Origin of the sequence: Paenibacillus taichungensis (assembly GCF_013359905.1) — a bacterium.
GTDB classification, from domain to species: Bacteria; Bacillota; Bacilli; order Paenibacillales; family Paenibacillaceae; genus Paenibacillus; species Paenibacillus taichungensis.
Map to the genome: position 1 here is coordinate 1 of NZ_JABMCC010000107.1, position 115,343 is coordinate 115,343.

Here is a 115,343-nt window from a genome sequence, read left to right on the forward strand (position 1 = left end):
CCAGCAACTTTTTTTTCACGATTTACACCCTCCGACTGGTACTATTTTCCTAAGTATCATATCATACAATATCTGATAAATAAATATATGGTTACCATTTTCGAGAATTAAATTATCTTTAGAATTCAATAAAAGAAGACTTATCAACGCTATACTGTTAGGAGCTCAAATAACCTTTAGATTTCTGGTATCGATATAACAATAACCTTATCTTTCAAAGGTTTAGACACTTTATTAATTCTGAGATAATCTTGCAATGCCCGCCTAAGATTGGATAGAATTGATCCTCCTTTCAAGAATCGACTGGCTTTTGCCTAATTACTAAGATGGAAATACCTTGGACGGATGCCAAGTTTGTCAACTGCGCAAATCGGCAATATCTTCGCCGTTAAATTCAGAACGATTACGTTCCCATCTACTCTTACACGCTCAACAATAATGCCACTTTAAGATTGAAATCCCTCTCAGTACGCTCTACCGTTAGTATAACCTGCCAGTTAGTTTAATGAATTGAAGGGCAAGATGACGATTAGATACACGCCTAATCGGCAACAGGAACATGTTCTTGTCCAATACGGTAATCGGACTATGTTCTTGTCCATTCCGGCAATCGGTACAAGTTCTTGTCCTTGGCTCGGGACAAGAACTTGTACCGATAAAATAAAAAGCCGCTAAAATAGCGACTTCATTGGGAATATGTTCTTGTCCCTCGACATGTGTTTTGGTGTCAGTAGCGTCACTACCCATCAGCCCCTTTTTGCGGGCTCTTCTACACTTGTTCTTGTCCTCTAACAATAAAGCTAAGGAGCGCCTGTTAGGAAATGATCCTTAGCTTTATTTTCATCAGAGTAATCTGCATCTAGTGATGCACTTTACACTATCTATTCGGATCTCGGTGCCACTTATCATCTCCCATTATTCTATCAACAATATGATGAGCTTCCCAGACAGCAGCAATCTCTAATCCTTTGTATTCTTTGCTATTAGAAGGTCTCATCTCTCCCTTATGATAAATCAGATATTCTCCTGATATTTTATCAATGACACTTGCAGGTGGAGGCCATGCTTCTTCTTCGTCCGCAAATTGTCGATATTCAACGACTGGCAACACGAGTCATAATTCTTGGAGTGATGGAAATGGAAACGTCCCCATTCGATAAAGCAACAGTGTCATTTCATATTTAAATATTTAAAGCTTTTTGATAGCGTGGAGCCCCTCGATACTTAAATTCGTACACCACTACTTCTGGCCACATATTTTCATTAATGCTCCGTCCAAGTTCAATGGCCAACCCGGCCGGTCCACTATACAATAAATGAATTAATTTATACTTTTTTTGACGGTGGAAGGCTTCAACATTATCCTTAAAAAGCTTTTGAATTTGCTGTACTTGCTCAAAATAAAGTAATCGTTTTACATGAGGATTCTCAATCAAAATGTCATATCGATCCTGGTTTTCTCCCAAAATTGCATGAACATCCTCGTCTGTAATCGTATCACTAACCGAAATTGTTACAACCAACTCATTAGAATCCTTATCTGTGAATGACGTAGTAGGCTTCAAATCTTCTAACAAAGCTTTATCCGGTGCTTTGTTAACCCAGAAGCCTCCTTCTCTATCATATTGGTATACTGTTAAAGGAACAGTGTCTGAAATTAGTTTCCCTAAATGAATTAAAAGGGGGATTGGAGAAATAGCATAAACTTCAGCTACATCGTACTTTCCTTTATTGATTCGAGTAACAAACTTTGCGTAGAGTTTCTCGTTATCAGCTTTTCCTTGCTCCCAACCATCAGGAGAGAAATTAGTGAATTCAACTTGACTTTCAATAGCTTCAAGCATGATATTAGGAGAGTGTTCGGTTAACGGTAATGTCGTAAGTGGTGGGCCGAGCCTCTTATGAACAATAGCAAGACTCTTCTTCTTCTCATCAGTCCAACTTCTTACCCATTCTTCATGTTTGCTCTTCATATCAAACAATAAAGTTGGTGGAAATGAGTCTCTTGTGTGAGGATCATCAATTAGCTTAGAATGTGTATAACACATTAGCATTAAATTAGAGATATCTTCCAAGTTGCCATCAGAGTACTCAAATTCTTCTGCATACTCGTGCCGAGCTGCCCCCTTTTTATGACCAATGATATGTGCTTTAATACCTGAATTTGTCAGTTTCCCTTTCGTATTAACAACTAATCTTTCATTACATCCTTCGAATGTACAAATCCCCCCGCTCACCATCCATAAATGGTAATTTTCCGCAGATGAAAGATTTCTTCTAGTCATTACAACACCTCCATTGATATTAGTATTGAATTTCGTTCCGTTTATATGACCCAATTTTAAGGAAAGTATCTTTGTTCGCTTGTCTTTGTCCATACCATACAACTAGCTCTGTAGTACCAACAATGATAAAGAACAATTGATTTTGATCCTGTATAGATTTTTCTAATAATTTTCTCCATTCACGCTTGTCGATAGCAGAAGGAGTTGGATGTGTTTCAGGATGTGTGTGCCATTCGCCAAAATAGAAACATCTGCCTTCACTACTTTCCCAGATCTGATTAAAAAACTCCTGGTGCTCAGCAGCCTTTCTAACAAAACGGTGTCTCGTTTGAATATCGCTCTCCATAGGTCGTGATGCATGGTCTACTACTATATGAGCATTACAATCAAGTACTCTTCCAATTAAAATACCCCCGGATTCCGGGGAATTCTTATGATCTTGAGTAAAGGAAAACAGCATTTGTAGTACGTCATCACTTATCTTAATTTTACGATTATCAGGTAAGGGTAAAGGAAATATAGCCTTTGACATCTTAATGTGACTCCTTTTTAGAACAGACAGGACAGTTAGGATCATGATAAAGTAATTTATTTTTCGTCAATGTTTCCTCAGACATTTCATATCTACTACTTACCCGAAAGCCACGTTCTACAAAGGAGGCTGAATCCCCTTTCCAAGATAATATTGGGTTTCCTTGTATCTGCCCCCGAGAAACTTGGTAAATAGTACGTAGCACTTTATTTGCTGTCTCTTCACTATCAAGAAAGCTATATGGAGTAAAGTAGGTACCACATCCACCAAGCGATTTAGTAAATGACTGGCCGGGTTTTGCAAAAGAGGATAGATTTCTTATTGGTTCTTCATTACTAAGAGGTCGGAATAGGCACTGATAGCAGCCATGTTTCTCTTTATTTAGAGTGACAAGGACATGCCCTCCTATCCCAAAGGGCTCAACCCAAGAATAAATAACGGGAGGGGAGTTATCTAGTTTGTGCATATACCTATTAATAGACATTTCTACGTTTGGCGCACCGATACAGACAATAACATAGTTAACCGTACTCCAATCAATTAGGTTTTCAGTGAGTACTGTATTTATTCTTTTTGGGATAGTAACTATTTCCGTGAAAGGATATTTACGTTCGAATTCCCTTTTTAAGGCTTCAACTTTAAATTGATTGATGAGTTTTTTAGATTCATTCTTATCAAACACCTGGTCAAACCCAAGTTCATGGCGATATATGTTTTCTACATCAAGAAAGTCATGGTCGATAAGAGTTATCTTTTGAAAACCGGCTTTTGCTAATCCCGTTGCAACTAAACTCCCAATAGCGCCTACGCCAACAACGACAGCGTTGTTGTTAGTGAAACCCGTATCTCCCCCAGTTCTTTGGAGTAAGAATTCTTTTTGGTGTCTACAAATATTAAATGGTTGCACTTCTATTTTCACTGGACATTGAACAAAAGGATGTACTGTTTTTTTTCCTTTACGAACCATACCTTCTGGATAATTTAATGTCATGCCGAACATTGCCTTTTTCTCGGTATCGATAGGTAACCCTAGGCAGAAATAGTCATAATTACTGTTACTTTTTGGGGTATTACCTAGCAGCTTCAATAAAATATTTTTGTTTTTTGAATCAAGATTATTCATTATAAAATTCTTTGAATCCTTAAAGCTCCAAAATCGGCCCCGGCTTGGTGGTAAGGTGAATGTTCCATTTTTAAGAGGGATATAAATGCATCTTCTCTTGATTAATTCCTCTTTGGATAAATGAAATGTTGTTTGCATATAGGGTTCTGCTTTATAATTTTTCTCGCAAATATAGTAGGTGATACCGTCTTTGGGCATCATATATATGTCCAACTCGCGTACTGTCCCATTATTTTCGTTAACAATTGTGTGTGCTTCTCGGATACAGTTTCTTGCCCAGTATACCTCAAATTCCTCAAGAAAATCATGATTTTCAGACGTCGTTTCCCCGGTTTCAAGGACGGAGATTACTTTTTCTAAACAATCTAAGACGACTTTACCAGGATACCTTTCATCTATGACTAAATTTTCGTTCTGTGTAAAACAGATAAACCTATCATTTTCAAGATGGGGGATAAAACCAAATTGCTGTTGAGAATCGTAGAAGTGAGGCAGCGAGGAAGGGAAATCAAAAGGTAAACCGACTACAAGAGTAGCCGGTCCTTCTAATATTTCAATTTGAATTCGAAATGCATATTTTATGTTACGTTGGTACTGTTTAAGGGAAGATTCGGGAATCAATGTTATCTCTTCTACAATAGTTTGGCCATATCTCTTGATATAATCTATAGTCTCATCAAGTATGTTCACAACAAATCCCTCTTCTCTTACGCTGACTCTGTTGATGGAATGATAGCTGGAATTGCAGCTCTTTGCCCAGGATCTTTGGAAGGCACAGGGAAGTCGTTACCAAATTGTTTTTTTAGCATAGTTGCCCCATCTGCACTGTCGACTTCATCTCTTGCCTCAATAAGGCAAGCAAGAAGTTTCTCTAACTTCTCTTTGAATGCTTTAATTTGTTTTAGGGTCATTTTTTCCAGCAAATTAGGGTAAGGAGCAACTGGTAACTTTACTTCAACATATGGATATTGAACAATCTCCCCGTCTTCAATCTCCCATTTAGTGGTGAAAGTTGAAAGAAACGTAGAGATAAGGTGGATAAGAGCTTCACTGTCACGATATTTTTTTTCTCCAGAAAAAAAGTCTACAATCTCTGTTTTAACTTGCATATTATGATACACAATGGAGGTTAGAGCAATACCAGTAGGCTTACCATAGGTAGTTCCTTTGAATTGAACATCTTTCCAACGTTTAAGATAACGAACAATCCTACGGAATTGTTTTCTGTCTTCTTGGTCCGAATATCTTTCTCTAATCTCTTCAATTAAATCTTTAGGGTTTGATTCATCCCAACTTTGATTTTCTAGAGTACTTCCTAACTTGCTTTTTGCTAAATACACCTTTCCATCATTATTCTCTGATGCATATGTTGTTACATCAACATGATACCCAGCAGCATATGTAACAGTTACACAGGGGGTTTTCATTACGACGTTATTTGTGTGACCCACAAGTGCATCATAGACCCAAGTTTTTGCCTCAAGAGGATTCGCATCTTCCTTTGACATTTTAAAATAAAGTCCTAGGTCAATGTCGTAACTTTCTCCGTCTAAAGGTTTAATACCAGTTTTCATCGCATAGCTACCTTGATTAAATGTTGTATAGGAATTAGCAGCTGTTGGCATTTTTTCCGATAGACGTTCGATAATGATATCTCTTTTTTCCTTTAAGATGGTAGACTCTTCGCTTAGTTTAATTGCATCATGAAAACCCTCAAATTGGCTCTGATTATGCGGCATAAAACTTCATCCTCTCACGCTGTCATATATATTCATTATTTGAGCAAATTATAAAAAGTAGACAAATCTCTAATTACCGATCTGTCCTTGCTGTGAAGAGTAATAGGAATTGACTAATCATTACCATGGATCAATTTGCTATACAATCGTAATCCTGAATTTGGAAAAAGTCAATAGTTTTTTTGAGAACACTTGATCTTATTTTAGCTTATGTAGTATTTATCGTAATTATATAATACTATATGTTGATATTTTCCTTGTTGTAATTTCCAATCAAATTCAAATGAAAAGGTGCCTTTTCATTTGAATTATTTACTCTCTTCAATCTCTTCAGACAATACATTTTTTCTTCCCTAGATATTTCAAAGCGTTAGTCAAAACTATTGTATCGTCGCCTAGTGTCCTTAGCTTAGGACAAGAACTTGGTCCCTTAAAACAAAAAAAGCCGCTATAATAGCGACTTTGAATGGAACAATGTTCTTGTTCCGCGACAATTGGATGTTTTCAAAAGCTTTTTTACGATCATTAGAAAGAAGTTATTCCCCACTTGGGAACAATTCATCAATCCTTCTGGCAGTTAAATGATGTTCAATCAATGAGTGGATTTCCTTTGGTGTTAATTGCTTACCATGAATGCTAAACACAAAAGAATCATCGGTTAACTCAATTATACTTTTCAATACAGCCTCAGAATCAGGTTTCTCATCTTCGTTAAATTCGTTTAATCTCTCAAGTAGCAATGCTCGGTAATTCTTAGCATAATTTCGAGACAATGAATAAAACATCCGTGTGGCCTCACATCGTGAAACATACTCGTAAGTGTCTTCTTTGAGAGCATGACCATTTGTGAGGTCTATACTGAATTGATTTCTAGACTTTTCAAATCGGCTATTCGTCGCACTTCGTACCCCATAACCCGCTTCGCCAAAAATCGTAATGAGAAATTTTGCTTGTAACTCATTTGAGTCACTTTTCAAAATCTTATAAATAATAGATTTTGTTATTTCAAACAACTTTTTATCAACTACCTCTTGTTGAAGAATTTCCGACTTATATTCATCAGTAAACCGCTGCGCTTGGGTAAAGACTTCTTCATAGCTTAAATCAAGTGCAATAGCATAAATCATTAACGTTTCATCATTAGGAAAGGTATCTGAAGACTCTACCCGACTTATATATCCCTGTGCTAGATATGTTGAGTGTGAAAGAGCTTCTTGGGTTCTATAGCCTGCTAAAATCCGTTTCTGTCTGAGATAAGGACCAATAACCATTAAATAACATCCTTTCAAATACGATTATATTTTATGAATATTCTAAATATACATGTATATTTAGAATATTGTCAAATCAAAAATTCATAACATTATTATCTTTTTCATAGAACAATAAAAGCCATCTGGCGATAGGTTAAGAAGAAAATATACAAAAATGAGATATCATACATCCCTCTCTATCTTAATTTTCTTACCAATCATACTGATGGACGTGACAATCCCGAATACATACCAGTTTCCTGTCTCGTTAAAGATTTGAAAACTTGCTGGTGAAGTATATTTGAGCGACATCTCTATTATTTGAGCAATGAGATCAATATAAAAACACCTAAGGGAGTATTCTCCTTGGTGTCCGCATCTGCACGTGTGATTTTGAAACGTTCCTCCAAGGTGATGAGTGAGATAAAGATCAACAGACAGATTTAAACAAAAGCAGCCGATTACTTTGATCAGCTGCTTTCTTTGTATTATCGAGACCAAATATAATTTTTAAAAACACGTTTTGAACCAATAGTTTCAACCAAAATCTCTTAATTAGAATAAGTATAAATATAAAATAATAACCGTTAAAATATAAATGTTCTTAAAATAGTGAACAATAGGACTTGTACCCATAACATAAAAAAGTCGCTTAATTAACGACTCCTTCGACATTAATCCAACCACGATATCGTCATGGGTCATAATGTTCAGCCACGTAGACGTTACGGACCAAACACGTTGACACACCTATAATATCACCAAAGCCTCAATCAATTGCTTATCTTTTGTGCTTCCTCCAATCTGCCCCGAGCATAACATTTGGATCGAGCTTAGAACGCCGCTCTAATGGATACCTGTGACCGAAAGAGCGGATTGGAGAATCTTTGTATCTCCTTTCCGAATGCTTCTCGCATTTCGTACCCGTGTTTGGCGGTTCATTGCAATAAATGCAAAGTCCCTTCTCTAATTGGACTTGTTTTTTTGTCTTTGAAAAGCTTTGTGTGCTGCGCACATCGTTTTAGTATCGAGTGGTTCATCGCAAAAGGAGTATACACACTTACCTTCCTCCTTTCTTCTCCTCCGCAATTCACGCATTGCTTTCACAGCATCATATTTTTGACTCATCACTAACTCCTCCTCTTTTATAACACGCTAAGGTCTTATTCACTGTTTCCGATAAAATAAAAAAGCCGCATTATAGCGACTTCAATGGTACCGTGTTCTTGTCATTTGACAATTCGAAAGACTTCCCGCTGTAGAACGCACATACTCCATATAAAATATTCTTCTTCATTTCGTAAGCGTTGTACTCTCCTGTTCAAGTAGCTTTTCTATATCATCTTTCTTGGCCATTTCTTCCTAAAGTCGGTCCACTTCACTTTGCAATTTTTCAATTAGTTTACTTTCGGAAATATTTGTAGCATGAACTTGATGTGTTGCCGGAAAAAAGGTTGAACAAATACAGATTACTAAGATGTAAATATTTAATCGTTTACGCATGATTCCTGCCCCTTCTCTCTAATTTAGTAGAATTCATAAATGAATTAAAACAATCAACCTAAAATATTGGTTTAACGAACAGCATGCATTTTCTCCTATTAACAACTCATTAAGTGCAATTACTAACACTTCTTTATCGGCAAAGGGCCCTTTTTTTAAACATTTGAAAATGAATTTTTGTTCTTCTGCTCACCTATAAAAAGAAGTCGCTGTAATGCGACTTCAATGAGAGTATATATTTGCTTCCTCCGCGAGTATCGTGTTTGAACGATGAAATGGCTACAGCTCACGGCGTTGAATAGCTCTCAAGGGTTTCGGGTATGTACTGGAGATCCCTCATTCTATAGATAAACAAAATGGACGCAATTGCCGTCCTGCCTGATAGCTACTGGTGAACGCTCTTGACCTGAGTGGATCGAGTGGATCGTTCAATACGAAACGTAGATCATCGTACATCACGGAAAGTGCTTTATTAAAGTGCCTCAATTTTTTTTAAAATATCGTTGTAAGGCAGCTCATGATTCTGTAGATCTCTGTATAAATTGAATGCTTTATCGAACTGGGCATCTGTAACGCCGTTATCAATCATTACTTGATCCGTTTCATTCGGATCGCTTACCATCCTATATTCTATAATGTTTATCTTCAAAAAATTTCTTACCATGATTGGCCTCCTATTCTTTCCAATATCTATCTACTATCTATGAATTATACCCCTGATAAGCTAGACTGTTCCAGATAAGATTAAGAGAGCATTTCCCGTATTGAATTACAGGAAATGCTCATAACTTTACTTTTTTTCTGTTTTTTCTCATAGGGAAGCTTAAATATCCAGATCTACGTAGATTGCTGCGTGGTCAGATGCAGCCTGCGCAGGGTTAGTGATCTCCTGAAGGTGTGGAAATAGGGTTCCGTTCTTACCACCCCAAACGCCTGCACGGTAAATGCCCCCGCCCCGTGCGATTTGGAACAGTGCAGGTGACATCAATATATAGTCAATTTTATCTTTGGCTTCACCGTTACCCCAAGTACCTGGCCGGCCTGCAAAATCGAAGCCCTCGATCTCACTCGCGTCTTTAAGATCTGAACCCTCCGCTAGGAGCGGGGATAATGGATCTCGATCGGGACTATCGTTGAGGTCTCCCATCACCGCAATTAAATCCACATTAGAGGCACGGAGGCCATCGTAGATTTCGCGAACGCGCTTTGCTTGCTTCTTTCGTAGTGCGTCGTTCTCAGTTGGCTTGCCATGTCCCTTACTCTTGAAGTGATTAGCCAATAAGACTAATTTTCGTCCATTCGGTAATGTAAAATGAAACTCGGCACAATCACGACTAAAAACTTGCACCCCAGCCACCGTCTCATCAACGTGGGTACGCATGAAATCAATTATATAAGGTGATCGAGTAAAAAGCCCGACATCAATACCACGCTGATCATTACCATCCATTATGCGTACGTGATCGAAACACCAATTAGCAATGGGATAAAGCACTTGTTTATTGAACCTAACAAGTGATGGCCTGTTCTCAGCCTCCACCACCACCATGATTTGAGCATCAATGTTTCGGATGACTCTAGCGGTGTTCTGCGTAGCATGTTCGTTAACTGCTTCAGTCGTCAACTCAATCCAGCCGATCCAATCTTCTCGACCGTTCGCAACAACTTTTAGTTCACCGTTCCTTCTGGTGACAAGTGTTCCATGATTACGCCGCAGCACGACAAACGTGGACTCATCTGATTCTTTAAGCCCCAGTGTTTCCAACAAGCGCACAATTTCAATCTTATCAGATGGGCTGTAAGTCGGCTGGGCTAAAAGCGAGTTAAGTTGAGCAAATTCTTCCAAAACTTCCCGTCCAGATAAGTTCCTGTTTTCAATCCATTGATCAGCGTTTAATATCTTCGCGCGCTCAAAGAGATTTTCTACATTGTATGAAGCAAGTCTTAGCATCATTTCCTCCTTTGACTAACAAGAGTCTCAACCCTTTCGGCCATGAGCTCTGAATTGATATTACTGATGCCGAACCTTCTAAGTTTATGCACGACTTCGCTTGCGGAAGGAGCATTTTTAATGATGATGTTTACAACTTCATCGGCATCATCGACGAGTCTGATATAGCGTTTGAATTCCTCCTCTGTCATATTCCCACTAACTACGAAGAGTTGATGAAGCAATTCCAACACTGGCATGTGCACCTTACCATCTGGGACTTCCGGAACTGTCCAGAACTTGCTATCAAGAAACAACATTGAAGTAATAGGAGCTTTATTTTCTGTGTCGCGGTAATATACTTGGCCCGCGTCTTGGAACACTTCTTGGATAGTGCCTCCCCGCCCTTCAGAAAAAACGATGCCGCATGAAGCAAGCGTCAGGAGAACATCTTCTCGTATGCTGTTTAGGAAGTATTTCGCCACATGGGTTGCAAAAGGCGTAAATGGTTCGTGACCATAATGCCATGTCGGCAATGCCAAACTACGATTGAGAGGCGTGAGTTGGTCCTTAAGTTCATTAGCAATTTTCCAAGCTGGAAGCATCCATGCGTGGAGATCACCTAACAAATCTTCATTGATTGTCCTTCCATCTTTACCGATGAGGTGATGCATGTTTTTTGGGAATTCATCATATGGTTTTTCCGCTAACCTATTGATTGCGGATGTAAGTGATTCTTCTGAACGTCCCGCGAAAAGTGCACCAAGATGGGTAGCTTCCATGCAGCCTGGTCCGCCACCACTAACAACGATGAAACCAGATTCAGAAAGCTTCTGAGCAATTCGTGCAACCTCGCAATATGCATTGCTGCCGCGTCGCTCTCGATGCCCGCCCATGATTGCGACTGGACGGCGTCCTGCCTGCATCTCTGTTGTCAGAAATGCATTCATTTCCCGCACAACTGAGGTGTCATGCAAGGCTTCCATCATCGCAGCGTAGGGGTCCGAGATGGTTGTACCCCCTTGTTGATGAAAGTATAAGAAGCACTGGAAGTCGGGCGTAGCAGGTAAACTCAGTACATTATCCGGATTAAAATGCTCAAGTAACTCAAACGGATTATAGAGCTTGTTGTGGATTGGGTTGAACGGGGGATGAGTGATCGGTTCAATTGGCTTTATCATTGCTCTCTCCTATTTCTCGGTATTTAAGATTCTCATGCTCTGTTCAATTCGTTCAAAGTGAGATGGGCGAAACATCTTAATATCTTCCATTGAATTGAACTCGGGAAATTCGACCATATCGGAATTTATTATAACCAGCAGCATATTAAGTTATTCTTTTCTGAAGAATACGAAGAAATCCGATAGATGTATCCTCAATTTATTTTCCGAATAAAAAAAGCCGCTTGATAGGCGGCTTTCATACGCGGAACTATGCTTATGTGTTTAGTTGGTTGTAATTAGTCATTTAATAATAGTTTTATTGGACATTTCGCCCCTTTTCAAACTTCATAGGATACTTATAACAGGCAAATGCCATTGGGTTATATTATGTGTAAGGACGATAGCATTACATTTAGATAATAACCTGACATGTGCGATTGTAATTACGGTCACAATTTATTGAACTATTCAGCTCTAAAGGTATCATGGCTTACCTTTAGATGCTTTGGAGTAATTCATTAATAGATCCTGGGTTTCTTTAACCATAATCTCCCCTTTTCTTGGAAAAATTATATCTGAAGGTTATAACTTTAAGAAATACCGTACCGCCAATTACAAGGGGAGATCTTGAAGCCAAGATTTTATCCATCCTTCACTGTACTCAACTATCATATTTTAAGTGAATTAAAACTAGAAGAAAGTACAGCGACTATTGTGTTTGGCGAGATATCTATGCCAGACCACTAGTCGCTGTATTCAAAACATTTTGAGTTAATATGTAGCATATTCTTGCTAGTCGCTGACCGACATACTCCATGTCTCACAGTTGCCACAAACGAAAAGATCAATGCCGCTATTGCCAGTTACCTCATGTTCTGAGGATCATATTGGTACGCAACCAAATCCGTTAGTTATCAATTAGAATTATTCTGTTTCAAGTCTTCTTGAGAGTCTTGATTGTGAGCAATCTTCATAACCTTATCAATTATTTCATCAGCTTTCTCTACGGTATCTATTTTTTCCTGAAGAACATCATGCCACAGAACAAACCCACCTTTTAAATTCTTTGATTCTACTATAGCGAGTCCAGGAATAATCCACACTTGAACAAATAACCCAGTATCAATAAAAGCAATATCGTGGCAGAAACCGCGTTGCCCTTCTTCTAATTTAACTTTAAACCTTTCAGGAAGACACCTATGTGCGTCTGTCTCATAGAATGTGTACTTTGTGAAAAAGTTGTCTACTTCTTCGTTAAATATAGTCACTTTTCATCCTCCATATCGAGAAATCTGAATTTACTGGTTAAAATGGTATATATCAGAGCGATAACTTTTTAATCCAAATCATCTAATACATGGTATATATATTTTTCTACAAATTGTGGCATAAATCCTTTAAGTGACGATTCTCTTTCGCTTTCATTATTAGGATCTTAAAAAATAGATAATGTTAGAGAACTTAAGAATAAGATATCTACACATATGGATTTATATTACCTAATATTTTATTATACCCGGTATTTTTTGCAATTTATATAAACTTATATGATATTTTATTGAAAACGACTCTTAATCCTCTCGAAAATGAACCATTTGGATAGAAATATATACAAATTGGTCAAAGATCTTAAGAACTGGTTGTAAAATAAATGAGTATTTTGCCTTTCTAAGTGATTTCCACCCCCCCAATAGTCCTCATGATTCTACGTAACGAATCTAATGTTTATGTTATGGTGTGGATATCAAAAGCAATTCCAATTTCATTATTAGGGCCATGCACTTCTAAACATTCAGTAAAGCTTGAAGTAGATTCGACATATTTCCAATTGGTTCCCTTACAGATTGTAAATAGTATCTCTTTAGCAGTTTCTTTAGTGATACCTTCATTTAAACCGGTGCTAAAAAGAGATCGAGATTTCTGGATTTTTGCTTGCACTCCAATTCGTGGGTCAACACCATAAAGGGAACGGACAATTTTACGGATTTCTAAGAGTGCATTTGCGATTGAGCTATATTTTTTTGTTGATCGTGGGAGAGGTTCCTAATCGATGTTTAGTTTGATGTTCTGATTTGTAAATAATGATCTCTGAATAGTGGTATTTATTAGAACCCTTTTTAGCGCTAGTGTATATCATACTTCCTAAAGCATCCTTGTCGTCAATAATTTCATTTTTTGTGGTCCAGTTGTTGGTTCCTTCAACCATATCTGAAATGACTAATTGAGCTAGACGGTTTGTAGAAGGCCATGAGTGTATTCGTAAACTAATTTCTGCATCTAATCCAAGCTCATTTTTGATAAGCTCTTTTAGATATTCAAGATACCTTGCAACGCTTACAGTAGGAGGAAAAGAATCTAAAGTCATACGTTATCTCCCCTAATTCTTTTAATGATAATGTAGATTTATTTCAACTTATTTAATTGGTCTCTAGGTACATATGTGTCAACAAGCTCATCGTAGCCCTCTGGAGGCGGGAATTCTCTATTAACATACTTCTTGTTTGTCATGAATAAACCTTTACCAAAGTGAGTGTCAATGATTCCTGCAGAGTAATCAACAAAGACTCGTTCACCGCAATATTTACATTTTGAGAATGTAGTAGTTTTTCTATAAGGTGCACAATATGTAGCAGAACATTTGCAAGTAATTTTAAATGTAACCCTAGGTATTGGTAATGAATTATCTGGTTCAAGTAGGTTACGTGTTGCATTATCTAATTCTGCTTCTGTAGAATCCTCTTCAGTTTGAGAACTGTTAACGGTATCAAGTTCAATTTGCTGTTCGTTTTGTTCAAGTTTAAAATCAGCTACCAAAGACGCATTTAAGCCGAAAATATCTTTCCCAACGGAAGTTATAAATCTTGTCTTGTTGTTATAACATTTAATCCACTCTTCAGACTGCTCTTTAGAAAGCTCAACCTTACCCTTAACACCACTATTTAGTGTGTAAACCATTATATTAAGGCCATTATCTTTTTTCATCCAAATAACTCCCCTCCCCTTTTATTCTTATTTGTTTATTATTGCTCTAGTGTTCCTCTTTCATATCCTCCATATGCCTACTGTAGTAATTAACTTCACTATGTAGATATCAGTATAGCATGAATTTTAATCGTTTAATTATCGACTATCCCCCCTTCCTTACGAAGTGTAGGGCCCGATTCTTTGTATGCTAAATTATCCTTTTGAAGAATTACTCAGTTACCTATCCCTCCCCCTTCCCCTGCTACATCCTAGCAAGCAAGGAATATGTATTACAGATTGAGTACTTTATAGTGACCTGGTTGTACCCTCTGATAGTCTTCATAGTAAGATTTGTGATGATGTGTTGCGTTAGAGCAACACCTAGAAGTAATGTGTGTTCGCCCTCTTCATATAATCTTATTACTTCCTTTGATGTGAACAGGTTTTCACCTTTAGTTGAAACAATTGCTCTAGTAGCTCTTAAAATCTCTTCCCTACAATTCAATTCTTCCATAGTATTACCTCCATCAGCATTATTGATATTCTTTATCTTTTTCTTAGCATGACTTATCTTTCAGAAGAGAATAAGTTGTGCATCATACGAGCTCTTATTTCCCCATTCAAATCCTTTGTTTTTATAACTTAGACAGACTATGATGAAAAAAACGAGGTGAGATAATTGTTGAAAGAGGAATTAAAAGCCCAAGCTAAATCACGTGGCATTGAGCTTACTTATAAAAAGATTGAACGCTACGTTGGATATGGACTACTTACGGGTAGAAAAACAAGCCAAGGAAATGCAAGCCGTACCGGTGTAGTGAAGCTATTTGATGATCGATCCGTAGATGCTATTTGTTTGATAAACGAACTCAATTTAAACAAGAATATTAGACGTCAACAGGATTACATCTATGTATTGTTCTGGCGGGGGTACCCGGTTGATCTGGAGAAGCTACGAATCAGATTAATGGAGTATCAGACAAAGATGATAAAGTGGATCGAGGATAGATCAGAGTATACTGACGATCAGAGCGAATGTATGGATATGATTCGTTCGGAGAATGCAGTTAAGCTGCCTAGAAACGTTGGAAGACCGTCTAAACAGTTCTTAGCTAGGGAAAACATAGAATTTCAAAAAACTGCACATACAATGTTTAAAACAGGGAAATTACTTAAGGAGTTTCTGAATGGAAGGATTACTACAGGAGTATTTCGTGAATTCATTCAAAGTAAGGATACACTATCAGATGAACCCCATGAAGAATCACTACTTCAACATGTGAACGATTGGATTAAAAAGAATGCTTGGGTGAACGCTATTATGACATCGAATGTTCAGGACTACAAGGATTGCTATGAACTAATTGCTTTATTAAAGGAATATTGGTTGGTAATAGAACAACAGTATGGAGACATTTATAGCATTCCAGGGGTTGGGGATACCCTAAATATACTTGAAGTACATCATCATATATCGAAGTTAGCTGATCAGCCTTTCATTTATAGATTTTTAATTCTAATTCTCATTAATGGCGGATTTAGTTGCCGACTAATAGAGTTTTTGAACCGACCTTCAGTTTATCAAGGGTGGAAGTCGATAGTATCTGATTTAAGTCCCGCTTCTGGAGAGGAGGTGAGATTCAATGGATAACATCGGAATAGCTCTGGGTGGAGGTAAAGCCTTCTCAATCCCAACTATGTTTGTACTGTTCATCATTGCAATTGCAATATTTGGTATGTGCAAAATTGTTCATCAATTTAGAGAAGAATTGGTTTAAAACAAACAAAAAAAGCACTAATCCTACGCAGATTATGTGCTCTTTTTGTTTGATTTTGATAAGTTAAAAGTTTAACAACATGTCACAGTTTTGACATTACCTTTTTGTTACATTATATGGTATATTATGTGTGTTCACTAGTTTACATTTAAAAGGTGAATAGTAAATAGAAAGGATAATACTATTATTTTACATATTTTATCTTGTCAAAAAAGGAGACTTTAACATGTTTAAAAAGATGATAGCTGTTACTTTAGTTGCTGCAATATCGCTTCCAGTAACAGGGGCATTCGCTTCGGAATATATGAATAATAGCGTAACACCTGATACCCAGAACTTTAACGAGTCACGTGCCACAGTAACAAAATATTGGACAGTTAACACAAACGCTAATATGAGAGCTACCCCATCACGAACTGGTGCACATGTACTCTCGTTATACCCGGGAGATAAATTACAGGGTGGTTCTTACACTGTTGTTGTGAACGGAGAAACATGGGGATTTTTCCTGAATCCAAATGGTATTGAGGCGGGCTATGTTTTACTCTCTTCTCTGACAGCGGACAATTAAAAACCATTGAAGAGATTCATTCAAGATCTTCAAAGGGCTGCTTTGACTTCACGAAATTTGATGTTTTTCAATGCCTATAACTTGAAAACTCCTCTTAAGCAAGGCGAATTGTTAAAATTGGCCATTTAAGAGAACGGAGTAACATAGGTTCGTGTTGAGACTTTAGATGAAAAATATTCGGGATTTATACTTCTCTCAGCTCTAACTGAAATTGGCTAATAATTAAATGATTTGTCTTTTCAGATATGAAGATGAATCTATAAAAACAAAAAGATCCATTCGCTATAAATTCGCGAGTGGATCTTTTTCTTAGTCAGAGTACCTTCACACTTCTATTGATTTTGATTTTACTTCTTTCAGTAACTGACTTACCCTACCCTGTGATAGATCTAGCAGTCTAGATAGCTCCTTCTGAGAAGCTTTGGGATTCTCTTTAAGTAAAATTAGTAAACGTTCCATAGAGTTAGCTTTTCTTCTTACTTGTTTAACTTCTGTTTGAGTATCCTGATTTAGTATGTAGGCATGAGTACTCGTTTGCTTTGATCCTTCATTTGAGAATAATACCGAACAAGATAGGCAAATCAACCTATCTCTATATAGAAAGAGATTGTCCGGCGAACCACAAAAAATGCATAAGCGGTCTTGATACTTTCTTAACACAATCGTTCCTCTAGTGTTGTCTATAAAAAACTCAATAGGATCTTTCTCTTCTATTTCCATTGTGTCTCTCAATTCTTTCGGAAGGACGATTCGTCCCAAATTGTCCAATTTTCTGACGATCCCTGTGCTTTTCATCAACTTCCCCCCCTTCTCCATTGTAACACAATATACCATTAAATTCCTTAGATATATATATTTGTATCATATATAGTGAATGATAATTGTAAGAATACATATAGAATATTGAGGGGGAGCGATCCGGGTACAACCGGTAATCCAAAAACTAATGATAATGTCTTAATATAACTTTGGCTCTTAATGTTAGGACTCTTTTACTTAAAGAACCAAATTGAAATTGTTATGATACACGAAACAGATGTTTAATCCACTCGAACAGAGTCTGCACATTTGGGCAGTATTGTTTTCATACCGAGGGTAATAGCTCTCCCTTCTTCATCTTAAGTTTGGGCTACTGAAAGTTATTTTTCAACGCGGCTTTGGAGCTTTAAAGAAACGATGTTCCAGAGTGAATAAGATAACGTTATTCGACTTGCTTTTAGATGGCGTTACTGAAGAAAGCTTTACGGGGCATTTCGAATTAAACATCCTACCATTCTGACAAAGATTAAGCCTTTTTTAACTCCTAAGCATCAATCTTCGTATTAGATGAAGAATATAAGAAAGTATAAATAAAAATACTTGCTACCTAAAAAGTCAGCAAGTATTATATATTGAAAATATCATGTGGAATGGAATTAGAAGAGACCCTGGCTCATGATACTTAATTATCATTAACATCGACTATTACCGACGATCGTAGTTTACTGTAAAGAGAACACGGCTAAAATCTTACGTTAGAATGATTGGGTTCGTGAGATCTAAGATGTCCAAAAACACATCATGCGCGCCGGGTTAAGACATACGAGGTATTTTGACACAAGTCTCAGTAATAGTGTTTAGCCTTTGAATAGCATCGTCTCAGGATGACGATCCAGTAAATAAGTGAAACCAGATAAACTCTCCTGCTACTCACCTCTTGGTAACAAACGATGGAGTCACTTCCCTCTCTCGTGTACGGATGATTCGCAACAAAGGTTTAAACTTGTATGGTCCCTCCTCAATTTTACCTTACCACTGCTCAATATTATTTACATATGTTATTTCTAATGATTTATACCACAGTTTTGAACGGTTACTATGTAAAAATGTTAAAAGCTATACACCAAAGATGTACAGCTTAGCGACGGTAATTCTATCCTCCTCTCCCCTGCCTTATCTTAATTTATGCTGGTGTTGATTGACGATTAATTCTAGGAGTCCAAGTTTAAGTGATTGCATGACATCCTCTTTTGGCATTTTAATGTACTTAGCAAGCTGCTCCATCTCATCTTCAAAAATATCAACGATTTTCATGAAAGCATCTTGATCTCCCGACCTAGCGAGTTCAACCAATCCTATGAACTCAGTTTCATTGACAACATTTTTAACGTCTTCTTTTTCCATTTGTTCACCGCCTGTTGTGAGATTTGCAGCTCAAGAGCAACTTCCTTTTCAGATTTCCCATCAAGGTATATGGCATGGATTATCTTCTTTCCTACTTCGTTATTGATAAGGTTAAATATGTCTTGAACAAAAAACTTAGAAACAGAAGAACTTTCAAATGATTCAATGGAGTTGATATCAAATACCATACCAAACTCCTTGTTAGCAGAGACTTTGCAACGATATTGCAATCGCCATGCTATTTTCTTTAGCTCAGAGCTATACATATCTTTTGTCATTTCCATTTAGATCACCCCTCTATATATAAGGTAAAAAACGGAAGTATTTAACAACCAACAAGAACAAATGTTCTTATTTTATTTTACTTTATAATGTATAATTCATCCAGTTAAAAGTTGTAAAATGACTCTCATAATTACCTTTATTTATAAGAAGGAGGGGAGGGAATGGACATTGAAACTTTAATCCAGTTGGTACCAAATTTCGGGTTTCCTATTGTAATTACGTTTATGCTGCTGAAATATTTGATGGATAACATCAAAGAAAAATTTGATACTTTAGACAAGACTCTTAAAGAATTGATGACTCTAATTAAAGATCAAAAAAATCAGCAATGATTTTCTACATGTGTAAGTTAGTTACCGATTGGTGTTTGGACATCAATCGGTTCTTTTTGGTCCTTGTCTCAGACATGAACTAATTATCTTAGAATAGCCTGTGGTAATTACAAGTTTACTCACCACCTTTCATACTCTTAACATACGAAGTGCTTTTAGGACTTAACAGCGAATATACTTAAATTAATTTAATATGGAATATTTGGAAGCGTTGTAATATAAGCGTTTACGATGAATATGTGTCACTAGTTTCATTACAAAATTGTTAGAAATGGAATTTGTATCAAACTTCACTTGATTAGGCGGGCTTATAAAGAATGCTTACAAGAATCGAAAATACCGTTGATCGTAGATCGTAGACTAATTACAGTCTTAGCTTAACTTCGATATGATTATTGAATTTAAGGAATACTCTCTGAAGATTTTCATAGAATAGACTGTAGAACCTTGAAATAATGCTGAAATCAAAGGATTTTCCATAATAGACGAACACTTGTACGTTTTTAATTGTGTCACACAAATGTGTCACTTGAATGTGATGCATAACATGGGTTTGAAAAAGCCTGAATTAACAATGTTTTTGATATACTTTATATATCAATCTGTTAATGTCGCTAAATATAGTCACACAATTGTGTGACTATATTTTTCTTTACTTAATGGCGCGATGTACTCTATAATTAACAATATAATCCTCTAAATTGGAATGATAAGTGGGGGTGATTGAGAGTTGGAATATAGAGGTGTATCACCTGGGGAAAAGGAAGATAATTACGACGACGTTCTTTATAGTGAACGTACTCTATCCTTCTTAAGAAGCAAATTAGATGATTTCGCTATTGCAATCTTTTTGAAGATTGTAAAAGAGAATAAAGATCATCGAGGATTTGTGAAGACAAGATTAGAAGACTACCGCAGCAAAAGGTTCTATATAGACCATGCGATCTTGATCTTAGATGCTCAGGGGTTCATAGCAAGCAATAAGGATGGCACTATGAATCCTTACTTTCTAACGGATAGAGGTAGGCAACTCTTAAACCTCGTCATCAATGAAAGAAATGAACAGAAGAAACAAGCTCTTAAAAGGAGTGACCAATAAACGATGGAAATTAATGAGAAGCTCATTAATATTGGCTCTCCTAAACAGTTCGTTATCGGTCTAGGTGTTGGTGGCTGTAGGCTTGCTGCTGATTTTAGAGGACAACCTACTCATTTCCTCAGCACTTCTAAATCTGAATTACTCGAACATGTTGTATCAGTTCCTAGTGAAACAGAAATTGCAGCTGTGATAAAGCATTTTGTCAGCAGAAATGCAACCGTATAGAACTGAAATTTGTCTTAAATAAAAATTGAAGTAAGGAAGGGTTGAACTCGATATGAGCAAAATGGATTTAAATAATCTTGGATTTATGAGAAAAATGCTTTCTCCATTTGTATTTAGCGAGAGCATACAGGCTGAAATGGAAAGGCTCCCGAATCAAGTTATAATTGGATTAGGTCAGGGTGGCGGTAGAATGGCTGCTGAGTTATCTAGGTTCGGGCACCCTACATATTTATTCAACTCTTCCAAATCAGATTTAAATGAACATAAAAATTTGATTCCGGACGAAAGAAGAATTGAAACAAAATCTAAGCGACTTGTCGGCTTAGAGGGAACAGATAAAAATGCACGTCTCGGATTTGAGATTGCGAAGGAAAATATTGATTTATACAAAAAAGTTGCTGTTGAAGAGGCAGTTCAATTAGCAGATTTCGTATGGGTTACAGTGTCATTGGGTGGTGGTAGTGGTAACGGAGCTTTGAAAGTTATCATGGAGATTCTTTCAATGGTCCGTCAGAGAAAGAAATTACCGGGCGATAAGATACCACTTGGTGTTATATGCTCTCTCCCTTCATCAGACGAACGTGGTGTTGCCTTTAGAGACAATGCTTTAGCTGGAATCAATGTAATCCAGGATCTGATGTCTAAGGGGAAAATGGGCTCAGCCTTGGTGATTGATAATGAGAAACTGAAGGATTATTACGAAAATGAAGATCGTATGGCGGGTGTCGATGCACGTTCATATACTAACTTAGTAGTGGCATCCACGCTGTTTGACACATCTGCTCTTCCATTGCTTGAGGGTCGCTCAGTGTATGATAAAACTGAGTTGCTATCTACTTGGTCTACTCCAGGTTGGCTATCGATCTCGAAACGCTCAATCCCCCTCTCTGATGATGTGATTTATAAGGCCGAGATTGAGAATCTCTACAAGCGAAACGAAGTGCTGGCTAATTATAAACTTGAAAATGTTTTGACCGGCGCTATTGCCGTCATTCATCCAAGTAACCGTAAAATTTCTCCTCAGATTGCAGATGATATTTATAAAGACACGTCAGAGATTCTTGATACACGAGTCAATCACGCGATTGCGCGTAACGAGAGATTGCAAAATGAAATTCTCTTATATGGCCTTGCTGTGGTGGCGAATCCTCCTTTACGGATCGAAGAATTAAAGGAAGAACGGGATCATTGGATGAAGATTGAAGAAGAACAAAGATTATCAAGAGAACAATCTGCAGCATCATTAAGTGATTACAATGACTTCTTCTCCATCGATTCGAACAATAATACTGAAACTAACTCGGGACTCATGACTTTTGAAGATCTAAATGAGAACAATGATGAAAGCAAGACTGCAAAACTTTTTGATATTTCTGATCTAAAGGACTTGGATTTTTAATTTTTAGACTAAAAAAAGCGACTCATCAATGGATGAGTCGCTTTTTATTGTTGCTAATCAATTATCTCCCTAGATGTTGCACTTTCTTGATTCGTGTATGCGAATTCTTTCATGCCCTCTTCAATGTATTTTTGTATATATGCTTCTTTATCCGACTGGGATGAAAGAAGATTCTTAAAGACTCCCCTACTGTTCCATGATTCTGTTGCTTCTAAACGTAGAATTCTTTTCACTTGCTGCTCTTTTAACTTCAGATCCATTTCAAGGGTTCGTGCTAAAATTTCATTTGTTTTTTTAGCGCTCTCATCCAATTGTTCTTGTCTTTCCTTTAACTCATTGTGTTCTTCTGAAAGGTTTCTGAATTCGGTTCCTATGAATTCGACGCTTTCTGTTATTTCGGTCTCGAATCTTTTCTCATTATATTCAACATACGCTATTATAGTATTCTTAAGTGCATCAAAGCTTTCAATATTGTGGATCTCGCCAGATTTAACCATTGAAACAATGGTTTCTGGGGCCATACGAGCTGATGACTTTATGGATAGACCAGTTGCCATCACTTTAATGTCCTTTTGAGAGTACTTATGACAATATCTTAAAATACTAACGATTTTAGCTCTAACAATTGCGTATACATCCCAGGTCCATGAATTACCTGTTTTCTGTATGTTCAAATAGTCAATTAAGTTGTCTTCCCTTTTTGCATTTAGCCACCAACGTAATCTTGCATCATCTATCTGGTTTTCTCCAGTAGTTGTTTTCAAGTAATCGTAGGATTGCAATATTTCTGCTACATCCGCTGTGGCATATCTTGATGACTGATCCAATTTAAGTATATCAGCAGTTACTATTGGGTATGAATCATGATTAACATATTTATATAAGATGTCGGACTCTTCTAGATATGTTTTAAGTTCTGCCTCAAGAGTGTTTGGTTTTAAAGCATCATCCATGTTGTTGGAGTCGCTAGTTTCGTGCTCTGAGTTAGTTACGCTTCTTCCTGGTAATTCTTTCAAGTGAAACCCCTCCTACCCTATCAAGCTGGCTTAATAGCGCATGCAGACCGCATATGTAAGCTGTTGTTTACAATTTTATATCAAAGACTACGTCCACGTCCAGTTTATTGCTGTGATTCTACGAAAGATAATACTCTACGATAAATTTCAATCGCGAGTCACTCGTAGACTATGTAAAAACGCATGTAGATGGAAATCTACGCTGGGTTCACACTGGAATAAGGCATAAAATTGACTGTAAAGCATGATGGATTGGTTCGTGTTTCATCGTAGGAAAAGTCTACGGATGAATTATATTATATAAATTAAATGTAGACTACGATCTTTTCTATAACGGGTTGGGGACTATGGCGCTATCCGTTCAAGAGTAAAATGTATGTAGGCAATGTAGTTTTGTAGATTTTAATCCGATACTAAGCTCAGTTTGATTCTACAACTACGAATGAATGTTTAATTTCTATCTACGGTTTATGCATACATGATTATTTATTCAATAAAAATCTCTACGACCATTTATGTAGTGATCTTACGTAGATGACTAACTACGGTTCGGATGTTGGCTCTGGAGAATGGATATCAATCGAAGATTGAATTCTGTGGATATTTTATACGGAATAGATGTGGTTTTGATGATGAAATCAGTCGAAGAATAAAAATTTATATGTATTGTAGATATATATCTACGTCTACAATTATTTTATTAAATCTAATACAACGATGTCTACGAATGAAAAAGTGTGAAGGCTGTGTAGACGAAAAAGAGAATCACACACCTTCACACCATTTCAATATTACTTCTTAGTTTTAACAAATTCTATTTGTAATCTACCGTTTTCGGAACCTTCGAGAAGCAATTTAGCTTTATAATTTCCTTTGCCCTTTGAACTTTTGAAGGTTATAGCTGCCGTTTTTCCAACACTGAGTAGATCGAGAAGGTTTTTTGAAGTTAATTCTTTACCCAGTTGTATTTTGTTGATTCTAATCTGACACGAATTCCTGCATTTATAATAAGACTTGTCAGCGACGATGCTTTCTTCTTTACATTCTGGACATTTTCCGAGAGTGTTTATGAACTCGTCTTTAGGCGTGTCCAGTGCTGAATCTTCTTTCACCTTTTGAACAATCTTTTGAGTGAATTTGACGACTAGTTCAGAGAATGCGTTGCTAGAAGCTTGGCCTTTTGCTATAAGTCCTAGTCTTTGCTCCCAGAGAGCGGTCATTTCGGGACTGGCTAATACATGCAGATCCATCTTTCTAACAGCTTCAATTAAACTGCTGCCTTTAGCGGTTGGTTTTAATTTCTTCGCATCTACGACGATATATTCTTTTGATTTTAGGTTCTCTATAATGTCAGTTCTAGTTGCTGGCGTACCTAATTGAATATCACTCATTTCGTCTTTTAAATTTTCATCTAGAATAGATCTTCCTGCCCGTTTCATCCCATCGATCAGTGTACCTTCGGTATAGTGGGAAGGGGGAGTAGTTAGATTCTTTTTCACCTCAGAATCCATACAAAATGCTAATTCTTTCGGATTAAATGCAAAATTGGTCCGTAGATCTGTTTCTTCGACTGAGTTATCCTTCTCTTGATGTTCTTTTTCATCTTTGTAAAGAGTCTTCCATCCAGGTGAGATGTTCTCTCTAATGTTAGTTTGAAAAATATGTGAGTCTACAGTCGTAAAGATCTTATGTGTTTTATATTTTGCTGGTGGATGAAAATGAGCTAAGAATCTTTTTACTATTAATAAATAGATCTTTTCTTGATCTACAGTTAAGTCATTTGGGATTTTATCTGTTGGGAAAATAGCATGGTGATCTTCAATCTTTTCCGGACGACATATATTCTTGTTCGTTGGATTTACATATGCTTTATCGCCTGTAGCGTATATAGCGTACTTAGTATTTTTTAATTGATCGAATATGTGATGCATGATGGGCAAATTATCTTCGGCTACATAATTGGAGTTTGTCCGCGGGTAGCTGATCGCTTCAATTTGTTCATAAAGTTGCTGTGCAATTTCCAATGTTTTCTTTGCAGGGAAGTTTAGCTTCTTATTCGCATCTGATTGAAGCAAACCTAAATCATAGAGTAGAGGAGGTTTGTCCTCATTATTTTTAGCATCATATTGCGTAATACGCCCAACCTTTCCTTTGATTGTTTCCGAGATTTTTTGTGCTACATTCATGTCGATCATACGTTCATTTGTTTGTAGTGTGCCGGTATATGAAATAGATTCTTGTTGAAGTGTGGCTTTAACGGTGAAGTATGTTTCGCTTCTAAAATTAACGATTTGCTGGTGTCTGTCGTAGATCATTGCTAGAACAGGAGTCTGTACACGACCAATGCTAATGACATTGTTATGTCCACCAAATTTTGTTGAAAATGCCCTGGTACCATTCATACCAATTAACCAATCGGCTTCTCCTCTGCATCGAGCAGCCTTGTAGAGGTCATCATAATCTTTTCCGTCTTTTAATTTACTAAATCCTTCTCTGATTGCTTCCTTAGTAAGAGATGATATCCAGAGACGTTTGAAAGGTTGTCTTAAATTTAGGTACTCATATATATACCGGAATATAGCTTCGCCTTCTCGCGCTGCATCTGTACAATTCACAATTGATGTACACTCTTTAGCAAGTTCTTTGATTAGTCCAAGTTGTTTCTTTGATGATGCACTCGCTATCAGTTTAAAAGAGTGCGGTACAATTGGGAGATCCGTTAGATTCCAAGTTTTGTATCGTGGATCGTAAGTTTCGGGATTTGCCAGGCCAACCAAGTGCCCGAATGCCCATGTGATAATGTATTTATCACTTCTTAGATAGCCATTATCTTTGCTAAATCCTCCAAGTGCTTCTCCAATTTTACGACCCATGTCTGGTTTCTCTGCAATGATAAGTATTATTATATTCAGCTCCAATCTTAGTAATAAGTTCTTATATCTGTATTCGATGAGAAACGTTTTTGTAAATCAAAGTTTACATCTTTAATAAATGTAGTATCATTAAGTGAATATTTCAAGTGATTAGAAGTTAATTTACTTATGAGGAGATTGGGTTAAATGGATTTACTAAAAACGGAGCTTGTAGAATACGCAATTGATAAGAGAATGCATAAATTACAGAAGATTCAGTCAGTGATGTTATCTTTCTGCTATCGGAATATACAAGAGCCGACTGAGTGCAATGACATAGAGCGCAGAAAGGCTCAGAGAAAGATTTGGACACAAGCAATAATAATCATAAAAATGTACAGTCTTACCCTAGAAGAACTGATTGATGATATGGTGTTAACTATTAATTGGATCAATCGTCAACAACTAAGCTTGGAGGATACAGAATATTTATCTAAAGAACAAGAATGGTTACATAACAAGCTAAATCAATATTATGAAGATAGAACTCACGCAGGGGAAGCTCTCTTGAAAGTTGCATATTTGTTAAGAACATTAAAAATTAAACTAACTCGGCTAGAAATTATTAATACCCTATCTCTTAGTAAGATGGATTGGGACAAACATGTTCTAATTTGTAAAGATAAGAAAGAAAATGAACGGGATATCTTTAACGTTTTAATTTTGTCATCGGTGGGTCCGAAACAGATGACTTATCAAATCATGGATGCTGCCATCCAGGGAGTGTTAGACAATAAACAAACGCGATCTAAAGTTTTATGGACTGCTAACACAATTTTCAAAGGCTTAATTTAATTAGTTATTATTGATGTGAAGACACCGGATTCCCCAATGATGGGAACCTGGTGTCTTTTTTATTTCTGAGTGAATATTGTTTTATATCGATAATAGGTTACTCGATTAAATGAAGAGAATGTATTAAAATTAACATGTCAACAAAAAAACGGAGAGGAGAGGAGGACATGAATTTTTACGCGCAGGACGAGTATAGTGCTTACCTAGTAGAGGTAAGGAAACGAAGAGAAGCAACAATTAAATCATATGTACTTGAAATCAGTTATTTTATGTCGTGGTTTAACTCAAACTATCCAAACACTGATTACATACAAATAAGTCGTGTAATACTTTTGGAATACATAGCTTCGGAAAAACTAAATGGTAAAGAGATTGGGACAATAGATAAGAAGATATCAATACTAAAATCTTACTTTGATTTTCTTTGGCAGAATAATCTTCTTGCTGGATCAGATCCTGCTAGTAAAATTAAGCGTTCCAAGAGAGAAGACAGAGGTAATGATTCTGATGTGTTAAATGACGTTGATCAAAGAATACTAAATGATTGGTTATTAACAAAACCTATTACTAAAGTGCAGAAAGCAGCTAGAGACCGTGCATTAACGGCCATGTGTTTGTACGGCGGCTTGACAGCCCGTGAATTCCAAAATTTAAGATTATCGAATATAGAAATCCTATCTGATCGGATGGTTGTTACCGTAAATGGGATGGATAGAAAAAGAGAGGTAATCATTCACTTTGGAGACGCCAAACCAATACTTGAGTACATAGCATCTATGCACCAAGAAGCGGAACCTAATTTTTATTTATTCCCTACAAGCAAAGGATCAGCATTATCTCAACGAGTGATCCAATTTATTTTTCAGAAGATAAGCAAAGATATTGGAGTACATGTATATCCCAGAATACTAAGAAATACGTATGCAAATAATAAGTTTGAAGAAGGCTTCACACGCGAAGATGTTGCTGCCTTATTAGGTATTGATCAATGGAAGCCTCCTGAACGGTTATAGATAAGAACTACGTTTGTTCTAACGACTTAATTATTTGCTCCATAACCTTTTTGCTATTTCCTTTCTCAACTTCGTGAACAAAATCTATAACCAGGATACTTATTAATTCTTCAAGAGTCATATCAAATTTGGGAGAGATCTTGATAAGGTCATACAGAAATATTTCACCACGTTCTATATACTTCCTGTGAAATTCGACTGTGATTTGTTTGGATTTCATTTTTATTGGTATCTTCTTTTCAACAAGTGCCCAGTGATTAGGATTCACCTCTTCGAAAGAAGTAACTATCCTATGTTCTTTCTCAGCTAGTTCTATTTTTTTATTCAGTATTTTTTGGCCAAGTGTAGAGAACTTAGCTGTGCTTCTTACTTGGATTAAAAATTGTTGATAGAGTAGAGCTATGAGATCTTCAATAGTTAAATGAATCGTATGATCTGTTAATTCCATTACATCATCAAGAAAAGAGTTTGCGCGTAATACCTCATAGCGTGGTAACTGGATGTGTAACTCATTACGTGCGTATTTTTCGAATTTTGCTAACAAGTATGAATGTAGACCCTTTTTGTTCTCAGCTAGATCATGTAACCCTTTAGACAATAAATCAATTTTGCTTAGTGGCCTCATACTAAAGTTCGACCTCCCCAAACATCGTATACTTTGATATCTATTATTTTTTTTCGAAGATTATGTATAGTTTCGATGTTCTTGGGAAGAATGTTGATACAGTTTACTAAAAGGAGATCTCTTATGAAGAAAGATGAAACGTTGGAAAGCACTGCTTTGAAATTTGCGTTGTTGGCAAAAAAATCTTCAAAACAACTAGGATTGCGTAAACCACTTAAGCCTATTAAATAAAGTGCTGAACATATAGATGGAATGTACAGTTGGGGGATATAGTACGTTTGACTAAGGAGACTGCGTCTTGAAAAAGACATAGTCTTTTTTTGATGAATTCAAATTGTTTTGAAGGGTGGTTGTTATTTGATGTTTCAAATTGCCTTATAAGTGAGAGAGAGATGATACATACACAGTACGAATGTGGAGCCATTCAAGTGTCTGTAAACTCCATCATATCCGCTCAATTATACTAATGGAGGCGTTTAACAATGGGTTATCACATTATTGCAAATTTTCCAGCCAATCGCGACAACAAAGGTACTTTGAAAGTGTATTCTGATAGTGGTACTTTGGTTTTCGGTCCCAAAGATGCCCTAGGCCGTGGTTCAGATGATCCGAAGAACGGGAATGATCACACCAACTGGCGGCTTCAAAATGCTAACATTCCAACAGGTGTGGCTAAGACAGTCGTTTACGACAAGGGTAGTCCGGAGTCATCCTATGGCCCTCATAAGCGGGTTTGGTTGAATCAAGCTGTTAGTGGTAATTTCCTAACTGCCGAAAAGAACGGTCGCAGTGAGATTATGATACATGGTGGAGCTCCAGCAACAAATACATCCCTGCCATGGTATCCGCTTCGTCCAACATTCGGCTGCATTAGACTTTCGAATGATGATCAAAAAGCACTGATTGATGTCCTAGTGAAGCACGGAAGTTCCGGTAAAATTACAGTAAACGAAATTTAAACTAAGTAATAGTGATTGATTAATGGAATCATCTTCATCAAAATTAGTAAAAACTAAACAACACCCATCATCTAGAAAACTAGAATGGGTGTTGTTGTTGTAAATTAGGATATTTTTCTCTCTTGTCATAGCAGAGTATTATTCAGATAAAAAAATATAGATTGACCAAAAAAGCAAATGTGTTAATATTGTTTATAGGAAAAATATTCTATTTAAAGGCATCAAAAGTTATTAATTGATATTTAAAGTATATTTTAATGGAAGAACCCATATTTGTATGGTTAGTACTATAGGCTTGAATTGGTAGTTTTAATTCGAATGAGAGTTTAGGTACCTTCATAATGGGATTAATGAAAATTTACATACAATCCAATATTACTCAAACTTAAGAGGAGGAATACAAGTGAAAAAATTAATGAAATCGAAATCAGTTGGACTTTTAATGGGGTGCGCATTATCATTATTTTTGGTAACGAACTCCGCTTCGGCATCAGTTTCTTCAGATCCGTATAATGCCGGCAAGGTTGGAACCGTTACATATAAGTTTACATCAGAGATTTGGGATCGTGGGTTTACAACAGGTACTACTGTTGAGGCAGTCTCTTTTGTAAAGGCAGACTATAATGTTACCTCAGGTTATATGGGCGCGAATGCACGATTGTATGTCGGCTCTACTATGAAGGCAAGCAGCGGTATGACGTATAATGATTCTTCAGTATCTGGGTTTTATGTGTACTCAGATAGACTTAAAGCAGAAGCAACATATTGGTCTCAAACTGCTGCAGAATTTTACCATGGGAATGGTTACACCAAATTTGTAGGTTACAAGTCACCAAATTTTATACTTAAGCAAAAGAATTTGGTGAGTACGTTGCGTTCTGAAGAGTTGGTGGATACCGAGACACCGGTGTATATACAAGAAGTTCAAAATCGAACAGAGTATAATGTAAATGCGAATGGAGAGACGTTTGGATCTGGTTTATCGGCAGAAACCATTGGAGTTGACCCGGATTTAATTGAGGCATACGGTACGAATGGATTAAAGGGATTTGTAAAATCTAGTGATCTGGAACCGACTATTTCTACTCCAGAAGAAGCGTTAGCAATAAATCCAGAAAATGGTGCGGTTAAATCTATACCACTGTATGAAGTAGATGGTGTTACTATCATTGGTCAATTTGACTTAGTAACTCGTTACGAAGCGGTTCAGTGAAACTTTCCCCCTAGATAGCACCAAAAAAACTATCCCAGAAGTGAATAACTTTTGGGATAGTCTTTTTTAGCTTCTTACTTTTAATAATTGAGAATTAATTTGTTCGCTTTTCTAATTTATTAAGAATGTGAACCCCCAACTTTAAATTCACCAATAATTGTTTTACCGTCTGATTTGTATAATGGGATGTATCTAAACTCCGATGAATCCTTGGATTTTTGATAATCCAAAGCTTCTTCTGGAGAAGTGGCTCCTGATTCTAAATCAGAGGTTTTAATGTATCCTTGTACGCCATTCTCATTCTCGGCCTTTATTAGATCGGGTTCTTGCGTTTTGCCTGGCATTAACGGCCCCTCACCCAATGTCTGGCCTTGTTCATTAATCGGATAGATAACCTCATTACTTGCTGTCTTAGTTGATGATGTTTCATTTAAGGATTTCCCTGCTGTTTTTTCTTTCGATGCAGTAATATGTGTGTTATTTAATACAGACTCAGCATTCAATACATGGTTTGTAGCAAAAACAGCGGATGCACTTAATATTATTCCAGCTGATAAGATAACACCAAAACGATATTTATTTTGCATATTAACCACGATCCTTTCTTTTGGTAATTTCGGTATATTTTATGACACTTTTGAAATTGATTTGCAAAAATGTTTGAAACAAAGTGGAATACTTATCACAATGGTACCATGAATGTAATCTTTTGGAAAGTGACTACGAATGATAATTCGAATGACAGTTTTGTTAGTTTCCTATCCCTCCGCATTTTGTGTTTAGTATTGTATGTATGTAAAAACATAGCTTAAGAAATTTAAGAAGCGGGCGGGAAATCTAAATATCCCGCCCTTTTTTGAATTACACTTCTGGGTATTTGTCTAATTTCAACAATTGCTGAAATTCTTTCTGAGTGATTTTTTTGACCGGCTTAACCTTTTTATTTGTAGTATTGTATCTGAAAAGAATCTTTTGGTTTGAAGGGTACTCACTAATGTAATCGAGTGTTTTACCATTTTTGTGCCAAAGAACAAGTCCTGTACTTATATAATTCGTTGCGCGTGGTAAATATTCAAAAGTATCTTTCTTCGGATCGTATATTGCTAGTGAACTCTTTTCTGTGTCACCGTAGGAAATTGCAATTTTATCTTCTTTAGGAGACCAATTGAACGAAGCGATGGTTTCTATGCCTTTCTTACCTTCCTTAACAAGACGATCATTTACATTCTTTGATTTACCCGTTTTAAGGTTCACAAGAATGAGAGTGCTTCCAGCACTTTTTGCTGCTTGAATGGCTACCCAATCCCCAGAGGATGAGTCAACAACACTCGTCACATCCAACAATTTTTCCTCGAATCCCTCAGTATTTATAGTTTGGTTGACCTTAGCTTTTGAGATTACAATTGATTTAATTACTTTTGATTCAAACGTAGCAGCATTATCTTGTTCTACGGTGTTTGCAGTCACCTTGATGGTTTTTCCAGTCCAGATAATTTTATTGGTGCTCAGTGTTTTTTTAAATTTTGGAATGCTTTGATAAAGCGAAGAGCCTACAGATGTAGAATTTATATAGATTTTTGAGACAGGTGAACTGTTGTTATAAGCAGATGCTTGAATCGATGACAAAGTGGCCATGCTTCCTATCACTAACACGCTCGATAAAAGAATTTTGGTAACCTTCATTATTTATCTCTCCTTCAATGGGGGGAGGCTGTAACCCGATGTATTTCCTCCGTAATCGCTGCATGTATAATATAAACGAAAATAACTGTAAAATGTTTCTTTTTTTATTTCTTTTTTAGAAATACCCTCGATAAAGTTGGCTTAAACAATTTATCAGAATGGATACGATGAGGTTTCAATCACCAATTTTATAGTCTCATGATCAGACAAAACACATTTCATAATTGTTTAAGTTGGTGCTTTAAGTTTTGTGGAACACCAGGTAAAGGGACGTTTGGATATGTAAGAGGGAGTGAATTCTGTAAAAATTACAATGAAAGTGCAATTGCGTTGTTGACCAATGGTTGAATCCTGTTATTATCTATATTAGGGATATAATTCTATTTTATGGATTCTCTTGTGCGGAGGTGTTTGAGTTGGATTCAAAAAATTCGATCAGAACAAAATTGAGCAATTATATGTCTAGTAACAATGTTATACTATCTCATTTTGCTGATAAGGCTGGTATTAACTCCGGAACGTTAAGCCGGATTATCCAAGGTAATAAGACAATATCTATGAATCAACTAATTGCTATTACATTGGGGATGGGGCTGCCTGAGGATTACTTCTTTGAAGACTACATAGATGAATGTTTTTCCTTAATTATATCGATAAGAAGAATACGGCCATTTATAGTTCGTTGCGTTGAATTAAATCGATTAGACTGTGTCGAACAAGTCGTTTCCAGGCTGTTGGATGATCTTTCATATGTTCCGGTACTGTTTGAATTAGCTGAAGAGTTATTTCACAATAATTATCATACCGCTGCAGGTATTCTTTACAAGAGTGTTCGTGAAACGGAGAAATATCAACATTCCGAACGACTGGCATTATGTCACTACCGGTTGTTTGTGATCGATTTGGGTGAAGATTTAGAAGAGAATGTTCGCGCAGCAGCTCAATTTGAACTATATGTCTATCGTCTGGATGAGGCTGATCAACTAGAGGCCTTAAAACAGTTGATGCATGTTTATCGGATGGTTCATAAATGGGCGAAAGTCGATGCAGTGGCAAAGGAATTACATCGTATTGCAACGATTCAGTACAATTTACAGCAAAAGTCCGAACGAAAAGATTCTGAAGTAAAGCGGACAGAGCGCCCTATATACTATTATATTTTATATGCCTACCTAGCTAGATCTACAGCTTGTGAAGAATGTGGAGACTACAAGAGAGCATTAGAGTTCGTAACGCTATATGGTAGCGGGCATAATTGGATTGAGGAGAACGATGAGGAAGCTAAACAAATTATCGAACAATTTTCAGAGTGGGCAGTTGCAAATACGTATCTTTACCGTTTAATGTCCGGGGACGTGGGAGTGCTTAATGAATACGCTGATTATGTGTCTTACCGTGAAGAAGAGATTTTTGTAGCTGTAAGACATATTGTTCAAGCCGCAAATTTTTACAGACTAAATGTAGATAACATTTTGGATCGTTTTGCGCCATACATACCATATCAATCAGACAAGAAAGATTTTGGCGAATACAAACCTGCTATTATGAAAGAAAGCTACGCCCAGTTCTTAGGTGAACTTGCGGTATATCGTTTTAATGAGGGTAAAGATGATATCTCTGCAATAAAAATTCTTTTAGAAGGTTTGGATATTTCGATTAAAATTAATAGTAGTAAGAACATCATTACATGTATGTCTCTTTTTGAACAACATCGAGATTGTGCGAACCTCGAACAAAGAGAGAAATTTAAAAAACTATCAAGCGAGGTGTATCAACTCAATGCGAAGAAAAACAATATATTACTTGATGCTTTGTAGTTTTGCTATTGTCGTATCCGCGCCCGTAGCGTTATCTACAATGGGACATGGATGGGGTACATAGTCTAAAGTTATCTAACGGGGGATCAACTCCGCTGTCCTTCTCCGTATGATTAGGTAAAGTCTTTAGGTTGTTACTTTTTGTCTGTTAAACTCTCCCGCCTTGGTCGTGGAGGGTTTTTTTTTGTTCTATCTTTTGGTATCCATTTTTTGTCTTTAAATAACATTTTAATTTTCTGTCAGTGAACCCTAATCTATTACAAAGGAGGATTAGGATGATGACGAAAAAAAGAGTTCATATTCAAAGACGAATTGATCGTGCCAGAAAGCATCTTCATCTCTTGGTAGAGAAGCATGGTGGGATTCAGCACCCAGCAGTAATTAAACAATCGATGGTACTAGATGATTTAATAAATTTATATAATCGAGATATAGCACAAGAGAAGAAGCAAGTTGAATAAACGAGAGAGGGATTATCAAATTCGGGCTAGGGTCAATGACATTACCCTCTACCAAGAATTGTGTTTCATCTAATTAACGATCTCGTGTCTGAGGTACTCAGTTGAATTTCAAAGGACATAAGGTAGGAATAGGAAAGTACAAACTTTTGGATCTTGTACCCAGGCTACGGGGCCTTCGGAGGAGGTTCTAAATACTATTCACCTGCTGTATGATAACATGGCCAGGAAGATTTGGCGGGACCATGAATTAACTCATCCAACTAGGAGTATATGTTGGGTAAAAACTTAAGGGCAAGCCTGGTGCGAGGGGGCTTAAATAATAAAATTGAATATATCTGATGATAGCACGTTCCTTTCTCAGTTGGATTCACGCTAGGTTTCTGATCGAAGTCAGTCGCTTAAGTTAGTGGGGTAGCAAGGGAGCGTTTGCACTAATATATAAAATAACGGCGATCCAGAGTTGGACAGCCGTGTAAGAGTTTTAATTAGGAATCAGTTCTAGTGTCTACGCTATTTTGTTGTTCCGGTATTTTTTCTTTAGGTGTGATCTCCTGAAGAAGCTTAGAAACATTATTGGTATTCTGTGTATTTAACTCATTAATCACTTGATTCATTTTTTCTTGCCACGATAATTTCTCCTCTAAAAGATACTCTTTAGCTTCAGCTTCAACTTCTTTCCTTAGTAATTCCATGTCTCTTTTATGTTCCGCTTCTTTTCTAGCAACATTCTCTTTTGTATGCAATTCAAGGTTTTCATATTTTCTGTTTGTCTGCTCTAACTCACTACTCACAGAGTTTAACAAAAGTATCTTATTATTCATTTCTTCTTCATGGCGAGAGTTCATTTCATTGATTTCGAGTTTCAATCCTTCTGCAACTTTTACGGCATTTTCTTGTTTCTCAATCGTCCTCTTTAAATTCTGGTTTTCTACGGTAGTAAAGTTATTCAATTCTTCCAACATTCGCAATGATCTAGTGACCTGTTCCAAATTAGTGCTTAACAGATCATTACTTTCCTGGACTAGAGCTAACTCTTCCTCTTTTTCATGAAGCTTCTTCTGAGTTAAAGAAAGTTGCTTCGTTAATTCCTCAAGCTTTCCTTCCATAAGAAATTTTTCCTTCTCCGTCTGTTCCTTAAGGTCATCTACAGTGTCGGCACCACGTTGATACATCCGAATTAAGATATGGTATATCACATTCATATGTTTATGAAAATCTTTTAGATCATGCTCAGCTGCAGGGTCTTTTTCTAGCATGTTATGAACGTCTTCTCGTATCATTAAAGATTCTAACCATTCATATGCGTCCAAGCCAGACGCTGCGATCCTCTCATTAACAGTTTTAAGGGCATCCTCTGTCATCTTGATCCCTTTTGTTTTTTCTGAGGCCATATTATTTTCCTCCAATCGGTTAACCTTTAAAACCTTATAAATAAGGTGTGTTAACTGGTTAACCAATAATATTTAGTTAACTTTATCATTAATTCGTGCTAAATACCATGGGGAATGAACAAAAATTCCTAGCTTCCGATAAGGGATCGTTATCGGAAGCTAGGAATTGCCGCAATATACATATTGGATAAACGAAAAAGAGGGAGGAGATGTAATGTATTTTTGCAAGAGTTAGTATTTTGAGTGCTTACAGGAATCTTTTACAATCATATTTTGATGATACAATGGAGTAATAAAGTAGAAGAGAAAGGGGATAGACGGGAATGAGTGAGAATCAATATTTGGAATATGAGCTATTAGCAAAGGAAATCTACGATACCCTTCATAAAGCAGAAGGGGTCGGTACAATTGATATTATGCACAATGTTAAACTTACTGGAAATTCGGGTTGTAATCATCAGATCGATGTTTATTGGGAATTTGAAATGGTTGGGGAAGTACATAGAGTCGCTGTGGAATGTAAAAATTATAATACTGAAGTCTCTGTCGGGAGAATAAGAGATTTTTTTGGAGTTCTTCATGATCTAGGTAACAATACCAAAGGAATATTTGTGACTAAGGTTGGTTATCAAAGTGGTGCTAAGAAATTCGGTGAATATTATGGGATCTCATTGAAAGAAATGAGATTTCCAAATCAAGATGACTGGGAAGGCAGATTTAAGACCATTACAGGTGAATTTATTATGTTAGTTCCGGACAATATTAGATGCACTGTTGATTATGATCAGAGATGGGTTTTGGAGAACTGCAAACAGGAGGATTTCAGTCCATCACAAAAAATAAAAATAGATCTCTATAAACTTCTTGTTGAAGATTCAGGCGGAAATATAATTAAATCGTACTCAGATATGTATAGAGAGGTACCCGTAATTAATCAGGAGGAAAGCATCAACCTGACACATACCTTTGAATTTGAAAATGGTTACATAGTGCCTGATGGTATAAGGCTTAAAATCTTGAAGATTCATTTTACTTATGATGTAATCGCCCTTGCTAGTGAAACGGTTGTTATTGAAGGAGATGAAATTGCAAAAGCGATTCTGAAAGATGTAACATCAGGAGATGTGAGATTCTTTGATAAATTAGGTAATGTGCGTAAAAGAGAATAGATGTTCCAGATCTATTCTCTGATATCATTAATCTATGTATTATTTGATTTTGTTTGAGAGAGTATATAACAACTTTTACATTTGTGTTTTAAAAATACTTTCTTTCTACATCTTTTCATGTGGCAAACACTATAATCGTATTTTCGTAGATCATCCAATGTTTTGTAGGGCATTGCCTTGTAAGGGACATGAAATAATGGTAATAGGTTCAACAAGTAATTTCTACATTTAAAACAATACTGTGCCTCTCTGTTCAATGAATGAAATTCTACTCTGCAATCTTCATTACAACAAATGCGAGTGTTTTTAATTTTCAATAATCAACCTTCTTTACTTTAGTTGAAATATATTAATATCTTAACTTTGCTGCTATTTGGAGTCTAGGTAATCAGAGGGAATATTTCAAATTTCCAGCTGTTCATGATTGTGATTTATTAATCATCAGTTAAGCTTACATTAGTAATAAGATTTCAGGGGAGGGGTGGGATATTTGTTGTCACAAGAATATCTGAAAAAATTAATTGTTAAAGAATTAGATGAAAGAGATCGACACAACAAGCATGAGAATCTTAATCAGATGTATCGTTTCTCCAGGATCTTCTTTCCGATCATCTTAGTTATTGGATCTCTTCTATTTGTTTTGGTATACAGCGGGGTCTCATTGAGTGCTTCCCAAATTAAAGATATTTTGTTAACTAGGATTACCTACATCCTATCAATTATGTTTTTCATTTTTAGTTTCCTCGGAATATTGTTAACATTGTGGCTTCGTACTCAGTTAAAAGTGCTTAAGGGGAAATCGTTATGAAAAGAGTGCGTGCTGAACTTCAAGAGGATAAGCCGAATGATGCTCTTGAAGCCAGGAAGGAAATACTTATTAAAAATGGAAAAAGGCTTATTGGACTTTCTCATTCAAGTAACACGAACAGTGCTTACAGAAGTGACTGGGCTCAATTTGAGAAATGGTGTGCTCAGCATCACTATACAAGTCTGCCAGCAAGTGAAGAATGTATAGGAAGTTATATATCTGATTTAGTATTACAGGATTATAAAGCAAATACGATCAAGCGTAAGATTAATGCTCTTCAATTTGCGCACCAGGTTGCCGAGAAAGTGTTACCTATTACACATTCCATTCAATTGATGTTAGCTGGCACCCGTAAAGAATTAGGAACTAAACAACAAGGAAAAGCCCCTCTCACAATCAAGATGTTAAAGCAAATGGTAGAAGCTACAAACACAATTGATAACAGGCTTAAAAGTTGCAGGGATAAAGCTTTGTTACTCATTGGTTTCTTGGGGGCATTCAGAAGAAGTGAGATTGTTAGTATTGATGTTGAGGATATAAAGATTGAGCCTGAAGGGTTAGTTGTTAACCTGAGAAGATCTAAGACAGACCAAGAGGGGGAGTCTGCGCTGATTGGACTACCAAAAAGTCGAGACGAGCGTACTTGTCCTATCATAGCGTTCAAAAATTGGATAGAACTTTCTCAAATAAAGAGTGGTCCTGTATTTCAAAGTGTAAATCGTCACGGAAACTTAACTGGAAAGCGTCTCTCTGATCGCGCAATTGCAAATGTAGTCAAAGAATATGTTGAATTATGTGGTTATGATTCGGTAAACTTTTCTGGCCATAGCTTAAGAGCGGGTTTTGTTACTGAAGCAGCAAGAGCGGGCGCGAATGAAAGATCTATTGCCAATCAGAGTCGTCATAAATCAATGAAAACACTAAGACGATATATCCGGATGGGGAATGTGTTTACTGAGAATGCCGCCAATGATCTTGGACTTTAAACAGTATAGAATCACAAAAAAAGCGAGTTCCAATTGGAACTCGCTTTCTTGTTATTTTTCTTCCATTTGTCTTTGAGAAGCATCTGAAAAAATAACTTTTACGGCTGCTATTATTTTACCTTTGTCCTCTTTAGAAAGAGGCTTTCCGTATAGTTGTACACCAGCTCCATTGATGAAGGAGAGTAATTCGTTGAGTTCCGGAGTATCTGGGTGGAAACCTTTTTTGTCTGCCGCGTAACCAGCAAGATAATCTGGCGTAACCTTCAGTGCTGCTGCAAGGCTATAAATTTCTTCAATAGTTGCTCTTACCGTTCCTTCAAGTATTTCAGTAATCTGCTCCATTGAAATCTCTGTTTTCTTAGCCAACTTCAGAATACTAACTGAATTTTCTTTAATCAGTTGCTCTAGTCGGTTTACAAAAATAACATTTCGTTCATCGTCTGAGATCTCAGGTTGAGCTTTTTTAACAATGCCTGCCTTTTCAAGCAGAGTTTCATACGGTATTTCATAACCCCTAGCAAATTTTTGAAGTTTATCTGTTTGAATGATGATTTCTTTTTGTGAGCGGGGGTCAATACCGTTTTCAACATTTTTGATATAAGAATGACTAATACCTGTTACGTCTGAAGCCTGTCGGTAAGAGTAACCTTTGTCTTCTCTTATTTGTCGCAGGTACTGTCCTAATACAATCGGTGCTGAAAGGAGTGCAGGGTGATTCGGATCTATAGTTGTTGTTGAGTTCTTATCGTTAGTCATTTTTATTTCCACCTTTCTTATTCTCAATCAAAGGTTCAAACATTATATACACATCTAAGGAAGTTCAATAAAGAGGTCCAATTGAACAAAATTTGATGATCGCCATTGTTATAATAATATTCCCTAACTGCTTTTGTGTAAACGAGTGTAAAACTTAATATACATTTATTAAAATAAGTGTAATTCATGATTGACACTCTTAGTGTATATTCTGTAATATAAGCATTGAAAGTTGTTTTGAAATTCTCCCGTCTACCAAACGGGTTTTTGTTTCTTACATAAATTTAATTAGTTTTGGTTCTGAAAGGAGATTGTAACGATTGACAGTTTTAAATAGAGCCTTGCCTGAAGTTAATCCGTCAATTCAAGTTATTGTTAAAAGTAATCTTCGTTCTTTTCGAAAAAAGAACGGTGAAACGCAAGATGAATTAGCAAGAGCTATAGGAGTTACTCGTCAAACAATCCTCAAAATTGAGAAGAATGGACAAGTTCCTGTTTTTATCTTGGCTGCATTACTGGCGAATCACTACAATGCAACAATTGAAGAGATCTTTGAATGTTCATTCAATTGATTTTTGTATTTCTTGGAATACGAAAATGTATACCGTCGATTACATTTTAGCATAAAAGTAATTTTTAGAATAGCATTATCGAAAAAAAATCAGTCTCTAAGCTTAAGTATTTTTTAGTTTTCACTAAGTGAGATGGTAAAGGGTGAGTGCGTTGAAAACATCTATTGAGCTATTGGCAAGTTATCAGGGTAATCGAAGTCAGGTTCTAAAAGATAAACGGATTCAACAGGAAATAAGTCTCGCTGATTATTTAAGTGATGAAGAAAGAGAAGATCTTTTGCACACTCGTAACATGAGCAGGATCGTTTCTCATTGTAATTTTGCAATCCAAACGATTGGTTACCCGATCGGGGAAAAGGTTGATGATAAGCACCTTTCAATTTTAAGTGAGATTGAAGTCGCAATCATTAAACAGAGGTTAGAAGAAGGATCGGGCTTTGATGAGATTGGTAAGGTGTATGGATACTTTCCAGCTGTAACGAAAGATATTTTCAGTAAAGCACTTCGTAAGCTCACAAAGCATATTCGTGATAACACTGTCGGAAATGAGAAGGAATAAATTTATTTAAATCATTTTTATCGGGAGGAATAACCATGTGGTATGCATTACAAGTGAGAAACGGATTTGAATTAGAAATAGCGGATCGATTAAATCAGTACGCTGCTGTAAAAAATCTTCATTCATTGATCAAAGGGATCTTCGCGGGGGTAAAGAAAGTCGTTAAAATGACTCCAAAGGGCAGAAAACTAAATATAGACTCGGTTCTTACAGGTTATATTTTTGTGAAACTCGATGAACTCACAGCCGAACTCTGGCACTTCTTCAAAGGACTGCCTGGAGTTTATAAGGTGCTTGATTCGTCTCCTATATCTTCAGAAGAAATTGAAAAATTACATAGTCAGTGCAAAGGTGAAGTTGAAGTTAAAATGGATGAAAACAGCGAGATTAATAAAGCTGCCGAAGAAGTTTGTGAGGGAACACCTTCTAATGAAGAAAAACCCAAAGTGACTGAACTGGTAAGTACTGAATCCCAAACTGAAGTTAAACAAACTTCTTGTAACAAAGATAATACAAACGTTCTTACTCATTGCTATGAGGTCATTCGTAAAGGGGCAAATAGCATGCTTCGTGTGCCAATTGATATCTATCGTCGGGCTATGGAGTATGATGATAGGCTTAAGGACAGCAGAAACGAAAGAGATCTAAAATTCATTCTACAAGCATTAAAAACTTATGCCACTGATGTTCTGCTTGTTAAGAAGAGGTATGACAAGAAGAGTATTAAACAACAGAATTTCTACTCATCCTGAAAATTATAGACATAAGGTTACTTAATAATGTATGAGAAGCGTCATAGGTTGTTCAAATTCATTCTTTAGTAATTTCTATACTACTGTTATGGATTCGCAATTATTTAGGTGTATAGATGTTGGAAAGCTATTCTTCGAAGATTAGATTGTGTATCAATGATTGATCGGCATAATGACTAAAAGTCAAAAGAAATGGAGTGGAGTAATTGAAAACGAGTAGAATTTGGAAGGTTTATTTACCGTTGATTTTTTTAGGGGCGCTAATTGTAATCATTGTAGGCATTGTGGCTAAACCGGGTGGCTCTATTATGGAGAATATAGCGCCTGATGTGAATAATAATTTAGCCAAGAATGTAATTAATATCGTTGATGCAAGTGCATACGATAAGCAGAAGGATAAAGAGTACTTAGTATATTTTTATTCTGATGATTGCCACGTTTGTAATTCTTACAAGCCTTTGTTAGATAAATATGTTACTAAAGGATCTGCTCTTACGGTGTATGCAGTAGACGTACTTGATCCGGACGCCAAAAGTGTATTAAAGGATCTACATGTGAATGAAACTCCAACTTTAATAAGAATTACTAAGGGAATTGAATCATGGAGAGCACTTGGCGACCTACCTATAGAGTTATTACCTCACAAATCAAGCTCAAGCCATGAAAAGCTTTAAGTTCTCTTATTAAGAGAAATGTTCAACCTTATTTTATTAATCAATTGAAGGGGGCACTGTAGTGTACGCTAAAACTCACATGATTGCTGGAGGGATTGTAGGCTATTTAATATCTCCTACATGGGTAGGCGTCCTGGGAGGAGCCGTTTCTTCGTTGCTCTCTGATATAGATGAACCTAAAAGTTTTATCGGTAGAAAGACACTGCTACTATCAGTCCCTCTGAATTGGTCTATTGAACACCGTACAGTAACACATTCTTTATTGTTTGCGTTTGTTTCAGCTTTCATTTTTTTTGCAGTAACTGTTCTGACACCGCTATACATGCTGGGATACGTTATCCTCGGTGGAATTATCTCACACATAGTAGGTGACATGTTAACAGGCAGGGTGATGCTTTTTTGGCCTATGAAAAAGAAGATCGGAATTAAAATGCCCTTTTGGATATATCGTATAGTCGATATGTTAATTCGACTTGGTTTAATCTACTTAGTCATCCATCAATTGGTTTTCGGTAATGTTTTTAAAAACTTACTATCTAATAGTATTTTGTAATATATAAATTATTATCCGGAAGGAGATTCTGTATGGGATTACAGCGTATTACTACGCTCTTTATGAGGGGGGAATCCTATTGGGTTGAGCTTCCGGACGGAGAGGGAAGCGAACAGGAGGGTGAAAGGCCTGTTTTAATTGTATCTAATGACTATGGGAATACATTTTCACCAGTTGTTAATGTGGTTCCGATGACGTTAGAAGCGAAAAAACCAATTCCAACACATGCTTTGATTGAAAGTTCTCTAGGTCTTCAGACAGTTCTTTGTGAGCAAGTAATGACCGTAGACAAATCTAGATTGCTTTCGAAGCATTTAATATTTTCCCCAGAAGACATGTTCAAAGTAGATAAGGCACTTTTTAATGTTTTTTTCTATCAAGGATCATGAAATTATTACATAACTGAACAGATTATTTCTAAACCCTCTTCCATGCTGAAGGGGGTTTTTTTTATAGGTTCGAGGGGGTGACAACATTTAAGCATCAATTGTTATATGAGGTTAGATTGGGTCTAGGAAAAACAAATGGAGGAATGAAAATGAGCATTATTAAGTCAAAAAAATTCTGGTTGCAATTGGTTATAGTGGCAGTGTTTTGCCTGGCTTTTGCAACTGTAACATCAGCGGCAAAGCTGAATCCACAGGACGCCACAGCGTTCCAAACTTGGACAAAAGATTCTGCTGACCGTGGAGCAACAGCAGTAAGAGAAGTTTTTGGCTGGATTGCTGCTATCTTCTTGATTATTGGTGCATTCCAGTTTCTGACCGCTGCAGGAGATTCTTCTAAAATTCAAGCTGCAAAAGATAAATTTAAGTACACATTGGGAGCACTAGCCCTAGTCATTATGGCAGATAAAATTGTCGGATTGTTCTATGGTATCTTCGGAGGCAACCCTACCTAATTAGGAGGTATTTTTGATGTATGGAGAACAGCACTTATTAACCTTCAAAAGTCAGGAGAAAACAAAAGTAATCTACAATCTATCTTTTGCTCAAGTAGGTTGGTGGATTGCCGGAGGCTACTTATCGTTACAAGCAATCCAATATCTGCCTAAGATACCTGGTATCGGGACTGTAGGGTACTTACCACACATGATCCCGTTTGTAATTTTCTTGGCTTTTGCACATGTAACACACCCGTCAACGGGTCAACAACTACACCATTATCTATTGGGTTATCTCCTCTGCCGGAGACGTAAGAGGAGTTTCTTGTAGACAAAACAAAGGGGCGGCCCTATTATATGGGCCGCATCCCTGCTTGATATTAATAAAGAGGAAATGGGGGGAATATCGTGGATATTATTTTGGGATTACTCTTGATTGCCATTGCGCTTGTAATGCATTTCAAAGGTAGAGAAACGAAAAAAAAATTACAGGCTTCTAAACCAGCTAATAAGAAAAAATAGTAATTGAAATACGAATAAAGATGCCTTGTATTCAAGGCATCTTTATTTGTATTTTATGAAGCTAATTAAAGAGGTGAAAGTAATGGATATTATATTGGTTGTCGCCATTGTTGGCGCGCTGCTATTTCTCCAATTCGGGGGGAAATCAAAGAAAAAAATAAAGAAGGAAGAAGCGAGTGATTGGTTTCAGGTAAAGGATCTGAGCGAGGATGGATTGATAACAACTGAAGATGAGCGATATATGTTTATGCTAGAGGTCCAGCCTATATCATTTGCATTGAAATCTCCCAGTGAACAAAAAACAATATGGATTTCTTTCCGAGAGGCCATTAATGCGATACCGCATCCCTTGCGTTTTAAATCCGAAAGTCATCCTTATGATCTAGATGGGTATTTTCAGGATCTCAAATCGCAAGCTTACGAAACGAATGATCCCTTAGACGTGCAGTATGTGAACGAATTAGAAGAGACTTTTCTAGGGATGATTGAAGCAAATAAGATTCAGGATCGGAAGTATTATGTTTTTTTGGAGACAGATGCGAGGTATTTGCTTGATTTAACAACAGAAACCTCTAATCCAATCATAAACGATCTATTAAGGAAAAATGCTGCTCGAAAGAATATGGATCAAGATATAGATGCCGTAAGACAAGAGCTAACCAATAGCATGCGGATTATACAATCAAAGTTTCACGCGGTAGGGATCATGACTACTGAAATGAATGAACGACACGTAAAACAATACTTATACCGGACACAAAATAGAGAGATTGCAGGTTTGGTCACATTAGACGAAATGATTGAAATGATTGCTGATGATGACCAAATACCACAATCGTTTGGGAAATCTGCATATACTGACGAGGTGGCTTAATGCTTAAAATACCATTTTTCAATAAGAAAAAAAGGGAACAAAGCGAACTAGAGGATGAGACAGAACAGAACTTTACTCTAGAGAAGGGGATATCAAAAAAAGAAGCTGCCCTGATTGCTCCACCATCTATCATTGAAAGAGTCCCTGGAGAGAATAATGCTACGGACTATTGGGTGGAATTTGGAGACAACACTGGCGGGGCACAGTATTTACGCTCATGGTTCTTGAAGTTCACAGGTCGAACTACTTTTGTAGGAATGTTTGATCCAATTATGCTCTCAGAAGGGGAAGGAGCAGTAGATATTACTGTTACCACGGAACCTGCTGAGATAAGCAACGAGATCAACGTCATCGCAAACCGAATCGCTGTACTTCAAGCTGAACTAACTACTGAACATAACCCAGCAAAGGTCGGCTCTATGATGCAGGAGCTTAGTGACCTAGAAGGCCAGATGGGACGTTTACGTGTAAATGCAGAAAAATTGTTTAACACTTCTGTTTGTTTGAATGTGGCAGCGAACGAACCTGAAAAGTTAAGAAGATTGAGTCGAACCATTATCAAAAGACTGACTGGTATGGGTATTCGTTTCAATGCAGCTGACACACGGCAATTAGAGACGTGGCGACACTCGGTGGGGATAGGTAACAAGGTAATTGCTAAACCTCACATTAAAGAGATGGAAAGTAGTAATGTGGCAGACTTCTTCTTGTTTGGATATGGGGGATTATCACATCGCAAAGGGGTTCTACTCGGATTTGACCATTATCGTCGACCGGTTTTTTATGATGGATGGGATCGTAGACTTGCGAATCAGCACATGGTCGTTTTTGGGCGAGCCGGTTCAGGTAAGTCTTTTGCAATTAAAGTTCTAACTCGTAGATCAGCAGCTTTAGGTATAAAAACGGGAATCATCGATCCGGAGAGGGAGTACAAAAATCTTGTACTTGCGATGAACGGGCCTTATGCTGAGTTGTCTCCTAAACATGCTGATTTTCAACAACTTAATATTTATGATGTTCGCGAAGAAGAAGATGAGAATGGGCGGGTATTTGTAGACATCGAGGAAGCTTCGAAAGGGGTTCAAGCAGTAATCTTCAAAATGATTAGAACTGTTGATCCCGAACTTCTCAATGGTACAGTGAAAGTTGCAATTCATGATACTATTATTCAACTTTACAAGAATTTTAAGATCAATAGTAACCCTGAAAGTCTGTATGAATTAGTGGGTAATGAGTATGTAATTAAAACCATGCCAGTTCTTTATGATCACTATAAACTGATGCAAGAGAATGAAAAATTAGAGCATATTCATCCGATTATCAAATTGTTCACTAGAGATAGTGGGGATGAAACAAAATCTATTTTTGATGGTGAATCTACATTCTCCATTGATGATGCCAGGGTGTTTGGTATTTCCACGGCAGACCTCGATGAGGAATGGATGAAGCCAATTGGGACATTTGTAGCTAATAAGTGGGTATGGGAACGATTTGGTAAAAAGAATCGACATCAGCGAAAGCGAATAGTTGGTGATGAGGCCCAACTCATGATGGAGAATCCTGAAGAAGCCAAGTGGCTTGAGAATGCATACCGGCGTGGTCGAAAATTGAATGTTTCTATGTGTGCAGTTACACAAGGTTTTGAAGTATTCCTACGGGTTCCTGAAGGTATGGGTATTCTTAAAAACGCTCCTACAAAACTATTATTGAGGCAAGAGAGTATTGATATTGATGCTGTGCAAGGCAAATTCAAACTTGCGGAGGGAGAGGCTAGGTTCTTACTTACGGCGCCTGCCGGTGTTGGGATATTGAAAGTGGATGAAGAGTCCACGATCGTCAGTATACAACCTACACCAGATGAGTACTGGCTCTATACTACCAATCCGAATGATTTTGTTGAACACAGTATTGGAGCGTGATGGAATTGCATAGGAAAGGTACCAGCCTCTCAGTGAGGCTTATTTTGGCGTTATTAATTTTAAGCATCGGGATCTTGCTACCATCAATATCCGGATTTGCTCATGCGGAAACATCAACTCCTGAACAAGTTGCGGATGGTCCTACGGATCAAATTAGAGATGGGGTATTTGGTGAGCGCTTGGATGATGCAGAAGATCCAGGCTATCTTGAAAGACAGCTGGCCGGGTTGATCATAAATTTCGCGGAATTTATACGAAAAGTACTGGGGCTTAAAGATCTAAATGAACTTATCTTTCTTAAAGGATCAGAAAACCTAGTCTTTAATACTTTTGATTCGTCCATATTCAGTATTATTGTGGATTTCTTCAATTCCTTTTTGACGGTCAGTGCCTGGTTGGCTGTGCTTTCTATTCTTGCATGGGCTTTTATGATTATGTTTAAGGGTGGTACACAGCAAGGGCAATTAAGTATAAATAGTATGTCTGAGGGGTTTGTAATCTACTTCGTTGGTTTAAACCTAGGCGGCTATATGTATAAGCTTATTTTCTCGGCAAACTATGTGGTTGTATTGTGGGCTATTGATGGTTTGAAGATGGCAACCGGATGGGATGTAACTCAGGTTAATATATTAGACATAATGACATCAGAAACCAAAAGTTTGGGTCAAGCTGCTTTGATTATTCTCATTGTATTTTGTGTGGGTATGTTGAATTATCAGTACGCGCTTCGTCTAGCAACTTTAATTTTTTTGATGGTTATTTTCCCTTGGGTTCTATATCGTTGTACGACCCCAGGCTCACAGAAAGTGCTGGACGAATGGTTTCGTGAATTCGCAGCTCAAGTGTTTACGCAAGCTGGTCACGCCATCGGATATGCTATCTTTATAGCGATTCTAGCCAAGCAACCTAGCTTTTGGATACTTCTCGTCTTTTTAGTAGGGATGCCTACCATCACGAGTTTGGTACGTATACCTATTGGAGCAAAAGGTGGAGGAACCGTTGGTGGCGGATTCGGTATGGGAACAGCTATGGCGGTCCAAGGGATAGTCAAAGGTCTCCGAGGTAAGGGCAGTGGGGGGAAAAATGCACCTCCCTCAAATAACAACGGAATTATGCCTTCTGATTCAGTTGGAGCTACTCCAGCAACAGCAGATGCGATGAGCCCTGTCAGTAGCCCAAGTTTTAATACTATGGCAGGTGGAGCAAGCAACTTGGCACCAACCGCACCTGGAAAGGGAACCGGTGCTAAGTTTGGTGCGGGAAGCCGGATAGGTTCAAACATGAACAGTAGTAGAGGGGCGGGTAGCAGTTCACAACCAGCTTCACCTCTCCGGAGTTTTGTAGAGTCACGTGGAGGAGTTGTAGGGTTAGCTAAAACCGGAGGAGCTATGGCGGGTAAAGCAGCAGGAGCTGTAGCAAGAAAAACCGCTATAGCAGCAGGAGCAGGGGCAGGCTTTATTGCAGGGAGCGCACTTTCAGGCAGTATGTCAGGAGGGTTTGTTGGTGCGGCATTAGGTTCTCAAGGTGTAGCTAAACTAGAACAGGGTGCTGGTACTGTTGCAAAAGGAATAAAGGGATTGAGCCAAGCTTATCAATCTTATAGAGCAGAAAACCCTATTCAGGAAACGCAGATGGCTCAGGCACCACTGGCTCTTCCTATGGGAAGTAGTCCTCCTTTGGCCCTTCCTGCGGGCCCAGGTGTTCAACCTGGAGGGACTAATAGACCTCTCGAATTAGCAGGACCGGTCCATACTCCGCTCCAAGATCAGGGAGGAGTCATGGTGACATCTAAAGGTGGTGCAGGAAGTCCAGTACAAGGTAGCCCGACCTTCCCAGGGAGACCAAATATGAATGGACAAAGTTCTGGCACTCCAAGTATTCCGGGTGGAGGCGGTAAGCGGAATCCTGGAAGTATTCCAAATAATCCGAATCCAATGAACTCAACCATGATTCCACCAGTTCCAAGAAGTCCGATGGTAAATCAGAGAAACAGGAGTAATATGAACCATCTTCAACGAGTCTTTGATGAAGGAGTAAGATCTGGACCAAATCAATCCCTTTCTAACAGAGGTGGAGATCCTGGACCACAACCACCTCCTGTAGTTTCATCTTCACCTATGGATTCTTATGGAGATCCGGGTCCTCCACCACCATTGTCTGAAAATGAAACCCGAGGTTTTTCTCAATATGATGGAAATAGTAGGCCTCGGCCGATTGATATCCAACCCATAAAACGTAATGACTAAATCGAAAAAATGTCTTCTCTATCTATTAGAGAAGACATTTTTTCTTAGTTTGAGGTGATCTCTTGAGTTTAGAAAGACTCTTTCAAGCAGGTAAGAATGCCGGGAAGAATTATTTGAAGAAAAAGCTCGCCAAATTAGGAAAAGCAATTGCAAAAAAATTGATCATCAAATTAATGCCTTATATTATCGTAATTGCTTTAATACTAATTGCTTTTTTAAGTATTTATTCACTGTTTTTTGGCGCTCCGGATGACTTTAAACAAGAAAAAGGCCAAATGGCCATTTTTACAACGGATGAACACGACACTGAATGGAATTTGGAGAAGGATAAGGAACTGCAAGAGAAATATATTCAACTATCGGAGAATGGACTTGGTTCGAGTGGAGAATACAGCTTCGGGTCTAAACAAGGCGTGCCCTATCAAGAGAGTCCCTTTGATCAGGCGACTTTATACCAAATTTCTTGGGCTCTTATTGCTGCTGCAGACCGAGTAATTGGAGATCCGGTTGTAGGTGACGGAAGGACACGTAAACCAGATCCTGAGCGAACATACAAAGCTATCGGGCCACGGTTTACCTGGAAGGACACTGTAGTGACTGTTGAAACGAAGACTACGACTTACAAAACGGTCATTGCAGAAGATAAAACTGAGCGTGAGGAAAAACAGGTCTCTTTTGACACACAAACTTATAAGACAAAGCTTATTACTAATGTGGATCAATATGATCAAACCGTTAACATTGACTACCGTACGGAAACGGTTCAGACCGGAGATAGTGATAATTACACCAAAGTCACAGCTGAAGTACTTAGTACCGTGGTGTCTACGCCTCGTACGCCAGATCGACTAGTCACTTTTTTAGTTGATCATGGGCTCATCGAAGAAGACGCTGAGTTTGTAATTGAGCTAGCGAAGGTATACGACCCTCTGTATGTAGGATTTCCGGGTAGTGGTGACGGAAATGGTGAAGGGGGAAGTTATGTCAGTGGACAGATACCTCCTGAATTTGTGCCTATCTATAAAGCGGCTGCGGCCAAATACAAGATACCTTGGTATGCACTAGCTGCAATTCACAACGTCGAAACCACGTTTTCGACGGACCCCACGATGGTTTCGAGTGTCGGAGCAATTGGACACATGCAGTTTATGCCTGCAACGTGGGTAGGGTGGAAGTATAACATTGGTGGTGGACTTGTATCAGACTCTTTGGACATTACTAATTTAGGGACCATTAAAATTGGTGGGGGCTATGGAGTTGATGCGAACGGAGACGGTAAAGCCGATCCTTGGGACATCGAGGATGCAATTTATTCTGCTGCTAATTATTTATCAAAGAATGGCTATAACAAGAATCCACGTGCTGCGGTGAAGATGTATAATCACGCGGATTGGTATGTAGATAAAGTAATGGCACTCATTGATTTGTATAAAAAGCCAGCTCCTCTTTGGGAATCAGCTATATATCCTGTAGATCAAGGTCTGTATCGCGTTTCAAGCGTTTTTGGATACAGAATACATCCTAAGACTGGTGTGAAAAAAATGCACTCAGGGATTGATTTAGCAGCCCCAGCCGGTACACCGGTTAAAGCACCTATGGACGGTATAGTCACCTTTGTTGGTACGAAGAGTGGGTATGGAAATACGATCATCATAGACCATGGTGGAGGTTACCAAACACTGTATGGTCACTTACTGGATAGTAGTACCCTCGTTAAAAATAACCAACAAGTTAAAGCCGGTGAGCAAATTGCAGGTGTGGGTTCAACGGGTGTTTCAACAGGAAATCACTTACATTTTGAGATTATCACGAATGGTATGAAAGTTGACCCTGCTAAATACATGACATTCTAACTGATTACGTTGAAAGGGGGGGGGCCGGTTAACTTTGAATTTATTTGAATTTATTTGAATTTAGAGAAGGGATGAGTAATTCGTATGTACAAAAAGGGAATTATTTTAACACTAGTCATGATTTTAATGATTGTTTTTGCGGTACCTTCTTTTGCGGCACCCGCGTTTGCAGAATCGGGTTTAAGCATACCTTCAACCAATTCCCATAAAGAATTAGATGTATCAGCAGTAGACGGTGGACGATTCTCTAAGGCGATGGATTCTCTTACGGGTGATACTCAAATAGTTGGAGGCAAGTTGGCTTACCCTCTTTTTTTCTTTTGTTTAATTTTCGGCATAATACTATGTGTTCTCGGAATATTTTCGAAGAAACTTCTAGCTTTAGGGGGACTTTCCATAGTATTAGGATTTATAATTCTTCTCGTTCTTGGGGATCTCGGAAAAGCAGTGGATTATATGGAGTACGTAGCTGTAACCATAAGAAATTATTTCTGAATATTAGTACGAAGAGTGACGGTATCCCGTCACTCTTTTTTTGTATTAAGGCATAAGAGCATTTAGAAGAAGAGGGAGGGTAACTTATGCATATAGCTGTCATTTGTAAGCAAGCAAATTACGATAGAATCTCTGCAGCATTGATCGAACTTAACTCTCATCTACAAATATCACAACCATTGACTAGTTGGAATACAGCTCTGGAATATATCCATGGTGCCAAAATTGATGGGGTTGTGATTGAAGAAAGTATCTCCTTTTTTAGCCAGGTTAGCTCCTTACCACTACCTAGCTTAGTGTACTCCGGTCATCATCGTGATTTTAGAGATGCCGCAAAAAAATGGATTACATCGCTAGGATTAGCGATAACTTCAATCAGCGAAGAGAAGCATCCAGAAGATAGTAAACAAGAAACGGAAGTCATCATTACATCTCCGGAAAATAATCAATCGAAGAAACTCAAAACAGGAACCAGAGTAGCGATTGTAGCCAAGGATTCTAATTTGGTGGAACTGATCACTTCATTTGGGGGAATACAAATTGTTGCAAGTACAAGCTCTTTTCAAGATGTGATGTCTCTGGAGACGCTAAATCAGCCAGAAGTAATCTTTATCGAAGAAGGGGTCATGCCAAAAGAGGAGCCCACTCTACGTGAACTGAAAATCAATCAAATTGTTACGGAGTACAAGGATGTAGAAGGCGTAAGGCTAGTGATGATGCTCTTCGAGCGTAAGAATACTCGAGTGTATAAGAAAATGATTGAAAAAGGTTTTTACAACTTTCTGGCTAAGAATAATGTAACTTCAGCAGACATTGAACGGTTAATAAAGGTTCCGCGAACACATCAAGATACCATTGAATACCAAGATGAAGAACTGGTTGTTCCGGTTCATGTAGAGAATGAAGTTCAGCAATTAGACCCATCAGAGAATAACAACCAACCTGATGAAAACAGTAAACCGCAAGCGGATATCTCCATGGAGGAGTCGATTGCAAAAAAGAGTTTTCTTATGTCTAGATCGTCTGAACCGACTACTACAATCGATGAGAAGAAAGTGGTAAAAGATGTTAGAGTTGAAACAACTGCAGAGGGGTTCTCAAACCATTCAGAGGTGAGTGCTAAAGAGAGTGAGGAAGCTTCACAAATTCCTGCTGTTCTGGAGACTCCTGAACCTGAGGTTCCAAAACCAACGAAGAGAAAGCCATTTTTTCAGAATATTTTTCGCAAAGTTATCCTGCCTGATGCTATTTCACAAACTTCTTCTCCTAAACTGATAGAGAAAAAGATGGATGATCAGATAGGGAGAGTATCTAATCAAACTGTTTTTGCTTACCCAATGCCTCATAGGGTACTTTTTTATTCACCAAAAGGTGGAGCTGGTTCTACATCCATCGTGGTAGATCTTGCAGAAGGAGCTGCTGATAATGCACTTGGTGTCGCGGAAATAGCTTATAGCTATGGTCAAATTGCAGGCAGACTTGGATTGCATCCTTCTTATACCATTAGTGACAGTCCAGATGGCATGGAAGAATTGGCGGTATGTAAAGAGAAGTATCTTTGCTCACCGTGGATTTATTCAGTCAAAAAGCCGTTTAATGATACGTTGGTTAAGGAATGGTTGGTCCGGGCGGAACGAGCATTTGGAGGAAAGACCATATTGGCAGATTTACAGAGTCAAAGTTCACCACTGATATTAATGGCATCCCATGAGTGGTGTACGAAGTCGATATGGGTAGTACAAAACACATCCTCCCACCTAGGTATGGCAGAATTGCAAATGTCCCATTTGAAGAAAATGGGGAATGATTGGCGTAAAATAGGAATTCTTATTCAAGGCGGTACGAAAGAGCGGTTACCTTGGGAAGAAGAATTGGGTATACCTGTGATTGGTACACTGCCATCAGATATGTTAAGTAAGGATTGGAGATTGAATCTACAAGATATTATGGCCGAATATTTACGCATGCCGGTCATCGTTTGAAGCAAACAAAATCGAGGAGGCATCACAAAATGAATTATAAAAAAAAGTTTATTAATGCAGGCTTACTAACAGCAATGGTATCACTACTTATCGCAGGATCGGCCTTTGCAAAAACAACCACTTCTATTCAAGCGACTATTGAGAGCCATATTAAAGTAATAAAAGATGGCCAAGAACTAACGCTACGAAATGAACAAGGGAAGAAAGTGGAACCTGTAATGATAGAGGGTAGTGTTTATGTACCACTTAGAGCAATTAGTGAGACGGTGGGATGGGAAGTGGATTGGGATAATAGCGTTAAATCCATAACTTTAACTGAACCGGACAGTGGTATTGATCCCAATCAGCCATTGAATCCAGTTGAACCTCCAGTAAGACCGATTTCACTAGTCGATTTTCCGGGAACAATCGATAGCAAGCTCCTTTTGTCCACGGTACAATCCGATCTTCAAATAGGTACAGTTTCTTTTGCCCAAGGTGGGATATTAAAAGGAAAGTCAGCACGTACAACTATTGATTTTGGTGGAGAGAGTTTTGACACACTAAACTTGTTTATGGGTGTGAAGAAAACTGCTCCAACATCGGTAAAAAATAGTCCTACAAATGTGAATGAACCGGTAGAGGTTCGCTTCTTAGAAATTGATGGGAAGAAAGAAATCTCATTCTTCACAACGAACATTCGACCAACAGACGGCGTTAAGAAATTCACTGTAGATCTTAAAGGGAAGAAGAAAATTAGAATCGCGATTACGAGTGATTTAACGGACACTCAATTAATTTTAGGTGATCCAATGTTCGATTAAAGTAATATTATTTTTCCGTGAGCTTTTCAAATCCTAAATCAGTGATATCATTCTACTTGTCCTCAAACATTAGATTAAAAGCACATTAATTAACAGTTATATGAAGTTTATTGTTTGTGTCACTTCATTGTGTGACACAAACAATCTAGTGTTACATAAGGAAGATCGTGGGGACATGAAAAAGAAGGAGCAATGATTGATGGCTTTTCGTTTTGAATGGAATAGACATGAATATAAGGGGGTGAAGTAAATATCTCAGACCATAACGGTTAAAATAAAGCTGCTACCGTCTAAAGAGCAGATCCTACTATTGAAACAAAGTAGTAACGAATATATCCGAGTTGTTAATGCACTCGTGGCCGAGATGGTAGAAGAAAAGAAAAGTGTTAAGAAGACAACAAAAGACGTTTTTGCTAATCTACCAAGTGCAGTAAAAAATCAAGCGATTAAAGATGCGAGAAGTGTATTCATTACCAAAGTTAAGAAAAGTAAATACACAATCATACCGACTCTGAAGAGACCGATTTGCGTATGGAATAACCAAAACTATTCTTTTGACTTCACGCACATTTCAATTCCATTCATGGTAGAGGGTAAATCTAATCGTGTAAAAATTCGTGCTTTATTTATCGACAAAGACAATCGAAACGTTAACCTTTTGAAGCACAAACTGGGTACGCTCCGTGTCACGAAATGTTCAGGAAAGTGGGTAGCCCAAATTGCTGTCACCATTCCAACAGTTGAAAAGAAGGGGATTCGGATTTTGGGCGTTGATTTGGGGCTGAAAGTTCCTGCCGTAGCCATCACAGATGATGATCAAGCTCGCTTCTTTGGGAATGGGCGAGAAAACAAATACAAGAAAAGGAAGTTTCGTAGTGTTCGTAAAAAGCTAGGAAAACAAATGAAAGTGAACGTTATTCGCAAGTTACAAGATAAAGAACAACGCTGGATGAAAGACAAAGACCACAAAGTTAGTCGTGAAATTGTTAATTTCGCAGTCGAGAATAAGGTATCTGTCATTCGTTTAGAGCAACTAACGAATATTAGACAGACGACAAGAACAAGTCGTAAAAACAAAAAGAATCTACACACATGGTCATTCTACCGTTTGGCACATTTCATTGAATACAAAGCAAATATGACGGGAATCAAAGTGGAATATGTGAATCCTGTAAATACAAGTAAAACATGCCCAGAATGTTCAAAAAAGAACAAGGCACAAGATAGAAGATATACGTGCCCATGTGGATTCAAGAAACATCGTGATATCGTTGGGGCGATGAATATTCGCTACGCAACTGTGATTGGCGGTAACAGTCGATCAGCCTAAGATGCTATATGCACTGTCTTAGGAGGGGCAATGGCATTCCCCAATCTTAGCACCTGTCTAAAGCAGAAATGAAATGAGGAGGTTAAGGTAGCTAAGAATCCCAGTCACTTTAGTGACCTTGCCCCTTTAGGGTGGGAGTGTCAAGTAAGTCATGTAAACAAAACTTTGCATTGATTTTTCATTTGATCGACATTTATAAAGAAGAACACATCTTATAAAAATAGTGAGTAGATGAAAAGTTGAGAAAGATAAAGCTGAATTGACGGAGAGATATTTATCTTGGTCCAATCGTCTTGAGGCGTTCGACGCTTTTATTTAGTAAATTAGCCAATAACTAAATATACTTAACATTGAGCCTTTAGGCAGATTAGATAGGTTAATCTGTCGGGCACTAATAAGCAACCCCATGTGCAATTTTGAACTGACATGGGGTTGCTTACTTCAATAAAGGTAAATTGGCATAAGAATATACAACCACTTTTAAATATTTTTTTAAAATACATGAGAAGATTAAAATAATAAGAGAAAATGTATTTCGAGATTTACATTTTTATCATATTATGAATACGGTATTATTTATAAAATCACCATAAATGTTAAGGGTTCTCATGATACATAGTACTTGTTCTTGAAATAGTTTTCGCATTTGTAACACCTCATTCCAAGAGCTACGAAAACTAGGGGATATTTGTGGATCTGTTACACAGAGCTGCACAACTACATTAGACATATTATAAGGCGGGATACAATGGATCATTCGGTGTTTGAATCTTTAAGGCAAGCTGGCGAGGGCAGAAGCAATTTGAGGGTTGCACCGGATCAACATCCAGTGATGGAAAAATGGATTAATACTAATCCCAGGTACCATGATCTTATTGAATTAGATAGCACAGTACATATCTAGATACTTAGAATGCGATGTGTATAAAGATTTACTCCGACTTATGACGATAAAAAGTATTAGTGGGGATATATTCGAAATTAGTATTTATACAGAAGGAGTGAGGTAATGAGTGTTTTTAATCGTGTTCTTAAGAACTATGAAGCAAACAAAAGAAAGAAGAGAATTCGGCTTTATGTGAATCAAATCTTGAATGAATTCTCTTTAGTTGGTGCTGTAAAAGTAGAGTTTAACGCCGACATGACTATTCGAAATGGGAGGTATGATCGTTTCAAGAGTTTAGTGATAGTTGGAATTCAGGAAACCCTGGACACGAGTGAACCAATAACAGATCAAGATTGGCTAGCCTTTAAAAATACATTCCATCATGAACTGACTCATGCGAAGAATTATATAGCTTTAGATGATGCTACTAAGGAAAAAATCAACAACGAATTATTTACCCTTAAGCATTTTGCTTTTAAGTTAATTGATGAATATAGTGCATATTCATCTGCCGACGGAAAATACAGACAAACCGGGATAGGTAGTTCAGAAGAGATAATCCAAAGAGCGTTAAAGCCGCTGTGGTCTAATGATTATTTTGTGGAACAGACTACCTCACAAAACGGTTACAATGATGTAAAGAGATATGAGCATTTCGTTGATCTGTGTACTGCAGTTCTTGTTCACAGTATTCGTAACGATAAGTTTCCCTCAATTAAAGAGACATACGCCGGTTACAATGAGATGTGTAAATCCCTTGTAAGCATTTTGGAAGAATATAGTGCTCAACTTCCGCTTAACCACGAGGAATATGAGGAGGCAAGTTTGAGAATATGGGAAGCTTTGCTTATAATGGTTCCGAAAAATAGGGTTACTCTATTCAAGAGAAATGTAGGAATAATTTTCTGACTGCTGAAGTTCTAACACTTACTAAACTGAAATGAAATGTATAATTTTTATAATTTTGTGGTTGAAAAAAAATAAGTAACATCAACACATAGGATACTCTCCCAGTACTAACCAAACTGTAATTGAATACCCCCAAAAGTTCATGGAAAGATTATAGGTCATAAAACCATGAAGGGAGCAATACAGTTGATCAAGAAAATTTATGTTTTAATTTTAATGATGGTACTTTTAATTACGGGGTGTAACTCAAATACTAATCAGCACAATGCCACCGAACCTAAAATGAAGACTGTTCCAGAACAATCTAATGTAAGGAATTTAGACCAGAGCAGAGGTAATATTAGGGTGTTAAACACGGAGGTAGACAATTATTATAAAGAAGCGGTAGGAAAGACCGGTGCGGAGTTGAAGCAAATTCTACACGAGATAATCAGCAAACAAGATGTGATCGATTATCGAGGCCAGCAAATGTGGGATGCATTAGGCGATACCGATCAGGACCCAAATGACCCAAGTAAAGTCATGCTTTTATATGCTGGCCGTTCTGTATCGAAATCAAACCATGGAAGCCAATGGAACAAAGAACATGTTTGGGCTCAGTACCATGGTGAATTCGGCCGTACGAGAGGTATTGGATCTGATTTGCATAATCTTAAGCCTGAAGATCCTGACGTGAATAGAGATAGAGGACATAGGAACTTTGATGAATCGGCTGACGACTATAATGGGAATCGCGCACCTGACACTAAATGGGATGCAGATTCTTGGGAACCGAGAGATGAAGTTAAAGGCGATATTGCCCGGATAATCTTATACATGGATACCAGGTATGAAGATACCGATAGAATGGATTTGAAAGTGGTTGACTCAAGCCCGATGGATAATAGTGAACCTCAGCATGGTAAACTTTCAACATTATTAAAATGGCATGAGGAAGACCCAGTGGATGATTTCGAAAGAAGAAGGAATAATGTGATTTTCGAAAAATATCAACACAACCGGAATCCTTTTATTGACCACCCTGAATGGGTAGCTGAAGTATATAATAAGTAATAAGCATAGTTTAATCTTAAGAGATGTGTATCGACAGGGTATGAATAGCTCACTCCATTTATCTTACGTGGTCCACGCAATACGTAAAGAAGACTGTTTGTTAGCAGCTCTTCTTTACGTTTTTTTGGTCATGTCGTAATACTTTCGCCCTTTCGATAAACCAACAATAGTGTCAAACTAAAAATAGCGAAAAAATATTAATTATCATACATAATTTAGAGATCCACGCACACAAGTTCATTACTATGAGAAACGAGGGACGTTACATTATGAAAGATAAGAAAAGAAAGATGTTCAACGAAGGGCAACTAGAATCATTATGTAAAATTATTGCCGATACTAGTACTGGATCGACCGGCTCACAGATTGAGAGTGTTTAAGAGATTCAAAAATAAAAGATGTTGACCCAAATAATACAAAGTGGAGACGTCTGTATAATGCTCTAATTACCGAGCAAAACGAGAGTGGAATGGGTAACTGTGTCCTAACATTTATATCAAAAGCTTTAAATCCTGCACGATTTGTAGGTGAATTGAAGTTTTATCGAGGTATAATCGAAAAGATTAATACGGTTCTTTTGTTCCAAGGACTTGAATTTAAAGAAGATGGATGTTTTCATACGGTAAAAGCTGCCAAGACTCTCTCTGAAGCTGAATCGCGCGCGTCAAATTTAAAAGAGACAATTGCTAGTAGGAATCTCCATAGCCATCTTTTGAAATTTTGCAAAGCAGAGCTGCTTGAGGACAATTATTTTCATGCCGTCCTAGAGGCAACAAAGAGCATTGCATCTATGATTAGAGCAAAAACTGGTTTGACTAGTGATGGAGCAACGCTGGTGGAGGCAGCTTTTTCAGGAAGTTCTCCTATGTTGAAAATTAATCCTTTTGAAACGGAATCTGAAAAAAGCGAGCAAAAGGGATTTGTGAATCTAACCAAGGGGTTGTTTGGTACATTCAGGAATACAACTGCTCATGCTGCACGATATGAATGGAACTTGCCTGAAGAAGATGCTGTCGACCTTTTTACATTAGCCTCTTATGTACTTAGACGTATTGAGAAGAGTAGCTAAGAAACATATTTCGATACTCAACGATGTGCTTGCTTCCCATACTTGTGCCGGTGACCTTAATGTCATTAAACATTCTACTGCATCACTGAGCCAAAATGAGAATAGAAACCTTCCATTTAACATTGTAGTAGAACGTATCCAAAGAAAAGTTTATAGAAATATACTTGAATAATGCCGAGCAGTCATTAATTACAACAAAAATAAGCTGAAGAGCGAAGAGACGGCGATTGATTCCTACATGCGTAGAGAAACAATCGCCGTTTATTTATGCAGTACTATATTATTTAAGTTTCTAAGTTACTTCGAACGTAATTTTAAACCACTTTTTTTCAGCGTTCACGTCCCAGGGCTGTGTGTAGACCAAAGCAATTCTACCCGAACCGTGGCCTGTGGCTGAAAACAGCCAGGAGCGAGTATTTGAACTGCCAATTAGTTTGGAGTTGCCACCCAGGGATCTAGAGTTGTCCAGAGATAAAGTTTCTATGTCCGGCAGTTCTTCTTCTAGCCATTTGTAACCGGTTGAGATGTTGGAGCGTAAGTCAATACGCATTTGTTCTCCTGTTTTTAAACTAATGTGGGCACCGGTGTTTTCATCGGTAAGAATGATCATAGTGTCTCCTGACTAATGGTACGTAATTCCTAATTTATCTGTACGGGGGACGACATAATCTTCATCAAAACGATCAAGAATATTTTCTTTAGCTTTAATAATCGCTTCCGGATTATCAATCAGATCGGTAGAACTCCAAGCCTCAGTACAATATCTTTTCATGTACTCATAAGGCAAGTATCCGTATCCACGTTCTCCCCATCCATCTCCCCATGAATTCTTGAACTTGAAACGTTTGGTGGTATTGTCATATCCAACGATACAGATAGCATGACCACCATTTGAAATTAAGTCTTCCGGTGGCATACCGATAACTCCAGTACGATCAGTTTGCTCGTTAAACCAAGACTCTTCAAAAACAACCACACCTGCAATAAACGGGCCGTTAATGACAAGACTGCGCTTCATTGAGGAGATGGAATTTAGGCTAGCGAACGCTTTTATTCGATACTTAGCGGCATTCTCATCCGCTCCTATTTGCGGAGTACCTAGTTCACAAGCGATGTAAGGCCAATAGGACTCTTCGCAGCATCCTTGATCATATAATACTTTCACTGCAACGCGGGGGTAAGTTCCTTCTTCATCTGGAATTCCATCAAGCTCTTTACACTTTTGATATAGATAACGGGGGGAGAGCTCAATTGTGTGTTCATGCTCTTTCTTCTCTTGGTACTCTTTGACTCCGACCACCGCCGCAAATGCAACACAGGTACCTTCATTACCTTGAGGGCGTATTGGTGACATATCATTGGTATAGTCTACTTGTTCAGGAATATTAAAAGTGGGTAGAAATGCTTCCATAGAAATGTCTCTCTTATCGAGTGGACTTGGGATATAACCAGTAAAATATGGTTTCATAATTATGTTAGCTCCTTTTTTAGCAATTCTTTAACCGGAGGTTAGTCTGCACAAAATAATTTTTTATATGTAAGGGTTCAATGGTGTTAAATACATAAGATTGGAGTCCTTCTGGTATTATAAATATTTACCTCTTGCATAAAGAACGTGTGTTCGTTATATAATAAGAGCAAACAAGTGTTCTTATTTTTTTGTGCGGGAGTGAAAAATGATGGCTAAGCAAAGAACAATCATGTTAATTGATATGCAGAGCTTTTATGCATCCGTTGAGAAGGCAAAGATGCCTGAATATCGGGATAAGCCTCTAGCAGTAGCGGGAGATCCTGCAAGACGATCTGGTATCATATTGGCAGCTTGTCCTTTGGCAAAAGCTAAGGGTGTGTCGACTGCTGAACCACTTTGGCAATCCCTTCAGAAGTGTCCCGAGTTAATTATTGTTAGACCACATATGCAGGAATACATTGAAGTTTCGACTCAAATTATGAGTATTATGGAGGAGTTTTCAGACCAAGTAGAGCCATATAGTATTGACGAGATGTTTATTGACGTGACAGGCTCACTTCATCTGTTTGCGAATGATCCAGTGGACTTGGCAAAACAGATTCAAGACAAAATCTTTAATGCTACCGGCGTCTATGCCAGGGCTGGCATTGGGGAGAACAAAATAATCAGTAAGCTTTGCTGTGATATGATCGCAAAAAAGGTGGAAGGAGGCGTATTCCATTTAAAAAAAGATGAGCTGCATAAACATATTGGCCAAAAACCTATCCGAGATATGTGGGGGATCGGTTCAAGGATGGAAAAGCATCTGTGGAAGATGGGTATCCGAACCATTAAAGACTTGGCGAATACGCCTCTTTCCAAATTAAGAAGCAAATGGGGTGTTAATGGAGAAGTCATCTGGAGAGTTGCCAATGGACTCGACAATTCGCCGGTAACCGTCAACACACACAGTACACAAAAGGATATTGGAAACGGAATGACCCTGCCCAGAGATTTTACAGAAGCATGGGAGATTGAAGTGGTTATTCTCGATATCTGTACAGAAGTGTGCAGAAGAGCCCGTAAAAAGGGGCTGATGGGTAGTGTCATTTCTGTAAGTGTATCGGGAGCAGATTTTGATCACCCCACTGGTTTTCACAGGCAGGTTAAACTGTCTGATCCTACAAACATAACCGTTGATGTGTGCAAGTTTTCCAAACGCATATTCCATCAACATTGGGATGGGCAACCTGTGCGCCGTGTAGGCGTATCCCTGTCTCAATTATCCAACGCGGATACATATCAACTCTCTTTCTTTGATGATCAAGAGCAGAAACGAGCCATTGATCAGGTGATGGACGACATTAAGGATCGATTTGGCGACATCTCCATTCTGCGAGCGAGCTCCATTACGGCTGCGGGTCAAGCGATCGATAGAGCATCTAAAATTGGGGGGCATTACAAATGAGCAAAAAACTGGAGGCCAATGGATTATGGGAATCGAGCCGCATGATGCTTCCACAACATAAAGAACGAATTATACAGCATCGTACTCAAATTCATGTTCAAGCGAAACCACTGATTCATGAAGATGAGTGGGAAATCATTGCTCAGAATCTACGGATGTCGTTGAATTACACTTTAGTAGCAAGCATAGAACTATTCCATGAGAGGGGTAACAAATACGTTAAGGGAATTGTTACTTCCGTAAAGGATTTTGGAAAGAAGTTCAAAGTGGAGACGGATACTGGGTTTGAAACTTTAGACTATGACCAAATGGTTTCGGTGAAACTTGAAGAAGGTGATATGGATTATGAGGGAGACTGCTGAAGAACTTGCTCTGGTAAAAAAACATACTATATATCCTTTCTTGATGAGCACCGTAGAAAATGACAAGAAAAAGATAGCAGGCTCTAACGTTAAAATGAAGTCTGTATATCTTCAATACTTAGATAACCTGCAGGCTAAGATCTCATTAGATATGTACCAATGTAAGAAGAACTTAAAGGACAACAAGATAATAATCATCGAACAAACTAAATCAGATCTTGGATTAATTGTGAAGTACTCGAATAAGGAGTACAAACACAAGATGGACCTGCACTGGAGTAAAGTTAAAGTTGATGTCACACTGCTCCTCACTGATTATATGAAGGTAGATATCACAGAACTAATATAAAACGGTGTGGGATTTATCAATGCTTCGCGAGTAGGTGTTTATTTATAATCTAAGCTCCAAGAATTACCGCCTCAAACCTTTATGCCAAAGGGCTATAATGGGGATGAGGTGTTTTTATGTTTATTAGCCCTATGTTATTAGAGACAGCACCCGAGCCATTCAGCCACTCGGATTATATTTTTGAACCTAAGGTTGATGGACATCGGTTGTTATATTCGCAACAATCCGGATCAGTCCGGTTATATACAAGACACCACAACGATTGCACCAGTCAGTATCCTGAGTTGATATTGCCCTTTGAATCTGACATCATCCTGGACGGCGAGGTCGCTTGCACAGATCCAGCAACAGGTCTGAACGACTTTGAGGGTGTAATGAGTCGATTCAGCACCAAACAGACTAGCAAGATACAACTTCTCACCAAAACTTTGCCTGCAACTTTCGCCATATTTGATATTCTTCAGTACAAAGGTCGGGACCTTCGCAAGCTGACCCTTATGGATCGTAAAGCGATTCTACACAGCCTTAAATTACCCTCAAGTAGTTTTGGACTGGTACCGTATATAGAAAGCTCAGGAGAGGCACTTTACAACCAGATTGAGGTAATGGGAATGGAGGGGACGGTAGGAAAGTTGAAGGACAGCCAGGTATGTCAGCAGACGGTCCAAAGCTTGGTTGAAGATCATAAACTGGTCCTTCGCTGATGTGTATATTATTGGATACAAAAAATCTGAGTTTGGGTGGCTTGCTGCTGCACCAGATCCAACTGGCAGAATGCGTCCGGTAGGGATTATTGAGCACGGACCCAGTACAAAACATAAGCAAGCATTCCGAGGAGTTTGTTCACAGCTTATCAGAGGTGAAGATAAGAATAACGTTTACCTGGAGCCCCGAATACGAGCTAGGGTTAGAATGCGCAATTGGACCAAATCCGGATTACTACGTATACCGGTGTTTGAGCAATTTATTGTGTGATTATATATTGTAAGGACAATACAGGAGGTGCTTTGTATGTGTGGTAGATTTACGATCACTGACCCCTTAGATGCAATCATGGATAGGTATCATGCTTCTATAGTTGATGGATTTGAATACCGCCCCAACTATAACGCAGCACCGATGCAGTACATCCCGACAATTATCGGCAGCAAAGATGGTAATCGATTGGGTTCGCTACGATGGGGACTGGTTCCCGTTTGGGCCAAGGATGACAAGATCGGTAACAAGATGATCAATGCTCGTGCAGAGACGTTAACCGAAAAGACTTCCTTCAAGCGCCTAATCAGTTCTAAGCGCTGTATCATCCCCACGAACGGATTTTATGAGTGGCGCAAAGAAGGATCGGCAAAGCTACCAATGCGCATTCTGATGAAGGACAATAGCATCTTTTCTTTGGCTGGGCTGTACGATACCTGGACAGATCCAGACGGCAACAAACTGAGTACGTGCACCATCATTACAACCGAACCAAATAGCCTTATGGAAGACATTCATAATCGAATGCCTGTTATTCTGCGCCCCGAGGATGAGGAGGAATGGCTAGGAAGAGATAATGACGATGTTCAGTCTTTACTTGGCCTTTTGAAGCCATATCAAGCTTCTGAGATGCGAGCATATGAGGTTCCTAAAGAAGTGGGTAATGTGCGGAACAATAATGAAGGCTTGATTAAGAATCTAAATTAGTATTTGGAGAGCGATACCTTAAAGGTATCGCTCTTTTCAGTTACTAAGCTTTTAGAAACATATGGAAGATTGTTTTTTCATCTGATAGACTCAATTGAGTCTATAGATTTTATATAATACATACAGAGTTTAGGGGGAGAAGATGGACAATTTAAGTGATGTGTTTATGTCCGGAGTAGCTATAATAATGCTTCTGGTAATGTTTTGTTTTGCATTTATGTGCTTTTATATGATGATAGTGAATATTATTGATAAATTTAAGCCAGCTAGTAAATTAATGAGTTGTGAATCATGCGAGAGAACAATATCAACAAATGCTTATGTATGCCCGCACTGCGGTCAACATTATGGTAATTCTAGTGCTTTTAGTTCTATTACTGTTTGCTTTTTTTGTGGATGTGTATTTTTATTTATTGGATTAGCAGGGGTAAGCTTAATTCTTGAAGAGTATGGTTATGATTTGTTAAATCTAATAAAAAAACTATTTAATTGAATTAATAGGAGCCAGGTAATCGGCTCCTATTTTTGTGCTCTAAATTCAAATGTATCACGAAAGTATCTTTTGCCCGCGACTTTAATAGAAACCCCACTAAATGCCTCCACCGTACCGCCATAATCAATGATGTGTTCCCGATCATCCTGGACATGCCAAACCGCTACCTGATCCTGCCTAATTGCAGCTACAAAAAAGTCTATATCTCCCTTCAGCACTCTATATGTATGGTTCATGTTATTCACCTCACAATTAATTTCTGTGAGAGTGAAATAAATTCCTTCTTTGTCTGTCTTGAAAGAGTAATTAGTATGTTATATAGATCTAACATGAAAAACAGAGTCTGTGGCTCTCCAAACCTAACTTTTTTGAATTGGAACATGTGTTCTATAATTGGTAGTCTAAAGAGATTTAAATGTAACTTTATGGATTTATTTGCGTCTATTGTAATGAAGGTGAATTTAGATAGGGGGATTTTGGGATGAATTTAAAAAAAGCATTATTGGCTAGCAGCCTTGTGTTGAGTGTACTCTTAATGGCTGGTTGTGGATCTGACGAGGCGCAGGCACCCGATCCTGTTCAATCAACTGAGCAAGTGCCCGCTCAAACAGAAGAAAAGGATCAAGTCAAAGAGGAACAAAGTATATACATTGATGAAGCTGGTTATGAGGGTGACGAGCTGGAGATGATTAAAGTAGTAAATCTATCAACAAAGTATAGAAATGAAGGGAACGAAGAGGAATTCCTGAAGCTCTTTAATCCGAACCATATGAAGACCTTAACGCCTATGAAAGTCGAAAGTATTCAACTTGAATCAATTAACTTCATGTCTGAAAATATTGGAAGTGTGGAAACCACAATAAAATACGATACAAAACAAGAGCCTGGAATAGCTCTATTTGTATTCGAGAAGAAGGATGGAAAATGGATTATCTCTGGAACAGACTAGGAACAGCGTAAAGAAGAAGCAGTCCCTCATAGGGGGACTGCTTCTTTGTGTCGTCGAACCTTAAACCCAATCAGTTGCTTCTACGGCGACCATAGTGTAAACGGGGCGTTGTTCATTACCCGGATCGTAAGACACTGGTGAAGGGTTGCCATTACGGACAACGGCATATTTCATTTGGGAAGAACTTCCACCGTCCAGCATAATAGCCAAGTTACAACCACGGTTAATCATGAACTGACGTACTTCATATGCATTCTCTGATTGGAACACAGCTAACCAGATTTTTGATCCATCCCAACCAATTGCAGTACGTGGACGGTTGATGCTAGGGCTGAAGCGATAAGCATTTTGAGTATTGGCTTTAGCGTCAGTACATGCATTCGCGTCGCCTGTACCATTAATCGCAGTATAGAATGCAGCAGAGTTAGCATATGAAACATTCGGGAATAGACTGTAGCCACCAATGGCCCATTTGATGTTGCTCAAGCTCGTTTCAGTGTATGCTCCGACAACACCTGTACTGATGGCATTCCCGCCATTGTAACAATACATGGTACCTCGTTTAGTCGCAGTACCACATGGTCCTTGATTAAGATGTCCATTCGTGTGTACTCTTGCACCATTTTGCATAGCAATACCAGTCAATTGACCGTTTGTGAGGTTGAAGAATGTTCCGTTGACTCCGAATTTCGGTTGGTTAACAACAGCTGTTGCGCCGATATTGCGAAGTACAATGGCCCCCAGATCTGCTTTAATGGCGTGTACTACTTTGTTGTTGTGTGAATATTGAATATGTTGAGCGACTGTCATAATTAAAACCTCCATAATAGTTAATAGTGTTGTACGAAGCTAGTGGCCACTATTTTCGTCTCTCATATATGAAGGTAATTAATGCAGTAATTTAACAACCACTTTTGAAAAATAAATAATTTGAATTTAACTAAACGCATGAATATCTATTTCACCAGATAACTAGAGTTATGTGAAAAAGATTAGACATAGTAATTCCGTACAAATGCAATAAATTTACATATCCCTTTGGAACTTATGGTATTATCAGACTAGTTTGTTCTATGTATGCTGTAAGAAATCTCGAATTCATTTTACCTGATCGGTATTGGGGACCAGATACATATTCACATAATGAAGATAAGTTAGTTCTTCCTGAGGTACTTATAGATATTAAAAACTTGGATGATTCTGTTACATTGCCAGTATCACTAGCAAGGATGCTTAAACCTATGCTAGATGCATTGTGGAATGCATTTGGGTTGCCAGAAGCAATCCTTGAAATTGACCGTGGTCAACAACATTAGAATTATAAAGATATATGGCATACCAAAGAATGTCTTTACGGAGAAGGTCAACCGGTACAATGAGATTGGCCTAATTTGTTGGGCAAGCATAAGGAGAATTGGGATTGAACAAAACTAAAGATTATAATCCATATGTAGTGATAGACCGGAATTTCGCTTTTGGTGGGAACGGAAACTTGTACTTAGTTAAAGATGAGAATGAAATAAAGTATGTTTTGAAAATTTTAAAAATACATTCAGCTAAAGATGTTAAAAAAGTGAAACGTTTTTTAAATGAAATCAAATTTGTTGAGGAATATCAGGACGAAATACAAGGAATAATCCCTATACGATTCACTTATATTCCAGAAGAATTAAAAAGTGAGTTTGAATTCACAGCAGACCTAAAGGGGACTGAGTTATGGTATGTTATGGATCTTGCTGAGCCTATCGCTGAAAAATTAGGTGAAACTAGAGATCTAGAAATGATTATTGAGAGTTTGATTTCTTTGTCCCAAACTTTAGCTGAATTGCATAGCCATATAATTGTTCATAGAGATATTAAGCCAAGTAATCTTTATTACTATAAAGACACGTGGGCTTTTGGTGACTTTGGTTTAGTAGCGTACCCTGAAATTGATGATAAAAATTTAACAGGAAAAGATGAGAGAATTGGAAACTACGCAACTATCGCACCGGAAATGAGACGTGGCGGGCTAGTGGAAGATGCAAGACCAGCTGATGTATGGTCTTTGGCAAAAACATTGTGGATGCTAATTACTTATAATGACAGTAGTTGTTTTGAAGGTTCTTATAGTCGAAATGTTGAAGAAATTTCTGTCTCCAGATATTTGAAGGGAGTACCTACAGATCTTTTACATAATATTCTTGAGTGCGCTTCTCGTTATGAACCAAAAAACAGGGTTGATATCAAAGAGTTTTTAAGAATGTTAGAAGGGTATAGGGATCTATTATCTGATAAAAAACGTATCTTCAGCTACAAAGAGTTACAAGTTTTATCGCATCAATCTGAAGAGGGAAGGTTTTTTCATAACTCTGCGGATCGTACTGTTGCAACGGACCAATTAATTAAGAATTTTAATCTTATTTTGGAGAACCAAGAATACTATTTCCGAACACAGCAACTAGATGATGAAGTGGATATTCTAAAATATATAAAGTATAAATTAGAATTCTTCAGCTTAAATAGTTATTTAATATCCCCAATAATTGGACACCATAGAAATACAAGTTTGCCTGCAATAAGAATTTTTGTAAGGTACACAGATACAGAAGCAAAATTTGTTTCAGATGTAGTATGTTTAGATAAAAAGGTACATCTCTATCAACATCGCATTCCTTCCATGGAAAATTACTATGACGAGGATGAGCGAGTTGATTATACAGTTGTGAATGACTTTGTTAAGATCATAGATTCAATATCAATGAAATCTAACGAGTCGCTACGATAAGAGGTATTGATCAGAAGTTACATGTGACAAGGGGAACTTTTGCACTTACAATTGATCCCTTTTTTTCATGTTATCATTATTTTTTTGATAAATAGTTTTTCAGAATCTCATATAGTTTCTTTATAGAATCATCACCCAAACTCACATACTCATCATGTCCTTCTATCAAGGTAAGGCGAGAGTACGCCCACTTCTTCAAGTGGGTGGTGAATCGCTTTTCTTTTTGTCTTTCCTGTATATCATAGTAGTGTACATATAACAAAGGTGTTCTTCGTGAATTGCTTAAAAGGAGGTGAAATGAAAATTGAAACAAGAGGAACAGTATCAAACTCATCAAGTTTGGATCAAACCAGGGCATAGGCTATTCTTATATTTTCAAGTGTTGTGTGGACAAGCCAAAAACTTGTACAACACGACGAATTTTTTTATTCGTCAAACGTATACAGCCCTAAAACAAGAGAGTGATCTACAGCCGCTCCAACAAGAAGTTTTGGATATGCTTCGTACACATATCAACACAATGAATGAGGTTCAGCTTCTTAGTTATCAAAAAAGAGAAGCAAAAGAATTGCTAAAATCAGAAGATCAACGAAAGATAGTCAAACCAAACTTCTTTTCTTTACCAACAAGGGAAGAACCGATGCTGAACTACAACTTCTTGGATGCTTTGTTTAAGGCGATGAAACAAGAAAATTATCGTTCTTTACCGACACAAAGTAGCCAAAATGTCATGAAAATCGTTTTTCAAAACTGGAAAAGTTACTTTGAATCGTTAAAGGTATTTCGAAAGAATCCTTCTGCTTTCAAGGCGAAACCACGTATCCCATCGTATTGTCGGAATCATCAAAGAGAGCTCATTCTGACCAATCAAGATTGCGTTATTAAAGAAGGGAAATTCCTTAAACTTCCCTTAACAAAAGAGCGACTCAACATTGGAAAGTTGGGCTACACCAAAGGAAAGCTCATGCAAGTACGTGTCATTCCGTCCTATGGACGCTTTTTTGTAGAGCTGGTCTTTTCTTGTGAAATTACGGAGCAAGCTTTTCCAAAAGAACGAGTCATGGCCATCGATTTAGGCATTGATAATCTTGCAACCATTGTGACTAATACAGGCAAAAAGCCTACATTAGTCAAGGGCAAGGTCGCCAAAGCGATGAATCAGTATTACAACAAACAAAAAGCACATTACCTGGGCATTTTACGACAAGGAAAGAAGCCAAACGAAGGGCAGCAGACAAGCCATCGCCTAGTACGTCTGAATCGGAAGCGATTTCTTAAAATGAAAGATTTTTTTCACAAAGCGAGCTACCAGATCATTCAACTTGCCGTAGAAGAGCAGATTGGAACGATCATCATTGGTCGTAATACGCAGTGGAAGAGTGAAACCAATATGGGAAAACGAAACAATCAATCGTTTTGCCACATTCCACACAAATTGCTCATTCAGATGATGACGTACAAGGCAAAACGTCTTGGTATTGAAATTATTGTAAGAGAGGAGTCCTACACATCAAAGGCGAGTTTCTTAGATGGTGATGCCATTCCTACATATGGTGAAAGTGATCTACTGAAAAACTTTTCGGGTAACCGAATTCACCGAGGAATGTACCGTTCGAAAGCAGGCATATGCATTAATGCGGATGTAAATGGAGCCTACAACATTATGCGAAAAGAAGTTCCAAATGCTTTGGCAAATGGAATAGAGGGGTTGGACAACCTAATGGCTGTCGCTGTGTCAACTCCACTTGTGTTAAACGTCCTTTAACGTGTTTTTAAACATAAATGAGGACGATACATAAGAAACCCTCGCTTCAAGCGTTAGCTAAGCGATGGGAGTTTTCATGAGAATTAGCAGTTACATCGCTTGGTGATATTCGTTTGTGCCGTCCTATGATGTATTGAAAGATATATGTAGTGAAGTAGGCTTATTATGCATTGCACTCAATGCATCAACTGAACGATAATTTGTAGCAATTATTAAAGATTGGTTTCGCTCAGGATGACCTGTACATTATTCAGATATTGAAAAAATGAATATTGGGAGAGAACAATACATGATGATCAAAAATCAAAACATTACATTATCTTATGATGAGAAACAATATGCTTATTCAAATACACTCCGTACTACTGATAAATATCATCTACCAGATCAATATGACTCAATTAAGTATGTATACAAACTAGAATGCATCGATGAAGAAGAGAGTATTTTAATTAGATTTGTTTCTGATGTGTGTAATCTTATCCCAAAATGGATGGCTTATTACTTTAGTGATGAAAAGATAAATAATGTAGATAAGAGGTACCCTATTCCAATGGGTGTTTTGAGAAAAGAATCAGCGGAATTTCTAAAAAATAACATTGATAGAATTCGAGAATGGTTCATGTGGCCAGGTTCTAATGGGAAAGGCGTTTTTGTTATTGCGGAGAATGAGAAAATAGACATTCAGATAATGGACATGCAGATCCTTGATTCAAATAATGAACTTATCCATCAAAAGAAGGGGGTAGAAATCCTAGATAGACCAATGAAAATTTCAGAGTACCGTCATCTTTTAGAATGGTTACCTAAAGAAAATAAATTGACGCTTTTTAATCTTGGAATCAGACAGAGTAGGTACCCCTATGCTCTGTTCGAAGTAAACTTTGGTGAAAATAGTAAATCTGTGACAATTGATTCGAAGGTGAAAATTGATACTGTAGATCCAGATTGGAATGAGTATTTATATCAAGTATTGCACGACACAGGAACGACTGAAACTGTGGCAATGTTGCTTGAAGAGGAACTTCAAAGAATTAGAAATTTGAAAAGCTCATAATTTTGAATAAATAATTTAGAATTCCTAAATGTATGAATAATGTCTTGATTCCACATGCCACCGTTATTAGATCTAACTTGAAATAATCCCCTATGCCGATAGTAGACATAGGGGGAATAATATATATGAGAAATCATCACTGGTCAGTTTATTGTGCGGTTATTTATTTTAGTCTTGTTTTCATCATTAATTTGGTTTTTTCAACTTGGTCAAATTTAGAATACGGCCGATTAACGCAAGAAGTTGATAGCTTAGGTCAAGCAGCCCCATCCATTACTCAAGGGTTTGATAGTCTATTTGAGTCTTTAGAAAACACAACTGAAGACAATGACCCAAATGTAATACAAATAAATGCAGAGGAAATACTAGAAAAATCAGCGCAATTAGTTAAGACTGCTAAGTCTGCTTTTGTTTACATGTTGGTAAGCACTTTTGCAGGTGTTTTCACAACTATAGCATTAATTTTCCCTAAAATAGTAATGGATATAATCGAAAAATTTATCGAAATTCCCGATATTGACTATGATTCACTTGCATTATTTAAATCCATTATGGTGCTGGCAAATATCAGTATTGCATGCTGGGATATTTATGGGCTAGTGAATATATGGAAATATTTTTAGAACACTGTAAAGGTTTATGATAGGTATGGTTGATATTCGGTTCTATGTATAGAAAAGACAAGCTTTCAAATCAAAAAATAAGATTGTTGATGTAAACAGGACAACAACATACTAGCATCTACAGTAAAAATTGAGTGGAGAGATATGGTTGGCTAATAAGACAAGTGAAGAACGCGAAAAACCAATTAAACCAGAAGGTTTCGTCAGAGGACTGATATATGATTTCATTAACGGGACACCTTCTGACAAGCTAAGTATTGTAAGTAGTTTCTTTACGATATGCGGTATATCCATTGCTTCAAATTTTGCAATTAAACAATTATTTGATATAAAAAGTCTTTTCTCGGTTGCAATCTTAATCGGTTTAACTGCGTGTGCATTACCTATAGCACTGATTGTGATATGGGCTATGCTGATAGTGCCTGGATATTTACGTAAAGCAAGAGAAACGAAACCGAATTCTCAAACGGATTTACTCTTTGTGGCTGTATTTGTTTTAGCGTGGGGACTGTGCTTGATGTCTTTGTCAGTACTGCTTGCTACCTACCTTTGGAGTATAAATAAATGGATTATTTAGACCACGGTTAACTGATTTATGGAGAAATTCAGATTGGTGATCCAATACAACACATTAAAAGCAGTCTGTGCAATCAGTGGTTTATCCAACACCAGTAGCTCAGGAATCCTTAATTAAAGTGTCTGCTCAAAGAATCCGTAAGCATAATGAATATTAACATCTTATGAATACTAAGAGAATTTTGTTGAATATGGAGCATTTATAGTTGAAAGCCCCCCACTCGTAAATATCTGATTGGGGGGCTTTTTTTGTCTACATTTATAAATCAGAATTGAAAAGAACGAAATCGATCAGAGTATCAGCGAAATTCTTAATTTGTACGTGGTCAGATTAAAATGATAACCTGTCTCATAGGCGATTAAAGGAGATATAAAGAAACAGGGCGCAGCGACTATGAGTTCCTAACCTATTTAGTAAACAAATATGAGTTGTTTAACGAACTTAAAGTGCGAGGGACAAAGCATGATTAAGATTGTTGAAGTTTTGCCAGGGCAGGAATCGTTTATATAGGACTTTCCGTCACTACATGGTACATATGGGCAAGAACTGTTTGGGGAATCCTGGCGCGATCGAGTCAAGCTGGGAATGATTTATATTTGGCTGTAGGGGAATCAGCAGCTCTCACTGGTCAGTGAAATCTGCTGTGAAAGCTACAAAGATAACAGGTGTTGTTTATGACGATCTTGGTAATAGGGTTAAAAGAGACTAATTAATACCGAAACCGTTCTTAAGGTAATTAAAATTGGTGTAACTGTGATTAATATCTGGTACGTGAAGGAGCAGACGCTTGATGTCTTACAGAATAAGTAGTGGGAAAAGTCGAATGGATAAACTTACTTGATGAAAATAATGGTATATAATAGAGTTATGCAAACTATTATGTTCTGAGGGGAGTTTCATTCATTGAGTGTACTAGCAGAAAAAATTGTGCTTTTAGATGAAAACGAAGAAAACGAATCTGAAATAGATTTCATTGAGTGCGAATTTTTTGAGGACAATGAAGATTCAGAGAGGAAAATATTCGAATATGATCGGGATACAATCAGAAATATCCGGACGAAAGCAGGGCTTGTAATGGATTTAATTACGAGTCACGAACAGGTGATTAAAACACTCGCTCCGCCGAGAACCAGACATGAAATTAATGGCGGATATAAGATTGCTAATCGTAGGGGAGCCCGGCTTCATGAAGTAGAAGTATTCAATCTGTACTTCAAATTCCGGAGTCATTTACGCGGCGATGGGATAGCCTTAATGTACCGCACGAATGACAAACAGGAAAGAATCATATTGTTGCCTGATGATACAAGAGATAGGGTTGAACAAGAAAGTAGATTGTTTCTGGATATTGCAACAGAGTTAACATTAATGGGCTACATGGAACCAGATGTACAGAATGATTTGATTGAGAACCTGCGGTTATTAAACATACATGAGAGATGTGCTCAAAGCTTACAACATGAATATGGCCACATTTTACACTGGAGAGAGTTTGATGAATTGGGTATACATACGCCTGTAGATATTTTTGATTGGTTTGTGGTTAATGGATACTACGAGAACGTTGAACGGAGAATACCACATTTTGAAGACAAGCCTGCTCAACAGCAATTGATGATTTTAAAGGAATCTCTGGTCGAGGATTACCGGATTTCCTTGAATTTATCGGAGAAAAGTGGTAAATTCATATCACCAAACAAGTTTTGTCACTTTGGAGATTTTCAAATGCCTGAACTACTGGAAGAAGGAGTGAGGATCATGAAAGAAATGTTGACCAATCAGATAAATAAACCTTCTGTAAGTCGTCCCTTGTCTTCATCTGAGATGGACTCACTTGAAGTGATTCGATCGGTGGCTTCAGAAGGGTTCAGAACCAAATGGAGAGCAGGCGTAAAATCTTCTACCGGAGCAACAATCCATAGAAAACGTGAAGAGCTGATTCGTGAGCTGCAGGAAGTAGCTGCGACGACTGAATAAGCGTGATATATATTAATACAACGGCCTTACAAGAGAAATATTCTTGTAGGGCTTTTTTATCTATAAAAGCGGAGAATACTCCACCCTCAATAGGGTGGGGATGAATCAGCGGTTTTCGACTTTAATCCGAACGTATGTCCTATAATTAGGAATAAGAGTACTAGAAAGGAGATGTCGCACGTGCTGATTCATCAAGCCTACATGTACCGGATCTACCCCAAACCTGAACAACAGCAACTCATCAGGCGTATGTTTGGCTGCTGCCACTTTTGTGTTCAATTACTTCTTGGACACGTGGAATCAAATCTATGCGGAAACGGGAAAGGGCTTATCCTATTAAGCTTGTGCGAAACAACTCCCCTTATTAAAAGCACAATACAACTGGCTGAAAGAAGTCGATAGCATCGCTTTGCAGTCAACTGCTCATCATGTGGTAGATAGCTTTGATCGCTTCTTGAAAAAGCAAAATCAAACGCCACGCTTCAAGAGCAGAAAGCATCCGATTCAAAGTTACACAACCAAATTCACGAACGGGAATATCGCCGTGGAGTGTAGTCGCTTGAAACTCTCCAAACTCAGCTGGATGCGTTTTGCAAATTCCCGGAAGCTGGAAGGCCGCATATTGCCCGCTACCGTGCGTCAAAACGCCAGCGGGAAGTTTTTTGTTTCGCTGGTTTGCGAAGTTGAAAAGAATCCGCTGCAGCAAGTGGATGCACATATTGGCATCGACCTGGGCTTGAAAGAATATGCCTGATGCTCGAATGGCGAACATTATGCGAATCCTCGCTTTTACCGCCAACACGAGAAAAAGCTGGCACGTTGGCAGCGACGGATGGCTCCGCTTACTCCAGGCGGCGCGAACTGGAAGAAAGCAAAGCAACATGTCGCTCGTATTCACGAACGTATTGCCGAATCCATTATATCTCCTGGGCACCCTAACATGGTAAAATAAACATAATATTCGATTTTAATAGGAGATATTACGCAAATGGCTCAATTTACTAGCAACCAACATGTTATTCCTGCAAGCTTTTTAGGGAATTTTGCTAAGACGATTAACAGTAGTTCTAGTCGGAAAAGTATCGTTTTTGTACAAAGAGATGGAAAAGAAATTTACAGTACACAAGCAGAAAACGTGGGTATGAAGAAAAACATATATACAATTGCTAACGAAGGCTTTGGATCTAAAGATTACATCGATAAAACATGGGACTATGTTGAAAACAAACTTCCTAATGCAACGAGTCTACTTGCTGAACACACAGACTCTTATCTCTTCGATGCAATCATATGGAGTACTGTAATCGTGCCTTTTGTTTCACAGTTATTTGTTAGAGAAATTGATTACTCTCACTATCTAGAAAAAAGAGCACCTTGGTTAAAGGACGTATTCGACGACTCCGCATTAAAGGATAACAATAATATGAATAGGTTGATTGATTATCAACTTAATTGTGGGTTACTAGTAGATGCAGAATGGCGGCTTGTTCATAATCGTACCAGTGTTCCTTTAATAACTAATGATCGGGGATATGGCTTATTTGATGCTAGTATAGATGGTGGGCCAGCGGGGTATCTTGTACCATTTAATAAAGAAATAATGATTATGATTGCAAAAAAGCCAATAGAAATAAAAACAACGAGCGCGTATAAAATTGAAGAGACTCATAAAATCATGTTACCTCAGATTAAACTATCAGATGAGAGGATAATTAGAGCATATAATGGCAGCATGGCAAGTTGCGCAAGAAGTGAGATTTATGGAGCGGAAGAATCCATTTTGATGGATGCTTGGAGTTCGCGATATTCTAAAGCTAAAATTGATCTTGGAGGACCAACTCTCATACAACAGAAGCATCTAAGTGATATGGATATGATTACTTATTATGGAGAGTTTTTAGACCTATTAAACCTATCACCGGAAATAAGAAAAGGGGCTTTTGCAGGAAAAGAGGTTTACATTCTTGAGGGGGAAGATGGAAAAAAAATAAAGGCGTTTGGATTTCGAGATTTATAAAACATCTGAAACTATTGTACAGGCGAGATAATTTGTTAAACGCGTATGCATGGATAAATATATCGAGTTAATATTGAATGCAAAGGAATATATTCATTTCAATTCACTTAATGAGAAGGAAACAAGCTCTCCTGACAAAAGTACAAGACACTTTGCTATAGATAGTATGATGAAGACAACACTTAACATGCAATCAGAATACCAAAACAAATACTCAGAGTTCATGCTTCATTTCGACAAAGAATATATGGCACTTAAAAATTCATATTTAAATTGAAGGACATATGTATTGCAAGATTTACAATTCTGAGGTATTATTGTTCTTGTGAGTAACACAGAAATGAAGGTGGCCTACATACAATGTGGGTCGCTTTTTCATTTGATTAGGTAATAACACAAGTTTTAAGTGGGAAAAAATAAGTATTTGAATTAAATAATGTATTGCATGATTTACATTATTGATATATAATTCAGTTATGCCCCCGTGAGAACCATGATGATGTGTGTTGTTGCTGCAAATAAAGTATGATCTCATTAAAAAAGAGATTGTGCTTTATTTTTTTTGACAGAAACAGAAAAAGGATAGTGTTCATCATGCTTCTCACATTGACGATATATTAGCAGAGAGGGAGAGGCTAATGGAAGACAATGCAATAAAGGAAGCAACACAGGAGCATGAAAGAAAACATGTGTTTTTGAAATCTATTGGTAGTTTCGCAATTTATGTAACAGCTATGAAGCTTCTGATTACATTATTTCCGGAGATATTACATAAGTTCAGTATCTCGAATATAGGGGTATACGAGCTTTTGTATCTAACTATTACCGTTGTATGTCACCCGTTTTTCTATATTGTGATCTGTGGTTTATGGTTGATGTCTGCATGTGTTTCTTATTTTAAGGGGAATTATGAAGTCTTCAGAAGATCAGTCTTTCTAATGGGAGTTTGCTTTACGTTATTTTGGGGATTAGAAACAGGGGCTTATGACAAATTTGTTAGGTATTGGATCAGTGCTCTATCATCATAATTATGTGATCAAATCATACCTTAGTGATCCCGGTCCTCTGATGATAATACATAGTAGAGAGGTAGAGACTGATGGAAGATACTGCAACTCAAGAGCCTAAAAAAAAGCATATACTATTATGGTCTGTTAGTAGTGTTGCAACGGTCATCTTAGGTATTAAAATTCTGATTGGTTGGTCTCCTGATATGCTTAATGAGTCCAGTGCATTATATCTAATGGCTAAAGTTCTAATTAATCCGTATTTCTATACTGTGATCTGTGGCCTATGGCTGCTCACAGCCTTTTATTTATACTTCCAAGGAAAATATGAGATTTTCAGACAATCAGTTAGTTGGATGGGCTATTGTTTTTCTTTTTTTTGGGGACTAGAAACGGGAGTTTTTAAAATGATTGTAATCTATTTTATCAACGCATTTTCATTCTAGATGTTGTGATTGAATGAAGTCGTGATACATTGAATATGTGTTTAGATTCAATGTTGATTAAATATTAGGAGGGATACTATTGAAAACTAAATCTAAATCGAAAATGTATCGAAAAATGATTATTGGTTTTACGGTGCTTACGGTAATAGCTACATCGTTTGCAGATAGTAAGTTTACAGACATTCCAGCTAATTATTGGGCCCAAGATACAATTTCATGGGGTGTTGAACGCAACATAATTCAAGGTTATCAAGATAATACGTTTAAACCGGATCAAAATGTCACAGAAGCTGAATTCATCACGATGTTCATCAACGCTTTTGAAGGTGTTCAAGAGAGTGCAGATACATATTGGGCTTCAGGTTACTACGAATATGCAAAGTCTCATAACTGGGCGATTAAGGGATACGGGAATACTAAAGCAGCAAGTACGAAAATCAATCGGACTCGTGTTGCTGAGATCGTTACCGGTGCAGTAGGGGTGAATTACTCCGGAGATAATGCAATTCGTTATATGCTCACAAAGGGACTAGCTGAAGGTAGAGGTTCAACTCCTTCCGTATCAGGTTATCAGGGTTCATCACTACTTAAGAGATCTGAAGCAGTTCAGTTCATTAAAAACCTGATGGATAAGGGTGTAACTGAGGTTAGGGAGCGTCCAACAAAGCCATCCGATCCAAAAGACATTCCTGCACTGCCTGGTGAGATTAGCTCTAATGGTGATGTAACACTCAAAGAATTGAAGAAAAAAGACGCTACAGCAGACGTAGCTAGAGCTATTGAATTTATGCCAAAAGACGCAGCAAGTGAACCATACATTAAAGAGTTTCTGAATAACATCATTATCAAAGATGGGAAAGCAACATTCACTGTTCCTAAGTCGATACCTAAAGGATATATAGTTTATCTTAACGGAGTAGATGGTTCTGCATATAGCCTTAAAGTTACTGGTGGAGAAGAAAAATCTTTCAAAATTCAAGACGGGTTTGGATTGTCTATGTATGTTGGGACTACAGCTAAACAAAGTATAAGTATTATGGAGAACGGAGATGTAATCTGGGGGGCAAAACACTCATGAGTACTTCCCAATCGAAAAATAGGAATAATTTTAAGAAGCGGGCCATTGTGGCCACGCTTCTTTTAGTTGTCGTGATGTTTGGTTTTGTTGGATGGAGAGTGTTTGCCGCTACAACTCCACCATCATATGGAAAACAGTTTTATCCATACACAAGAGATACCTCAATTCAACTAACAGGTGACCTAACTCCAAGTGGACCTGGCAGGCCTGAGTTGGAATATGCCCAACGACAAGCCTATGCGCTTTGGTCAGACATTCGGTTCAGAGACCTCGCGACAAAGGCTTGGTCAGAGGCAACCCCTGGTGGCGACTATAAAGGGGTCATCACCTTTAACATCATAGAGGAAGATGCTAAAGATGACTTCAATAAAAGGGAAGGATATAACCTTATTCCCTTTAATGAAAATGGCGTATCGTACGGACCTATTAAAATGGTGTCAGAATGGGCGAATGGTAACCCGGACTACATCATTAACAAGCTAAAAGAAGGGTCCGATGAAAGTAATTATTATCTAAAGGCGAGTAATCGCTATTTTGTTGGAGTACCTAATCCGAACAACACTTGGTACCGACTACCATCACTGATTGCTCTCTCAGGTGGTGGACTAAATATGACTACGGACATGGTGGCTCAGGCGCCAACTACCAGTGTAAATCGAGGAGTAACTTTCCCATCCTTTAAAACAACCTATTCTACCACACCATGGCCAAAGATTTTCACCATCTATGGTGCTGAAGGAACTGCAGAAAGACAGACGGTGAGCTCAGCCAAAGGGATGCTGCGAATCAGCACCACGACGTCATCCTATTGGGGGAATAAGCATAAGCTGTGGTTTGTGGAAGGGAAATTCTCACAAGAACAGATTATGGCTGAAATCAATAAAACGACTACAGCGTCCGGAAAAAATGATGCTACGCGTTTTGATAGTTTTGCCAAGAATGTGTACAAAGAAATCAGCACAGGTGGTAAACAAACGTTCAGCTACAATACATCGATCCCGGTAACGGACATTAAAAAAATAACCATAGCGGATGGTACAGTTAGAGATTATACACTTGTGGTGAGTGATGGATATGATCGAATTGCTGTCCAAAACTTTAAACTGGGTGTGTCTGATCCGGATCTGGCGGTTGACCCGAATAGTATTTCGATTACGCCGGCAGCTCCTCAGCCGGCAGGAAGTACAGCGTCGGTATCCATTGACGTACTGAATAACGGTACCAACGATATCGCCAGTACCTACTTATTATGGCGTTGGAACTCAACAACCGCAGTGCAGAAGGTTCCGATTACAAACTTTAAAGCCGGTGAGCGGAGAAAGCTTAATATCGAAGTGAAATATCCTAATCACCCGGATGTACTCATTTTCAATATCAACGGGTACAAGGATAATCCACCGAATGAGTCGGATTGGGAGAACAATAGGGCCCAATATAAAGTGGGTACCGGTTCAGTGAACTTACGAGCAACTGAGATCCGCGTAACACCATCTAAACCACAACCTGGACAGATTGCAAGGTTCCAGGTACTCGTTGAAAACGAGAGCTATACGGAAACAATCACGAACACGTATTTAGACTGGTCTGTTAATGGAGTAGCTAAAGAACGGATTAGCTCCATAACCCTTGCACCACGGGAGAAGAAGTGGATTACCGACTTGAAAGTTACGAGTGTTCCAGAGGGAGATATGCTCACGATCAAAGCAGAGATAAATAGTGGTCACAATCGACCTTCCAATGAGTATCGCGAAGGAGGCTTAGATCCGTGGGTAGATAACAAGATTGAAAAAGTGTACGACTTGAAGGAGAAAACACTGAATCTATTCGTTAAGAGTGTAAGCTCCGGTACAGCTACTCAGAGCCAAAATGTAACCACTCGCGTTGAGGTTGGCCGTGAGAATCTTCCCGGTGATGCGATGGAGGCAAAGACTTTCGCTGTGAAGCTCTTCCTCGTTGATGCGAGTGGAAAGGATACACTTGTTGGTACGCAGCAAGTCACCTTCTCTAAACCAGGAGAGAACAAAACCCTCATGATGAGCTGGAACACGGGTGGACGAGACTTAGGAAACTATAACTTGGTCGCTACCATCAATCTACCGCCATCACAAGGAGAAAAAACGTATCAGGATAATCAACTCAGTGCAGGATTCACCATATACGGCCGGGCTACCAACGGTACGTGCAAAGTGACGAATCATACCTCCGACATTTCAGGCACTTATGAATATTGTGCGAGGTATGGAACAGGGTACGACAGTAACGGTAACTCATACTCGTATTGCGCACGATATGAAACAGGTTATTATTATGAATATTTCAATTCCACTTTCAATAAAGCTTTGTCCGGAACATTTGTTCAAGAAAATGCAGATGAAATTAATGGAACCGATGTACCGCTTGTCCGAAGCAACAGCACGACCATTAAAGCGGGTCAGGGATTCAATTTTGTAATTGACTCCAAGTACACGGAGGACCGCGGTAGAACGGGTAACATTTACCGGGCAGTAGCTCATTTCCCTAAAGCAGACGGAACGATCGAGGATATTGAGTTAGTCAAATTATCATCCTCTACGAATCAGGTCCAATGGGGAATACCACTCGCTTGGGTAGCTAAGCATGGTGACGAGGTCATTTATAATGAGGGCGGAAATCCTGGATCGAGAAATCCCGAACAGGACAACTATTACTATCCAGGCGGCCGGGCGTACTATGCATCACTAGCTATGGCTGATGGGACCTATAACATCGGTGTAGATCTATATGCAACCGGAGTTAATAACCTAACACAATGTATCAATATTCAGTTTACGGTTTCTGATAATTTGATGAATGATTTTTATGTGCGTCAGGTGATGCCGGAAGATCCATTCCCGTCACAACTATTCCCAACCGGTGCTACGAAACCATGGGTCGGATCTGTAGAAACATTAAAACGTTTGGCAGCCTGGGTTAATTTTTCGGAAGATACCATCAACTGGCCAAACTAAATGATTATAGTAGAGCCTTCGCGAAAGCGGAGGCTTTTTTCTATTTAGATGAAGGTACAACGATATGAGAAGGAGGCTCATAAATGCTAGTTATCACCGCAATATTAATTGGCATATACAACGCATTTAATATGTATTGTGATGTCCGATGGCGAATAACCAAAAACCTATGGCATCTGCTATTCATGATTATTTTCTCTAGTTTAATCATATGGCAGTTTCCGACAACGATAGTTTGGGTGTTGATTTGTGGTTTTCTAGGAATGCTCGTGATCGGACTGATTCTGGAAAATGTGGGTTCAACAGCGCCAGGGGATACCAAAATGATGATGATTAATGGGGTTGGCGTATCATTATTTGCGCTCATTGGTAGTGAGGGTGTAGTAGGTGGACATTACCGGAATGTAGTTCTTCTTTTTATAGGATCATTAGCGCTGATTCTATTTAGTATTGATGTCTACCGCTTTGGAAGGAAACACGGTTTAACCAAAGTATTCAAAACACTATTTAGTCATTCTTTTGGATTCATATTAAGAAGGTTTGGATTAGGTTTTTTTGCTACTGAACCAGATCTAAACAACACATCAATGCGGGTCTTACCAGGTGCAGTGATGATTACCATGGCCGTCTCTGTCACCCTTTTGGTCTTCTATCCATGATGGAGAAAGAAAGGAGGAGATCCGGATGTCTACTTCACCCAAGATGTTGATGTTTCTTATTGTTTTTACACTGTTCGCTTACTTCACTATTGATTACGTCAGTATAGGAACACAAAAAGTGAAAATGCAAAGTTCAACACGAAACACGACCCAAACCGCAATGATGCGATCGGTGGAAGAGGGTGGAATACGAACAAAGCATTTACCAAGGATCGATATCCAACAGTTTGATCAACAATTTGGCATATACGGCGAGCTGAATGCAGGAACAAAAGCGATGATGAGCTCTTACACCGGTATATATCAAATTAATCGCTTGGCCCCGTATGCAGCTGTTCAGATGGGCACACCTGTAGAATCGCTATCCATGAAGATGCTCAAAAGCGACAAAGTTAACATCTGGCATTATCCAAGACATCGCGTTGTCTTTATTTGGGATAAAAAAACAAACTAATTATTGGAGGTTAGACGTTTCATGAATAAACGTAGGATAGCTGCTGTAATGATTTCAGCATTGGTCGTAATTGGATTCGTAGGAATCAGTGAGTATCGCGTGAGTAATGAACTAAGACCGACTACGGTCTATTTCGCAAGTCAGGATATCCCGGCACATACAGAAATCTTGGATAGTATGGTCACCAGTATGGAACTACCATTGAAAGGCCTGCCGCCAGGCATTATCACAAACAAAAAAGATCTGGTGGGTAAATACACGCTTGATCAATACGGACTGGCTCAAAATAGTTATTTCTTCCAATCCAAAATTGTTTCACAAGACGAGTTGATGGATGCAGCCCGTATGAAACTTAAAGATGGTCAATCTCTTTGGACTGGAAGTGTGAATCTACTCGAATCTTCTGCAGGTAATGTCCTACCTGATACGGACATTGATATTTGGTTCAGTGCGGTAGAAACGGATGGAGCGGATTCGAAGTGGGTTATCGGTAAGATGTATGAAGGTGTTACCGTCCTCAGTGCCAAGAATAAAAAAGCAGAAGATATTGTGGCGAAAAATAACACCAACACAGTGAATGCGCAAGGTCAGACTACAGCTCCGAAAAAAGAGTTGTATCCGACGGTCGTTCAACTGGCAGTGGATGATGATCAGCTGCAGATATTAAATGCATCGTTGTCTACCGCATTCAGGGATGGCACCATCATTTTGGTACCGCACAACGATAATCGTGAAGCAGGACTTCCGGAGCTAGGTGTAACAGGTGTCTACGACATCAAGCCTTACATTAAGTCAAAACAATTGGATCTCGATCAATACATTAGCAAGACCAAAAACACGTCTGAAACAAAGCAAGTCGAATCACTATCTGATATTCAACCAGAGGGAGAGAAAAACTAATGACGACTGAAATGATGGACGATACCGTAAACATATCATTTGCAAAGACGAACAATAAGGTGATTGTAGGGTGGTCATGCGAAAGCGGGATGGGTGTAAATACATTCTTGAACGCAGCCGCAGTAGAGAGTGCAAGAAGGGGAGTGAAGACTGCCTTAGTGGAATTAGATGTCTTACACGCTTCAACCTCCATTTCACTTGGTATGAGTCATCGGACCCGTAATCTGGAAACGTGGTTGGCTAAGAGCAAAGAATCAAGTAAACTTCGTGATATTCGAGATTATCTAGTGAATTCTAAACTCTGGATGCAAGACATGGCTTCCTCACATCCTGGTCTGGTAAGTGTCATTTCAGAACTCCCAGAAGATTTGTATCTGTTTGCTCCTTCTCAATTTATGGACCGTTTCCAGGCGCATTCATTGCCCATGAGTAAGGATATGCCTTATTTCATAATCGAACAATTAAGTGAATTAGGATTCGAGGCTATTTACTTGGATATTCCAAGTGAAATGCTTATGCCGGTTACAGGTGTAAGTCTAAAGCTTGCCAGTGAGCTTTTAATTTTCGTTGATGGGCATGTAGCGCACAGCGTGTATACAGGTCAAGAAATTAAGCGGATGCTCAGTAACAATGGAGACCAGAGAGGATTGAAAATCATTCTGAATCGTGCGCCAGGTTTAGCGCCGGCCGTTGAGAAAATTCTTGGACAACCCGTGTGGAAATCACTACCGGATGATCCAACCATTACGGAAAAATCGTTGGATCTTATTCCAGGTGGTGGAGAAAAGTATAATTCCGTAGTGAATAGTTTCGTGGATACTATCGGTTTTAAAAAGAAAAAAATTCAGCAACAAACCAATGATGGAAGCAAAAAGGGACTTAAAAGATTATTCTCCAGATAAAACTTAATTCAAGCCCGCGATGCATCGATCGTGGGTTTTTTTCTTTTCTATATAAATGACAGAGTCACAAGTTGAGAGAGGAGCAAATAAAAAATGGCTACAGGTACGGATTTGGTTAATCCTGCAAAGGATGTTATGCAACACGTTATAAATTCAGTGAATTCAAGGGAGAACACCGTAAACGAATCAAAAGAGGGCATGTTGAGCGATCCACCGAGCATCTTCATCTCTCAAGAGGAATACTATGAAGGCGTAAATAATCCTACCGGGGCAGCTGAGTCAAAACATGGGCTATCTATTGATTCAATGGTATCGGCAGATGCCTTGAATGTAGTTCGAGATAAACTTTCCTTATCTTTCGGCAACGAACTTTCCAGAGCTTTTTACAATCGTGAAATTCGAGATGAAATGGAAAAAGCGGCCCGTAAATTCCTTATGGAGAATGAACAGTTGAAAGATCACAGTAAGGGACTCAAGGAGCAAGCGAAGGATCTCGTAGATGAGATAGTAGGGCTAGGTCCAATTGATGACGTGATGAACGACAACACGATCATGGAAATTATGGTTAATGGTGATAGTGAAGTATATGTGGAAGATCACAATGGCATACGCCTTACGGATATCAAGTTCAATGATGAAGAACACGTACTATCCATAGCACGAAAAATGCTCAACTTCTCTAATGCCACGATTAATGAAGCTTCTCCAATCTGTGATACAAGGTTGTCTGACGTACGGTTGAATATCGTGATACCGCCAATATCAAGAAATGGTACAACCATCACGATACGAAAATATCCTCCTATTAACCTATCGGCAGAGAAGATGATTCAGAATGGGCTGCTTACGGACGAGATGTTTAAGTTCTCTCAATTGGCTATTCGTGGTGGGGCGAATATTTTAGTTGTTGGTAGTACCGGATCAGGTAAAACAACATTTATTAAGCGTTTATGTGAAGAGATCCCTGATCATGAAAGAACACTGACCATTGAGGATACAGAGGAGCTTCGACTCAAGGTTCTGTATCCTAAAAAACATATCGTAAGTCTGGAATGTAGATTTACCGGCAATAAAGATACCACAATTGACTTGGGTGGATTGTTAAAATCCTCTCTTCGAATGTATCCATATCGAATAATTGTAGGTGAAATTCGTTCACAGGAAGCACTCGATTTAATTGAAATTTTCAATACGGGTCATGACGGTGGTTTGAGTTCACTTCACGCCAATTCTGCAAAAGATGCTGTCACCCGTATTGTACAGATGATTCTTCGGAACGGTTTACCATTAGCACCAAACATTATCGGAAAAATGGTGAGTACTGCGATAGATATTATTTACTTTGTGGAGAAACTGGCAGATGGAAGTCGTCATATTACAGAAGTTGTTGAGTTGCTCGGTTATGAAAACGATGAACCTATTGTCAATCACTTGTATAAATATGAAGTGGCAGATGTAGAGGCTAAAAGTGATGGAAAGCTGAAGTTCATTGGGAAACATAGCGTGGGTGAAGATTGTACAATATCTACCAAACTCATGAAGAAGATGATCACACGTAGTGTCCCACGGTCAGAACTGAAAAAATGGACGAAAAACGACTTCAATTTGACAGCTATTTAAAGAAAGGGGTACATCATGGATTTATCAAATATTGTATACTTCGGCTCATTTGTTATCATGTTCGTCTTGTTGATTTTCTTACTACTGTATCTTTTGCCAAAGAAAAAGTACCGCTCTTGGAGCATGATTAAGTCAGAGAATGAAGAAGAAATCCAAAAAAAGACACAACAGACTGTAGCTTCAAAGCGATTCAGATTCACGCGTTACCTTTCAGCTAATACCTATGAAATTGAAGCGGACAACATTAATTGGGACGTCGGGGCGAAAGCGCCCCTTTATCTTTATGGGTGTTTGCTTTTAGGTGTCGGATTTGGAGTACTAATGGAGTCTCCAATTGCAATGATTTGTGGAGCGTATGCTGGGCTGTGGGCTCCTTGGTTTGTATTGAATAATAAAAAACAGAACTATGAAGATTTCACAGAGGAACAAATAGAAGTTCTGGTCCAAGCGGTTAGCGCGGGTTATTCCATTACGCAGAATCTGACAACTTCCATGGACAAGGCTACTGAAAGCTTGGAGGGTCCAGTTAAAGAGAAATGGAAGAAACTTGTGGATGATTATTTAACCGGTATAGCGCTGCCAGATTTGCTCAAGGACATGCAAAAATCGATTGCTGTCAAGGAATTCAAAATGTTCTCTGACGTTTTAATCGTTGTGGAGAGAAACGGCGGAGACGCTTCTCCTACAATGAAACGGATCGCGGATGTCATCCAAAGTAATCGTCTCTTAAAGGAAGAAGCAAAAGCGGAGTTGATTCAGCAGCGGCAGGCACATAGAACTAACGTCATAATAGCTATAGGCATGGTGCTATTCTTTAGATTCGCTCAAGCAGATCAGTATAAACAACTCATGGATCTTCCTTTGGGTCAAGGGTTACTCATCGCATTAATTGTGTACATTCTTTGGTCATTCCCAAAAGTAAATCAGATGACTCGAATCTAATCAGAACGGAGTGTAATTAACTTGATCTATATCATTGTAGGTGCAATCTTCTTTTTATTGTTATATGTGAGTTTAACAACGCTTTTGACTACGGGAAGGTCGTATCGGTCATACGCCTATATTGCGGATAATAATAAGGCTATGTGGAAAAAGGTAGCGGGATCGTTAGAGGTGGCTGCACGTAGCAAAGTTAAGCTTTCAACAGAACAACATTCTGCGTTGGAAAAACAACTGTATCGTCTAGGTTGGAAAGAGAGACCTGAAGATATCGCTGGTCAACAACTCATGTTTGGAGGCCTTGCGTTTGTAGGATTTACATTCTTCGCAATCCTTACAAATTCTGCGCCATTTTTCTTTCTAGCCATTGGCGTAGGATTCTATTTTTATCGTTATCCAGTATCACGTTTGAAAAAAGAGTTGTCATTTAAAGAAAAAATAGCACAAGAGAAATTGCCTGACTTTATTGACCACCTCATATTACTTTTTTCTGCTGGATTAACTCCCTACGCAGCTATCAAATTAGCCTGTGAGCATGCCCCAGAGGGCCTTGAGCTTGATTGTACCCGTTTATCAAAAGATATGGACCTTATGTCAGAGTCAAGGGCCTTAGAACGATTTGCTGAAAGCATAGGAACTTCGTCTATCAAAAGATTCGTCTTTGCTATGAAACAGGCAATCCAAATGAGTAAAGAAGAGGCAGAAGAAATTTTCAAATCTCAAACCAAACTCATGAGAGAAATTCGTGTCCAGAATAACAGAAAAATCATAAAAGAACGCCCTGCGAAGCTACAACTTATTAGTACAGGGATGTTTGCCTTTGTTTTAGCTGTCCCGCTAGCCATTATTGTTATCAACTTTATGGCTCAAATGAAAGGCATGGGGTAAATTCAATGGAGAGATCGATCTGTAAGCGCGGATCGATTTTTTTATTTAGTGACAAGCAAATGGAGAAAGGTAGGTTAACTCATGCAATCACCTGAGAAATTAATATGGCTGCCCATTCTAGCGTTCTTCTTATTTTTTACTCCCGATATGATCACGTATGGTCAATGGCAGTGGAAAGCGAACCAACTCACCGACTTCGCAGTTGAACGGATGGCAGCAAGTGGAGGATGGACATCTACGGTAGAAGAAGAAGTTTCATCGAAGATGAAACAGATGGGATTTGATAAAGATAAATGGATTATCTACCGGTCTGATGGTGTGGTTAAAGCTCCTGGTAATGTCCAGTTTCAAATATCGAGTAAATATCATATGAGGGCGTTCTCGGTACTTGGTGAAAAGATGAATAAAGCAATGGGAGACTCAACTGTACTTACGGTGTTAGCCAACCAACAAAAGAGCTCGCAAATATACTGAGTTTTTTTAAAAGTGTATTGCATGATTTACATCATTGTTGTATAATCAATTTATCGGGAACACCAACCACCCGATAGAAGTGTTCGATCTCCTTTTAATAGATTTACTACCTTGGCAGAAGAGTGTTAAATCACTCTTCTGTTTTATTTTTATCTGGCTGAGACAGTGACCTTAAAGTCAAGGGACTGTCTTTTTTTCTGTATATGTATAAGGAGGCGATATTTTATGTCACGTTCGGACGCGATACTAAAAACATTGGAAGTAAACATGTATCGATGCGAATTACGAGAAAAGCAACGCACTGTGTTGTGGATGTTATTACAGGGGAAAGAGAAAAAGGAAATTGCTCGCACACTCCATCTCAGCGAAGAAGCCATTAGGAAGCATCAGCGAACGATATATAACAAACTTGGAATTGAGGGTAAATCGCAACTGGTTAAGTGGGTGATTGAACAAATTTCAACTTCAATTCATGAACCTCATCCATTATCTAAGGATCAGATTTTCTGGGAGCAGATGCAGCAGAGCAATCAAAACGAAGCGGGTGAATTGCGTGGAAATCGATTTTGAGAAGAGTTACTTTAAACAGTTAGGTCGTATTAGGGATCGCTTAGAGACAGAATATTACGAGCGAGAAACCCTTATACGTTGCGCGTTAGTGAGCATGATTGCTGGTGAACACATGTTATTGATAGGACCCCCAGGTACAGCGAAGAGTTCAGTCCTGGAGAGAATCTTTCAATCTTTTCGTGAGCTAAATATCTTTAAATGGAGTATGAACTACGATACGACTCCAGAGGAGATCTTGGGACCATACGAAGAAGGACTGTACACTAAAGGCCAACTAAAGCGTAAGACATCAGGAAAGCTTCCAGAGGCACATATGGCAATTTTGGACGAGATCCTTCGAGCTAAGGGGGAAACATTGAATAGCTTGTTGGATGTTATTAACGAAAGAACTATGCTTCAAATGAGTGAGCGAATTAAAGTACCTTTGATCAGTTTATTCGGTGCAACGAACGAGCTTCATAATGATGAACAGAACAATGCGTTGTATGATCGTTTTTTGATCCGGATGAAAGTTGGATACGTACAGTTTCCAGATGCTCTGAAGTCAATGATAACAAGTAAACATGTATCAGATGATAATGTTGAATCGATCTCACTTTCTGATTTGAATAAATTGAGAATGAATTTAGAATTCGTAGACATTCCTGACGAGATTATCGATTCCATTGTTTCTATCCGTATCCAACTATTCAAGGCAAAAATATATCCTTCAGATAGAAGACTTAAGGCTAGTCTGAAGCTCCTTAAAGCTTCAGCTATATTAGAAGGGCGACCGGTGGTTCGTAAGAGTGATCTTACCATTCTCTATTTTGCCTTTTGGAATAACCCTTTGGATGAAGATAAGGTCTCCCGTATTTTGAGCCCTTATTTAACAAGGTAATAAAAATTGATTGGAGGATTAACCTGATGAACAAAATCACAGCGTTTACAACACAGCATCTTCAGAATCTTTTAGATGTGTGGAAGAGCGATTATAAGCTTAAAACACATGATGGAGAAATCCGCTCGATTGAAATGACAAAGAGTTATGAAGTTTCAGGTCCAATAACTACGGCAAACACATTTATCATCAATGTGTGCAGAATGTACAAATACATGACAGTAAGCAAACAAGGAGATACGATTACCTTGAGTATTAGCGTCAAGCCTGAAACAGTCGATGAATTCCTGGCATTTTGCAATAAGCTGCAACTACAAGAACAGACGTCTGAAGATGGACCTACCACGTGAACATTAACCTGGGTATATAAGTTCGGTTACATGAATAAAGAGGTAGTTCATTGAGGCGAGTTTAAGTTGATTGGAACTGAATACGCCTCATTTTTACATAAAACAAAATAGCCGTCAAAAAGCAGAGAGTTCGTAATCAACGACTCTCTGCTTTTTTTTATTAAGTGAAGGCAGATCCTTTGATAAATCAAAATTCAAAGAAGGGAGCCGCTCGATGAATCGTGAAGAAATTCTCACTGTTTTATTAAACAACATTGAAGAAACTGGTTTATGGATGTTAGCTACATTAAAGGTGGCTGGCAAACCGGTTAGTAAAACTAACCTAAAGGATCAGACAAACAAGAGATATTTCGAGAAAAAGGAGAAGTCACTTATCTCTTCAAGATATACGCTCGATATCTTCACAGCTAAATTAGAAGGGGCTGGTTTAATTGCTGTAGAAAAAGTGGGCCAAGTGAGGCTATATCAACTGACTTTATTGGGCAATGAAATCATTAAGTTTCGTGAAAATGAAAGAAGCGGAGTGAATTAATATGGGTGATTTAGGACTGAAATATGGTTTTTGGGGATTTGGACTTGGTGGTACATCTATAGCTAATGCTTGTGCCAATATTCGAATGAACGTCAAAAATAACATGCAACCGTACACCGCACTCTTAGTTAATACAAATGAAGTTGATATGAATAAAATCCCACATTGCTCAACGGCCACAAAGTACATCTTACGTGGTTTTGAGAAAGGCGCTGCCAGAGATATTCAAGTGGGCGAAGAAGCATTTCTGACACATAAAGAGGACCTCATTAGTAAGGTGCAGCAATTGTTTTCTGACCGGGATTTTATATTCTTAGTTGTAGGATTAGGAGGGGGCACTGGAACTGGTGCAGTAATTGAAGCTGCAAGAGTTTTACATGCCAATGGTTTTAAAGGGAGATTCGGATTAGTTCTCACTTTACCTCGAGATCAAGAAGGTAAAGTCGTCTTAGATAATGCTATACGAAGATTGCAACTAATAGCTAAGGCCATGAAGGGACTGGGTTCTATTCTATTGGTTGATAATCAACAACTATTTGAAGACTACTTACAGAAGAATTCAAAAGGGAATGTTGAGGATTTTCTAAAAAGCACGAATGAGTACATTGCTGAATTACTTCATGATATCAATATGGTTACGAGCAACTATAATCCAACGGGACCGTATCACTTTGATATTTCAGAGTGGCTAAAAATGTTACAGACATCCGGAATCATCATGATCGGGAAAACAGTATTGTATGAATCTGATGTAGATGCTGAGAATCAAGGCACGTACCTGGCGCTTATGAAACAGTCAATTGAGAAAGGAGTGTTAAGCGGTGGTTACAAATTGGAGAATGCAGATCGATGTGCTCTTAGTTTATTGGCCAGTCCTGCAGGAGCAAAGCGGATGTTCACATTAGGCATGATAAACACGCTGGAGAAACAAATGATGGAATATGCGCCGTATGCTAATGAGCGTCCTGTTGCAACATATGGCGATAAAGCTATTAACCAGCTGCATATATATTCTGTTTTTGCTGGTTTATCACTTCCTAAAAGAGTGTTAGATATCGTGGAAAGTTCAAAAAAATTGGTTCGAACAGTAGAAGCAACTGATGAAGCGTTAACGATGCTCCAAAGCTATAATATTTCAGATGGTTCAGAAGTTGACGATCTAGAAGCGTTACTCAATTCGAACGAGAGAACAGAGCCAGCCACGAAGAATTCAGACGACCCTTTCTCAAATTTGTAAACGGGTTCTACTGCCGCAGTTTGGGACTCAATAACAGGCGCAGTAAAAGCCTCATGAATTACTGCAGTAAGGACAGAATCGTGATTGCAATAGGTTTATACTGCCGCACTTAATGCGGCATTGGAATGGGAGGGTAAATGAAGCTACTTCATGGAGTTGTTCCTGAGCAAATGGGTAACGTTCGAGTTATAGAAACACTGGATCATCAGAGTCATATTTTGCATTTCTCATTACCTGGTATCCTTCCACATTATCAAGTGGAACAGAGAGAGAAACGAGTCGTGAGAAAACAAATTAGGGACTCCAAAGAGTACTACAATAGGTTGTTTTTTGATCTCAGCTCGTCGTTACCTGCCAGGTATTCGTATAAAAAAGCCTTTATATATATCATTCAATTTTTCTCAGATAGAGTTATTCGAGATTACGATAATCGTGAACGGAAGTATGTTTTTGATGCTCTACGCGCTGCACTGGTAATCAAGGATGATAACTGGCAGAACATGTCCGTATGTGAATCAGGAGAGTACGATCCAGGAAACCCCCACACGGAAATCTTTATCAGCGAACACAGTTATTCAATTGAATTATTTAGCTACATTCAAAAATACTGTATCAGTACTGAGTACGATAATTGATATCAGTACTATGTCTTCCGTTTTTCGGCATAGTACTGATACCGTTGTACTGATACTAAAAGACACTCAGCATTCGTCAATTTAACCTTACGGGATATGGCTTCTATGCTTTTAATTAGATGCTTGAATCGTGGGATACTTGTCCTGATATGAAAAATCACCTGAAATCCCTGTGTTTACAATAAGTTTGCGGTTGTAGTATCGGGTGAACAAAGTAAGGAAAAAGGAGGGGAGTATCCCTGCTGAAAGCAGGGGTGCTATCCCTCCTTGAATTTAAAGTGTGAAGTAAGTACACGGCCATTTGGCCTTGAACAGCAGCTTTTAGGGGGAGCTAATCAAATCCACAGGTTTAAGTATCTCTACTAGCCAAAGGTCACAAAAGAAGGGAGGCTGAGGTGATGAAAATCAAAAACCTCACGGAGAGAGATCAGAATATTTTGCATGCTCTGTATCGTTTCAGGACGTTTACAACACCGCAGATTTACAGGTTGTTTTTCAGTAACAATAAGACGAGGGATTACTGTTGGCAGAGAATGTCTTATTTGAAGCGGGATGGGTACATCATGGCAAAGCCGGTCGTGAAGAACGGTAAAAGAGATACCCATTCTTACTTCTTGACTGCTAAAGGAATGGAGACACTTAAGAGCAAAGGTATTGTAGACAAGACTGCTTTTGCTAAAGATCTGCAGCTGTCAGGTTACCGGATGATTTACGCGAACCTGGTCAACGAGATTTATGTACAGTTGAAACCCTACGGTTTTGAAATGTGGGACAGCAGACAAGTGAAGAACATTTACGAACTGGATCGAAATAGCCTCATTCAAGGGTGTCTTGTAGCTCCGGACCAAAGAGAGTATGGAATATACCTTCTCACTGCTGATCCAGAAGAAAAGACCGTAGCGAAGGTGATATCAGAAATCAAAAAGAACTTCAACATAAAGTACTACATGGTGCTTTGCTCAACTCCTGACGCATTTACAAACTTTGAGCGCGTGCTCAAATATGAAGAGACTCGAATTCGTTCCAGTGTAAGTCTGCTTCCGTATGATGATGCGTTAATCGTTCTCAAGACAATTGGCACTGAAGAACAGAGGGTAGCTCTCTATCAAAAGTATGGTGCGGTGCGAAATGTCGAGAAGGGTGCTTTTCCATATACGGTGGTCCATAACGGGGAAGTGAAATATGTTTGTGAAAATTTGCACAACAGTACAGGGGTACGTAGAAGATTATCTCTATATACTTCTCATGAATTTAAGAGAGAAGGAAGGAAAGTTTTACTTTTGATACGTAAAGGGTTCATGCAGGAACTGCAGGAAGAATTTAAACATTATCCTCACTTTGAGTACAAAATTATTCTAAAGTCGGATCTGCTAGATCAGATAGAATCGAGAGAATACCCCCAAATTTAACATTGTGAATTAAATCACAAAATATCATATTATATTCTGAATGAAGGGTAGTGAGTTTTATGGATTTTAATCTTTTGGTGGAAACAGCAAATCAGCAGCAGACCGAAGAAGCATTTATACAGCTTATTTCAGAAGTACAACAGTTAGAGGAAATGTTCCTTCTTATGAGTCCTGGTAACAAAGAAGTGCCATTCTTTGGGGAGGAGGATAATAAGAATTGGATGTATGTCTATACCAGCTACCCACAACTTGAAACAAACGCGCCTTTGATCTTTCAAGAGAGTGTACAGCTCCACTATGTTAAAATTCCTACTCATGAATTGCTACCTTGGTTAGTACAACATCAAGAACATGGGGTATATGGGGTTCGAATAAATGAAGGTCCATTTGGGTTCTGGATTTCTCTATCAGATCTAAGAAACCTTATATCTGAAACAGGTGTAAGTGTGGAACAAGTGACGTCCCCCAAAAATGAATAATAGTAACCAGCGTATTGCACATAAGAAATTGGATTCTATCTATGCAGTGTAAGGCGCAGTGTGATATCATGTACTACATGAATTACACTACATTATGACAATATCAGATGCTACTCGCGAACGTTAATTTAACGATGGCGCACCTTATAGAATCTGAATCGGACGTAAATGGATCTTGGTTTACGAAATTGTCTAATTAGTATGAACACCACAGGGTTTATTGTTGGTGAAGATACTATTACAAGAGCACAGGAGATTAGTTGAAGGTCTTTGAGTTCCTATTTCTCGCTATGCTATTGACGAATGCAAGACAAACCTATCACAAAAAATTAAATATGGATTCTGAAGAACTGAATTCCAATGGGATTCGGTTCTTTTTTATAGAATCAAGTCCGCGAAAACTATAAAACCACTGAGGAGGAAGGTTTTAATGATTAAGACAAGAGGAGTAAGATAGCTACTATGATTGTTGTAGTGATACTGTATGTTACGCTGTTAAGTTCAGTTGCGTCCGCAGACATTGAAACAGTTAAAATTCATTCTTATGATCAATTAACAGGAGTATTACATGAAGCATTACAAAGTCATACCAAGGAGATACACTTCGATTTGTATGATTCTACCGAGAACATCGAAAAGAAAATATTAGATGCAGCGGATAAGGTTAATTACTATGGAGATTACATCAGTCAGACTCGAAATATGTTCTATTGGAGTTGGCTAACGTTTGGTCCCAACTTATCCAAAATCGAATTCCGAATTACATACTTTGAGACACCGGAGCAGACTCAATATGTGGACCAGGTAGTGAACGAAACGATAAGTTCCATCATTAAGCCTGGGATGGATGACTTTACAAAAGAAAAGGTTATTCATGACTGGATCGTGAATCGACTGAGTTACGATTACGGTCTGATCGAACAATCCGCCTTTGCTGGTATAGTCCCCCCCTACAAAACAGTTTGTCAGGGTTACAGCTTGTTGGCTAACAATATGCTAAGCAAAGCAGGTATCGAGAATAAAATCGTTTACGGTTGGAATGAGGGATCTGCTCATAGTTGGAACTTGGTAAAGCTGGATGGCCATTGGTATCACCTCGATGTCACCTGGAACGATAACGGAAATAGTTATGATTACTACAACTTAACCGATGACCAGATTAGTAGTACGAGAACGTGGTTCCGAGAATACTATCCGGCTGCAGGCACAGATTTTAAAGTCGCGTTAAAACAGAAGCATCGTCAAGGCAAGAATGTCTTGGAATTTGCAGCCATGGGACACCTATTCCGCAGTTTGTATAAACAATCCAATAATGACTAATTTAAATTGACCACTTGGGGGAAGAAGTATGACTACGCAAGACAAGTTAGACAAGCAGGAACAGATTGATAAGAACTTTGATATTATCGATGCTTATTTGTTCGGTAATGCTCAAGATGATGATCTTCGGAGAAAAGCAATAAAAGCATTGATTCATGAGAATATGGATTTGATTGATCTAAGATTCAATTCAGCTGGATTAGCTAGTGTGATTTGAACTTAAGAGCACATTAATGGAGAATGATACATAGAATCAAGGACACGTAATAGTGGTCCTTCTCAATAAAAAATGATTAAAGGCAGCTCACTTCATGTGATGCTGCCTTTTTTTGTTTTAGGGTGTACCACACAATTCAAATTGTTAAAGAGGAGGGATCATCAATGGGTGCAACATTCACTTTATCTGAAGAGATTGATGTCGTGGTGAAGAAGCTTGTTGAACAGGAGAAAGAATTTAAGATTCTTAGTGTTGCAAAGATTGTTACCAGGTTCAGAACCGGCACCTGGTATACACGGGGGAAACTCATCTATGCGAAGACGAAAATATTAAGCATGTATGAGCGCTTTGAGATGGATGCTGAGATTTTGATATTGGTTAACAAGCGTATGTGGGAACTTCTTACTGATCAGCAGAAGGAAGCATTAATTTTTCATGAATTATGCCACGTAGAGGCCTCGGTTGATAAAAATGGCGCTCCACGAAATTCACCAAATGATGGACGGCCTGTCTACAGACTGTGTAGTCACGATCTAGAGGAATTTAAGCTTGTTGTAGAAAAGTATGGGCTCTGGCGTCCGGATGCTCAGGAGTTTATGGATTCTGCTAAGAAGGGCGAGCAGTTAACGATGGAGTTTACTCCACAAAACCACAAAAAGGAACCTAGCAGCAACGTTATCCATTTACGCGCAAAATAAGTCTAATCCTCTAAGGGACATAATGACGATCTATTGTGTCCCTTACTCCATAATCCCCCCCTCTTGGATAATAGGTTTAAAGAAATCGAATTGTTTTCATAAGCAGACTAACAACCAGTTAACCATTGCCTATGTTGCATATTTCGTTTTGGGCATCAATTTTCCTTATACCTGATTCCTTTCCATGAATGGTGCCAGTCATCGTACTAAAAATCACATGCATTTCTAATCGATGTTTATAGTTAATCTTTACGCAATGAATTTGATAACCCGTATTGGTGTAGTTCCTACCACATAGTAAGATAGGATAGGTAACGATTAACATCAGGAATGGGAGAGAATGAAATGCCAAAGGAATTAACGGATTTAGAGGATCATGCGGTGTGTATGTCCTGTGCTGAGCATATTTTCAAATTCTTTGAAGCAGTATGGAAACCGATTACCCTGTATGAACGATTCGTACAAAATCATACAGCATCCATAGCTGGGGAAGCATGTTGTGCGATCTGTAACCATCAAATGTCTAAACATGAGGATTTCTACAGGCTTTCTGTGGAAGAGCAATTCCTTATACCTATCGCAGATAAGTTGTCAGAAGATATTGGTGGTTGCGAGCATTGTAACGGAAATGAAGATTCTTATCACCAAGCTGGAGAGTACCTGTCGGTGAATGGTGTACCTGATTCATTAATCCCCCTATTTCTTTCATTGCTGAAGTGTCCATGTGGCTTTGGGAGACATCATCCCGATAGAAAAGATTCTCATAGCGAGGTATTCACCAAGTATAGTGTCCTCTATACCAAACAAGAAGTAGACTCGTTGTATAGATTTGATGCGAAAGAATTCTCAGAATTTGCAGAACAATATGGAGAGAAAATTACTGCTGAAGATTTACAAGACTTCCGACAAATACTTAGAACAAATCCGACGCTTGCGTATCATCATTGTACGGGTATAGCGATCTATAATGTCCTGAAGGAGCATTTCGACCACGGACATGTCCGTATCATAAGTGCCGGACAAATGGATCTGTACCGCGGAAGAACTAGACCAACGGATTCAGAAACCCCTTATAGTATTCGAGATCTATGGACTGCGCCAACCGGCAAGTCATCACACGGGAGATATAATTTCATTGGGGTACCCGTGTTGTATCTCGCAGACTCAGTGAACGCTATTCCTTATGAAATTAATCCCGCACACGACCAGCTAATAGATATAGCGACATTCACAATTATGCGGAGAGAACTTCGCTTATTTGATCTGGGTGAATTCGATCCGGAGTTTCAGGGTTTCTTTAGTGAATCCAATATGGAGACTGAACAAACGAGGGTGAAATCTGCATACCTATTACCCAACTACATTGGAGCATGTTGCAGCCACATTGGCTATAATGGCGTAGTCTATGCAGGTGTACATGATGTCGAAGGTTTAGAACCGTATACCAACTACGCTTTATTCGACATGGACTATGAACTGGATTTATCTTCTACGTCACGTCCAGTCAACACGTACCAACCGATAGTTAACATTACACTGAAGCTCCAGGAACAGAAGCGGCCAGAAGAACATTTCTAAATGTATTCGTGTGCAAGTGCAGCTCACTACATCCAGAGGAGTGAGTCCTGCACATTTACATGCACGCTTCAGGTATATATGAACTTGTTTAGTAAAGGAGAAGGCCTACCAATGAGTAAGGTGATCATACGTAAGCCAGGCCTTTAATTGGTATTTTGAGGAGGTCAATACATATGTACAACAAAACGTTATGGTCAGAGCTAAAGCCAGGCAGTTCTTCAAGCGATGATTCAGAGAACGGGGTAGAAAGCTTCAACGATTATATGGCTCGCGTCGGCCATCTTGTCCCAAACGTGCCGCGCAATGTGTTGGAACACTGGATATACAGGCACTACACGCATATCTTAAACGAGTACATTGAATTAGGGATTGAGAATATGAGATTTATTCAAGAGTCTTGGGAAAGCGATCGTATATACAACGATATCAAATCGTTTAAAGGTGAAGAATTGGGTGGCATGGGATTTCACGTTTATGAGATAGAAGATGAAGATGATGCAGAGAATTGGTTGGCTGATTACATGCGGGATCAACGTACATGGCCCACACCTATCATTGTATTGAAAAACGTTGAACTCGATTTGTTGGGGGAGCCTTATCACTTGATGGAAGGTCACCGGCGATTAGATTATTTAAGGGAGGTATACCAGGAAGAGAGAACAACGTTAAAATCACTACACCAAGTGTGGGTCACGGAAATCATAAAATAACATCAAGAATGATTGGATTGATTCCTCTAAACATATTGAATCATCACGCCAAGCTAAAGAGAATGGATAATGGCAATTTAGCAGCTCGCTTTCTTGCTCATGAGCATTTTGTAATACTAATATACTCAACTTTCGCAGCTACAAATTAGCTTGAATACCTTGTGGCTGTAAGGAAAACGTATGTTTTTTTCATTTCTTGACAAAAAAACACCTTCTTCGTTTGGTATCATGGAAGTACGACCAACCATGCAAACAAAGAAAGGTGTGTAATAGTCATATTGAAAAATTGTGTAAATCATTTGAGTATCCTTTTTGCAAACAGATATTTATTCTTCCAATAGGGTAGATTCATGTCCGTTAAGAAAACATTTGAGGTGGGCAAACAATGCACCATCTTTTGTTTGTTTGCATAAATAGCAACATGTCCAACGCTGCCGGAAGCTGGATTTCGATCAGGAATATGAAAAAATATTAAATCACCCGGACGTAGATCATTCTTATTAACATCGAAGCCCTTCTTTGCTTGATCTCGTGAGGTGCGAGGCAGTTTGATGCCAAACTTTGCGAAAACCATTTGGGTAAACAATGAACAATCCAACTCTAATGGAAGTGGATTGCGTTTGAATTGCATCCCAACAAAAATCTTGGCATAGGTGAAGATTTTTAAAGAATGGTTCATACTAATCCAACCACTGTGTATAGAAGGAAGCAGGGGTGCTTGTTTTATTTAGGTTACCCCGCATTAGACACATGCTTGCTTCTCCAGCAAAATAACTAGTATACTTGCCGGCAGGATGCCGATAACCTTCGCGATGCAGCCAAGCATGTTGTAAAGATCCTGCAAGAAAAAGGTCGCTAACACTAGTCTTTGCTAAGTCTGTTGCATTGATTGTTACTGAGAGGGAACTTTTTTCAGGATCAGAAGCATTAACACCTTTAATTGTTGAACTCCCCGATTTTTGATACATGATATAAGCTTTCGCAGATCTGCCAAAACCGTTTGCTGTAATTTGTGTTGTAAAGCCATCCATTTGAACAGCGGCAGCGGCAGAACCGTTTGCGAGTTTTTCTTCAAACCAAACGGGAGCTAAATTGAACCTTGCATATTTGTTGCAACACTCCTGATAGCGTGAACGTTCCTCACCATTAGCTAATTCCGAATAATGACTATCCCAAGAAGCAAGAACAATACCAGCCAATAGTTGAAAGCGACGAACTTGTAAATCGGTAAATCTCGTATCTATATAAAATGTCATAAACTCTGGCAATCCTTCTCCCACAGGTGCATCAGGAACACTAACCTGTATTTTTCTGTAGATCGCAGAGACATGAGCTTTTGGTAAGCGGCGTATTCTTTTTTTCGTTTTCAAAATGTACCGACTCCCTTCTACATCCTATACTATGCAAAGCTAATAATAATTGACTCAACTTTCGCAGCTTAAATTACCGAACAAACCCTTGATGTACAAGGGTAAATCAGCTATCCACTGCTGGAGTTGACACAATACCTTTTGCTTGCCAACTTTGTTCGTTGTTTCAGCTAACGTTAAGAATAATGTCATCAGTTGTTGGAACGCAGTCTGGTAGTCCAAATCACGGACTTCATCCGCGTAGAGGTAAAATAGCCCGCCAAGCGTACGCGTATCTCCGGTTTGTCGTCGCTCAATTTCCATCACCAAGTAGCGGCTAAACACGACGGTCGTATGACTGATCAACATATCAAAGGAACGGCCTTGAAACTCGGTTCCTAATTTCAAATAGCTTTTGGTTACCTTAAAGAACGTCTCGATGCTCCATCGCATGCCATAAATGCGCACAATTTCATTAGGGTCTAAAACAAGATTCGTACTGAGAACGGCCAGCCACTCACGCCTTTTGTTTCGGTTTTGGACAAAGACGAGCTTAAATTGGCATGCCACATGATGACTGAACAACAGCGGAACTCCAAATGGAAGTTTTCTTGTTCTTCGGTAGGGTTTTGTAAAGTTCACTCAGCGTCAGACGTCTTCCTTAGTACGTGTAAAGTTGCTTCATTTCTTTGACCATACCAATCGAGTTTAGTCCTTCAGCCATGAGCCCTCGAATGAGCGGCATCTGAGTAAACCAGCTGTAGATCAACACATAATCCGCTTGGAAGCCAGTTCGTACCGCGCGCTGAATCAAACCAAGGGCAGCATCTGGCTTATGCGAAAGCGCCTCAACGCGTCGTTTGTATCCGTGACAGCGCTTCGTGATCGCTGTCGTCATCTCATTTAGACGATTCACAAGTTTGGCTGACGAAAGCATCACAAAATCGATCGGAGCGAAGCTAAATCCATCGGACCACCCCAATGTTAGCAACGTGTAGCCTCGGGTAAATCGCCCGGTTGTATGGTCGAACACTCTGGCAAGTAGCTCCGCTTTCTTACTGCGATTGCGCTGTAGTGTAGAATCATCGATGATGAACACTTTGACACGTTTGGTTGATGTAAGCGACGTAAACTGTCGTACCACCTTCAAACTAAGCGAATGAAGAAAAGCACGCCACGCAAAGCGGGGATGATTCAAGAAACGATAGACCACATCTTTGCCTGGCAACGAACCGCGACGGTTGCTTTCTAGCAGTCTAAACCAATTCTTCCCCTCTAAAACAAGCGAGAATAGTACCTGAAAGACAACGAGAGCAGATAGACCAAAAGACTTGTGAATCCCTGCCTCACGAAGGAGCTTACCGATTTTCAGAGAAGTAAAAATAGATGCAATACGAGACTGGTCAGACAGAGAACGATGGTGTACCATAGATTTACACACCTTTCTTTGTCTGCATGGTTGGTCGTACTTCCATGATACCAAACGAAGAAGGTGTTTTTTTGTCAAGAAATGAAAAAAACATACGTTTTCCTTACAGCCACAAGGTATTCAAGCTAATTTGTAGCTGCGAAAGTTGAGTAATATAGTTTATCTTCATCCCTGGAATAGGGTAAAAGTATTAAGATATGAATAACGGAAAAGTGTTCTTCTATAATAAACAGTTTTTTTGAAAATACCCTATTTAATATACAATAGCTCCGCACATGAAGGATCTATCTAGCCACTTCAAATAATAAATAGTATGATTTTATGAGAAATCGGTACTACGAAGATAGTTTCTACTTGGAGGGTGTACATATGTCGGAAACATTTGAATTGGACCATTGCAATATGTGTGATTCTTGTTCAACTAAGATTATTAAATTTTTCAACGATACAGGCGATCTATGTGAACCCAAAGAGCATTACGTAACTGAGTTAACAGTTGACGAATCTGAAGAAGAAATATGTTGTGAAGTTTGTGGGGTTAAACTGGAGTTCGATGAGGAATATCATGTAGTAATGATTCCAAGGGAGATACAACTTGCTGCTGCGGACGTTTTATCTAGTCGTATAGGTGGCTGCGAACAATGTCATGGACAACAACTAAGAGCGTATGAGCACTCCTATAATAGCGACCCATTTGAAACCGATCCAATTGAAATAGGGGGTAGTTCCTATACCGTCGAGGGTTTCTTGGAATTACACGGTGTACCTGAACCTTTAACCTCTATATTCACTGAAATTATTCGATGTAAGAAGTGTGGTTATGGGCGTTATCCGGAGACTAGCGATAATCCTTATGGAGGCATCTTTGGAAAAGATGATGATTTGTATACGAGGGAAGAAGTGGACGAATTTTACGGCTTAGATGACTTCAACTTCGAAGAATTCTCGGAATTTAGTAAAATGTATAATGAAGATATCTCCACCATGGATATCTATGATCTTAAAGATACACTCTTAAGAAATCCCATGCTCGCATTCAAAAACGCTACAGGAAAAGCGATCTATAATGTCCTTAAAGCTCATTTCGATGCTAAAGGGTACTTTTCACTGAAGCCTAACGGAGTCAAACTCTACCGGGGAAGAACGAGAACGATCGACTCAGGAGATCCGTTTCCTATCGAAAAGATGTGGGCTGCTCCTCAAGGGAAAACTTCACATGGGAGATTTAATTTTATTGGAGCATCGGTCCTCTACGTAACTGATCAAGAGAATGCCATTCCATATGAGATAAATCCAGCGCATGATCAGCTCATCGATGTGGCTACCTTTGAGATTCTAAAGGAAGAACTGATTTTATTTGACCTAGGCTCATTCGATGAGGCTTTTCAAGGTTTTTTTAATGAGGTAAATGAAGAAACCAATACAATCAAGTCAGCCTATTTACTGCCGAACTATATTGGGGCTTGTTGCAGCGAGATTGGGTACGATGGATTAAAGTATACTGGCGTTCATAAATCTACTCAAAACAGTTCCTACATCAATTATGCTTTGTTCGATATGGAGCCAGGTATCGATTTAAAGGCTGTATCAGAAGAAGTGATAACATATAGGCCTAAAATTACGATTGAGCTCGACCTACACCAGTCATCCGAAACAGAAGATATACAGGATACAACCCCATCAGAGGTTGAATTTTAAACTTCAAAAGACAGACAAGAGGAGATCCTATAGTGAATTCACCCACAACCGTTTTTCAAAGAGATGTTGCAATAAAATTAAGCGCGTATTTCTCTAAAAAGATGAATGACTTACAAGTAACTCAACCGGATTTATACGCACGAATAGCTGAGGATTATGCCTATATCTTGCAGAGTATTCCTAACGGAGAAACCATTAATATGGTGGGTAGTGAATTGCAATATAATTGGTTATCGTGTCTTTCTGAACCGGCTACCCATTATACTAAAAAAGATATGACCGACTTGAACGAGGACGACGATACAATTATTTATTCGCCTAGGGTAGATCTGGCTATTACTCCAACGGTTCTTACCAAGAAGAAAAAAAAGCGCAGTTTGGGGGTATACAGACTCCCAACGGACAGAAGTCTTTTTCTTTCGATCAGTCAATGTGACTTCATTAAAGAAATAATTAAGAGACTGCGTGAACAGTCTGATGCCAATTTGCGAGAATTAGAGTTAGGGGAATATAGGCAATTACATAACATTCGGCCGGTACATCTTTTTGGAATTGAGATCGAGAATCAGACTAACCCTAAACACCTGATGGGAGATTTTCTGAATGTGATTAGCCTTTCAAAAATTCCTGTGGTGCTGTTCCCTGAAGATAAATTCGATGGCTGCATCAAAATGTTGATGTTTTCCAAAGCCATTAACCATATAAAGGACATACCTATTTTTGATACACTCCGGAGTGCCCTAATCCTAAAGATTGATCAATTTCGAGACACAATGAATGAGTTTCTAAGTAGAGAAGGATTAGAACTGATTGAAGTATATGAATACAGATGATTTACACTTGAACACCCTGTAATTTAAGGGTGTTTTTTTCTTTCATACTTTATGAACCCTTCTTGAGGAGTTGTCATTTATAAAATCCATTGTATGTTTCCTGTGTAGGGGAACACCCATCTTACTGTTCCCTTAACTTAGAGATCTATGGATTGGTTCACGAAGGAGGGGTGTATTAGCCAATCCATGTTTCAGAAATGTGGAGATACAAACACGAGTGAGTTGTATTCTTGAGGAGTCATATTCTCTTCTGCAAGTACTAATACCATCTTTTTCTAATCTGGATGGAGGTCGGTATATGAACTATCAGCTGTCACAGTTGTCTGTTATGACTGATCAGCAACTCAATGAAATTATTGCACACTGCTTGGGGTACATCTTGATGGAGGATCATCGGCAATACAACAACCCCATTGCAGAAAAGGTATGGTTCAATCCACAAATAGGGGAATATGTTTGCAGTATAACTGAATTCACCCCCTGTACGGATCACAATGCTCTAACGTTCGTAACACACGAAGTACTTCACCAAGATGCCGGTGCGTATATAAACAACTTGGTGCACATTCAAGGGGTGACGAAACACTACCGCTACAATAATCCAAATAAAATATGGACAATGACGTTAGAGGGTATCAGTGTTTTATTGAAGAGCTCCCCTAGAAATTGTGTCATTGCGGCTATCCTTGTACTGCAATATCGGATTTAGAGCATACTTAGGAAAGCTATCCTCAGAATTGTTGAGGGTAGCATTCTTTACTTTTTCGAAATCCACATAGAATAAAGATATAAGCATATTAGACTGGAGGAGTTAAGATGAACCAGGAACAGTTGCAACCCAATTACTATTGGATACGCGTCTTTGATTACAAATTTGAGAGAGATCAATCGGATAAGGGTGTGATGCTCGATGAGTTCTATACAAAGGAATTAACAGACCGAGAAAGTGTTAAACAGTTAGTAAAAGATCGGTATTGTAAGTCAACGGGTGAGAAGATAGGATTTGCTAAACCTAAAAAAGAAAAGAGCGGGATGTACGCAATCATTATGGAGAGTGATCTCTTCTTCTATAATCGATTCTATGCCACGATCAATACACCTTGCTTCGTCTGTTTAGGAAATATAGTAGGGAAGGCCAGTACTTTTCCTAAAGCCTATATCGGTCCGAGAATGGGTTACCAACCCGGAGATGACGTATTTATGGATCTAACGATTACAGCATATTTTTGTAGCAGTGAATGTCAGCAGAATTACTACCGTATAAAGTCAAACCAAGAAGGGGAGTTTCAATTCCGAGAGGAAGGTGATCAGGGTGCTGTATATGGTTATGTCTATCTTATATACAATCGCAGTGAGAAGCATGGAAGCATGGTGGATCAAGAAGTATGAGATGGAAAATTTCAAAGTCATGAACATTGCTAAGCCAAAAATAACAGTCGAGGATCTTCGTGAAAAGTTCAATGATATCGTTGTGAAGCAAGAGCAATTATCGCTAGATGATATAATATAATCCCATTAATTGAACGGAAGATACTTCTGTATACCGCTGTTCTCGTTCCTGATCGCACCGCTTTATCGATATAGATTGCGCTCGGGTAACGGATCTCACACTATCCTAGGGGAATCTTTCTCACAGCAACGGCTGACCGAGCATGCTGTGCCCATCTGAAAACCACCCTAACCTACAACTTATTTTTGCTGATCCGTATTCATCCACACCAGGTCGTTAACCAAACGACTCTTTTTTTTCGTGGTTTTACCGTGGAATCAGTGCGTTAGAACTTAGGTAAGGGAAGCGTACCTGCCGGTACTCCCCACTATTTTGGTGCAACTTAGCTGAATTCACCTCTGTACAGATCACAACACGTTCGTAGCACACGAAGTACTTCACCAGGACGCCGGTGCGTATATAAACAACTTGGTGCACATTCTAGAGTTGACGAGATACTACCGCTACAATAATCCCCATAGATTGCTGACAATGACGTTATAGCAAATACGCCTAGATGAGATGATATAATCCCGTTAATTGCAAGGTCAGGATTGAGGGAGCCTCTGGGATGTCCACATTCCGGAGTGATCTTGATATAATCAAGGAGAGATGTAAGAAAGGGTCCATCTACGCCGTATTCCCTCCATTTCATGAAATGCAAAGTATACGGAGTGGTCATTAGGTTATAGGTTCACAAAGAAAGTGATTACAAATCCGGTGGTTAGGGGGAAAGGATTTGAAAAAGTACATAAGACGAATCCATTGTCTTTGTAATGAGAGAATGGATTCCTGTCTAATTGATCAATGGGAAGAAATAAAAGAGCATCAGAAATGGATAGAGTTTAGGATAAGTGAGACAGATCAGTATTATAGAAAGGTCAGACAGGATTGCCTTAACTTTGAAACAGTTGATGATGTGTTAAACTACCATATTGATTATGAGGTCGAGGAATTTCTTAGGACTGAGATGTCAAATCTTCGAGCTACATGTGAATTAGAACCATCCAGCTGCTATAAGGTTGTTGAACATGAACAATACGTATTATTTAATAAGAAAAATGAAATGGATGTCTTACTAGATAAGGTTTCAACACATCATAAACTGATAGGAGATCTGAAGGAACGATTTGAAGATAATAGTAACCTTGTCCTTAATTTCAAAGAAGACAAAGATGGAGAAATTACATGTACTTATTTTAATGTTGATGAGTTTAATATTACAGGTGGCAGTTATCTCTATCTTTCACATCGTGAAGTAATTAATCCTCGTTCAAATATTAATTTCTCTATCAAAGATGGAGGATTGCATATTGTATTTGTAACTTCACACAAGGAAGGAAAGAATCATGGATCGTTTATGTTGTCCTTACTCTTGGATCTGGTTCCAGTATTCAATAAGAAGATAGAGGAGTATAATCTACAATCGTTCAACGAATTAAAACATTTAACATGGGAACAATTCAGGAAGAGTAGATTGTATAAAGAAAAAGTAAATCATATCTATGGAACTATAGGTAGCCCTGGAATATCAGAACTTGAGAAGCTGAGATTGATAGATTTTTATAAAAGGAATGATCTTCATAAAGATGGTGCTATTTATAGAGAGATATGAACTCAGCGTCCACAGATTGTAGTGTTGTTATACCCAAACTGAGGTGTTTGGAATTAACAAGTTTTTCATGAAGTCATTTGTGTTTCAATGTTCAACAAGAGCCGTCATTCTATTTACGTCTATTTCTGATTCTTAGGGAATCTCATTATCAGAAAGGATCATCTACCTCTGGTTTAAGAGTACAGATGATCCTTTTTGTGTGATATTATTAAACATAACCATCTGATAAGGCTGTTACATGTACTGCATTCAGTCGATAGCTATAATGCTCCATTTTTCATCTGCATCAGCCGCAAAATAATAGGTTATAGCTGCCTCTTCAATAGCATTATCTCTTAACATTTCCCCGGTTACGTTAACTAAGATTTGATCTTTGGTTTTATCTTCTGAAATATTATAAATCTTAGTAAATTTATATTCCCCTCCAAAGGTTCCCATGTATGCATCTGCGGTTTTTAAGTCTTTAAAAGTACTACGGAAGGCTTCTTCATCTAAGTTAACTTGAGCATCAAGATTCTTCTTCAAAACTGCCTTAATTTGTTCGTTTAACAAAGGATTATTTTCTTTTTCCAAGTCTATGAAGACACCTTTTTCAAATTTAACCTTTGTTTCGGCTGGTTTCTCAGTGGCTGCTTGTTCCTCAGTTGCTCCGTTCTCTTGTTTGGAAGTTTGATTAGCTTCCGAACTATTCTCTGTTGCGTTTCCACAAGCAGAAAGTGCCACTACGAGTGCCACCGATAGTAAGATAGTTGATGTTTTCTTTTTCATGTTATATCCCTCATTTCTGTGTTATGTTGAAATTGTATATATAAGTAAATAACGATAGTAGTCAGAAAATGTTACAGATAAATAAAAAAAGAAGCCGAATTGGAATCGTCGGCTTCTTTTGAACTTTGTTTTAGCGTAGTGCCATCATTTGATAAACCGGGCGTGGTGTTGAATCAGAACCACTATAAGAGCCCTCTGCTACTTTGTATTGCGAAGATCCACTTCCGTCCAGCATGATACCATCGACCAGAGTCCCCGATCCAATTTTCTCTAGAATAGCGGCCCGGAATTTGGCAGCAGTTGTTTTAGTATCTGTAACCACTAGCCAGAGATTCTTAGTGTTATTGTATACTGCTGCAGTACGACAGGCACCACCATCTGGATTCTGTATGTTCTCTTTATTGGCTTGAGTTCTCCATACTGACTCGCTACTTGATAATTTCAAACTGATCCCCCCTTGGGCCCAGTAGCTATTTCGATTACCGAGTGCAAGTTCACTCGTTGTTTTAACGACTTGTACCGAGAGTTCTTCGTATTTAGCATCCCAGACCAATGTACCTCGTGCATGACTTACGTTCTCTGAACCGCCTGTACCTTGGCCTGTAGGCGCAACAGTGTTACCATTATTCACGGCAATCTGAAGCAAACGTGATCCTTCGAAGAAACCACCGTTAACACCATAAGTGGATTGGGCTGGTACAGAAGATGGTCCGATCCATTTAATGTATACCTCTTTTGGACTTGTCTTAATTGCGTACAGTTTTACTCCGTTTGATGCTGTAACAGTCGAGAATGTATATGCCATTATAATTGCTCCCTTATTATTAGTTTTGAGAAACAAAGGGGGAATCAGCATTGTTCCAGCACTCCCTAGCTGAGAACTTGTTGCCTTTGTTCCTCTCAATAATAAAGGTAATTATCCTCATCACTTAACAACCAAATATAAAAAGTAATGATATACGAAAAAGTAATCCATTGGAGTTGTAAATGTACTTACTCAATATGTTTTATCTGTGATAATGTGAAAGATGTTAGATTTATCCTGCTGGAAAGGATGATGGTATTATAAGAAATTTACAGAATTTCAATGATTAAAAGAAACATACATACTAGGAGGAATAGCAATTGCAACATCTTAGGCAAGATCTACTTAAAAGAACTTTTATTATTTTTAACGTGTTGATTCTATTATTTGTGGTAGCGGTGCAAGTAAAAGCGGAGGCTGCAAGTACAGACTTTGCTCCTGGTGAACTGGAAGCGGGTGCTATCATGCAATGGGGTGGTACAGCACTCCTAGCAGCAGCGGGGAACTCAACCGGTATTGAACCCGCTATTATGGAGCAATTGCATCATTTTGGACTACAGGCTTGGCAAGACGCGGACTCGGCTACCAAAGCCGCGATTACTTCCTCAATCAAGGGACTCGATGAGTTATGGGGAACAAATAGAAAATATAGTCTTCAATGGTCTTCTGATGCGCAGATTTATCTCGTGAAAAAATTCGATGAATATTTTGGTGCGGGAGCCTTAATCAATGCTTCGACACAAAAAATAGAAAAAGTCGCTACGATTAATTCGGTTATTACGAATTCATATGTGGACGCATCTAATGAAACAAAAGGATTTGGTGAACTTGGATTTATGAAGAATTCGTACGGCAAAGATATTTACCTTAGGGAGGTAAGGGTGAATGATTTTGGAGCTATAAGTAGTATAAGCTTTAATGAAACATACTCTTTACCTAGCTCTAGCCCTATAAAAAATGAAAAATACCCTAATGCATTAGCCGCTTATTATGCAGTAGTAAAAGAGGAGTTAGGTATAAAGCCTACTTTAAATAGTGTTAAGCCAACGTTTCAAGTGCATTACCCTTATGCTCGTTATAAAACGTTGTATTTCCCTGAAAATTTTCCAACACGCTTGACGATCCCCGTGTTAAAAGGAATTGTAAATAGCCGCGGAGAAATAACGACTCTTGAGAAACCGAACATCGGTCGAGTAGGGAATAGCCTTACTGGAGAAATTGCGATTAGTTATCCTACCTATATTGGAGATACGGGTACGTTTACTTTGGGAGACGCTGTGACAGTTTCATCTCCTAAAGTGCCGGTCGGTGGAGGGAATGGTAATGGAGATGGGGGAGCAACGGATTCCCCAACATACTCACCACTAGATCTAATGGTTTACAAAGCAATGTTACAATTTATACAGGATTATCGAGTTAACCATTCAAACAATCTGGACCAATTACTTGAATACATGAAATTAAATGATTCGGGTAAGCCTTCAAATAAAGAAGCTTGGAACACCTGGTTGGGAAGCTTTTAAAATCCGGCGTATGCCTTACTAGTCAGTCTACTAGTGAGGTTTTTTTCTTGCTAAAACCCAATCACAATCATGTCTGGTACACCAACATTAGCCTAATTAACCGAAGCAATATCAAAGGAGAATACATATGAAGTATTTAAGAATGTCTATGTTATCAATTACACTACTAATGATCCTTGCAGGATGCTCATCCAATAAGTCTGAACAAGTGGAGCTCAAAGAGATAAAGACGGAGCAACAGCAGCCCATCCAGGTGGAGATATCTGTGAATGCAGAATTCGATAGAGATGATCGTCTCGCGATTAGTGGTAATACGAATCTACCGGCAGATATGGAACTGATGTTATCCGTGAAAAGTGAAGGGGGATACAGCGCTCAGTCGAAGGCCTATGTCAATAACAGTATGTTTCAAAGTGGGCTGTTTACTTCAGGTGGGAAGGGGCTTCCGGATGGTAAGTATATTGTCTCAATCTCTACACCTACAGCCAATGTACAACCTCAAAATGTGAAAGAGATTATAGGTGAACATGGCATCAATCTTTCCGGAGAGTATGTGAAGGATGACGAGATATGGGGAAGAATGGTTGACTACTCTTATGAGTTTAGTAAAGGAGAATCTTCGGCTCAACTCATGCCTGAAGATGATCAGGTTTGGTCCACCATTAATGGATATCTAGCAACTGGCCAATACCTTGAGGTAGCAAAGTTGGTGGAAAAACTATCGAATCCAAGCAAGGATATTCAGATGATGTACAAGTATGCCATGTACCATGTATATGGACAGGACGGAGAAGATGAGAAATCACTTGAATCACTTTATGCTATCCCTAGAGGTTATACCGGTCACAACGCTGACTTGGTTTCATATTACAAATATACCCACGAATCATATGAAGAAGGACGCAGTGATCCAATGATAAGCTTCGATGATTACATAAAACTGTACAAAAACGGAGAGATGGTAAAGGACTCATACGCATCTTACCGCTCTGAAAAAAAGCAATCATCAACTCGAGAAAGCGGCACCTATAGTGGAAACACACAAAGTACAGATACTTACATGGAGAAAACGCCAGTTTATGATGATAGCGGAGACTACAATAAGTATGGCGAGTACAAGCCGGTTGAAACAATGACACCCGATGAACTACAGGAAGAGTTAGAAGGAATTCTAAGTGATGCGATATCTGGGTATTAGACTGCATATAGCAAATTTTAGAATGATAGGGAGTAATGAATAAGCTAACCAATTAATTAGCAAGGCTGTCTTAATAAGATTAGTTCATTTGTAATTGATACTCATCATTTTTACATTAGCTGAAGAACTCTAAAAACTAAAATCGCTTTTTTGGCGATTTTTTTGTTGGTGGAAGAAGGTCGATAAATAGCATTTCTTCTTCTGTAATAGAACGTGGATAGCATAAATATTGAGGGGCAAGAAAAGAGATCGAAGGGACCACCTTGCCAACTGTTGCTAATCGAATATGAAACTTAAACTGATTGATGCAAATTTTAGATAGATTAGAGTGGGGAAATATGAGATATAACGGTTTAAATTATAAAATACAGATTATTTATCTATTAACTGTATTTTATTCGTCACAATACTACATTAAACTACAAAATACACCTATTTACGAAGTGATCGTTATTCCTTCATAATCAGATAGTTCTAAGAAGAATGGAGATGAGGCTTATAGGATGGCGTTACGTATTTTATTTGAATTTCTTGAGTAAGAAGTTCGATTACTACTTAAATAGGTTATGGGTGTTTCACTGACGGAAATAAGGAGATGAAAAACAGCAATGAACTGGAGAAGAGTCATTAAAATAATGCTGATTATATTGGTTGGGGGAAGCGTTGCATTTGAATCTTCCGCTAAAATTTATGCCGATCAGCAGCTATCCAAAGAGCCGTTGATTTATACAGGTGGGTCATTTACGGGGGTTATAAATTCAGATGGATCAGTTTGGAGCTGGGGGGATAACAGATATGGACAATTAGGAAGAGGGGAGATAACAAAGAGAGATCCAGTCCCAAAGTTAGCAAACAATATGAAAGTGAACATTTTGCAAGTAAGTACAGCTGTTGATTCAACATACGCATTAAGTTCTGAGGGAGAGATATTAGCATGGGGGTATAATCATGATTTTGATTTAGGGAACGGTGATGTAAAACATGGAATGATCCCTTCACCTGTACTCAAAAATAGTAATCAGAAACTCACAGACATTATTTCCGTAGACGGTGGGGAACACCATGGAGCGGCAGTTCGAAAAGATGGAACGGTTTGGAGCTGGGGAGTAAATAAACGTGGACAATTAGGAATTGGTTCGAAGTCGAGTTATAGAGAATATGCGACTCAAGTAAAAGGACCTGGTGGTGTTGGTTATTTGAATAATATTGCTTCAGTATCAGCTGGGTATAGGCATACTGTCGCTATTGATGCAGACGGTACACTTTGGGCGTGGGGGGATAATTCCACCGGAGCATTAGGTAAACCGGATATTTTATCGAGTAATATTCCTGTACATTTGGGCGATGCATTTAATCAAGTCAAGGCGATAAGTGCAGGTCTTGGTTTCACCATAGCTTTAAAGTCTGATGGTACTGTTTGGAGTTGGGGATATAACGGTGATGGCGAGCTTGGTGATGGAACGTTACAGGATAGCTATACTCCTGTTCAAGTTAAAGGACCAACTGGGGAAGGTTTTCTCGATCAAATTGTGGCGATTAGAAGCGGGGAGGATCATACTCTTGCTTTACGTGTAGACGGAACAGTATGGAGTTGGGGAGCAAATTATAATGGGCAGCTTGGCGTCCCTTCCGCTTCCTCTAAAGGCAGTAATATCCCAGTACAGATTGAATTAAAGGATGAATTCGGTCGATTCATCGAAATTCAGAGTCTAGATGCTTTCAGCGATCATAGCATCGCCTTATCTAAAGATAAGCAGCTATTCACTTGGGGAGGAAATTCGAGTGGTAACTTAGGTGTTGGAGATACAAAATCTCGGTTAGCTCCAGTCAAAGTTGATTGGCGAGACAGTACACCTGTATACAACACTTCTTATATATATGATGCAAACGGGAGGGTGCTGCGCAAAACAATATCTCAAAAAGAAGGGACCACTTTATATACATATCAGTATATATATGATTTCAACGGCAATCTAAAGAACATCCAAATTGTTATGCCTTAATAAGATAATGCATTCGTACATGATTACTATCATCAGGTAGTTTATATTGAAACGGAGAGAAGTTCACTTGAAGAACAACACATGTAGAAAATACTTAACCATCGTTCTCATTATTGCGGTCATCACAGGGCTTTTTGGGAACATTGTGCCTGCGGTTGCATATGCAGAAGAGCAAGGAGAACAAACCGAACAAAACGTTTCCACAGGGCAAGGTCCTTCTCCACTGGATTCCCTTCCTCTGATTG

General features: G+C 38.5%; 115 protein-coding genes and 1 pseudogene (1 of these 116 running past the window's edge). 83 read left to right on the plus strand and 33 right to left on the minus strand.

Annotation, left to right across the window (positions count from 1 at the left end):
• Positions 1–480: 480 nt before the first annotated feature.
• The 14 genes from HP548_RS33070 to HP548_RS11965 all read right to left on the minus strand — a co-directional run bounded on the left by HP548_RS33070 (position 481) and on the right by HP548_RS11965 (position 14,510).
• A complete protein-coding gene (locus tag HP548_RS33070; RefSeq protein ID WP_217504689.1) occupies positions 481–747 on the minus strand; it encodes a hypothetical protein in 267 nt (88 codons plus the stop codon).
• 130 nt (positions 748–877) lie between these two features.
• Positions 878–1,111 carry a hypothetical protein gene (locus HP548_RS11905; RefSeq protein WP_217504690.1) on the minus strand — a complete coding sequence of 78 codons (234 nt, stop codon included), beginning with the start codon at positions 1,109–1,111 and terminating at the stop codon, positions 878–880.
• Positions 1,112–1,181: 70 nt separating this feature from the next.
• Positions 1,182–2,285 carry an SAVED domain-containing protein gene (locus tag HP548_RS11910; RefSeq protein WP_175381734.1) on the minus strand — a complete coding sequence of 368 codons (1,104 nt, stop codon included), beginning with the start codon at positions 2,283–2,285 and terminating at the stop codon, positions 1,182–1,184.
• 19 nt (positions 2,286–2,304) lie between these two features.
• Positions 2,305–2,817, minus strand: a complete 513-nt coding sequence (locus HP548_RS11915) for a Mov34/MPN/PAD-1 family protein (protein WP_175381735.1) — start codon at positions 2,815–2,817, stop codon at positions 2,305–2,307.
• Between the two features lies 1 nt (position 2,818).
• Positions 2,819–4,630, minus strand: a complete 1,812-nt coding sequence (locus HP548_RS11920; RefSeq protein ID WP_175381736.1) for a ThiF family adenylyltransferase — start codon at positions 4,628–4,630, stop codon at positions 2,819–2,821.
• A gap of 17 nt (positions 4,631–4,647) precedes the next feature.
• The gene (locus HP548_RS11925) at positions 4,648–5,679 is read right to left on the minus strand and encodes a nucleotidyltransferase domain-containing protein (protein WP_175381737.1); all 1,032 of its coding nucleotides are present in this window, start codon (positions 5,677–5,679) and stop codon (positions 4,648–4,650) included.
• 536 nt (positions 5,680–6,215) lie between these two features.
• Positions 6,216–6,950 (minus strand): helix-turn-helix domain-containing protein, encoded by a 735-nt coding sequence (locus HP548_RS11930; RefSeq protein ID WP_175381738.1) that lies wholly within the window; start codon positions 6,948–6,950, stop codon positions 6,216–6,218.
• 948 nt (positions 6,951–7,898) lie between these two features.
• Entirely contained in the window at positions 7,899–8,060 is a 162-nt protein-coding gene (locus HP548_RS11935) for a hypothetical protein (protein WP_175381739.1), read from the minus strand.
• Positions 8,061–8,907: 847 nt separating this feature from the next.
• Complete coding sequence (locus tag HP548_RS11940) at positions 8,908–9,099, minus strand: hypothetical protein (protein WP_175381740.1); 192 nt, start codon at positions 9,097–9,099, stop codon at positions 8,908–8,910.
• Positions 9,100–9,258: 159 nt separating this feature from the next.
• Positions 9,259–10,386, minus strand: a complete 1,128-nt coding sequence (locus HP548_RS11945) for an endonuclease/exonuclease/phosphatase family protein (RefSeq protein ID WP_175381741.1) — start codon at positions 10,384–10,386, stop codon at positions 9,259–9,261.
• Entirely contained in the window at positions 10,386–11,546 is a 1,161-nt protein-coding gene (locus HP548_RS11950) for a hypothetical protein (RefSeq protein ID WP_175381742.1), read from the minus strand. Before HP548_RS11950 ends, HP548_RS11945 begins: the two co-directional genes overlap by 1 nt.
• An 896-nt stretch (positions 11,547–12,442) precedes the next feature.
• Positions 12,443–12,796, minus strand: a complete 354-nt coding sequence (locus HP548_RS11955) for a hypothetical protein (RefSeq protein WP_175381743.1) — start codon at positions 12,794–12,796, stop codon at positions 12,443–12,445.
• A 743-nt stretch (positions 12,797–13,539) separates the two neighbouring features.
• On the minus strand, positions 13,540–13,893 hold the full coding sequence (locus tag HP548_RS11960; protein WP_175381744.1) for a hypothetical protein: 354 nt from the start codon (positions 13,891–13,893) through the stop codon (positions 13,540–13,542).
• A gap of 38 nt (positions 13,894–13,931) precedes the next feature.
• Complete coding sequence (locus HP548_RS11965; RefSeq protein ID WP_175381745.1) at positions 13,932–14,510, minus strand: hypothetical protein; 579 nt, start codon at positions 14,508–14,510, stop codon at positions 13,932–13,934.
• A gap of 664 nt (positions 14,511–15,174) precedes the next feature.
• Between HP548_RS11965 and HP548_RS11970 the strand changes: the two genes are divergently transcribed.
• From HP548_RS11970 to HP548_RS11975, 3 genes are all read left to right on the plus strand, one after another.
• The gene (locus tag HP548_RS11970; protein ID WP_175381746.1) at positions 15,175–16,143 is read left to right on the plus strand and encodes a hypothetical protein; all 969 of its coding nucleotides are present in this window, start codon (positions 15,175–15,177) and stop codon (positions 16,141–16,143) included.
• Positions 16,136–16,270: a hypothetical protein gene (locus tag HP548_RS33715; protein WP_281364854.1), complete on the plus strand. Its 135-nt coding sequence runs from the start codon at positions 16,136–16,138 to the stop codon at positions 16,268–16,270. The genes HP548_RS11970 and HP548_RS33715 overlap by 8 nt, the downstream gene beginning before the upstream one ends.
• Positions 16,271–16,496: 226 nt before the next feature.
• Positions 16,497–16,841, plus strand: a complete 345-nt coding sequence (locus HP548_RS11975; RefSeq protein WP_175381747.1) for a hypothetical protein — start codon at positions 16,497–16,499, stop codon at positions 16,839–16,841.
• 324 nt (positions 16,842–17,165) lie between these two features.
• Here the strand turns inward: HP548_RS11975 and HP548_RS11980 are convergent, their stop codons facing one another.
• From HP548_RS11980 to HP548_RS11990, 3 genes are all read right to left on the minus strand, one after another.
• Positions 17,166–17,636, minus strand: a complete 471-nt coding sequence (locus HP548_RS11980; protein ID WP_246318036.1) for an AbrB/MazE/SpoVT family DNA-binding domain-containing protein — start codon at positions 17,634–17,636, stop codon at positions 17,166–17,168.
• Positions 17,637–18,773: 1,137 nt separating this feature from the next.
• Complete coding sequence (locus HP548_RS11985) at positions 18,774–19,004, minus strand: helix-turn-helix domain-containing protein (RefSeq protein WP_175381749.1); 231 nt, start codon at positions 19,002–19,004, stop codon at positions 18,774–18,776.
• Entirely contained in the window at positions 18,956–19,288 is a 333-nt protein-coding gene (locus tag HP548_RS11990; protein ID WP_090811064.1) for a sigma-70 RNA polymerase sigma factor region 4 domain-containing protein, read from the minus strand. The genes HP548_RS11985 and HP548_RS11990 overlap by 49 nt, the downstream gene beginning before the upstream one ends.
• A gap of 162 nt (positions 19,289–19,450) precedes the next feature.
• Here HP548_RS11990 and HP548_RS11995 point away from each other — a divergent pair, with 162 nt between their 5' ends.
• From HP548_RS11995 to HP548_RS12010, 4 genes are all read left to right on the plus strand, one after another.
• On the plus strand, positions 19,451–19,621 hold the full coding sequence (locus tag HP548_RS11995) for a hypothetical protein (protein WP_175381750.1): 171 nt from the start codon (positions 19,451–19,453) through the stop codon (positions 19,619–19,621).
• A 730-nt stretch (positions 19,622–20,351) separates the two neighbouring features.
• Entirely contained in the window at positions 20,352–20,720 is a 369-nt protein-coding gene (locus tag HP548_RS12000) for a hypothetical protein (RefSeq protein WP_079696817.1), read from the plus strand.
• 3 nt (positions 20,721–20,723) lie between these two features.
• Positions 20,724–20,945, plus strand: a complete 222-nt coding sequence (locus HP548_RS12005; protein ID WP_175381751.1) for a hypothetical protein — start codon at positions 20,724–20,726, stop codon at positions 20,943–20,945.
• A gap of 52 nt (positions 20,946–20,997) precedes the next feature.
• The gene (locus HP548_RS12010; RefSeq protein ID WP_079696819.1) at positions 20,998–22,344 is read left to right on the plus strand and encodes an FtsZ/tubulin family protein; all 1,347 of its coding nucleotides are present in this window, start codon (positions 20,998–21,000) and stop codon (positions 22,342–22,344) included.
• Between the two features lie 53 nt (positions 22,345–22,397).
• Here the strand turns inward: HP548_RS12010 and HP548_RS12015 are convergent, their stop codons facing one another.
• Positions 22,398–23,360 (minus strand): hypothetical protein, encoded by a 963-nt coding sequence (locus HP548_RS12015; protein ID WP_079696820.1) that lies wholly within the window; start codon positions 23,358–23,360, stop codon positions 22,398–22,400.
• Positions 23,361–24,151: 791 nt separating this feature from the next.
• Positions 24,152–26,278: a type IA DNA topoisomerase gene (locus HP548_RS12020; RefSeq protein ID WP_256863750.1), complete on the minus strand. Its 2,127-nt coding sequence runs from the start codon at positions 26,276–26,278 to the stop codon at positions 24,152–24,154.
• Positions 26,279–26,419: 141 nt separating this feature from the next.
• On the opposite strand from HP548_RS12020, the gene HP548_RS12025 reads away from it, so the two are divergent.
• Positions 26,420–27,067, plus strand: a complete 648-nt coding sequence (locus tag HP548_RS12025) for a hypothetical protein (RefSeq protein WP_079696822.1) — start codon at positions 26,420–26,422, stop codon at positions 27,065–27,067.
• Positions 27,068–27,234: 167 nt separating this feature from the next.
• On the plus strand, positions 27,235–28,080 hold the full coding sequence (locus tag HP548_RS12030) for a tyrosine-type recombinase/integrase (RefSeq protein WP_175381752.1): 846 nt from the start codon (positions 27,235–27,237) through the stop codon (positions 28,078–28,080).
• Between the two features lie 7 nt (positions 28,081–28,087).
• On the opposite strand, the gene HP548_RS12035 is transcribed toward HP548_RS12030, so the two are convergent.
• Complete coding sequence (locus tag HP548_RS12035) at positions 28,088–28,705, minus strand: hypothetical protein (RefSeq protein WP_175381753.1); 618 nt, start codon at positions 28,703–28,705, stop codon at positions 28,088–28,090.
• Positions 28,706–29,187: 482 nt separating this feature from the next.
• Between HP548_RS12035 and HP548_RS12040 the strand changes: the two genes are divergently transcribed.
• Positions 29,188–29,664 (plus strand): L,D-transpeptidase family protein, encoded by a 477-nt coding sequence (locus HP548_RS12040; RefSeq protein ID WP_175381754.1) that lies wholly within the window; start codon positions 29,188–29,190, stop codon positions 29,662–29,664.
• A 403-nt stretch (positions 29,665–30,067) separates the two neighbouring features.
• Positions 30,068–30,877, plus strand: coding sequence for a peptidase (locus HP548_RS12045; RefSeq protein WP_343054825.1), 810 nt, complete (start codon positions 30,068–30,070; stop codon positions 30,875–30,877).
• Positions 30,878–30,996: 119 nt separating this feature from the next.
• On the opposite strand, the gene HP548_RS12050 is transcribed toward HP548_RS12045, so the two are convergent.
• Together HP548_RS12050 and HP548_RS12055 are read right to left on the minus strand one after the other, a co-directional pair.
• A complete protein-coding gene (locus HP548_RS12050; RefSeq protein WP_175381755.1) occupies positions 30,997–31,464 on the minus strand; it encodes a hypothetical protein in 468 nt (155 codons plus the stop codon).
• 274 nt (positions 31,465–31,738) lie between these two features.
• Positions 31,739–32,560 (minus strand): hypothetical protein, encoded by an 822-nt coding sequence (locus HP548_RS12055; RefSeq protein ID WP_175381756.1) that lies wholly within the window; start codon positions 32,558–32,560, stop codon positions 31,739–31,741.
• 416 nt (positions 32,561–32,976) lie between these two features.
• Between HP548_RS12055 and HP548_RS12060 the strand changes: the two genes are divergently transcribed.
• Together HP548_RS12060 and HP548_RS12065 are read left to right on the plus strand one after the other, a co-directional pair.
• Positions 32,977–34,377 (plus strand): helix-turn-helix domain-containing protein, encoded by a 1,401-nt coding sequence (locus HP548_RS12060; protein WP_246318037.1) that lies wholly within the window; start codon positions 32,977–32,979, stop codon positions 34,375–34,377.
• 278 nt (positions 34,378–34,655) lie between these two features.
• Positions 34,656–34,838, plus strand: coding sequence for an aspartyl-phosphate phosphatase Spo0E family protein (locus HP548_RS12065; protein ID WP_175381757.1), 183 nt, complete (start codon positions 34,656–34,658; stop codon positions 34,836–34,838).
• A 485-nt stretch (positions 34,839–35,323) separates the two neighbouring features.
• Here HP548_RS12065 and HP548_RS12070 read toward each other — a convergent pair whose 3' ends face one another.
• A complete protein-coding gene (locus HP548_RS12070) occupies positions 35,324–36,229 on the minus strand; it encodes a hypothetical protein (protein ID WP_175381758.1) in 906 nt (301 codons plus the stop codon).
• A 323-nt stretch (positions 36,230–36,552) separates the two neighbouring features.
• Here HP548_RS12070 and HP548_RS12075 point away from each other — a divergent pair, with 323 nt between their 5' ends.
• Both HP548_RS12075 and HP548_RS12080 read left to right on the plus strand, forming a co-directional pair.
• The gene (locus HP548_RS12075) at positions 36,553–37,398 is read left to right on the plus strand and encodes a restriction endonuclease (RefSeq protein WP_175381759.1); all 846 of its coding nucleotides are present in this window, start codon (positions 36,553–36,555) and stop codon (positions 37,396–37,398) included.
• An 804-nt stretch (positions 37,399–38,202) separates the two neighbouring features.
• On the plus strand, positions 38,203–39,192 hold the full coding sequence (locus HP548_RS12080; RefSeq protein WP_175381760.1) for a tyrosine-type recombinase/integrase: 990 nt from the start codon (positions 38,203–38,205) through the stop codon (positions 39,190–39,192).
• Between the two features lie 51 nt (positions 39,193–39,243).
• Here the strand turns inward: HP548_RS12080 and HP548_RS12085 are convergent, their stop codons facing one another.
• Complete coding sequence (locus tag HP548_RS12085; RefSeq protein ID WP_175381761.1) at positions 39,244–39,948, minus strand: helix-turn-helix transcriptional regulator; 705 nt, start codon at positions 39,946–39,948, stop codon at positions 39,244–39,246.
• Between the two features lie 320 nt (positions 39,949–40,268).
• Between HP548_RS12085 and HP548_RS12090 the strand changes: the two genes are divergently transcribed.
• The 18 genes from HP548_RS12090 (at position 40,269) to HP548_RS12175 (ending at position 59,882) form a co-directional block, all read left to right on the plus strand.
• Entirely contained in the window at positions 40,269–40,520 is a 252-nt protein-coding gene (locus HP548_RS12090) for a helix-turn-helix transcriptional regulator (protein WP_246318038.1), read from the plus strand.
• A 151-nt stretch (positions 40,521–40,671) separates the two neighbouring features.
• A complete protein-coding gene (locus HP548_RS12095; protein WP_175381762.1) occupies positions 40,672–41,079 on the plus strand; it encodes a hypothetical protein in 408 nt (135 codons plus the stop codon).
• Between the two features lie 35 nt (positions 41,080–41,114).
• Positions 41,115–41,831 carry a transcription termination/antitermination NusG family protein gene (locus tag HP548_RS12100; RefSeq protein WP_175381763.1) on the plus strand — a complete coding sequence of 239 codons (717 nt, stop codon included), beginning with the start codon at positions 41,115–41,117 and terminating at the stop codon, positions 41,829–41,831.
• Between the two features lie 206 nt (positions 41,832–42,037).
• Positions 42,038–42,505, plus strand: a complete 468-nt coding sequence (locus HP548_RS12105) for a thioredoxin family protein (RefSeq protein WP_175381764.1) — start codon at positions 42,038–42,040, stop codon at positions 42,503–42,505.
• A gap of 61 nt (positions 42,506–42,566) precedes the next feature.
• Entirely contained in the window at positions 42,567–43,058 is a 492-nt protein-coding gene (locus HP548_RS12110) for a metal-dependent hydrolase (RefSeq protein ID WP_175381765.1), read from the plus strand.
• Between the two features lie 32 nt (positions 43,059–43,090).
• Positions 43,091–43,447 (plus strand): type II toxin-antitoxin system PemK/MazF family toxin, encoded by a 357-nt coding sequence (locus HP548_RS12115; RefSeq protein ID WP_079696840.1) that lies wholly within the window; start codon positions 43,091–43,093, stop codon positions 43,445–43,447.
• Positions 43,448–43,596: 149 nt separating this feature from the next.
• Positions 43,597–43,959 (plus strand): hypothetical protein, encoded by a 363-nt coding sequence (locus HP548_RS12120; protein ID WP_079696841.1) that lies wholly within the window; start codon positions 43,597–43,599, stop codon positions 43,957–43,959.
• Positions 43,960–44,545: 586 nt separating this feature from the next.
• A complete protein-coding gene (locus tag HP548_RS12125) occupies positions 44,546–45,337 on the plus strand; it encodes a hypothetical protein (RefSeq protein WP_079696843.1) in 792 nt (263 codons plus the stop codon).
• The gene (locus HP548_RS12130) at positions 45,337–47,256 is read left to right on the plus strand and encodes a VirB4 family type IV secretion system protein (protein ID WP_175381766.1); all 1,920 of its coding nucleotides are present in this window, start codon (positions 45,337–45,339) and stop codon (positions 47,254–47,256) included. The genes HP548_RS12125 and HP548_RS12130 overlap by 1 nt, the downstream gene beginning before the upstream one ends.
• A 44-nt stretch (positions 47,257–47,300) precedes the next feature.
• Entirely contained in the window at positions 47,301–49,502 is a 2,202-nt protein-coding gene (locus HP548_RS12135; protein WP_175381767.1) for a hypothetical protein, read from the plus strand.
• A gap of 62 nt (positions 49,503–49,564) precedes the next feature.
• Positions 49,565–51,355, plus strand: coding sequence for a peptidoglycan DD-metalloendopeptidase family protein (locus HP548_RS12140; RefSeq protein WP_175381768.1), 1,791 nt, complete (start codon positions 49,565–49,567; stop codon positions 51,353–51,355).
• 84 nt (positions 51,356–51,439) lie between these two features.
• Positions 51,440–51,850 (plus strand): hypothetical protein, encoded by a 411-nt coding sequence (locus HP548_RS12145; protein WP_175381769.1) that lies wholly within the window; start codon positions 51,440–51,442, stop codon positions 51,848–51,850.
• 86 nt (positions 51,851–51,936) lie between these two features.
• Positions 51,937–53,832, plus strand: coding sequence for a P-loop NTPase family protein (locus tag HP548_RS12150; RefSeq protein WP_175381770.1), 1,896 nt, complete (start codon positions 51,937–51,939; stop codon positions 53,830–53,832).
• Positions 53,833–53,861: 29 nt separating this feature from the next.
• Positions 53,862–54,635: a stalk domain-containing protein gene (locus tag HP548_RS12155; protein ID WP_175381771.1), complete on the plus strand. Its 774-nt coding sequence runs from the start codon at positions 53,862–53,864 to the stop codon at positions 54,633–54,635.
• A gap of 250 nt (positions 54,636–54,885) precedes the next feature.
• Positions 54,886–55,965 carry an RNA-guided endonuclease InsQ/TnpB family protein gene (locus HP548_RS12160; protein WP_090811024.1) on the plus strand — a complete coding sequence of 360 codons (1,080 nt, stop codon included), beginning with the start codon at positions 54,886–54,888 and terminating at the stop codon, positions 55,963–55,965.
• 1,009 nt (positions 55,966–56,974) lie between these two features.
• Positions 56,975–57,760 (plus strand): hypothetical protein, encoded by a 786-nt coding sequence (locus tag HP548_RS12165; RefSeq protein ID WP_090811022.1) that lies wholly within the window; start codon positions 56,975–56,977, stop codon positions 57,758–57,760.
• A gap of 186 nt (positions 57,761–57,946) precedes the next feature.
• Complete coding sequence (locus tag HP548_RS12170; RefSeq protein ID WP_175381772.1) at positions 57,947–58,813, plus strand: endonuclease I family protein; 867 nt, start codon at positions 57,947–57,949, stop codon at positions 58,811–58,813.
• 469 nt (positions 58,814–59,282) lie between these two features.
• Complete coding sequence (locus HP548_RS12175) at positions 59,283–59,882, plus strand: TIGR02391 family protein (protein WP_217504691.1); 600 nt, start codon at positions 59,283–59,285, stop codon at positions 59,880–59,882.
• 292 nt (positions 59,883–60,174) lie between these two features.
• Here the strand turns inward: HP548_RS12175 and HP548_RS12180 are convergent, their stop codons facing one another.
• Entirely contained in the window at positions 60,175–60,492 is a 318-nt protein-coding gene (locus HP548_RS12180) for a protease inhibitor I42 family protein (RefSeq protein ID WP_090811016.1), read from the minus strand.
• A gap of 12 nt (positions 60,493–60,504) precedes the next feature.
• Positions 60,505–61,350 (minus strand): C1 family peptidase, encoded by an 846-nt coding sequence (locus HP548_RS12185; protein WP_175381773.1) that lies wholly within the window; start codon positions 61,348–61,350, stop codon positions 60,505–60,507.
• A 211-nt stretch (positions 61,351–61,561) separates the two neighbouring features.
• Between HP548_RS12185 and HP548_RS12190 the strand changes: the two genes are divergently transcribed.
• The 6 genes from HP548_RS12190 (at position 61,562) to HP548_RS12215 (ending at position 65,687) form a co-directional block, all read left to right on the plus strand.
• Positions 61,562–62,800: a DNA polymerase IV gene (locus HP548_RS12190; protein ID WP_246318039.1), complete on the plus strand. Its 1,239-nt coding sequence runs from the start codon at positions 61,562–61,564 to the stop codon at positions 62,798–62,800.
• Positions 62,797–63,162 (plus strand): YolD-like family protein, encoded by a 366-nt coding sequence (locus tag HP548_RS12195; protein WP_175381774.1) that lies wholly within the window; start codon positions 62,797–62,799, stop codon positions 63,160–63,162. Before HP548_RS12190 ends, HP548_RS12195 begins: the two co-directional genes overlap by 4 nt.
• Positions 63,146–63,511 carry a hypothetical protein gene (locus HP548_RS12200; protein WP_090811010.1) on the plus strand — a complete coding sequence of 122 codons (366 nt, stop codon included), beginning with the start codon at positions 63,146–63,148 and terminating at the stop codon, positions 63,509–63,511. The genes HP548_RS12195 and HP548_RS12200 overlap by 17 nt, the downstream gene beginning before the upstream one ends.
• 131 nt (positions 63,512–63,642) lie before the next feature.
• The gene (locus tag HP548_RS12205) at positions 63,643–64,215 is read left to right on the plus strand and encodes an ATP-dependent DNA ligase (protein ID WP_343054826.1); all 573 of its coding nucleotides are present in this window, start codon (positions 63,643–63,645) and stop codon (positions 64,213–64,215) included.
• A gap of 307 nt (positions 64,216–64,522) precedes the next feature.
• Positions 64,523–65,194 (plus strand): SOS response-associated peptidase, encoded by a 672-nt coding sequence (locus tag HP548_RS12210; protein WP_090811006.1) that lies wholly within the window; start codon positions 64,523–64,525, stop codon positions 65,192–65,194.
• Positions 65,195–65,336: 142 nt separating this feature from the next.
• On the plus strand, positions 65,337–65,687 hold the full coding sequence (locus HP548_RS12215; RefSeq protein ID WP_090811004.1) for a hypothetical protein: 351 nt from the start codon (positions 65,337–65,339) through the stop codon (positions 65,685–65,687).
• Between the two features lie 26 nt (positions 65,688–65,713).
• On the opposite strand, the gene HP548_RS12220 is transcribed toward HP548_RS12215, so the two are convergent.
• Complete coding sequence (locus HP548_RS12220) at positions 65,714–65,923, minus strand: hypothetical protein (protein WP_175381775.1); 210 nt, start codon at positions 65,921–65,923, stop codon at positions 65,714–65,716.
• A gap of 245 nt (positions 65,924–66,168) precedes the next feature.
• Here HP548_RS12220 and HP548_RS12225 point away from each other — a divergent pair, with 245 nt between their 5' ends.
• Positions 66,169–66,636: a hypothetical protein gene (locus HP548_RS12225; RefSeq protein WP_079696873.1), complete on the plus strand. Its 468-nt coding sequence runs from the start codon at positions 66,169–66,171 to the stop codon at positions 66,634–66,636.
• A 60-nt stretch (positions 66,637–66,696) separates the two neighbouring features.
• On the opposite strand, the gene HP548_RS12230 is transcribed toward HP548_RS12225, so the two are convergent.
• A complete protein-coding gene (locus HP548_RS12230) occupies positions 66,697–67,446 on the minus strand; it encodes a phosphodiester glycosidase family protein (RefSeq protein ID WP_175381776.1) in 750 nt (249 codons plus the stop codon).
• A 263-nt stretch (positions 67,447–67,709) separates the two neighbouring features.
• Between HP548_RS12230 and HP548_RS12235 the strand changes: the two genes are divergently transcribed.
• The 34 genes from HP548_RS12235 to HP548_RS12395 all read left to right on the plus strand — a co-directional run bounded on the left by HP548_RS12235 (position 67,710) and on the right by HP548_RS12395 (position 100,388).
• The gene (locus tag HP548_RS12235; RefSeq protein ID WP_175381777.1) at positions 67,710–67,952 is read left to right on the plus strand and encodes a hypothetical protein; all 243 of its coding nucleotides are present in this window, start codon (positions 67,710–67,712) and stop codon (positions 67,950–67,952) included.
• Positions 67,953–68,056: 104 nt separating this feature from the next.
• Complete coding sequence (locus HP548_RS12240; protein WP_175381778.1) at positions 68,057–69,403, plus strand: protein kinase domain-containing protein; 1,347 nt, start codon at positions 68,057–68,059, stop codon at positions 69,401–69,403.
• Between the two features lie 304 nt (positions 69,404–69,707).
• On the plus strand, positions 69,708–71,168 hold the full coding sequence (locus HP548_RS12245; protein ID WP_175381779.1) for an RNA-guided endonuclease InsQ/TnpB family protein: 1,461 nt from the start codon (positions 69,708–69,710) through the stop codon (positions 71,166–71,168).
• Between the two features lie 289 nt (positions 71,169–71,457).
• Positions 71,458–72,225 (plus strand): hypothetical protein, encoded by a 768-nt coding sequence (locus tag HP548_RS12250; protein ID WP_175381780.1) that lies wholly within the window; start codon positions 71,458–71,460, stop codon positions 72,223–72,225.
• A 125-nt stretch (positions 72,226–72,350) separates the two neighbouring features.
• Positions 72,351–72,848 carry a hypothetical protein gene (locus tag HP548_RS12255; protein ID WP_175381781.1) on the plus strand — a complete coding sequence of 166 codons (498 nt, stop codon included), beginning with the start codon at positions 72,351–72,353 and terminating at the stop codon, positions 72,846–72,848.
• A 148-nt stretch (positions 72,849–72,996) separates the two neighbouring features.
• Positions 72,997–73,425 (plus strand): hypothetical protein, encoded by a 429-nt coding sequence (locus HP548_RS12260; protein ID WP_175381782.1) that lies wholly within the window; start codon positions 72,997–72,999, stop codon positions 73,423–73,425.
• A gap of 903 nt (positions 73,426–74,328) precedes the next feature.
• The gene (locus tag HP548_RS12265; RefSeq protein WP_175381783.1) at positions 74,329–75,402 is read left to right on the plus strand and encodes a hypothetical protein; all 1,074 of its coding nucleotides are present in this window, start codon (positions 74,329–74,331) and stop codon (positions 75,400–75,402) included.
• Positions 75,403–75,603: 201 nt separating this feature from the next.
• A complete protein-coding gene (locus tag HP548_RS33335; protein WP_246318045.1) occupies positions 75,604–75,804 on the plus strand; it encodes a helix-turn-helix domain-containing protein in 201 nt (66 codons plus the stop codon).
• Between the two features lie 409 nt (positions 75,805–76,213).
• The gene (locus HP548_RS33925; RefSeq protein ID WP_343054831.1) at positions 76,214–76,354 is read left to right on the plus strand and encodes a hypothetical protein; all 141 of its coding nucleotides are present in this window, start codon (positions 76,214–76,216) and stop codon (positions 76,352–76,354) included.
• Between the two features lie 36 nt (positions 76,355–76,390).
• Positions 76,391–77,419 carry a DUF4238 domain-containing protein gene (locus tag HP548_RS12275; RefSeq protein WP_175381784.1) on the plus strand — a complete coding sequence of 343 codons (1,029 nt, stop codon included), beginning with the start codon at positions 76,391–76,393 and terminating at the stop codon, positions 77,417–77,419.
• 1,099 nt (positions 77,420–78,518) lie between these two features.
• Positions 78,519–78,872: a hypothetical protein gene (locus tag HP548_RS12280; protein ID WP_175381785.1), complete on the plus strand. Its 354-nt coding sequence runs from the start codon at positions 78,519–78,521 to the stop codon at positions 78,870–78,872.
• Between the two features lie 79 nt (positions 78,873–78,951).
• On the plus strand, positions 78,952–79,950 hold the full coding sequence (locus HP548_RS12285) for an S-layer homology domain-containing protein (RefSeq protein ID WP_175381786.1): 999 nt from the start codon (positions 78,952–78,954) through the stop codon (positions 79,948–79,950).
• A complete protein-coding gene (locus HP548_RS12290) occupies positions 79,947–82,937 on the plus strand; it encodes a hypothetical protein (protein WP_175381787.1) in 2,991 nt (996 codons plus the stop codon). The genes HP548_RS12285 and HP548_RS12290 overlap by 4 nt, the downstream gene beginning before the upstream one ends.
• A gap of 83 nt (positions 82,938–83,020) precedes the next feature.
• The gene (locus HP548_RS12295; RefSeq protein ID WP_175381788.1) at positions 83,021–83,596 is read left to right on the plus strand and encodes a hypothetical protein; all 576 of its coding nucleotides are present in this window, start codon (positions 83,021–83,023) and stop codon (positions 83,594–83,596) included.
• 25 nt (positions 83,597–83,621) lie between these two features.
• Positions 83,622–84,050 (plus strand): hypothetical protein, encoded by a 429-nt coding sequence (locus tag HP548_RS12300; protein WP_090810956.1) that lies wholly within the window; start codon positions 83,622–83,624, stop codon positions 84,048–84,050.
• A gap of 21 nt (positions 84,051–84,071) precedes the next feature.
• A complete protein-coding gene (locus HP548_RS12305) occupies positions 84,072–84,950 on the plus strand; it encodes an SAF domain-containing protein (RefSeq protein WP_175381789.1) in 879 nt (292 codons plus the stop codon).
• The gene (locus tag HP548_RS12310; RefSeq protein WP_175381790.1) at positions 84,950–85,852 is read left to right on the plus strand and encodes a P-loop NTPase family protein; all 903 of its coding nucleotides are present in this window, start codon (positions 84,950–84,952) and stop codon (positions 85,850–85,852) included. The genes HP548_RS12305 and HP548_RS12310 overlap by 1 nt, the downstream gene beginning before the upstream one ends.
• Positions 85,853–85,945: 93 nt before the next feature.
• Positions 85,946–87,472 (plus strand): CpaF family protein, encoded by a 1,527-nt coding sequence (locus tag HP548_RS12315; RefSeq protein ID WP_175381791.1) that lies wholly within the window; start codon positions 85,946–85,948, stop codon positions 87,470–87,472.
• Positions 87,473–87,487: 15 nt separating this feature from the next.
• Positions 87,488–88,414 (plus strand): type II secretion system F family protein, encoded by a 927-nt coding sequence (locus HP548_RS12320; RefSeq protein ID WP_175381792.1) that lies wholly within the window; start codon positions 87,488–87,490, stop codon positions 88,412–88,414.
• A 171-nt stretch (positions 88,415–88,585) separates the two neighbouring features.
• Positions 88,586–89,299 (plus strand): type II secretion system F family protein, encoded by a 714-nt coding sequence (locus HP548_RS12325; RefSeq protein ID WP_217504692.1) that lies wholly within the window; start codon positions 88,586–88,588, stop codon positions 89,297–89,299.
• 81 nt (positions 89,300–89,380) lie between these two features.
• Entirely contained in the window at positions 89,381–89,773 is a 393-nt protein-coding gene (locus HP548_RS12330; protein WP_175381794.1) for a hypothetical protein, read from the plus strand.
• A gap of 225 nt (positions 89,774–89,998) precedes the next feature.
• Positions 89,999–90,343, plus strand: a complete 345-nt coding sequence (locus HP548_RS12335; RefSeq protein ID WP_175381795.1) for a response regulator transcription factor — start codon at positions 89,999–90,001, stop codon at positions 90,341–90,343.
• Positions 90,327–91,223 carry an AAA family ATPase gene (locus HP548_RS12340; protein ID WP_175381796.1) on the plus strand — a complete coding sequence of 299 codons (897 nt, stop codon included), beginning with the start codon at positions 90,327–90,329 and terminating at the stop codon, positions 91,221–91,223. The genes HP548_RS12335 and HP548_RS12340 overlap by 17 nt, the downstream gene beginning before the upstream one ends.
• 26 nt (positions 91,224–91,249) lie before the next feature.
• Positions 91,250–91,573, plus strand: a complete 324-nt coding sequence (locus HP548_RS12345; RefSeq protein WP_175381797.1) for a hypothetical protein — start codon at positions 91,250–91,252, stop codon at positions 91,571–91,573.
• A 214-nt stretch (positions 91,574–91,787) separates the two neighbouring features.
• On the plus strand, positions 91,788–92,105 hold the full coding sequence (locus HP548_RS12350; protein ID WP_175381798.1) for a cell division protein FtsZ: 318 nt from the start codon (positions 91,788–91,790) through the stop codon (positions 92,103–92,105).
• 1 nt (position 92,106) lies between these two features.
• Positions 92,107–93,342, plus strand: a complete 1,236-nt coding sequence (locus HP548_RS12355) for an FtsZ/tubulin family protein (protein ID WP_175381799.1) — start codon at positions 92,107–92,109, stop codon at positions 93,340–93,342.
• Between the two features lie 137 nt (positions 93,343–93,479).
• Entirely contained in the window at positions 93,480–93,977 is a 498-nt protein-coding gene (locus HP548_RS12360; protein WP_175381800.1) for a hypothetical protein, read from the plus strand.
• Positions 93,978–94,375: 398 nt separating this feature from the next.
• Entirely contained in the window at positions 94,376–95,386 is a 1,011-nt protein-coding gene (locus HP548_RS12365) for a replication-relaxation family protein (protein WP_175381801.1), read from the plus strand.
• 59 nt (positions 95,387–95,445) lie between these two features.
• Positions 95,446–95,865: a hypothetical protein gene (locus HP548_RS12370; RefSeq protein ID WP_175381802.1), complete on the plus strand. Its 420-nt coding sequence runs from the start codon at positions 95,446–95,448 to the stop codon at positions 95,863–95,865.
• Positions 95,866–96,327: 462 nt separating this feature from the next.
• Positions 96,328–97,185, plus strand: coding sequence for a transglutaminase domain-containing protein (locus HP548_RS12375; RefSeq protein ID WP_175381803.1), 858 nt, complete (start codon positions 96,328–96,330; stop codon positions 97,183–97,185).
• Between the two features lie 28 nt (positions 97,186–97,213).
• Positions 97,214–97,402, plus strand: coding sequence for a hypothetical protein (locus HP548_RS12380; RefSeq protein WP_175381804.1), 189 nt, complete (start codon positions 97,214–97,216; stop codon positions 97,400–97,402).
• Between the two features lie 164 nt (positions 97,403–97,566).
• Positions 97,567–98,100, plus strand: coding sequence for a putative metallopeptidase (locus tag HP548_RS12385; RefSeq protein ID WP_175381805.1), 534 nt, complete (start codon positions 97,567–97,569; stop codon positions 98,098–98,100).
• A gap of 345 nt (positions 98,101–98,445) precedes the next feature.
• Positions 98,446–99,678 (plus strand): RES family NAD+ phosphorylase, encoded by a 1,233-nt coding sequence (locus HP548_RS12390; protein WP_175381806.1) that lies wholly within the window; start codon positions 98,446–98,448, stop codon positions 99,676–99,678.
• Positions 99,679–99,851: 173 nt separating this feature from the next.
• The gene (locus HP548_RS12395; RefSeq protein WP_175381807.1) at positions 99,852–100,388 is read left to right on the plus strand and encodes a hypothetical protein; all 537 of its coding nucleotides are present in this window, start codon (positions 99,852–99,854) and stop codon (positions 100,386–100,388) included.
• Positions 100,389–100,683: 295 nt separating this feature from the next.
• Here HP548_RS12395 and HP548_RS12400 read toward each other — a convergent pair whose 3' ends face one another.
• The 3 genes and pseudogenes from HP548_RS12400 to HP548_RS12410 all read right to left on the minus strand — a co-directional run bounded on the left by HP548_RS12400 (position 100,684) and on the right by HP548_RS12410 (position 103,166).
• Entirely contained in the window at positions 100,684–101,067 is a 384-nt protein-coding gene (locus tag HP548_RS12400) for a C40 family peptidase (protein ID WP_175381808.1), read from the minus strand.
• 1 nt (position 101,068) lies between these two features.
• Positions 101,069–101,758: a hypothetical protein gene (locus HP548_RS12405; RefSeq protein ID WP_217504693.1), complete on the minus strand. Its 690-nt coding sequence runs from the start codon at positions 101,756–101,758 to the stop codon at positions 101,069–101,071.
• A gap of 54 nt (positions 101,759–101,812) precedes the next feature.
• A pseudogene (locus HP548_RS12410) lies at positions 101,813–103,166 on the minus strand (IS4 family transposase).
• Between the two features lie 369 nt (positions 103,167–103,535).
• Here HP548_RS12410 and HP548_RS12415 point away from each other — a divergent pair.
• The 5 genes from HP548_RS12415 to HP548_RS12435 all read left to right on the plus strand — a co-directional run bounded on the left by HP548_RS12415 (position 103,536) and on the right by HP548_RS12435 (position 108,801).
• Entirely contained in the window at positions 103,536–104,864 is a 1,329-nt protein-coding gene (locus HP548_RS12415) for a hypothetical protein (RefSeq protein WP_175381809.1), read from the plus strand.
• Between the two features lie 32 nt (positions 104,865–104,896).
• Positions 104,897–105,697, plus strand: coding sequence for a hypothetical protein (locus tag HP548_RS12420; protein WP_217504694.1), 801 nt, complete (start codon positions 104,897–104,899; stop codon positions 105,695–105,697).
• Between the two features lie 298 nt (positions 105,698–105,995).
• Positions 105,996–106,406 carry a hypothetical protein gene (locus tag HP548_RS12425; protein WP_175381810.1) on the plus strand — a complete coding sequence of 137 codons (411 nt, stop codon included), beginning with the start codon at positions 105,996–105,998 and terminating at the stop codon, positions 106,404–106,406.
• Between the two features lie 107 nt (positions 106,407–106,513).
• Complete coding sequence (locus HP548_RS12430) at positions 106,514–107,086, plus strand: hypothetical protein (RefSeq protein WP_175381811.1); 573 nt, start codon at positions 106,514–106,516, stop codon at positions 107,084–107,086.
• An 839-nt stretch (positions 107,087–107,925) separates the two neighbouring features.
• Positions 107,926–108,801: a hypothetical protein gene (locus HP548_RS12435; protein WP_175381812.1), complete on the plus strand. Its 876-nt coding sequence runs from the start codon at positions 107,926–107,928 to the stop codon at positions 108,799–108,801.
• A gap of 249 nt (positions 108,802–109,050) precedes the next feature.
• Here the strand turns inward: HP548_RS12435 and HP548_RS12440 are convergent, their stop codons facing one another.
• Both HP548_RS12440 and HP548_RS12445 read right to left on the minus strand, forming a co-directional pair.
• Positions 109,051–109,569, minus strand: a complete 519-nt coding sequence (locus tag HP548_RS12440; RefSeq protein ID WP_175381813.1) for a hypothetical protein — start codon at positions 109,567–109,569, stop codon at positions 109,051–109,053.
• Positions 109,570–109,699: 130 nt separating this feature from the next.
• Complete coding sequence (locus tag HP548_RS12445) at positions 109,700–110,374, minus strand: phosphodiester glycosidase family protein (protein WP_079696915.1); 675 nt, start codon at positions 110,372–110,374, stop codon at positions 109,700–109,702.
• Between the two features lie 320 nt (positions 110,375–110,694).
• Here HP548_RS12445 and HP548_RS12450 point away from each other — a divergent pair, with 320 nt between their 5' ends.
• The 4 genes from HP548_RS12450 to HP548_RS12465 all read left to right on the plus strand — a co-directional run.
• Entirely contained in the window at positions 110,695–111,897 is a 1,203-nt protein-coding gene (locus HP548_RS12450; protein WP_175381814.1) for a hypothetical protein, read from the plus strand.
• 127 nt (positions 111,898–112,024) lie between these two features.
• On the plus strand, positions 112,025–113,095 hold the full coding sequence (locus HP548_RS12455; RefSeq protein ID WP_175381815.1) for a hypothetical protein: 1,071 nt from the start codon (positions 112,025–112,027) through the stop codon (positions 113,093–113,095).
• Positions 113,096–113,703: 608 nt separating this feature from the next.
• Positions 113,704–115,098 (plus strand): RCC1 domain-containing protein, encoded by a 1,395-nt coding sequence (locus HP548_RS12460; protein ID WP_175381816.1) that lies wholly within the window; start codon positions 113,704–113,706, stop codon positions 115,096–115,098.
• Positions 115,099–115,165: 67 nt separating this feature from the next.
• A protein-coding gene (locus HP548_RS12465; protein WP_175381817.1) for a polymorphic toxin-type HINT domain-containing protein crosses the window boundary here: on the plus strand, positions 115,166–115,343 show its 5' end (the start). 6,632 nt of this gene lie beyond the right edge of the window; the window shows 178 of its 6,810 coding nt (coding positions 1–178); it begins with the start codon at positions 115,166–115,168; its stop codon lies off the right edge, out of view.

Excerpts from the sequence above, each read along its gene's own strand:
- HP548_RS12295 (WP_175381788.1), top strand. The coding sequence starts at position 83,021 with ATGCTAGTTATCACCGCAATATTAATTGGCATATACAACGCATTTAAT.
- HP548_RS12310 (WP_175381790.1), top strand. The coding sequence starts at position 84,950 with ATGACGACTGAAATGATGGACGATACCGTAAACATATCATTTGCAAAG.
- HP548_RS33070 (WP_217504689.1), bottom strand. The coding sequence starts at position 747 with ATGGGTAGTGACGCTACTGACACCAAAACACATGTCGAGGGACAAGAA.
- HP548_RS11945 (WP_175381741.1), bottom strand. The coding sequence starts at position 10,386 with ATGCTAAGACTTGCTTCATACAATGTAGAAAATCTCTTTGAGCGCGCG.
- HP548_RS12190 (WP_246318039.1), top strand. The coding sequence starts at position 61,562 with ATGGCTAAGCAAAGAACAATCATGTTAATTGATATGCAGAGCTTTTAT.
- HP548_RS33335 (WP_246318045.1), top strand. The coding sequence starts at position 75,604 with ATGTACCGGATCTACCCCAAACCTGAACAACAGCAACTCATCAGGCGT.
- HP548_RS12290 (WP_175381787.1), top strand. The coding sequence starts at position 79,947 with ATGAGTACTTCCCAATCGAAAAATAGGAATAATTTTAAGAAGCGGGCC.
- HP548_RS11930 (WP_175381738.1), bottom strand. The coding sequence starts at position 6,950 with ATGGTTATTGGTCCTTATCTCAGACAGAAACGGATTTTAGCAGGCTAT.
- HP548_RS11935 (WP_175381739.1), bottom strand. The coding sequence starts at position 8,060 with ATGAGTCAAAAATATGATGCTGTGAAAGCAATGCGTGAATTGCGGAGG.
- HP548_RS12210 (WP_090811006.1), top strand. The coding sequence starts at position 64,523 with ATGTGTGGTAGATTTACGATCACTGACCCCTTAGATGCAATCATGGAT.
- HP548_RS12200 (WP_090811010.1), top strand. The coding sequence starts at position 63,146 with ATGAGGGAGACTGCTGAAGAACTTGCTCTGGTAAAAAAACATACTATA.
- HP548_RS12065 (WP_175381757.1), top strand. The coding sequence starts at position 34,656 with ATGACGAAAAAAAGAGTTCATATTCAAAGACGAATTGATCGTGCCAGA.
- HP548_RS12255 (WP_175381781.1), top strand. The coding sequence starts at position 72,351 with ATGAGAAATCATCACTGGTCAGTTTATTGTGCGGTTATTTATTTTAGT.
- HP548_RS12165 (WP_090811022.1), top strand. The coding sequence starts at position 56,975 with ATGAGTGTTTTTAATCGTGTTCTTAAGAACTATGAAGCAAACAAAAGA.
- HP548_RS12455 (WP_175381815.1), top strand. The coding sequence starts at position 112,025 with ATGAAGTATTTAAGAATGTCTATGTTATCAATTACACTACTAATGATC.
- HP548_RS12155 (WP_175381771.1), top strand. The coding sequence starts at position 53,862 with ATGAATTATAAAAAAAAGTTTATTAATGCAGGCTTACTAACAGCAATG.
- HP548_RS12075 (WP_175381759.1), top strand. The coding sequence starts at position 36,553 with ATGAGTGAGAATCAATATTTGGAATATGAGCTATTAGCAAAGGAAATC.
- HP548_RS11995 (WP_175381750.1), top strand. The coding sequence starts at position 19,451 with ATGGACATTGAAACTTTAATCCAGTTGGTACCAAATTTCGGGTTTCCT.
- HP548_RS12430 (WP_175381811.1), top strand. The coding sequence starts at position 106,514 with ATGAACCAGGAACAGTTGCAACCCAATTACTATTGGATACGCGTCTTT.
- HP548_RS12335 (WP_175381795.1), top strand. The coding sequence starts at position 89,999 with ATGTCACGTTCGGACGCGATACTAAAAACATTGGAAGTAAACATGTAT.
- HP548_RS12035 (WP_175381753.1), bottom strand. The coding sequence starts at position 28,705 with ATGAGGCCACTAAGCAAAATTGATTTATTGTCTAAAGGGTTACATGAT.
- HP548_RS12305 (WP_175381789.1), top strand. The coding sequence starts at position 84,072 with ATGAATAAACGTAGGATAGCTGCTGTAATGATTTCAGCATTGGTCGTA.
- HP548_RS12460 (WP_175381816.1), top strand. The coding sequence starts at position 113,704 with ATGAACTGGAGAAGAGTCATTAAAATAATGCTGATTATATTGGTTGGG.
- HP548_RS12050 (WP_175381755.1), bottom strand. The coding sequence starts at position 31,464 with ATGCAAAATAAATATCGTTTTGGTGTTATCTTATCAGCTGGAATAATA.
- HP548_RS11940 (WP_175381740.1), bottom strand. The coding sequence starts at position 9,099 with ATGGTAAGAAATTTTTTGAAGATAAACATTATAGAATATAGGATGGTA.
- HP548_RS12130 (WP_175381766.1), top strand. The coding sequence starts at position 45,337 with ATGCTTAAAATACCATTTTTCAATAAGAAAAAAAGGGAACAAAGCGAA.
- HP548_RS12225 (WP_079696873.1), top strand. The coding sequence starts at position 66,169 with ATGAATTTAAAAAAAGCATTATTGGCTAGCAGCCTTGTGTTGAGTGTA.
- HP548_RS12235 (WP_175381777.1), top strand. The coding sequence starts at position 67,710 with ATGTATGCTGTAAGAAATCTCGAATTCATTTTACCTGATCGGTATTGG.
- HP548_RS12055 (WP_175381756.1), bottom strand. The coding sequence starts at position 32,560 with ATGAAGGTTACCAAAATTCTTTTATCGAGCGTGTTAGTGATAGGAAGC.
- HP548_RS12395 (WP_175381807.1), top strand. The coding sequence starts at position 99,852 with ATGTACAACAAAACGTTATGGTCAGAGCTAAAGCCAGGCAGTTCTTCA.
- HP548_RS12250 (WP_175381780.1), top strand. The coding sequence starts at position 71,458 with ATGATGATCAAAAATCAAAACATTACATTATCTTATGATGAGAAACAA.
- HP548_RS11950 (WP_175381742.1), bottom strand. The coding sequence starts at position 11,546 with ATGATAAAGCCAATTGAACCGATCACTCATCCCCCGTTCAACCCAATC.
- HP548_RS11990 (WP_090811064.1), bottom strand. The coding sequence starts at position 19,288 with ATGGAAATGACAAAAGATATGTATAGCTCTGAGCTAAAGAAAATAGCA.
- HP548_RS12175 (WP_217504691.1), top strand. The coding sequence starts at position 59,283 with ATGGGTAACTGTGTCCTAACATTTATATCAAAAGCTTTAAATCCTGCA.
- HP548_RS12125 (WP_079696843.1), top strand. The coding sequence starts at position 44,546 with ATGGATATTATATTGGTTGTCGCCATTGTTGGCGCGCTGCTATTTCTC.
- HP548_RS12380 (WP_175381804.1), top strand. The coding sequence starts at position 97,214 with ATGACTACGCAAGACAAGTTAGACAAGCAGGAACAGATTGATAAGAAC.
- HP548_RS12145 (WP_175381769.1), top strand. The coding sequence starts at position 51,440 with ATGTACAAAAAGGGAATTATTTTAACACTAGTCATGATTTTAATGATT.
- HP548_RS12205 (WP_343054826.1), top strand. The coding sequence starts at position 63,643 with ATGTTATTAGAGACAGCACCCGAGCCATTCAGCCACTCGGATTATATT.
- HP548_RS12425 (WP_175381810.1), top strand. The coding sequence starts at position 105,996 with ATGAACTATCAGCTGTCACAGTTGTCTGTTATGACTGATCAGCAACTC.
- HP548_RS12025 (WP_079696822.1), top strand. The coding sequence starts at position 26,420 with ATGGATTTACTAAAAACGGAGCTTGTAGAATACGCAATTGATAAGAGA.
- HP548_RS11925 (WP_175381737.1), bottom strand. The coding sequence starts at position 5,679 with ATGCCGCATAATCAGAGCCAATTTGAGGGTTTTCATGATGCAATTAAA.
- HP548_RS12350 (WP_175381798.1), top strand. The coding sequence starts at position 91,788 with ATGAATCGTGAAGAAATTCTCACTGTTTTATTAAACAACATTGAAGAA.
- HP548_RS12300 (WP_090810956.1), top strand. The coding sequence starts at position 83,622 with ATGTCTACTTCACCCAAGATGTTGATGTTTCTTATTGTTTTTACACTG.
- HP548_RS12030 (WP_175381752.1), top strand. The coding sequence starts at position 27,235 with ATGAATTTTTACGCGCAGGACGAGTATAGTGCTTACCTAGTAGAGGTA.
- HP548_RS11965 (WP_175381745.1), bottom strand. The coding sequence starts at position 14,510 with ATGAAAAAAGATAATGGCCTTAATATAATGGTTTACACACTAAATAGT.
- HP548_RS12445 (WP_079696915.1), bottom strand. The coding sequence starts at position 110,374 with ATGGCATATACATTCTCGACTGTTACAGCATCAAACGGAGTAAAACTG.
- HP548_RS12370 (WP_175381802.1), top strand. The coding sequence starts at position 95,446 with ATGGATTTTAATCTTTTGGTGGAAACAGCAAATCAGCAGCAGACCGAA.
- HP548_RS12220 (WP_175381775.1), bottom strand. The coding sequence starts at position 65,923 with ATGAACCATACATATAGAGTGCTGAAGGGAGATATAGACTTTTTTGTA.
- HP548_RS12150 (WP_175381770.1), top strand. The coding sequence starts at position 51,937 with ATGCATATAGCTGTCATTTGTAAGCAAGCAAATTACGATAGAATCTCT.
- HP548_RS12440 (WP_175381813.1), bottom strand. The coding sequence starts at position 109,569 with ATGAAAAAGAAAACATCAACTATCTTACTATCGGTGGCACTCGTAGTG.
- HP548_RS11980 (WP_246318036.1), bottom strand. The coding sequence starts at position 17,636 with ATGAAAAGCACAGGGATCGTCAGAAAATTGGACAATTTGGGACGAATC.
- HP548_RS12120 (WP_079696841.1), top strand. The coding sequence starts at position 43,597 with ATGAGCATTATTAAGTCAAAAAAATTCTGGTTGCAATTGGTTATAGTG.
- HP548_RS12315 (WP_175381791.1), top strand. The coding sequence starts at position 85,946 with ATGGCTACAGGTACGGATTTGGTTAATCCTGCAAAGGATGTTATGCAA.
- HP548_RS12390 (WP_175381806.1), top strand. The coding sequence starts at position 98,446 with ATGCCAAAGGAATTAACGGATTTAGAGGATCATGCGGTGTGTATGTCC.
- HP548_RS12230 (WP_175381776.1), bottom strand. The coding sequence starts at position 67,446 with ATGACAGTCGCTCAACATATTCAATATTCACACAACAACAAAGTAGTA.
- HP548_RS12115 (WP_079696840.1), top strand. The coding sequence starts at position 43,091 with ATGGGATTACAGCGTATTACTACGCTCTTTATGAGGGGGGAATCCTAT.
- HP548_RS12355 (WP_175381799.1), top strand. The coding sequence starts at position 92,107 with ATGGGTGATTTAGGACTGAAATATGGTTTTTGGGGATTTGGACTTGGT.
- HP548_RS12005 (WP_175381751.1), top strand. The coding sequence starts at position 20,724 with ATGGAAATTAATGAGAAGCTCATTAATATTGGCTCTCCTAAACAGTTC.
- HP548_RS12070 (WP_175381758.1), bottom strand. The coding sequence starts at position 36,229 with ATGGCCTCAGAAAAAACAAAAGGGATCAAGATGACAGAGGATGCCCTT.
- HP548_RS12365 (WP_175381801.1), top strand. The coding sequence starts at position 94,376 with ATGAAAATCAAAAACCTCACGGAGAGAGATCAGAATATTTTGCATGCT.
- HP548_RS11975 (WP_175381747.1), top strand. The coding sequence starts at position 16,497 with ATGTTTAAAAAGATGATAGCTGTTACTTTAGTTGCTGCAATATCGCTT.
- HP548_RS12010 (WP_079696819.1), top strand. The coding sequence starts at position 20,998 with ATGAGCAAAATGGATTTAAATAATCTTGGATTTATGAGAAAAATGCTT.
- HP548_RS12085 (WP_175381761.1), bottom strand. The coding sequence starts at position 39,948 with ATGACTAACGATAAGAACTCAACAACAACTATAGATCCGAATCACCCT.
- HP548_RS12185 (WP_175381773.1), bottom strand. The coding sequence starts at position 61,350 with ATGAAACCATATTTTACTGGTTATATCCCAAGTCCACTCGATAAGAGA.
- HP548_RS12385 (WP_175381805.1), top strand. The coding sequence starts at position 97,567 with ATGGGTGCAACATTCACTTTATCTGAAGAGATTGATGTCGTGGTGAAG.
- HP548_RS12375 (WP_175381803.1), top strand. The coding sequence starts at position 96,328 with ATGATTGTTGTAGTGATACTGTATGTTACGCTGTTAAGTTCAGTTGCG.
- HP548_RS12195 (WP_175381774.1), top strand. The coding sequence starts at position 62,797 with ATGAGCAAAAAACTGGAGGCCAATGGATTATGGGAATCGAGCCGCATG.
- HP548_RS33715 (WP_281364854.1), top strand. The coding sequence starts at position 16,136 with ATGGATAACATCGGAATAGCTCTGGGTGGAGGTAAAGCCTTCTCAATC.
- HP548_RS12080 (WP_175381760.1), top strand. The coding sequence starts at position 38,203 with ATGAAAAGAGTGCGTGCTGAACTTCAAGAGGATAAGCCGAATGATGCT.
- HP548_RS11985 (WP_175381749.1), bottom strand. The coding sequence starts at position 19,004 with ATGGAAAAAGAAGACGTTAAAAATGTTGTCAATGAAACTGAGTTCATA.
- HP548_RS11960 (WP_175381744.1), bottom strand. The coding sequence starts at position 13,893 with ATGACTTTAGATTCTTTTCCTCCTACTGTAAGCGTTGCAAGGTATCTT.
- HP548_RS12275 (WP_175381784.1), top strand. The coding sequence starts at position 76,391 with ATGGCTCAATTTACTAGCAACCAACATGTTATTCCTGCAAGCTTTTTA.
- HP548_RS12040 (WP_175381754.1), top strand. The coding sequence starts at position 29,188 with ATGGGTTATCACATTATTGCAAATTTTCCAGCCAATCGCGACAACAAA.
- HP548_RS12415 (WP_175381809.1), top strand. The coding sequence starts at position 103,536 with ATGTCGGAAACATTTGAATTGGACCATTGCAATATGTGTGATTCTTGT.
- HP548_RS12330 (WP_175381794.1), top strand. The coding sequence starts at position 89,381 with ATGCAATCACCTGAGAAATTAATATGGCTGCCCATTCTAGCGTTCTTC.
- HP548_RS12320 (WP_175381792.1), top strand. The coding sequence starts at position 87,488 with ATGGATTTATCAAATATTGTATACTTCGGCTCATTTGTTATCATGTTC.
- HP548_RS12360 (WP_175381800.1), top strand. The coding sequence starts at position 93,480 with ATGAAGCTACTTCATGGAGTTGTTCCTGAGCAAATGGGTAACGTTCGA.
- HP548_RS12280 (WP_175381785.1), top strand. The coding sequence starts at position 78,519 with ATGGAAGATACTGCAACTCAAGAGCCTAAAAAAAAGCATATACTATTA.
- HP548_RS12400 (WP_175381808.1), bottom strand. The coding sequence starts at position 101,067 with ATGAACCATTCTTTAAAAATCTTCACCTATGCCAAGATTTTTGTTGGG.
- HP548_RS12180 (WP_090811016.1), bottom strand. The coding sequence starts at position 60,492 with ATGATCATTCTTACCGATGAAAACACCGGTGCCCACATTAGTTTAAAA.
- HP548_RS12100 (WP_175381763.1), top strand. The coding sequence starts at position 41,115 with ATGTGGTATGCATTACAAGTGAGAAACGGATTTGAATTAGAAATAGCG.
- HP548_RS11915 (WP_175381735.1), bottom strand. The coding sequence starts at position 2,817 with ATGTCAAAGGCTATATTTCCTTTACCCTTACCTGATAATCGTAAAATT.
- HP548_RS12345 (WP_175381797.1), top strand. The coding sequence starts at position 91,250 with ATGAACAAAATCACAGCGTTTACAACACAGCATCTTCAGAATCTTTTA.
- HP548_RS12215 (WP_090811004.1), top strand. The coding sequence starts at position 65,337 with ATGGACAATTTAAGTGATGTGTTTATGTCCGGAGTAGCTATAATAATG.
- HP548_RS11910 (WP_175381734.1), bottom strand. The coding sequence starts at position 2,285 with ATGACTAGAAGAAATCTTTCATCTGCGGAAAATTACCATTTATGGATG.